Source organism: Kordia sp. (genome assembly GCF_965283645.1).
Taxonomy (GTDB): Bacteria; Bacteroidota; Bacteroidia; order Flavobacteriales; family Flavobacteriaceae; genus Kordia.
Genome location: NZ_CBDIPG010000001.1, coordinates 1,773,358 through 1,888,700 on the forward strand (window position 1 = coordinate 1,773,358; position 115,343 = coordinate 1,888,700).

At 31.6% G+C, this 115,343-nt stretch carries 94 protein-coding genes (1 of these 94 running past the window's edge); 52 read left to right on the top strand and 42 right to left on the bottom strand.

Annotation, left to right across the window (positions count from 1 at the left end):
• Window positions 1–158: 158 nt before the first annotated feature.
• The 3 genes from ACQ654_RS07690 to ACQ654_RS07700 all read right to left on the bottom strand — a co-directional run bounded on the left by ACQ654_RS07690 (window position 159) and on the right by ACQ654_RS07700 (window position 6,271).
• Window positions 159–2,339: an ATP-binding response regulator gene (locus tag ACQ654_RS07690; RefSeq protein WP_430409740.1), complete on the bottom strand. Its 2,181-nt coding sequence runs from the start codon at window positions 2,337–2,339 to the stop codon at window positions 159–161.
• Complete coding sequence (locus ACQ654_RS07695; RefSeq protein ID WP_430409741.1) at window positions 2,329–4,542, bottom strand: response regulator; 2,214 nt, start codon at window positions 4,540–4,542, stop codon at window positions 2,329–2,331. Before ACQ654_RS07695 ends, ACQ654_RS07690 begins: the two co-directional genes overlap by 11 nt.
• An 88-nt stretch (window positions 4,543–4,630) precedes the next feature.
• Complete coding sequence (locus ACQ654_RS07700; protein ID WP_430409742.1) at window positions 4,631–6,271, bottom strand: SulP family inorganic anion transporter; 1,641 nt, start codon at window positions 6,269–6,271, stop codon at window positions 4,631–4,633.
• A gap of 182 nt (window positions 6,272–6,453) precedes the next feature.
• Here ACQ654_RS07700 and ACQ654_RS07705 point away from each other — a divergent pair, with 182 nt between their 5' ends.
• Complete coding sequence (locus ACQ654_RS07705) at window positions 6,454–8,205, top strand: M14 family metallopeptidase (RefSeq protein WP_430409743.1); 1,752 nt, start codon at window positions 6,454–6,456, stop codon at window positions 8,203–8,205.
• Between the two features lie 113 nt (window positions 8,206–8,318).
• Here the strand turns inward: ACQ654_RS07705 and ACQ654_RS07710 are convergent, their stop codons facing one another.
• A complete protein-coding gene (locus ACQ654_RS07710; RefSeq protein ID WP_430409744.1) occupies window positions 8,319–8,900 on the bottom strand; it encodes an NUDIX hydrolase in 582 nt (193 codons plus the stop codon).
• Window positions 8,901–8,907: 7 nt separating this feature from the next.
• Here ACQ654_RS07710 and pyrE point away from each other — a divergent pair, with 7 nt between their 5' ends.
• Both pyrE and ACQ654_RS07720 read left to right on the top strand, forming a co-directional pair.
• Window positions 8,908–9,552 carry an orotate phosphoribosyltransferase gene (pyrE, locus tag ACQ654_RS07715; RefSeq protein ID WP_430409745.1) on the top strand — a complete coding sequence of 215 codons (645 nt, stop codon included), beginning with the start codon at window positions 8,908–8,910 and terminating at the stop codon, window positions 9,550–9,552.
• 27 nt (window positions 9,553–9,579) lie between these two features.
• The gene (locus tag ACQ654_RS07720; protein WP_430409746.1) at window positions 9,580–9,972 is read left to right on the top strand and encodes an SRPBCC family protein; all 393 of its coding nucleotides are present in this window, start codon (window positions 9,580–9,582) and stop codon (window positions 9,970–9,972) included.
• A 218-nt stretch (window positions 9,973–10,190) separates the two neighbouring features.
• Here ACQ654_RS07720 and ACQ654_RS07725 read toward each other — a convergent pair whose 3' ends face one another.
• Window positions 10,191–10,922, bottom strand: a complete 732-nt coding sequence (locus tag ACQ654_RS07725) for a biotin--[acetyl-CoA-carboxylase] ligase (protein WP_430409747.1) — start codon at window positions 10,920–10,922, stop codon at window positions 10,191–10,193.
• A gap of 94 nt (window positions 10,923–11,016) precedes the next feature.
• On the opposite strand from ACQ654_RS07725, the gene rsfS reads away from it, so the two are divergent.
• From rsfS to ACQ654_RS07765, 8 genes are all read left to right on the top strand, one after another.
• Complete coding sequence (gene rsfS / locus ACQ654_RS07730) at window positions 11,017–11,388, top strand: ribosome silencing factor (RefSeq protein WP_046758792.1); 372 nt, start codon at window positions 11,017–11,019, stop codon at window positions 11,386–11,388.
• An 18-nt stretch (window positions 11,389–11,406) separates the two neighbouring features.
• A complete protein-coding gene (gene ftsH / locus ACQ654_RS07735) occupies window positions 11,407–13,344 on the top strand; it encodes an ATP-dependent zinc metalloprotease FtsH (protein ID WP_430409748.1) in 1,938 nt (645 codons plus the stop codon).
• A 114-nt stretch (window positions 13,345–13,458) separates the two neighbouring features.
• Window positions 13,459–14,067, top strand: a complete 609-nt coding sequence (locus ACQ654_RS07740; RefSeq protein ID WP_430409749.1) for an LUD domain-containing protein — start codon at window positions 13,459–13,461, stop codon at window positions 14,065–14,067.
• Window position 14,068: 1 nt separating this feature from the next.
• Window positions 14,069–14,872, top strand: coding sequence for a phosphatidate cytidylyltransferase (locus ACQ654_RS07745; protein ID WP_430409750.1), 804 nt, complete (start codon window positions 14,069–14,071; stop codon window positions 14,870–14,872).
• Window positions 14,862–15,509, top strand: a complete 648-nt coding sequence (locus ACQ654_RS07750; RefSeq protein WP_430409751.1) for a phosphatidylserine decarboxylase family protein — start codon at window positions 14,862–14,864, stop codon at window positions 15,507–15,509. The genes ACQ654_RS07745 and ACQ654_RS07750 overlap by 11 nt, the downstream gene beginning before the upstream one ends.
• The gene (locus tag ACQ654_RS07755) at window positions 15,509–15,772 is read left to right on the top strand and encodes an acyl-CoA-binding protein (protein ID WP_430409752.1); all 264 of its coding nucleotides are present in this window, start codon (window positions 15,509–15,511) and stop codon (window positions 15,770–15,772) included. Before ACQ654_RS07750 ends, ACQ654_RS07755 begins: the two co-directional genes overlap by 1 nt.
• A complete protein-coding gene (locus ACQ654_RS07760) occupies window positions 15,759–16,601 on the top strand; it encodes a CPBP family intramembrane glutamic endopeptidase (protein ID WP_430409753.1) in 843 nt (280 codons plus the stop codon). Before ACQ654_RS07755 ends, ACQ654_RS07760 begins: the two co-directional genes overlap by 14 nt.
• A gap of 155 nt (window positions 16,602–16,756) precedes the next feature.
• Window positions 16,757–17,185, top strand: a complete 429-nt coding sequence (locus tag ACQ654_RS07765; protein ID WP_430409754.1) for an organic hydroperoxide resistance protein — start codon at window positions 16,757–16,759, stop codon at window positions 17,183–17,185.
• 154 nt (window positions 17,186–17,339) lie between these two features.
• Here the strand turns inward: ACQ654_RS07765 and ACQ654_RS07770 are convergent, their stop codons facing one another.
• The 3 genes from ACQ654_RS07770 to ACQ654_RS07780 form a co-directional block, all read right to left on the bottom strand.
• Window positions 17,340–17,552, bottom strand: a complete 213-nt coding sequence (locus ACQ654_RS07770) for a hypothetical protein (RefSeq protein WP_430409755.1) — start codon at window positions 17,550–17,552, stop codon at window positions 17,340–17,342.
• A gap of 14 nt (window positions 17,553–17,566) precedes the next feature.
• On the bottom strand, window positions 17,567–18,271 hold the full coding sequence (locus tag ACQ654_RS07775) for a hypothetical protein (RefSeq protein ID WP_430409756.1): 705 nt from the start codon (window positions 18,269–18,271) through the stop codon (window positions 17,567–17,569).
• 512 nt (window positions 18,272–18,783) lie between these two features.
• Entirely contained in the window at window positions 18,784–21,504 is a 2,721-nt protein-coding gene (locus tag ACQ654_RS07780; RefSeq protein ID WP_430409757.1) for a valine--tRNA ligase, read from the bottom strand.
• A 190-nt stretch (window positions 21,505–21,694) separates the two neighbouring features.
• Here ACQ654_RS07780 and ACQ654_RS07785 point away from each other — a divergent pair, with 190 nt between their 5' ends.
• Entirely contained in the window at window positions 21,695–22,120 is a 426-nt protein-coding gene (locus ACQ654_RS07785) for a DUF1573 domain-containing protein (protein WP_430409759.1), read from the top strand.
• A 166-nt stretch (window positions 22,121–22,286) separates the two neighbouring features.
• Here the strand turns inward: ACQ654_RS07785 and ACQ654_RS07790 are convergent, their stop codons facing one another.
• Entirely contained in the window at window positions 22,287–23,630 is a 1,344-nt protein-coding gene (locus ACQ654_RS07790; protein ID WP_430409760.1) for an aspartyl protease family protein, read from the bottom strand.
• A 153-nt stretch (window positions 23,631–23,783) separates the two neighbouring features.
• On the opposite strand from ACQ654_RS07790, the gene ACQ654_RS07795 reads away from it, so the two are divergent.
• The 3 genes from ACQ654_RS07795 to ACQ654_RS07805 all read left to right on the top strand — a co-directional run bounded on the left by ACQ654_RS07795 (window position 23,784) and on the right by ACQ654_RS07805 (window position 26,745).
• A complete protein-coding gene (locus ACQ654_RS07795; protein WP_430409761.1) occupies window positions 23,784–24,974 on the top strand; it encodes a pyridoxal phosphate-dependent aminotransferase in 1,191 nt (396 codons plus the stop codon).
• Between the two features lie 27 nt (window positions 24,975–25,001).
• The gene (gene murB, locus ACQ654_RS07800) at window positions 25,002–26,018 is read left to right on the top strand and encodes a UDP-N-acetylmuramate dehydrogenase (protein ID WP_430413009.1); all 1,017 of its coding nucleotides are present in this window, start codon (window positions 25,002–25,004) and stop codon (window positions 26,016–26,018) included.
• Between the two features lie 160 nt (window positions 26,019–26,178).
• Complete coding sequence (locus ACQ654_RS07805; RefSeq protein ID WP_430409762.1) at window positions 26,179–26,745, top strand: hypothetical protein; 567 nt, start codon at window positions 26,179–26,181, stop codon at window positions 26,743–26,745.
• A gap of 168 nt (window positions 26,746–26,913) precedes the next feature.
• Here the strand turns inward: ACQ654_RS07805 and ACQ654_RS07810 are convergent, their stop codons facing one another.
• Window positions 26,914–27,435: a DUF4136 domain-containing protein gene (locus tag ACQ654_RS07810; RefSeq protein WP_430409763.1), complete on the bottom strand. Its 522-nt coding sequence runs from the start codon at window positions 27,433–27,435 to the stop codon at window positions 26,914–26,916.
• 108 nt (window positions 27,436–27,543) lie between these two features.
• Between ACQ654_RS07810 and ACQ654_RS07815 the strand changes: the two genes are divergently transcribed.
• The 7 genes from ACQ654_RS07815 (at window position 27,544) to ACQ654_RS07845 (ending at window position 35,043) form a co-directional block, all read left to right on the top strand.
• Complete coding sequence (locus tag ACQ654_RS07815) at window positions 27,544–27,747, top strand: membrane or secreted protein (RefSeq protein ID WP_430409764.1); 204 nt, start codon at window positions 27,544–27,546, stop codon at window positions 27,745–27,747.
• 15 nt (window positions 27,748–27,762) lie between these two features.
• Window positions 27,763–28,866 (top strand): glycosyltransferase, encoded by a 1,104-nt coding sequence (locus ACQ654_RS07820; protein WP_430409765.1) that lies wholly within the window; start codon window positions 27,763–27,765, stop codon window positions 28,864–28,866.
• Complete coding sequence (locus ACQ654_RS07825) at window positions 28,857–29,414, top strand: RNA polymerase sigma factor (RefSeq protein ID WP_430409766.1); 558 nt, start codon at window positions 28,857–28,859, stop codon at window positions 29,412–29,414. Before ACQ654_RS07820 ends, ACQ654_RS07825 begins: the two co-directional genes overlap by 10 nt.
• The gene (locus ACQ654_RS07830; RefSeq protein WP_430409767.1) at window positions 29,414–30,628 is read left to right on the top strand and encodes an NRAMP family divalent metal transporter; all 1,215 of its coding nucleotides are present in this window, start codon (window positions 29,414–29,416) and stop codon (window positions 30,626–30,628) included. Before ACQ654_RS07825 ends, ACQ654_RS07830 begins: the two co-directional genes overlap by 1 nt.
• A 179-nt stretch (window positions 30,629–30,807) precedes the next feature.
• Complete coding sequence (lipA, locus tag ACQ654_RS07835) at window positions 30,808–31,683, top strand: lipoyl synthase (RefSeq protein WP_430409768.1); 876 nt, start codon at window positions 30,808–30,810, stop codon at window positions 31,681–31,683.
• Between the two features lie 428 nt (window positions 31,684–32,111).
• Window positions 32,112–33,275, top strand: coding sequence for a leucine-rich repeat domain-containing protein (locus ACQ654_RS07840; RefSeq protein WP_430409769.1), 1,164 nt, complete (start codon window positions 32,112–32,114; stop codon window positions 33,273–33,275).
• A complete protein-coding gene (locus ACQ654_RS07845) occupies window positions 33,238–35,043 on the top strand; it encodes a COR domain-containing protein (RefSeq protein WP_430409770.1) in 1,806 nt (601 codons plus the stop codon). Before ACQ654_RS07840 ends, ACQ654_RS07845 begins: the two co-directional genes overlap by 38 nt.
• 432 nt (window positions 35,044–35,475) lie before the next feature.
• Here ACQ654_RS07845 and ACQ654_RS07850 read toward each other — a convergent pair whose 3' ends face one another.
• Genes ACQ654_RS07850 through ACQ654_RS07865 form a run of 4 tightly spaced genes read right to left on the bottom strand, consistent with a single transcriptional unit; the run spans window position 35,476 to window position 38,235 of the window.
• A complete protein-coding gene (locus ACQ654_RS07850) occupies window positions 35,476–36,150 on the bottom strand; it encodes a response regulator (protein ID WP_430409771.1) in 675 nt (224 codons plus the stop codon).
• 8 nt (window positions 36,151–36,158) lie between these two features.
• The gene (locus ACQ654_RS07855) at window positions 36,159–36,911 is read right to left on the bottom strand and encodes a sensor histidine kinase (protein ID WP_430409773.1); all 753 of its coding nucleotides are present in this window, start codon (window positions 36,909–36,911) and stop codon (window positions 36,159–36,161) included.
• Complete coding sequence (locus tag ACQ654_RS07860) at window positions 36,881–37,537, bottom strand: hypothetical protein (protein ID WP_430409774.1); 657 nt, start codon at window positions 37,535–37,537, stop codon at window positions 36,881–36,883. The genes ACQ654_RS07855 and ACQ654_RS07860 overlap by 31 nt, the downstream gene beginning before the upstream one ends.
• Complete coding sequence (locus tag ACQ654_RS07865; RefSeq protein WP_430409775.1) at window positions 37,537–38,235, bottom strand: hypothetical protein; 699 nt, start codon at window positions 38,233–38,235, stop codon at window positions 37,537–37,539. The genes ACQ654_RS07860 and ACQ654_RS07865 overlap by 1 nt, the downstream gene beginning before the upstream one ends.
• 331 nt (window positions 38,236–38,566) lie before the next feature.
• On the opposite strand from ACQ654_RS07865, the gene ACQ654_RS07870 reads away from it, so the two are divergent.
• The 3 genes from ACQ654_RS07870 to ACQ654_RS07880 all read left to right on the top strand — a co-directional run bounded on the left by ACQ654_RS07870 (window position 38,567) and on the right by ACQ654_RS07880 (window position 42,768).
• A complete protein-coding gene (locus ACQ654_RS07870) occupies window positions 38,567–39,361 on the top strand; it encodes a T9SS type A sorting domain-containing protein (protein ID WP_430409776.1) in 795 nt (264 codons plus the stop codon).
• Between the two features lie 184 nt (window positions 39,362–39,545).
• The gene (gene gap, locus ACQ654_RS07875) at window positions 39,546–40,541 is read left to right on the top strand and encodes a type I glyceraldehyde-3-phosphate dehydrogenase (protein ID WP_430409777.1); all 996 of its coding nucleotides are present in this window, start codon (window positions 39,546–39,548) and stop codon (window positions 40,539–40,541) included.
• A 25-nt stretch (window positions 40,542–40,566) separates the two neighbouring features.
• On the top strand, window positions 40,567–42,768 hold the full coding sequence (locus tag ACQ654_RS07880; protein ID WP_430409778.1) for a response regulator: 2,202 nt from the start codon (window positions 40,567–40,569) through the stop codon (window positions 42,766–42,768).
• 288 nt (window positions 42,769–43,056) lie between these two features.
• On the opposite strand, the gene ACQ654_RS07885 is transcribed toward ACQ654_RS07880, so the two are convergent.
• Window positions 43,057–43,275 (bottom strand): transposase, encoded by a 219-nt coding sequence (locus tag ACQ654_RS07885; RefSeq protein ID WP_430413010.1) that lies wholly within the window; start codon window positions 43,273–43,275, stop codon window positions 43,057–43,059.
• 580 nt (window positions 43,276–43,855) lie between these two features.
• Here ACQ654_RS07885 and ACQ654_RS07890 point away from each other — a divergent pair.
• Window positions 43,856–44,785, top strand: coding sequence for a hypothetical protein (locus ACQ654_RS07890; protein ID WP_430409779.1), 930 nt, complete (start codon window positions 43,856–43,858; stop codon window positions 44,783–44,785).
• Between the two features lie 98 nt (window positions 44,786–44,883).
• Here ACQ654_RS07890 and ACQ654_RS07895 read toward each other — a convergent pair whose 3' ends face one another.
• Window positions 44,884–45,162 carry a transposase gene (locus ACQ654_RS07895; RefSeq protein WP_430413011.1) on the bottom strand — a complete coding sequence of 93 codons (279 nt, stop codon included), beginning with the start codon at window positions 45,160–45,162 and terminating at the stop codon, window positions 44,884–44,886.
• A gap of 507 nt (window positions 45,163–45,669) precedes the next feature.
• On the opposite strand from ACQ654_RS07895, the gene ACQ654_RS07900 reads away from it, so the two are divergent.
• Together ACQ654_RS07900 and ACQ654_RS07905 are read left to right on the top strand one after the other, a co-directional pair.
• Window positions 45,670–47,157 (top strand): serine hydrolase, encoded by a 1,488-nt coding sequence (locus tag ACQ654_RS07900; protein WP_430409780.1) that lies wholly within the window; start codon window positions 45,670–45,672, stop codon window positions 47,155–47,157.
• A gap of 543 nt (window positions 47,158–47,700) precedes the next feature.
• On the top strand, window positions 47,701–48,924 hold the full coding sequence (locus ACQ654_RS07905; protein WP_430409781.1) for an alpha/beta hydrolase-fold protein: 1,224 nt from the start codon (window positions 47,701–47,703) through the stop codon (window positions 48,922–48,924).
• Window positions 48,925–49,308: 384 nt separating this feature from the next.
• On the opposite strand, the gene ACQ654_RS07910 is transcribed toward ACQ654_RS07905, so the two are convergent.
• The 5 genes from ACQ654_RS07910 to ACQ654_RS07930 all read right to left on the bottom strand — a co-directional run bounded on the left by ACQ654_RS07910 (window position 49,309) and on the right by ACQ654_RS07930 (window position 54,581).
• Window positions 49,309–50,694: a pyridoxal phosphate-dependent decarboxylase family protein gene (locus tag ACQ654_RS07910; RefSeq protein WP_430409782.1), complete on the bottom strand. Its 1,386-nt coding sequence runs from the start codon at window positions 50,692–50,694 to the stop codon at window positions 49,309–49,311.
• Window positions 50,695–50,717: 23 nt separating this feature from the next.
• Window positions 50,718–51,284 (bottom strand): cysteine dioxygenase, encoded by a 567-nt coding sequence (locus tag ACQ654_RS07915; protein WP_430413012.1) that lies wholly within the window; start codon window positions 51,282–51,284, stop codon window positions 50,718–50,720.
• 308 nt (window positions 51,285–51,592) lie between these two features.
• Window positions 51,593–53,161 carry a T9SS type A sorting domain-containing protein gene (locus tag ACQ654_RS07920; protein WP_430409783.1) on the bottom strand — a complete coding sequence of 523 codons (1,569 nt, stop codon included), beginning with the start codon at window positions 53,159–53,161 and terminating at the stop codon, window positions 51,593–51,595.
• Window positions 53,162–53,314: 153 nt separating this feature from the next.
• Entirely contained in the window at window positions 53,315–54,034 is a 720-nt protein-coding gene (locus ACQ654_RS07925; RefSeq protein ID WP_430409784.1) for an anti-sigma factor family protein, read from the bottom strand.
• The gene (locus tag ACQ654_RS07930) at window positions 54,027–54,581 is read right to left on the bottom strand and encodes an RNA polymerase sigma factor (RefSeq protein ID WP_430409785.1); all 555 of its coding nucleotides are present in this window, start codon (window positions 54,579–54,581) and stop codon (window positions 54,027–54,029) included. Before ACQ654_RS07930 ends, ACQ654_RS07925 begins: the two co-directional genes overlap by 8 nt.
• A 106-nt stretch (window positions 54,582–54,687) precedes the next feature.
• Here ACQ654_RS07930 and ACQ654_RS07935 point away from each other — a divergent pair, with 106 nt between their 5' ends.
• The 4 genes from ACQ654_RS07935 to ACQ654_RS07950 are packed head-to-tail and all read left to right on the top strand — an operon-like array spanning window position 54,688 to window position 61,109.
• A complete protein-coding gene (locus tag ACQ654_RS07935) occupies window positions 54,688–56,091 on the top strand; it encodes a DUF4412 domain-containing protein (protein ID WP_430409786.1) in 1,404 nt (467 codons plus the stop codon).
• Window positions 56,092–56,101: 10 nt separating this feature from the next.
• On the top strand, window positions 56,102–57,634 hold the full coding sequence (locus ACQ654_RS07940; RefSeq protein WP_430409787.1) for a T9SS type A sorting domain-containing protein: 1,533 nt from the start codon (window positions 56,102–56,104) through the stop codon (window positions 57,632–57,634).
• 7 nt (window positions 57,635–57,641) lie between these two features.
• Entirely contained in the window at window positions 57,642–58,229 is a 588-nt protein-coding gene (locus ACQ654_RS07945; protein ID WP_430409788.1) for a hypothetical protein, read from the top strand.
• Window positions 58,230–58,271: 42 nt separating this feature from the next.
• Window positions 58,272–61,109 carry a CHAT domain-containing protein gene (locus ACQ654_RS07950; protein WP_430409789.1) on the top strand — a complete coding sequence of 946 codons (2,838 nt, stop codon included), beginning with the start codon at window positions 58,272–58,274 and terminating at the stop codon, window positions 61,107–61,109.
• A 114-nt stretch (window positions 61,110–61,223) separates the two neighbouring features.
• On the opposite strand, the gene lpxK is transcribed toward ACQ654_RS07950, so the two are convergent.
• Together lpxK and ACQ654_RS07960 are read right to left on the bottom strand one after the other, a co-directional pair.
• Window positions 61,224–62,240: a tetraacyldisaccharide 4'-kinase gene (gene lpxK, locus ACQ654_RS07955; protein WP_430409790.1), complete on the bottom strand. Its 1,017-nt coding sequence runs from the start codon at window positions 62,238–62,240 to the stop codon at window positions 61,224–61,226.
• Window positions 62,241–62,283: 43 nt separating this feature from the next.
• Window positions 62,284–62,715, bottom strand: a complete 432-nt coding sequence (locus ACQ654_RS07960; RefSeq protein ID WP_430409791.1) for a hypothetical protein — start codon at window positions 62,713–62,715, stop codon at window positions 62,284–62,286.
• 174 nt (window positions 62,716–62,889) lie between these two features.
• Here ACQ654_RS07960 and ACQ654_RS07965 point away from each other — a divergent pair, with 174 nt between their 5' ends.
• Together ACQ654_RS07965 and ACQ654_RS07970 are read left to right on the top strand one after the other, a co-directional pair.
• The gene (locus ACQ654_RS07965; RefSeq protein WP_430409792.1) at window positions 62,890–63,984 is read left to right on the top strand and encodes a Nif3-like dinuclear metal center hexameric protein; all 1,095 of its coding nucleotides are present in this window, start codon (window positions 62,890–62,892) and stop codon (window positions 63,982–63,984) included.
• Window positions 63,985–63,986: 2 nt separating this feature from the next.
• On the top strand, window positions 63,987–64,766 hold the full coding sequence (locus tag ACQ654_RS07970; protein WP_430409793.1) for a zinc ribbon domain-containing protein: 780 nt from the start codon (window positions 63,987–63,989) through the stop codon (window positions 64,764–64,766).
• 35 nt (window positions 64,767–64,801) lie between these two features.
• Here the strand turns inward: ACQ654_RS07970 and ACQ654_RS07975 are convergent, their stop codons facing one another.
• Window positions 64,802–65,605 (bottom strand): class I SAM-dependent methyltransferase, encoded by an 804-nt coding sequence (locus tag ACQ654_RS07975; RefSeq protein WP_430409794.1) that lies wholly within the window; start codon window positions 65,603–65,605, stop codon window positions 64,802–64,804.
• Window positions 65,606–65,727: 122 nt separating this feature from the next.
• Between ACQ654_RS07975 and ACQ654_RS07980 the strand changes: the two genes are divergently transcribed.
• Window positions 65,728–67,668 (top strand): T9SS type A sorting domain-containing protein, encoded by a 1,941-nt coding sequence (locus tag ACQ654_RS07980; RefSeq protein ID WP_430409795.1) that lies wholly within the window; start codon window positions 65,728–65,730, stop codon window positions 67,666–67,668.
• A gap of 251 nt (window positions 67,669–67,919) precedes the next feature.
• Window positions 67,920–69,143 (top strand): T9SS type A sorting domain-containing protein, encoded by a 1,224-nt coding sequence (locus tag ACQ654_RS07985; protein ID WP_430409796.1) that lies wholly within the window; start codon window positions 67,920–67,922, stop codon window positions 69,141–69,143.
• 156 nt (window positions 69,144–69,299) lie between these two features.
• On the opposite strand, the gene ACQ654_RS07990 is transcribed toward ACQ654_RS07985, so the two are convergent.
• The 8 genes from ACQ654_RS07990 to ACQ654_RS08025 all read right to left on the bottom strand — a co-directional run bounded on the left by ACQ654_RS07990 (window position 69,300) and on the right by ACQ654_RS08025 (window position 79,257).
• Entirely contained in the window at window positions 69,300–70,844 is a 1,545-nt protein-coding gene (locus tag ACQ654_RS07990; protein ID WP_430409797.1) for a peptide MFS transporter, read from the bottom strand.
• 119 nt (window positions 70,845–70,963) lie between these two features.
• Window positions 70,964–72,103, bottom strand: coding sequence for a hypothetical protein (locus ACQ654_RS07995; protein WP_430409798.1), 1,140 nt, complete (start codon window positions 72,101–72,103; stop codon window positions 70,964–70,966).
• A 145-nt stretch (window positions 72,104–72,248) separates the two neighbouring features.
• Window positions 72,249–73,334 (bottom strand): amidohydrolase family protein, encoded by a 1,086-nt coding sequence (locus ACQ654_RS08000; protein ID WP_430409800.1) that lies wholly within the window; start codon window positions 73,332–73,334, stop codon window positions 72,249–72,251.
• Window positions 73,335–73,788: 454 nt separating this feature from the next.
• Window positions 73,789–74,373 (bottom strand): hypothetical protein, encoded by a 585-nt coding sequence (locus tag ACQ654_RS08005; protein ID WP_430409801.1) that lies wholly within the window; start codon window positions 74,371–74,373, stop codon window positions 73,789–73,791.
• Between the two features lie 205 nt (window positions 74,374–74,578).
• The gene (locus tag ACQ654_RS08010; protein WP_430409802.1) at window positions 74,579–74,896 is read right to left on the bottom strand and encodes a GIY-YIG nuclease family protein; all 318 of its coding nucleotides are present in this window, start codon (window positions 74,894–74,896) and stop codon (window positions 74,579–74,581) included.
• Between the two features lie 155 nt (window positions 74,897–75,051).
• Complete coding sequence (locus ACQ654_RS08015) at window positions 75,052–75,840, bottom strand: SDR family oxidoreductase (RefSeq protein WP_430409803.1); 789 nt, start codon at window positions 75,838–75,840, stop codon at window positions 75,052–75,054.
• Between the two features lie 171 nt (window positions 75,841–76,011).
• Complete coding sequence (locus ACQ654_RS08020; RefSeq protein ID WP_430409804.1) at window positions 76,012–77,361, bottom strand: hypothetical protein; 1,350 nt, start codon at window positions 77,359–77,361, stop codon at window positions 76,012–76,014.
• Between the two features lie 900 nt (window positions 77,362–78,261).
• Window positions 78,262–79,257 carry an IS110 family transposase gene (locus ACQ654_RS08025; protein ID WP_430408577.1) on the bottom strand — a complete coding sequence of 332 codons (996 nt, stop codon included), beginning with the start codon at window positions 79,255–79,257 and terminating at the stop codon, window positions 78,262–78,264.
• Window positions 79,258–80,415: 1,158 nt separating this feature from the next.
• On the opposite strand from ACQ654_RS08025, the gene ACQ654_RS08030 reads away from it, so the two are divergent.
• The 11 genes from ACQ654_RS08030 (at window position 80,416) to ACQ654_RS08080 (ending at window position 93,825) form a co-directional block, all read left to right on the top strand.
• Window positions 80,416–80,490, top strand: coding sequence for a DUF4113 domain-containing protein (locus ACQ654_RS08030; protein ID WP_430413013.1), 75 nt, complete (start codon window positions 80,416–80,418; stop codon window positions 80,488–80,490).
• A gap of 460 nt (window positions 80,491–80,950) precedes the next feature.
• The gene (locus tag ACQ654_RS08035; protein ID WP_430409805.1) at window positions 80,951–81,316 is read left to right on the top strand and encodes a LytR/AlgR family response regulator transcription factor; all 366 of its coding nucleotides are present in this window, start codon (window positions 80,951–80,953) and stop codon (window positions 81,314–81,316) included.
• A 112-nt stretch (window positions 81,317–81,428) separates the two neighbouring features.
• Window positions 81,429–84,620 (top strand): RHS repeat domain-containing protein, encoded by a 3,192-nt coding sequence (locus tag ACQ654_RS08040; protein WP_430409806.1) that lies wholly within the window; start codon window positions 81,429–81,431, stop codon window positions 84,618–84,620.
• Between the two features lie 8 nt (window positions 84,621–84,628).
• A complete protein-coding gene (locus ACQ654_RS08045) occupies window positions 84,629–88,954 on the top strand; it encodes a DUF6443 domain-containing protein (RefSeq protein ID WP_430409807.1) in 4,326 nt (1,441 codons plus the stop codon).
• 792 nt (window positions 88,955–89,746) lie between these two features.
• On the top strand, window positions 89,747–90,067 hold the full coding sequence (locus tag ACQ654_RS08050; RefSeq protein WP_430409808.1) for an Imm27 family immunity protein: 321 nt from the start codon (window positions 89,747–89,749) through the stop codon (window positions 90,065–90,067).
• Between the two features lie 180 nt (window positions 90,068–90,247).
• Window positions 90,248–90,580 (top strand): IS66 family insertion sequence element accessory protein TnpA, encoded by a 333-nt coding sequence (gene tnpA, locus ACQ654_RS08055; RefSeq protein ID WP_430409484.1) that lies wholly within the window; start codon window positions 90,248–90,250, stop codon window positions 90,578–90,580.
• Window positions 90,568–90,921 carry an IS66 family insertion sequence element accessory protein TnpB gene (gene tnpB, locus ACQ654_RS08060; RefSeq protein WP_430409483.1) on the top strand — a complete coding sequence of 118 codons (354 nt, stop codon included), beginning with the start codon at window positions 90,568–90,570 and terminating at the stop codon, window positions 90,919–90,921. The genes tnpA (ACQ654_RS08055) and tnpB (ACQ654_RS08060) overlap by 13 nt, the downstream gene beginning before the upstream one ends.
• Window positions 90,922–90,970: 49 nt before the next feature.
• Window positions 90,971–92,458, top strand: a complete 1,488-nt coding sequence (gene tnpC, locus ACQ654_RS08065) for an IS66 family transposase (protein WP_430409482.1) — start codon at window positions 90,971–90,973, stop codon at window positions 92,456–92,458.
• 561 nt (window positions 92,459–93,019) lie between these two features.
• On the top strand, window positions 93,020–93,154 hold the full coding sequence (locus ACQ654_RS08070) for a hypothetical protein (protein WP_430409809.1): 135 nt from the start codon (window positions 93,020–93,022) through the stop codon (window positions 93,152–93,154).
• A gap of 160 nt (window positions 93,155–93,314) precedes the next feature.
• Complete coding sequence (locus tag ACQ654_RS08075) at window positions 93,315–93,611, top strand: hypothetical protein (protein ID WP_430409810.1); 297 nt, start codon at window positions 93,315–93,317, stop codon at window positions 93,609–93,611.
• The gene (locus tag ACQ654_RS08080) at window positions 93,604–93,825 is read left to right on the top strand and encodes a hypothetical protein (protein ID WP_430409811.1); all 222 of its coding nucleotides are present in this window, start codon (window positions 93,604–93,606) and stop codon (window positions 93,823–93,825) included. Before ACQ654_RS08075 ends, ACQ654_RS08080 begins: the two co-directional genes overlap by 8 nt.
• Here the strand turns inward: ACQ654_RS08080 and ACQ654_RS08085 are convergent.
• Window positions 93,822–94,178: a hypothetical protein gene (locus ACQ654_RS08085; protein ID WP_430409812.1), complete on the bottom strand. Its 357-nt coding sequence runs from the start codon at window positions 94,176–94,178 to the stop codon at window positions 93,822–93,824. The genes ACQ654_RS08080 and ACQ654_RS08085 overlap by 4 nt on opposite strands.
• A gap of 44 nt (window positions 94,179–94,222) precedes the next feature.
• On the opposite strand from ACQ654_RS08085, the gene ACQ654_RS08090 reads away from it, so the two are divergent.
• A complete protein-coding gene (locus ACQ654_RS08090) occupies window positions 94,223–95,128 on the top strand; it encodes an IS982 family transposase (RefSeq protein ID WP_430409813.1) in 906 nt (301 codons plus the stop codon).
• Window positions 95,129–95,135: 7 nt separating this feature from the next.
• On the opposite strand, the gene ACQ654_RS08095 is transcribed toward ACQ654_RS08090, so the two are convergent.
• Window positions 95,136–95,462 carry a hypothetical protein gene (locus ACQ654_RS08095; protein ID WP_430409814.1) on the bottom strand — a complete coding sequence of 109 codons (327 nt, stop codon included), beginning with the start codon at window positions 95,460–95,462 and terminating at the stop codon, window positions 95,136–95,138.
• Between the two features lie 345 nt (window positions 95,463–95,807).
• On the opposite strand from ACQ654_RS08095, the gene ACQ654_RS08100 reads away from it, so the two are divergent.
• Window positions 95,808–95,984: a hypothetical protein gene (locus ACQ654_RS08100; protein WP_430409815.1), complete on the top strand. Its 177-nt coding sequence runs from the start codon at window positions 95,808–95,810 to the stop codon at window positions 95,982–95,984.
• Between the two features lie 1,338 nt (window positions 95,985–97,322).
• On the opposite strand, the gene tnpC (ACQ654_RS08105) is transcribed toward ACQ654_RS08100, so the two are convergent.
• The 6 genes from tnpC (ACQ654_RS08105) to ACQ654_RS08130 all read right to left on the bottom strand — a co-directional run bounded on the left by tnpC (ACQ654_RS08105) (window position 97,323) and on the right by ACQ654_RS08130 (window position 106,413).
• Entirely contained in the window at window positions 97,323–98,816 is a 1,494-nt protein-coding gene (tnpC, locus tag ACQ654_RS08105) for an IS66 family transposase (RefSeq protein WP_430409816.1), read from the bottom strand.
• A 49-nt stretch (window positions 98,817–98,865) separates the two neighbouring features.
• The gene (gene tnpB / locus ACQ654_RS08110; protein ID WP_430409271.1) at window positions 98,866–99,219 is read right to left on the bottom strand and encodes an IS66 family insertion sequence element accessory protein TnpB; all 354 of its coding nucleotides are present in this window, start codon (window positions 99,217–99,219) and stop codon (window positions 98,866–98,868) included.
• Window positions 99,207–99,557 carry an IS66 family insertion sequence element accessory protein TnpA gene (gene tnpA, locus ACQ654_RS08115; protein WP_430409270.1) on the bottom strand — a complete coding sequence of 117 codons (351 nt, stop codon included), beginning with the start codon at window positions 99,555–99,557 and terminating at the stop codon, window positions 99,207–99,209. The genes tnpB (ACQ654_RS08110) and tnpA (ACQ654_RS08115) overlap by 13 nt, the downstream gene beginning before the upstream one ends.
• Before the next feature lie 287 nt (window positions 99,558–99,844).
• On the bottom strand, window positions 99,845–100,885 hold the full coding sequence (locus ACQ654_RS08120) for a restriction endonuclease (RefSeq protein WP_430409817.1): 1,041 nt from the start codon (window positions 100,883–100,885) through the stop codon (window positions 99,845–99,847).
• 34 nt (window positions 100,886–100,919) lie between these two features.
• Window positions 100,920–102,914: a hypothetical protein gene (locus tag ACQ654_RS08125; RefSeq protein ID WP_430409818.1), complete on the bottom strand. Its 1,995-nt coding sequence runs from the start codon at window positions 102,912–102,914 to the stop codon at window positions 100,920–100,922.
• Window positions 102,901–106,413: a hypothetical protein gene (locus ACQ654_RS08130; protein ID WP_430409819.1), complete on the bottom strand. Its 3,513-nt coding sequence runs from the start codon at window positions 106,411–106,413 to the stop codon at window positions 102,901–102,903. The genes ACQ654_RS08125 and ACQ654_RS08130 overlap by 14 nt, the downstream gene beginning before the upstream one ends.
• 799 nt (window positions 106,414–107,212) lie before the next feature.
• On the opposite strand from ACQ654_RS08130, the gene ACQ654_RS08135 reads away from it, so the two are divergent.
• The 3 genes from ACQ654_RS08135 (at window position 107,213) to ACQ654_RS08145 (ending at window position 112,869) form a co-directional block, all read left to right on the top strand.
• Window positions 107,213–109,867, top strand: a complete 2,655-nt coding sequence (locus ACQ654_RS08135) for an SAM-dependent DNA methyltransferase (RefSeq protein WP_430409820.1) — start codon at window positions 107,213–107,215, stop codon at window positions 109,865–109,867.
• 304 nt (window positions 109,868–110,171) lie between these two features.
• The gene (locus ACQ654_RS08140) at window positions 110,172–110,594 is read left to right on the top strand and encodes a hypothetical protein (RefSeq protein ID WP_430409821.1); all 423 of its coding nucleotides are present in this window, start codon (window positions 110,172–110,174) and stop codon (window positions 110,592–110,594) included.
• A complete protein-coding gene (locus ACQ654_RS08145) occupies window positions 110,497–112,869 on the top strand; it encodes a hypothetical protein (protein ID WP_430409822.1) in 2,373 nt (790 codons plus the stop codon). The genes ACQ654_RS08140 and ACQ654_RS08145 overlap by 98 nt, the downstream gene beginning before the upstream one ends.
• A 598-nt stretch (window positions 112,870–113,467) precedes the next feature.
• Here the strand turns inward: ACQ654_RS08145 and ACQ654_RS08150 are convergent.
• Both ACQ654_RS08150 and ACQ654_RS08155 read right to left on the bottom strand, forming a co-directional pair.
• Window positions 113,468–113,704 (bottom strand): hypothetical protein, encoded by a 237-nt coding sequence (locus tag ACQ654_RS08150; RefSeq protein WP_430409823.1) that lies wholly within the window; start codon window positions 113,702–113,704, stop codon window positions 113,468–113,470.
• A 325-nt stretch (window positions 113,705–114,029) separates the two neighbouring features.
• Window positions 114,030–115,343, bottom strand: the 3' portion of a protein-coding gene (locus tag ACQ654_RS08155; protein ID WP_430409824.1) for an aldehyde dehydrogenase. It continues 132 nt past the right edge of the window; only the last 1,314 of its 1,446 coding nucleotides appear in the window; its start codon lies off the right edge, out of view; the stop codon is at window positions 114,030–114,032.

Here is a 115,343-nt window from a genome sequence, read left to right on the forward strand (position 1 = left end):
AAAAGTTTTTACATTTGTAATTTCTTTACAATTTTAACATTCAACATTTAACATTCAATATTCCTTGTTCGATATTAACATTGTAACAAACTAGATCTCGATACAAAAAATACTTCTTCATTTTTCACTCAATCTGACGCTTTTACATTTTACATTAATCACTTCATATGTTTATAAATCAATGTAAATAGTTGCGATGCTACAAATGGTTTTAGAATCATGTCGTTCATTCCTGAGTTGATTATTTTGTGAAAACTATCATCTAAAGAAACTGCCGTAAATGCTATAATTGGAACTTCTTTGTTAAATTTTCGAATGGCTCTTGTAGCTTGGTAACCGTCCATTTCTGGCATATGAATATCCATTAGTATAACATCGTAATTATTTTCTTTTACAATTTCGATCGCTTCTTCTCCACCAGCAACAATATCTGTTGTTATGTTTTTTGTAGATAGAATTTTCTTCGTTAGCATTTGATTGATTCGGTTGTCATCAACTACCAACATTTTTAAGTGACTGAAATCAACGCCATCTAAATCAAACTCACCAATTGTAGTAACCGCTTCTGTTGTTTTCGGAAAACGAATATCAAATGTAAATGTTGTTCCTTTATCTTCTTCACTTTCAAGTTTGATATCACTATTGTAAACTTCCAATAATTTTTTTACAATGGATAATCCTAATCCAGAACCTTGATATTCTTCATTGATTGCATCATAGTTTTGAGAAAACATTTCAAATACTTTTTCTTGCTTTTCTTTCGGAATTCCGATTCCAGTATCTTGTACACAGAAATGTAGCAATATATCTTCTAAATTTTCTTCAACTTTTTCAACACTTAACCGAATTGTGCCGCCTTTTGTAAATTTGATTGCATTACTAATTAGATTTATTAAAATTTGAGATATTTTTAAACTATCACCTACTAATAATTCTGGAATTTCTGTGTCGTACGCAATGTGTAATTTGTTTTCTCGCTCTTTTATTAGTAAATCGAACGATTTTAAAATGTTATCAATATTTGTTTTTAAATTAAATGTAGACGCACCAATGGTAATTGTATTATCTTCTAATTTGTTTGCCTGAAGAATATTGTTTACTAATGATAATAAGTGATCACCTGAAAATTTTAGCGATTTTAGATATTGCTTTTGTGATGGTTTTGGGTTTTCTTCTAATAGTAAATGTGTAATTCCGGTTACTGCATATAAAGGCGTTCGCAATTCATGACTCATCATAGAGAAAAAGTTTGACTTCGTTTTGGACGTCATTTCAGCTTTCAACTTTGCTTCTTCCAATTTGTTGTGCTTGATGCGCAATAACTTGTTGCTTTTAATCTTCTTGTAAATTGCTTTAATCAATAATGCACCTAAAACCAAACAAACTAATAAAAGTAAGATGATGATAATTACAAAAATTTTGGAACGATTTACAATTGCGTTTTGTCGTTCACTTCGTTGCTCTAAAGCGTCTATTTGAAATTTATCTTCATTTAAATTGTAATTAGATAATAGTTCATCTTTTAATTGTTGATGATCAGTATCTAATTGTTTTTTCAGATTTTCTTGATATTTTATTTGTGCCGCTTTGTACTTGTCCATTTCACCGTTAGACTTGTATATAGCCGCTAATTGCATGTATGAAACTCCTAAATCTTTACTATGTACATATTCATCTTTAATGTGTTTTTCTAGAAATTTTTGTGCTTGTTCATAGTTCTTTAAATGGTAATATGCATCACCAAGTAAAAAACCTAAATAGTTTTTTCGTGCAATATAAAAAGCTTTATTTGATGCTTTTTCAATGCGTTCATACATTTGGCTAACGTGTGTTACAACTTCGGCATATTTCCCTTCTATTTGATACAATTCTATTTGAATCCAATCAAGTACCAATACATTTTCATGATCGCCAGTTTTATACGCCAATTCGTATCCAATGTTTAGGTATGCTGCTACTTTTCCGTAGTTTTTTCGATCTAAAGAAATTCCTGCTAAATACTGATACAGTAAAACTATTTGTTTTTCGTTGTTAAACGTTTTGTAAATTTCTAATGCTTTTTGATAATATTTTTCAGCTTTGTTGTAATAGTTCATACGATGATACGTAATGGCTAACGTGTTGTATGAACTTGCTAAAGATTCATAATCATCATTGTTGATTGAGTTGTAAATTGCCCTGTAACTGTTTGATATTGATTTCCCAAAACTAAAATCACGTGACAGCTCAAAAGCACTATCATTTAAGGCGCTGATACTATCTTTGTCTACATCTTGTGCAAACAATGGTATACATGCTAACAGACAATAAATGATATGTAGTTTCCAGCTATTTTTCATGTATCGACCGTATTACATTATCAATTTTATCGTATAGTATTTCTGGTTCAAACGGTTTGCTAATAACGCCGCTAATTTCTGTATCAACAACTTTTGCATAGGCTTCAGAAATTTCCATTGCAGTTAATAAAATGATTGGAATGTTGTTGTTGTTTTCACGAATTTTATCAATAGTTTCAATACCATTTAGTTTTGGCATGAACATATCCATCAGAATTAAATCAAATTCTTGCTTGTCCAATATGTCCAAGGCTGAAAATCCACTGTGTACAACTTTGGTTACTATGTTTTTGCGCTCTAATATTTTTTGAGTTAATAAACCATTTACGGCATTGTCATCAACAATTAAAATGTTCAATCCTTTAAAATCGTATACTTTTGCTTCAAATGTGGTTTCTGTAACTTCTTCAACTACTGCTTTGAGCAACTCTAACTGAAAATAAAATTCGGAACCTTCATTCAATACACTTTTTAAGTGCAATTTAGATTTTAGTACTCTTAGTAAATTATTTACCGTTGTTAATCCAAGTCCTAAATCTAAATAATTATTGCCTTCACTAAGGACAACTCCTTTTTCTAAGTTTTCAAAAATGATATGTTTTTTCTGTTGTGGAATTCCCAAACCATCATCTTTTATTAAAAACTTCAACATCACATGTTCACTCGTTTCACCAATTTTTGTGATGGCAAGTATAATATTTCCATCATATGTGTACCGAACGGCATTGTCTAGTAAGTTGAATAATATTTGAGATATTTTTAAGCTATCACCAAGCAATTGATCTGGAATTTGCTCATCAAACTGAATTTCAATTTTGTTTTTATTTTCTTTTACAAGAAAGCTCACTGAAGTAATTACATTTTGAATACTTTTCTTTAAATCCACTATTTCTTGAACAGTGTTCATTTTACTAGCTTCAATTTTATTCATTTGCAGAATATTATTGATGATTGCCAGTAAATGTTCTCCTGAAAATTTTAATGATTTTAAATATCGTTCTTGATATTCTTCGGGTTTTTCAAGCAATAGTAAATTGGTCATTCCGATAATTGCATACAAAGGCGTGCGCAATTCGTGACTAATTAATGAAAAGAAATTTGATCGAATTTTAGATACATTTTCTATTTGCTTTTTAGCTTCAAAAAGCTCTCTGTTTTGTCCGCTTAACAAAGCATTTGTTCGTATGCGCCATCGTTGATTTAAGTAGAAAAATCCTGTAAATAACAGTAATATCACCAAACTTACAATCAATGCATAAATCAGCTTATCATACCAATCAATGAAGTCTTCTTTTAGTTTTAATTCTTCTTCAATAATTTCCAAACGACTTTCGTAGTCTTCAATTCCATTTTTGAGAATTATTTCTTCAAACGTTTTATCTTTCTCCTTTAGCTTATGCTTTTCATAGAAATAAATATGCTTTTCTAAAGCTTCTAATTCTGCGGCTTCGTTCTTTTGTTTTCTATAAATCTTGATCAAATCTTCATACGATAATGCTAACAATTCGTAATAATCTGTATCATTTTCATCTGACAATGCAATCGTCTTTTTATAAGCTGTTATTGCTTCTTCTATTTTTTGTTGCCCAGCTAAAACTCGTGCATTAAAATAATGTGCTGTTGGTAATATTTTTGAAGAAATAGGATATGTTGCACTTGTGTCGCAATACGCAATTACTTTGTTGAAACAAGAAGCGGCATTAGTATACTTTTCTTGTGCTAAATATAATTGTCCAATATTATATTTTGGATAAATGGAACTCAGATCTTCTCTAAAATTTTCTGAAAGTGCTAAACTTAGACGTAATTGTTTTTCTGCTTCTTCGTACTTTTTTTGTTTAAATAAATAATAACCGATATTATTATAAATTTTCATCAAACCTTTTTGATTGTTTGATCGTTCATAGTAAGAAATTGCATTTCGATAATTTTCAATGGCAAGTTCGCCAAACTCCATTCGAATGTAAACAATTCCTAACGTGCGATAGCTTTCTGCAATAAGGCTATCATTTTCTATAAAATTAGCGTGTTTTAAGGCTTTTTGACTGGAAGCAAGTGCTTGATTAAATTTTCGTTTTGAAGACAATTCTTTCGCTATAGCGTGCAAATTAATAATGCTATCTTTATCTACGGTACGATTTATTTGTCCATGCGATATAGAAACAAAGACAATACATAATAAAAACACACGTATGGTACCCATGGTTTGCGAGTAGGCTAAAAATCTGCTGAAAAAGATACAAAAATTAGCGGTGTAATCTAACTTTTTTTGATACGCAATTTGTAAACAACTAGTTCTCAGGATCCATTACTACGTAATACCTAGGATCATCAATTGCATCTTCAATCACATTCGCTAATTTAGGAGAAGCTTTAACCATTAAAGCCTTACAATCTTCACTTAAATGTTTGACACGTAACTCTTTTCCTGCAGTTTCGTACTTCTTTATTAGATTAAAAATTGCTTCCAAAGCAGAATGATCAGAAACGCGTGATTCCATAAAATCAATCACTACTTTATTCGGATCATTTTTTATATCAAACTTACTATTGAATGCTTGAATACTTCCAAAAAATAATGGCCCAAAAATTTCGTACACTTTAGTTCCATCTTCCAATACTTTTTTACGAGCACGAATACGTTTTGCGTTTTCCCACGAAAATACCAATGCCGAAATTATAACACCTGCAATTACTGCAATTGCTAAATCTTGCCAAACGGTAATTAAAGAAACTGCTATTAAAACAATGGCATCACTTACAGGGATTTTGTTTAAAATTCTAAAACTACTCCATGCAAAGGTTCCAATAACGACCATAAACATGACACCAACTAGTGCCGCAATTGGCACTTGTTCTATTAAACCAGATGCAAATAAGATGAAACATAATAATGCCAATGCGGCTACAACTCCAGATAATCTTCCGCGTCCACCACCTTTGATATTAATAATAGATTGTCCAATCATTGCGCAACCACCCATTCCACCAAACAGACCGTTTAAAAAGTTTGCGCCACCTTGTGCCAAACATTCACGGTTACTATTTCCACGTGTTTCTGTTAATTCGTCAATTAAATTTAATGTCATCAAAGATTCTATCAATCCAATTGCGGCTAAGATAAATGCATAAGGCGCCATCATTAGCAACGCTTCAAAACTCCATAATTCTGCTGTAAATATTTCTGTTTGAAATACTGGCAATCCACCTTTTAATCCGTCAGCTGCTCCGTTACTTCCTTCAACAATAAATGATTTTACTGTAGCAACATCTACATTTCCTAAAATTACAATGGCAGAAACTACAATAATAGCAATCAAAGCTTCTGGTAGTTTTTTGGTCAATTTTGGCAATCCCCACATAATTAACATGGTTAATCCAACCAACCCGAACATTAACCAAAATGATGCATTGCTAAAGAGTGCTGAAAACCAAGCGCCAGCGTCTGACCAAATAGTAACACCATCAGGTGCGATTTTTGGAAACATTGCTAATTGCGACATAAAAATTACAATAGCCAAACCGTTTACAAATCCCATCATTACGGAATGTGGAATCAATCGGACAAATTTTCCAAGCTTAAAAACGCCAGCCAATGCTTGAATAACTCCAACCATTAATAACGTAATAAATAAAAATTGTAATCCTTGTTCTCCTATACCGCCATCAAGTCCGAAAGCGTTTCCTTTTTTTACCAACGCCACCATTACAACTGCCATGGCTCCTGTAGCTCCAGAAATCATTCCTGGGCGTCCGCCAAAAATAGCTGTAATTAATCCCATCATAAATGCTCCATACAATCCAACCATTGGTGGAACATCGGCTACAAAGGCAAAAGCAACCGCTTCTGGCACTAATGCCAACGCAACTGTTAATCCACTTAAAATATCATTTTTGGCATTCGCCGCTCTCTTTCTAATAAACTCAGTCATAATTCTTTGCTATTGTAATTCTTAAAAATAAGAAGCGGCAAAAATACAGTTATTATTTCTACTGACAAGTTTTTAGATGTATGAACTGTAACTAATAAAATTAATTTCGTTGGTTTTATCTAAATTTTAGAAAAGAAGGTTCTATTTTTTTGACTAAGTTTGAAAAGCCAAAATCAATTTTCATGAAAAAACTACTTTTCCTTTGCTCTTTTACATTATTTTTTGCGTGTACTTCTGAACAAAAAGATTCAAAAAACACCTTTGATTTTACAACTACATTTGAAAAATCTGGCGGAACACAAACACCAACGTATCCAGAAGTAATTAACTATTATGAAAATTTAGCTGACAGTTACACTCAAATTCAGTTGGAAACGATTGGGAATACAGATTCGGGCAAACCACTACATTTGGTAACGTTTACTCCTGATGGGAATTTTGATTTTGATACGATTCGAAAAGAAAAAACAGTTCTATTAATAAATAATGGAATTCACCCTGGCGAAAGTGATGGAATAGATGCTACCATGATGTTATTTAGAGATTTGGCAAACGGAACAAAAAAAGCACCTAAAAATGTTGTAATAACTGCAATTCCTGTATATAATGTTGGCGGAAGCTTGAATCGTAATTCGGGTACAAGAGCTAATCAAAATGGTCCAGAAGCGTATGGTTTCCGTGGAAATGCTAGAAACTATGATTTAAATCGTGATTTTATAAAATCTGATACACGAAACGCAAAAGCCTTTGCAACAATTTTTCATAAAGTACAACCTGATGTTTTTGTAGACAATCATGTGAGTAATGGTGCGGATTATCAATATACATTGACACATTTATTTACACAACATAATAAATTAGGGCATGAAGCTGGCAACTTTTTACACAAAACAATGATGCCAGATTTGGAGAAAACATTGCAACAGAATAATTGGGACATTACGCCGTATGTAAATGTTTTTGGTAGCACACCAGAAGCTGGATTTTCGCAATTTATGGATTCTCCAAGATATTCTACTGGCTACACAACTTTGTTTAACACACTTGGTTTAATGGTGGAAACACACATGCTAAAACCGTATAAACAACGTGTAGAAGGAACGTATGCATTAATGGATGCGTTGATTGAAAATATTGAAACAAAACATCACAAAGACATTAAATCAATTCGTGCAAAAACACATACATCTTTTGTAAATGCTAAAACGTATCCTGTACAATGGGAATTGGATAAAAACAATACAACAACATTAAATTTTAAAGGATATGAAGGTCATTTTATTGAAAGTGATTTAACAGGTCAAAAACGCTTGCAGTACGATGCAACAAAACCATTTACGAAAGAAGTTACGTATTCAAATTATTTTAAATCAAAAAAAGAAGTTGTTGTTCCAAAAGCATATGTAATTCCGAAAGGTTGGCATGATATTATTGAGCTTTTACAATTGAATAATGTAGCAATGACAACACTCAAAAAAGATACAATTATTTCAGTTGAAACATATTATATTAAAGATTTCAAAACCTATACAAATCCGTATGAAGGTCATTATACTCATTACAACACGGAAGTAAAAAAAACGGCACAAAATATTGGGTTTACTGAAGGAGATTTTATCGTACAGACAAATCAAACTGCGTTTCGATATTTATTGGAAACCTTAGAGCCTGAAGCCGTAGATTCGTTCTTTAATTGGAACTTTTTTGATACTATTCTACAACAAAAAGAAGGATTCTCAGCGTATGTTTTTGAAGATGAAGCCAAAGAGTTACTGGCAAATAATGCTGTATGGCAAAAGGAGTTTAACGAACTGAAAGCTTCCGATGAAAAATTCACGAATAGCGCATCACAACAATTACGTTGGATTTACAAAAAATCTGATCATTACGAAAAAGCACACATGCGTTATCCTATTTTTAGGATTTTGAAGTAATTTATATCTCGTCATCAGCTCGATGTGAAAAAAATATTTCCTTGATACCAAATCATCTATGGAAACAATACTCAGTTTTTTATTCTAAAAATCTAATAATTTAAGAATCTTAATTAAAATAGTAATTTTATATTTTCATATGAATTTTGAAGTGCTTCCGTAGTTTCAGCTTCGTTTTTCCACACAACTTCAACAATATCTTCTTCAAATTCTGGAAACAATTCGCCATCATATTCAGTGCGCATAGTGTACCAATGTGTTAATTTTAAACGATATTCACCGTTGCGTTTAAACACATGATAGGTTTTTGTAATAAAATCTGTAATCGTTAAACCTTTCACACCAGTTTCTTCTTCTACTTCACGAATAGCAGTTTCTTTGATATCTTCTCCTTTTTCTGTTTTTCCTTTCGGCAAATCCCACTTTCCGTTTCTAAGAATAAATAAAACATCATTATTTTCATTTTTCACCAATCCGCCAGCGGCTTCAACCAAAGGCAATTTTGTAGCTAATAATGGTAGTATTTCATCACATTTATCGTGATAAAGGATCGCTTTGTCTAATTTTTTAGAAGTCATTTTTCCAATAAGCCACTCGAAATCAACGTCTTTCAATAAAAAAGTGTCGGAAATTTCATGCTTATTTATTTCATTTGATAGAATAATAAGCTTTTCATTGATAAAAACTTTATACATTTGCATTATGATTTTTGATAAAAATACAGCTAAAAAGACTGCCGAATTATTATTGCAAATTAACGCAATTAAATTACAACCGCAAGAACCTTTTACATGGGCTTCTGGTTGGCAATCTCCAATATATTGTGATAATAGAATTACGTTGTCGTTTCCACCGATTCGGAATTACTTACGAGAACAATTCGCAAAACATATTGAAAAAGAATACGGAAAACCCGATGTTATTGCTGGTGTAGCTACTGGCGCTATTGGAATTGGAATTTTAGTAGCCGAATATTTAGGACTTCCATTTGTATATGTGCGGCCAGAAGCTAAAAAGCACGGAAGACAAAACCAAATTGAAGGTTTTATCCAAAAAGGTCAAAATGTGGTTGTCGTAGAAGATTTGATAAGTACGGGAAAAAGTAGCTTAAACGCCGTAAAAGCGTTGAAAGAAGCAGCAGTAAATGTAAAAGGAATGGTGGCTATTTTTTCGTATAATTTTGATATTGCGAAAGAAAACTTCGAAAATGCAAATGTACAATTGAATACATTGAGCAATTACGAAAACTTACTTGAGCAAGCTTTAGATACTAATTATATAACGTCTGCCGAATTAGAAACGTTAGAAGATTGGCGAAAAGATCCTTCAAATTGGAACGCAAATTGATTAGAATACCCAAATAAAAAATAATAGATGAATTTAGAAAGCTCAAAAGTTACCGTAGCAAAATCGCCCCAAGAACTTTACGATTTTTTGACAAATGTTGAGAATTTTGAAAAATTAATGCCAGAAAGCATTAGTAAATTCGAAGTTTTAGCCGAAGGAAAATTTCTTTTTGCATTAAAAGGAATGCCAGAAATTGTATTAAAATTAAAAGAAAGTACACCTCCAAACCAAGTTGTTTTAGGAGCTGCATCTGATAAATTACCATTTACTCTTATAGGAAATATTAAGGAATTAGAACCTGGAAAAAGTGAAGCACAACTAGCTTTTGAAGGAGATTTTAATCCTATGATGGCAATGATGATAAAAGGACCAATTGGAAAATTTATCAATACGCTTGCTGAAAATATGGGCAAACTGTAAACGTAAATTTTACTAAAAACACCTACTGAAAAGCTAAATAATGATACCATTGTTTGGCTTTTTTTGTTTGAATTAAATAAAGGATTCTAAGTACTTCTCGATACTAATTTGCGGCGCAGATTCACGCGAACAGACCGCTAGATTATTAACACTCAACGCGAAACGAACCAAAACCTTAAATCATTGAATCTTTAAATTTTTGAATTGAGCAAAGCGATTTAATACATCAACTTAATCTCTTTCAAATCAAAAGTTTCCACAATTTCATCTTCTAACAAAACAATCAGTTTTCCATCTTCATCAACACCTTGAATAAATCCCATAAAAAAATCACCATTTAATTTTCTAAACGTTGAAGGTTTATCTTTTCGAAATAACAACGATTCGTACTCCGTTTTCAATATATCAAAAGATCGATCAGTAATCAAACGGGAATACTTTTTTAATTGATTTGTAATTTGAAACATCACTTCATCTAAATCAAAATGAATTCCAGTTATTTTTTTTAATGAAGAAGCATTTATACCAATTTCAAACGTTGTTTGATTCACATTCAAACCAATTCCAATAATTGCGGCTGTCATTTTGCTATTTTGTATGACACTTTCAATTAAAATTCCACATATTTTCTGACTCTCTGACAAAATGTCGTTAGGCCATTTAATTGCTAATTTAGGAATATGAAAATTTGTTAGCGCATTATAAATAGCAAGTGAAGTTGCCATGCTAATATAGAAACCTTCATCAACGTCCAAACAAGAAATCTTTTTAAAGACACTAAACGTAAGGTTTTTGCCTTTTTCAGTACTCCAAGTTGTGCCCATTTGTCCTTTACCAGCTGTTTGTGAATCTGCTATCACAATTGTGAAATCTTCCAGTAATTCGGTGTTACTCAACTGACGTAAATAGGTATTTGTGGAGTCAATGGCATCAAGTTTGATTATTTTCATTGTATATTTAAAAATTCTTTAAGTATTCTTTATGATAATGGTGTTATAAATAACATTTAAAAGTAATACTTTTGTACAAAATACAAATAATTGAATGACGAAAACTGAGGTTAGTACGGATCAATTGATCACGGGCATCGTAAAAGGGATAGAAGAAGTGAAAGGAAATGATATCACTATCTTGGATTTACGAGAAATAGAAAATACAGTTTGTGACTACTTTATAATATGCAATGGTACATCTAATACACAAGTAAATGCCATTGTAGGTTCTGTTCAAAAAATGGTTAGTAAAGAATTAAAAGACAAACCATGGCACATTGAAGGTGCGGACAATGCAGAATGGGTATTGATGGATTACGTGAATGTAGTTGTTCATGTATTTCAAAAACACATCCGTGAATTTTATGATATAGAAGGACTTTGGGGAGATGCTAAAGTGACTACTATTCAAGCAAATTATTAAAAATTACATTTTCATTTAATGGCAAACAATAACAAGAACATTGATAAAAAACCCAAGTTCAGTCCGTATTGGATTTATGGAATGGTTGGGCTATTTCTTATTTTTTTAATATTTTCAAATGATGCTGGTTCTGATGACAAGGTAACTTTTACCAAGTTTAAAGAATTAGTTACCTATAACGATATTGAAAAAATTGAAGTTGTAACAAATACGAAAGTCGCTAGGATTTATCTAAAAAAAGGCGCTGCAGAAAAAGACGTTTTTAAAGATTTTGTAAAGAAAAAAAGCAGTTTATCCTTTATGGGAGATTCTCCTGACTTTACAATTAAATATTTAGATTTAGAAAATTTTGAAAAGTATCTGGATGAAGTCAAAGCAACAAACAATTTAGATTTTGAAATTGCTTCAGATCAAGAAAGCAGTAGTATTTCTAGTTTATTAATTAGCATTTTACCTTTTGTCCTCATCATTGGTGTTTGGATTTTTATCATGCGTAGAATGTCTGGCGGCGGTGGCGCTGGCGGAGGTGGACAGATTTTCAACATAGGAAAATCGAAAGCTAAACTTTTTGATGAAAAAACAGACATAAAATCATCTTTTAAAGATGTTGCAGGCTTAGAAGGAGCAAAAGAAGAAGTGCAAGAAATTGTAGATTTCTTAAAAAATCCTGAAAAATATACTTCTCTTGGAGGAAAGATTCCAAAAGGAGCCTTATTAGTAGGACCTCCAGGAACTGGTAAAACTCTATTGGCAAAAGCTGTTGCAGGGGAAGCAAAAGTACCTTTCTTTTCACTTTCTGGTTCTGATTTCGTAGAAATGTTTGTAGGTGTAGGAGCTTCAAGAGTTCGTGACTTATTTAAACAAGCAAAAGAAAAATCGCCAGCAATTATCTTTATTGATGAAATTGACGCGATTGGACGTGCACGTGGAAAAAACAACTTTACAGGTTCAAACGACGAACGTGAAAATACACTAAACCAGTTATTAACGGAAATGGACGGTTTCGGAACCAATACAAACGTTATTGTAATGGCCGCAACAAACCGTGCAGATATTTTAGACAAAGCATTAATGCGTGCTGGACGTTTTGACAGACAAATTTATGTTGATCTTCCAGATATTCGTGAACGTAAGGAAATATTTGAAGTACATTTAAAACCATTAAAGAAAGCTGACAACTTAGATACTGATTTCTTATCAAAACAAACACCAGGGTTTTCTGGAGCTGATATAGCTAATGTTTGTAATGAAGCGGCATTAATTGCGGCTAGAAAAGGTAAAAAAGCCGTAGAAAAACAAGATTTCTTAGATGCCGTTGACAGAATTGTTGGTGGATTAGAAAAGAAAAATAAAATCATTACGCCAGGTGAAAAGAAAACAGTTGCATTCCACGAAGCTGGACATGCTACAGTAAGTTGGTTGTTAGAACATGCCGCACCACTAGTAAAAGTAACTATTGTACCAAGAGGACAATCGTTAGGAGCTGCATGGTATTTACCAGAAGAACGCTTATTAGTTCGTACAGAACAAATGCTGGACGAAATGTGTGCAACTTTAGGAGGTAGAGCTGCTGAAAAAGTAATCTTTGATAAAATTTCTACAGGCGCATTAAGCGATTTAGAAAAAGTTACGAAGCAAGCACGCGCCATGGTAACCGTGTATGGTTTAAATGATAAAATTGGAAACATAACCTATTACGATTCAAGTGGAAACGACAATGGATTCAATAAACCATATAGTGAAGAAACTGCTAAAGTAATTGACAAAGAGATCTCTGATATTATTGAAATTCAATACCAAAGAGCAATTCAATTGTTAGAACAGAACAAAGATAAATTAACAACACTTGCCGAATTACTTTTAGAAAAAGAAGTAATCTTCAAGGATGATTTAATGGGTATTTTCGGAAAAAGACCGTTTGAAAAATCAGACAGTGTTGATAACTCCGAAGAATAGTCTATTATTTTAACAGATATTTATATTTAAAAAATCTCGATTTATCGTTAGCATAAGTCGAGATTTTCTATCTTTACGAAAATATATCTCAACACTAAACTGCATCTTGACTCTATGAGTCTTTTTAAAAAAATTTTTGGCTCCAAATCTAAACCGCAACAGGAAGATAATTCTGTAGATGAGCGAGGAAAGTATATGCCTCAAATAGAACTTCCTATAGATGAGCGATTTACTATCAACTTCAGAAAAAATGGCGGTAAGTTTTTATACTGCGATTCATTTACTGATGTTTATAATAGTTTGGAAAGTATCCTAATTGAAAACGGTTGGGAAGGCAAAGAAGCACTTTGTTTTGATGAAAAATTGCAAGAACGTTTTGACAATTTTGACGTTCGTTTCTCAAAAATCAACATGAATGCTAGTTTTTATTTGGCTTCATGCGAGTATTTAATTGCAGATAATGGTTCTATTTTGGTTTGTTCGAATCAAATTAAAGAAAAAAAACTAAACGATTTACCTGATAATTTCGTCATTCTTGCCACTACAAGTCAACTTGTTGGTACCATTGGCGAAGGTTTGCGAGGTATCAAGAACAAATACAAGTCTAATTTTCCAAATAACATCACTACTATCAAGCATTTTCAAGTGCAGGAAGAAAAGGACTTTTTATCTTATGGAAGTAGCTCAAAAAACTTATATTTGTTGCTATTGGAAGACCTCTAAAATGAAAGAACTTTTAACGCGATCTTTATCTGGATTAATTTTTATCTCACTATTAATTTTTTCAGTATTTTATTCTGAAACAGCTATTTTAGTTGTCTTCGTAATTTTCGGGTTGGTTTGTATGTCAGAATTTAGCAAACTTATCAATCTTAGAGGATTTATTCAATACATCATATTTTTAGCCATTGTAGGCGTTTTTGCGTATTGGAAACCAAGTCAAGAAGCCACTATGATTTTATTAGTGTTTTCTATATTTGTTTCTTTTTTCTTAATTCAAGATTTATTCACCAAAAAGGTAATTCCACTTTTTCAATTTAAAAAATTTTTACTAGCTACCTTTTACATCAGTAGTAGTTTTGCATTCTTATTATTAATCCCAAGTGCCGCAGGAACCTACGAACCTTGTATTATTTTAGGAAGTTTCATCTTAGTTTGGGTAAACGATTCTTTCGCGTATTTGACAGGGAAAAACTTTGGTAGACAAAAATTATTTGAACGCATTTCTCCAAAGAAAACGGTTGAAGGTTTTTTAGGTGGATTGCTTTTTTCTTGTGTTGCTAGTTATTTTATAGCTAAATTTACATTAACGTTAAGTTTTGGAAGTTGGCTTATTTTAGCAATTATTATAAGTTCTATAGGAACTATTGGCGATTTGATTCAATCAAAATTCAAAAGACAAGCCAATGTAAAAGATAGTGGTTCTATATTGCCAGGTCATGGCGGTATTTTTGACCGATTGGACAGCATGATATTTTCTGCGCCATTTATTTATTTGTTTTTAAAGGTATTACATTATGTTTCATAAAGAAGGATATAAAATTATCATTGTAACATTCATTATTGTTGCAGCCATTGTTATTACAGCAGACAAAGTTGATACTGCTTGGATTAAATATTTATTGCAAGGAGTTGCAGTTGTTTTTTTAATTTTGATTCTACAATTTTTTAGAAATCCAAAACGTACAACACCCAAAAATGATGCACACGTTATTGCACCTGTTGATGGAAAAGTAGTTGTAATTGAAGAAGTATTTGAAAAAGAATATTTTAAAGAAAAGCGTTTGCAAGTATCTATATTTATGTCACCTATAAATGTACATGTAACACGCTATGCCGTTGGTGGAACGGTAAAATATAGTAAATATCATCCTGGAAAATTCTTAGTAGCTTGGCATCCAAAAGCTTCTGAAGAAAATGAACGTACAACAATTGTTGTCGAAAACGAAACATACGGCACTATTTTATACCGACAAATTGCTGGTGCTTTGGCAAAAAGAATTGTAAATTATGCCGAAGAAAACGCAACAGCCGTTCAAGGTGAAGATGCTGGTTTTATAAAATTTGGTTCACGTGTAGATTTATTTCTTCCGTTAGATACAACTATCAATGTAAAACTGAATCAAACTGTAAAAGGTGGCGTTGATGTAATCGCTATGAAGTAATGAGTACGTCGAAGTTAGACATAGAATTTTTTGAAGCCGTAGAGCGCGTAAACAATAGTACATCTGCATTTCCCGCAGATTTTCTATTGCGGTTATATGCATATTACAAAAAGGCAACAAACAATTACGATAAGCCTGGTAGTCGCAGACCTATTATCAACGCGTTTAAAATGAATGCACTTTTACAAACGCAAGATATTTCTCCTGAAGAAGCAAAAAAAGCATACATAGAATTAGTAGATTCATATTTTGAAGCCCAATAATAACTTTCCTATTTCTCTAAAACTGTGTTTATTTCTAATTACATGGTTTGGCTTTTTAATTGTATTTGAAATCATTTCTCAAATTTGGATTCCACAATCGACTCAAGAAATTGAAGGAGTTGCCTCTTTACCTGCAAAAACTATTTCTCGTTTCATGCAACTACTAGGAACACTTGGAAGCATTTGGGTTTTCACAAAATATGTTGATAAAATTCCGTTTAGCTCACTTGGTTTTCACCTAAAAAATAGAGGAAAAGATATCATCTTCGGAATTGTATTAGGTTTTGCTATTATGGCAATTGCCTACTACTCTTTACTTAGTTTAAATCAAATTTCGCTTAATTCTTACGTTGTAAATACTAAAGGAATTATTTATAGTATTATTTTTTTTATCATCATTTCATTAATTGAAGAAATTTTATGTAGAGGTTACATTTTGAATCAATTACTACAAACTTCTAATAAATACGTCGCGCTTGTAATTTCATCAATCATTTTTACAGCGTTACATTCGTTAAATCCGAACATGGGAACAATTCCTGTGCTCAATTTATTTCTTGCAGGAATTTTGCTTGGAATCACCTATATCTACACAAAAAACCTATGGTTTCCGATTGCGTTGCACTTTAGCTGGAACTTTTTTCAAGGTTCTATTTTTGGATTTGAAGTCAGCGGACAAAAACTGTATTCTGTTATTCAACAAACACGAGCTGAAGATAACTTATTAAATGGTGGTAGTTTTGGGTTTGAAGGTTCACTCCTAGCTACTTTTATGATACTAATTTGTATTTTTCTTATCAATTGGTATTATAAAAAGAGAACTTCTTAGAGTTGCTTCGCGCTTAGAATTTGTTAGATTTTTTAAATAATTCCTACCATAAAAAAGCGCATCAAATAGTTGTTTTATGAGAATTTTAAGACTATACATTTTATAAAGTATATATATGATAGTATCTTTAATGCTTAACAATAAAAAAGAAAAAAATGAAAACATTATACGAAGCAACTACGCAAGCAATTGGTGGTAGAGAAGGAAAAGTACACTCAGAAGATAGTCCAATAGATTTTAATTTGTCTGTCCCAAAATCTATGGGCGGAAAAGGTGGAAATGGCGCAAATCCTGAACAACTTTTTGGAGCAGCGTACGCAGCCTGTTTTGGAGGTGCAATACAAGCTGTTGCCAAAAACGAAGGAATCGATATTAATAATGAAGAACTCAGCATAACTGCCATTATTGGTTTTTGCAAAGATGACGACGGCTTTTTTTTAGAAGCAACGTTAGATTGCTTCATTCCTGGAGTTGATCTTAAAACTGGTGAAGATTTAGTAGAAAAAGCACACGAAGTTTGCCCGTTTAGTAAGGCAACTCGTGATAATATTACCGTAAATTTAAATTTATTATTGGACGAATAATATTTCGCTTCAAATAACTTTTTAAAATCATAAAAAATCGTCTGGAAAGTAATTTCTGGGCGATTTTTTATGATTTCTGAGCATCATGTTGAACTTTTACACTGAGCGAATTCGTAGTGTGATTCAGCTTGTTATTAGTGTGAAAAATTGATAATTATTTTCCAGATTCTTCTTCTTTAATTTTTTTTACATAAGGAAATACAAAGTACAAACTTAGTAGTAGAAATAAGATTGGTTGTTGTAATTCCTTGACAAGATTTTTGCCTTGTGACACAGATTCCCAATCAATAAAAATTGAAGAAATTCCCGCGCAAATTGTCATCGTAAATATTATGATGAATAAAACTAATTTTGATGGTTTCCACATGGTGTATTCTTTTTTTAGATTCTTACTTGTTTATCACTTAAACATTGCGTTCCAAAATTATTGAGAGCTACTAAATGTAAAGCAATAGCGCCAGCACAAGCTACTATAGTTGCACAAGAACTCAATCCAGCAGTAGCTGCAGTCAAAGCAAGTGTCGCTCCAGCACAGCCCCAAAAGCCTTTCGCTAATATATTTTCAGCAATAAATAGTTCTGGGTGATATAAATTAATACTTTTTACTGTATTTGCGAAAATATTTAATTTTTGAAATTCTTCTGTACTTAAATTTAATGCTAATGCATTTTTTTCAAATTCTTTCAACGCATAATCAAAGTCAAAATCTATCAGATCTCGAAGAAATGATTCTGTTAAATCTACATTATATTGATTGATCCAACCCAGCTTTAAACTTTTATTTAATATGTATTCCATGTCGTGACCAAATAAATCTGGTAGCAATTCAGGATAAGAAAGGTTTGTTTCAAATTCTTCATTAAGATTATCTAATATTTCTTGATTAATATTTAAGAAGGAAGTAGATTTACTGAGAGTTAGATTAGTCAAAAATTGTTGATTTATTGTGAAGAATTCATGCGCACTGTAATCAAAGTTTTGATTTTCACTAGAAACTTCTTCATACTGGCTACAAGATGTAAACATTATCAAAAGGGAAGAAACTACTGCTATGTATGATCTAACGGAAAGCTTTATACTACTCATTTTTCAATATTTAATAATTAACTTTCACAAATGTAATCCTTTGACTACATGTCAATAAGACTTAAACCTTACTAATTTTACGGTTTTTCATTAAAAATTTATGTATCCTTGAAATCACCTCTCAATCTTTAAAATAAAAAACAGCATTTAAAATTACTTCTGCACATGGTTTTTATCATTAACGATTAACGACTTTAGCTTCATTTGCGAAGCTGAATCAAGTTCAGCATGACGTAGAAATTGGTTTTTCAATCTTTCAATCTTTCAATCTTTCAATCAAAAAAAAACCATCTAAAGAATTTCTTCCTTAAACGGCTTTTGATTTATAATTATTCTATTACGTTTCAAAGTACTTCTCGATACAATTTTTCTTCATTTCATTCCAAAAAACCACTCGAAGTGACGGCTCATTTTTTTGATGAACAACCTTAAATTATTGAGTTATCAAATTAACGAAAAGTGAGCTTCGCGAATAAACCCGCAAAACCAACATTTTCAAATTGTCAAATTAATTAGCGAAGCGATTCCAAACTAGCCTTCAACGTTTCAATCTTAGCTTCTGAATCCGCTACAATTTTTCGTTGTTTGTCTACGACAACTTCTTTTGCGTTATTCACAAACTTCTCATTGTTCAACATTCCTTGTGCACGTTTTAATGAACCTTGAACATATTCTAATTCTTTGGTTAGCTTTTCAATTTCGGCATCAATATCAATAGCGCCTTCCATCGGAATAAAATATTCATTCGATTTTACACGAAACGACAATGCGCCTTCTAACTTTTCGTCGCTGTAACTGATATTCTCAATATTTCCAAGCTTTGCAATTGCCGCATTTAAATTTTCCGTAGCATTTTCATTATTTACAATTGTTAATGATAGTGCATCTTTCTGTGGAATATTTTTTTCTTTACGAATTGTTCGTATTCCAGATACTACATCCTGAATCATTTCAAAATTAGACAATAAATCACCATTAATTGCTGCCGTTTCTGGCCAGTTTGAAACAACTAGCGCTTCGTCAGACGAACGAGTTGCCATACGCTGCCAAATATCTTCCGTAAGGAAAGGCATAAACGGATGTAATATCTTTAAATTATCTTCAAATAACGAAATTACCGTATCGTAAGTTTTCTTATCAATCGGCGAACCGTACGTTGGTTTTACCATTTCCAAAAACCACGAACAGAAATCATCCCAAACTAATTTGTATGAAATCATTAACGCATCTGAGATTCTGTATTTACTGTATTGATCTTCCAGTTCAATCAACGCTTTTTGGAATTTTGATTTGTACCAATCAATCGCAATTTTTGCAACTGCTGGTTGTTCAACACTATCGCTAACTTCCCAAATTTGTGTTAAGTTGTAAGCATTGTGGATTTTATTTGCGAATCCTTTTCCTTGCATACACAATTTTGAGGTGTAAATTGGCTCTTTTCCAGCCGCTTTCCAAGCATCAATCTGTTTTGGTTTTAAAACCTCTCCTTTTTCATCTACTTGATCGAAATCGAATAGTAAATCGTTTCCTGCCGCTGAACTTAGTAACAATCCAACACGAACTCCATCTGCTCCAAACTCTTCAATTAGTTTTAATGCATCAGGCGAATTTCCTAACGATTTAGACATTTTACGACCTTGTTTATCACGAACTAATCCTGTTAAATAAACATTTGTAAACGGTTTTATGTCTCTATATTCATATCCAGCAATAATCATTCGGGCAACCCAGAAAAATAAAATATCTGGTCCAGTTACCAAATCGTTTGTTGGATAGTAATAGTTAATTTCTTCATTTTCAGGATTTCGGATTCCGTCAAATACACTTATTGGCCACAACCAAGAAGAAAACCACGTATCTAAGGCATCTTCATCTTGTTTTAGATTGGAAATCGTTAAACTATTATTTCCTGTTTTCGCTTTCGCTAGATCTAACGCTTTCTCAGCCGTCTCAGCCACTACGAAATCTTCTTTTCCATCACCAAAATAATACGCAGGAATTTGTTGTCCCCACCAAAGTTGACGAGAAATATTCCAATCGCGGATATTTTCCATCCAATGACTGTACGTATTGTTGAATTTTTTTGGGAATAACTTCACCTCTTCATCTTCCAAAACTGCTTTGATGGCTGGTTTTACCAAATCTTCCATCTTTAAAAACCACTGATCTGATAATCTTGGTTCAATGACAGCTTTCGTGCGTTCCGACGTTCCAACTTTGTTAATATGTTGTTCGGTTTTGATTAAGAAATCTTTTTCTTCAAGTTCTTTAGAAATTTGTTTTCGTACTACAAAACGATCTTTCCCTTCGTAATGCAATCCAAAACTATTCAGCGTAGCATCGTCATTAAAAATATCAATTACTTCCAAATTGTGCTTTTCGCCCAAAGCTTTATCATTTTCATCGTGTGCAGGCGTTACTTTTAAGCAACCTGTACCAAACTCAATATCAACATATTCGTCTTCAATGATAGGAATGACTCTGTTTGCCAACGGAACAATTGCTTTTTTTCCTTTAAGATGTGTATATCGTTCATCATTTGGGTTGATACAAATTGCAGTATCACCCAAAATTGTTTCTGGACGTGTAGTGGCTATCGTTACTTTTTCATCACTTCCTTCAATGGCATATGATAAATAGTATAGATTTCCTTGTTTTTCTTCGTAAATTACTTCTTCATCAGACAATGTTGTTTTTGCTTCAGGATCCCAATTTACCATGCGGTATCCGCGATAAATCAAGCCTTTTTCATATAAATCAACAAACGTTTTAATTACTGACTCTGACATATCGTCATCCATCGTAAACTTTGTTCTGTCCCAATCACAAGAAGCACCTAATTTTTTAAGTTGTTCCAAAATGATTCCACCATGCTTATCTGTCCATTCCCAAGCATGTTTAAGAAATTCTTCACGTGTTAAATCCGCTTTTTGAATTCCTTCTTCTTTCAGCTTGTTAACAACTTTTGCTTCTGTTGCAATTGAAGCATGATCGGTTCCAGGAACCCAACAAGCGTTGAATCCTTTTAATCGTGCTCTACGAATCAATACATCTTGAATGGTATTATTTAACATATGTCCCATGTGCAAGACTCCCGTGACGTTTGGTGGCGGAATTACGATGGTATACGCTTCACGTTCGTCTGGTTTTGAATGGAAATAATTGTGCTCCATCCAATATTGGTACCATTTGTCTTCGATCTTACTTGGATCATACTTTGTTTGAATACTCATTTTTGGTATTGTTTTTGTAATATAATTGGCAAAAGTACTTATATCTGTACTATTTAAAAAGTGTTTTATCACTTTTGCATTTAATTGTTAATTATGTGCAGGTAATACAGATTAGTTTGTATTTTATGAAACAAATTTGTAAGATTCCAAATAAGTACCTAATTTTACACTAATACAAAAAATAGAAATCATGAAAAGAATAGTTACTATATTATTTGTTGGTTTATTCGTCTTTGCTGTTCAAGCACAAGAGAAAACTGCAAAAATCAAGTTTAAAACGGAAACAATTGATTACGGAACAATTGAGAAAGGTGCTGACGGTATCCGTTCATTTGAGTTTACTAATACAGGAGACGCACCATTAATTATTACTAGAGTATATTCTAGTTGTGGTTGTACGATTCCAAAAAAACCAGATGCTCCTATTTTACCAGGAAAAACAGGTGTTATTGAAGTGAAGTATGACACAAAGAGAGTTGGACCAATTAGAAAGACTATTACGGTATATTCTAATGCAGACGAGCCAACAAAAGCAATCAAAATTAAAGGAAAGATTGTTGATCCAAGTAAAGGAAAGAGTATTATGATGAAAGACAAATCAGAGATTGAATCTTAATACAATTATTACATAAAGTACAAATTAAATGCCTTGTCAGTTTTGATGAGGCATTTTTTTTGGCTACAGGAAAGTAAACTTTTAGCTTCAATTTGTTAATTTGTTTATGGAAATTTGCAGGAAGTCGTATTTTCATAATAAGGATGATTGATCACACAACCGAAAACTAAAGAACCTCTTTAAGTCGGAATTCAAAATCGAGTAGCACATTGTTACGATTTACTTTCATCCGTATTTTTTTACCTTCTTTCCCTTCTAGCATTCCAGTTACTCTGTTGAGTGAATATTTGTGCACATAACGTCCATTGATCGATATGATAACATCTCCTTTTATTAAACCTGAATACCCGGCAGGAGAATCTTCTCGTACTTCCGCAACTTCGAATGATTTTACCAGACTAAATTTATTATAATGTTCAAACACAATACTTACTTCTCCAACTGGATTGCCATTTCCGCTAGGACTCGACGAATCTGAAGTACTACGTTTTACAACTTCAGACACTAGTCGCATTCCGTTGTGTTGGAGCTCAATTCCGCTCATATTGTATCGAAATGGATCAGAATAGAAACGACTTTTCCGTAAGCGAATTCGTTTGTTTCCATAATCTATAACAACTTTGAAACGTTTTAATATTTCACCGCCAATACTACCATTTCGCTCTTTAAAATTCTTTACATATACAATTGCAGACGAATCTGGAAAGGCAACTTTAGCATTTTTAAATGAAAAACCGCCCATTGAAAATTTCTTTACTCGCGAACGTTTACCATAAATGCTTCCACTCAGTCCTTTTCCAAGGAAATCATCAAAATTTTTATCAGGAACATTTATATTTAGTTTTTCTTCTTCAAACAGCCACAAAGCGTCACTTCCGCCAGAATCTATCAATAGTTTTACAGGGATTTCTTCACCACTTTCAATAGCAACACTCACATCTATATAGGGTTTACTATGTCGAAATGTAAGTGGAAGATCTACACATTTTCTACAGGATTTGTACGTGTAACTTTCAGGCTTATACAACTTGATTTTTGAATTACTATAGTTAATTTCAACAATAAAATCTTTAAATACATCATATCCAATAATTCCATGAACTGGAACACCCAAACGTGTAGACATGTTTATTTCTTCATCCAAAATGATAAATAGTTCTAAATCTATTTTTTCTACATTTTTTATTTTGAAAGAATTGGATCGTGCACGAACTGCCGAAATTGTACTTCCTGAACCCAAACCTCTAAGTTGTATGCGTTCGCGTTGTTCAATTTCGAGTGAATCACCAGGATTCAGATTGAATAAGATTGGTTTATTTACACCAGAATCTAACAAAAAAGACATTTCAACACCATTTACTTCAACAGGTATCAAAATTAAATTATTTAGAAGTTCAAACGGAATTGTGACTTTATCTTTGCCTTTAGGCATCATGAATTTATATTGTGCTTGCGCAAAGCTGGCAATACACAAAAAGAATAGGATGATATGTTTTTTTACTGTAATCAAGCGAAAAAGGGAGTTTGGTAACAACTAAAGATACAAAAATCAGTACGAATTCCCACATAATTCCTCATATTTTAACATTGTTGAAAATGTCCCTCAGAATGTCCCTAATTTAAAATATATTTTGCAATTTTGTTATTCTTAAAACTCAAGAGTATGCCAACTATTTCCAACAAAGGAATTGCAATGCCACAATCACCAATCCGCAAATTGGTTCCGTACGCTGAAAAAGCTATTAAACAGGGGAAAACTATTTATCATTTAAATATCGGTCAGCCAGATATTAAAACGCCACAAGTAGCTTTGGATGCTGTAAAAGTTCATATGTTAGAAGTGTTAGCATATACAAAATCTGATGGTTCTGAAGAGTATAGAAGGAAAATTGCCGATTATTACGAAAAGCATGATGTGCATGTAACTTCTTCTAATATTATTGTAACAACTGGTGGAAGTGAAGCATTGGCTTTTGCTTTTGGAAGTACAATGGATGTAGATGATGAAGTGATTATTCCTGAACCGTTTTATGCAAATTATAATGGTTTTTCAACTGCGGCAGGCGTAAAAGTAGTTCCCGTAATTTCTAAAATAGAAGATAATTTTAAATTGCCTCCTATTGAAGAGTTTGAGAAATTAATTACTCCGAAAACAAAAGCGATCTTGATTTGTAATCCTGGAAATCCGACAGGATATTTATATACAAAAGAAGAAATAAAGAAATTAGCGGCAATTGTAAAAAAACACGATTTGTTTTTAATTGCTGATGAAGTATACCGTGAGTTTGCATACGACGGCATGGTACACTATTCAATTATGCAAGAATCTGGTTTGGAAGATCATGCTATTATGATTGATTCAGTTTCGAAGCGTTATAGTATGTGTGGTGCACGAATTGGTTGTATTGTTTCAAAAAATAATGAAGTAATGACTACCGCAATGAAATTTGCACAAGCACGATTATCACCACCTACATTTGCACAAATTGCAAGTGAAGCCGCTTTGGAAACGCCTCAAAGTTATTTTGATGATGTTATTGATGATTATGTAAAAAGACGTGACACCTTAGTTTCAGAATTGAAAAAGATTGAAGGTGTACGTGTGGCAAATCCGAAAGGAGCTTTTTATTGTATTGCCGAATTACCTGTTGAGAATGCAGAAGATTTTGCAAAGTGGTTATTGGAAAGCTTTGATTATGAGGGAGAAACAATTATGGTTGCACCTGCGGCTGGATTTTACTCTTCACCAAATACAGGACTGAATCAAATTAGAATTGCCTATGTGCTAAATGAAAGTAGTTTGATAAAAGCTGTAACTATTTTAAAAGAAGCTTTAATAGCGTATAATGCATAATTTTTGATTTAAAAAAATAACTATTTGATTTCTATACAACATAACAAATCGCTGAAAGAATTTAATACTTTTGGTATTGACGCAAAAGCGAAGAATTTTATTGCCATTACAAATATTTCTGAACTTATGGTTGCATTGCAATTAGAAGAATTTTCAACATATTTTATACTTGGTGGTGGAAGTAATATGTTGTTGACACAAGATATTGAAATTCCTGTATTGCATATTAACAACAAGGGAAAAAGAGTTGTGCTTTCTACTGAAAATGAAGTAATTGTAGAAATTCAAGCTGGAGAAAATTGGCATGAATTTGTTCTTTGGTGTATCGAAAATGATTTTGGCGGTGTTGAAAATTTATCATTAATTCCAGGAAACGTTGGAACTTCTCCAATTCAAAATATTGGTGCTTACGGCGTTGAATTAAAAGATACGTTTGTAAGTTGTGCAACTATTAATATCGAAACGCAAGAGCAGAAAGTGTTTAAGCTTGAAGACTGTAATTTTGGATATCGAAATTCAATATTTAAGAATGAAGTAAAAGGCAACTACATTATAACGTCAGTAGTTTTTAAATTGACTCGGAAACACCACAAACTCAATACTTCATACGGCGCAATTCAGCAAGAATTGGAAAGCAATCAGATTACAAATCCTACAATCAAAAATGTTAGTGATGCCGTTATTGCAATTCGCGAGCGCAAGTTGCCAAATCCAAAAGAAATTGGAAATAGTGGTAGTTTTTTTAAAAATCCTGTGATTTCAAAAGAGGATTTTGATATTCTACAAAACAAGCACGAAAACGTGCCACATTATGTGGTTTCAGATACAGAAATTAAAGTTCCTGCAGGTTGGCTTATTGAACAATGCGGTTTTAAAGGAAAACGATTTGGAGACGCTGGTGTTCATAAAAATCAAGCGTTGGTTTTGGTAAATTATGACAATGCTACTGGCGCAGAAATTCTCGCATTAGCGAAAAAAATACAAGAAACGGTTTTAGATAAATTCAATATTGCTATTGAAGCGGAAGTGAATGTGATATCTTAGATCGCTCTGCTAGATCGCGCTTATGCGCTTTTAGTGAGTTTTCGGATAGTTGAATTTAAGTCGCTTTGCTGCTTTTCTGTTTGTTTGTAGATTTGTTTATTCGTTGTTTGATTTTTTTTAATTTAATATTCAGTATTTTTAATTTATCACTTTCTAAATTATGTTAAAATATATTATTCTCTTTATTGCATTCACAACCATTTGCTTTGGACAAAATCAAAAATGCGAATTATTATTTAATGATGGCACAACAATAGAAGGATATGGAAGTTTGACTAACAAAGATAAAATCAAATTTAGATTAGATCGAAATAGCAAACCTGATACTTGGGATCATACCAACGTAAAACGTATTACTTTTTTTGGCTTTGAAAATTTAAAAGTAACTTATCAATATGTAAAAATGATGTTTTCAACAAAACGAAAACTACTTGAAGTTGTTGTTGATGGAGAAGTCAAATTACTTGCTGACGTAAAAAGTGAATGGATGAGTTTGGGAAAACCCTGGAATAATACAAAGATAGATGCAACTGAATTATTCCTTATTAAACACAATGAAAAAGAATTAACTCCTGTTAACTTGGGCTTGTTTGGTAATTGGAAAAAGAAATTACTACGTTATTTTGAAGATTGTCCTGAAGTTACCGATGGAATTAAATCAGGCGAATACAATAGAAATAATATAAAAACTTTGGTAGAAGATTATAATATTTACTGCACAGAATAGAAATTAACTCCAACTTTCTTCAACTCTAATATAGTTTTGGGTTTTAATTCACTTTAATTTTTTCACTTTAAACTTTAAACTTTCAACTTTTCACTTTTCACTTTTCACTTTTCTTTATTCGTTATTCAAAAAAATAATTTAGCATTCAACATTTATAATTTCAAACAACTATTTCTTAGGCGGATATTCTTCCAACACTTTCAACAAAATTGTTCTAAAATACGCTTCTCGTTGTTGCGGTGTAGCTACTTCTCTATAATAACCTTCTGCGACTGCTTGCCAGAACAATTCGTCTTTCCGAACATCTACGAAATCGAAAATCAATTGCTGATTCAACTTAGAAGTACCAATTGGCAATCCAATAGAAATTCCGCCACCACCATTTCGTCCACCGCCGCCGACACCAACGCCAACTGCACTATTTTGATTATTTTCAAAGGCACTTGCCATGATATTAACATAAAAATCAGGCATTTCCTTCTTTACAAAACCGCGCGATTGTAAAATAGAATCTGTTTGTCTTATCAACCGTTTTGTATCCAATTCGCTCAAACCAGATTCAAATTCTGGATAAAAATTATACGATCTATACACTGAAAAATCTAACTTCTCATCATAATCATACATAACTTTTGGTGCGGAACATCCAACAATTAAAACCAACAAGCAAATCATTCCTAAATACTTCATAACGCTATCTTTTTGTTTGAAAACTCACCTACAAGATATCAAAAATTATTCCATAAAAAGCTGTATCTTTGTCGTAGATTTATTGAGTACCAAAAAAATCATAAAAACATGAAACTCGCATTATTAACAATTGGTTTATTATTAGTAGGTGTTGCAGGAATTGCAATTAAACTTTGGGCAAAAAAAGATGGAGAATTTGCAGGAACATGCGCAAGTCAAAACCCGATGTTAAATAAAAATGGAGATGCATGTGGTTTTTGTGGAAAAACTCCAGATCAATTTGATTCATGTGCTGAACCTCAACATCAGTAGGACTTCTCCCCTTTTATGACACCATTACTTTTGTACGTTTTTATAGCAATCGCGGCTATACAAGTCATTTATTTTATAGTTTTTAGTGTGTTCGCTTTCGCGAAGATTAAACGCAGTAAAGAACAATATGATATTCCAGTTTCTGTAATTATCTGTGCTAAAAATGAAGCTGAAAATTTGGAAAAACTCATTCCAGAATTATTACAACAATCGTACAAAAAATTTGAAATTGTATTGATAAATGATGCATCTTCTGATGAAACATTGGCTATTATGGAACGTTTTCAAAAAGAACATGACCATATCAAAATTGTAGATGTTGAAAACAACGAAGCCTTTTGGGGAAATAAAAAATATGCACTCACACTCGGAATAAAAGCCGCTACACACAACTATTTATTATTTACAGACGCTGATTGCAAACCTCTTTCCAAACATTGGATTACGGAAATGAGTCAACGTTTTTCAAGTTCAAAAAAGATTGTAATTGGCTATGGTGCTTACGCGAAAAAGAAATACTCGCTTCTAAATCTTTTAATCCGATTTGAAACAGTTATGGCGGCTGTTCAAGCATTTAGTTATGCAAAAATAGGCATTCCATATACGGCTGTCGGTAGAAATTTAGCGTATCACAGAGACGAATTTTATGGTGTAAGTGGTTTTGTAAATCATATGAAAATACGCTCTGGTGATGATGATTTATTTATCAAAGATGCCGCAACGCGTAAAAATACCGCAATTTGTTTCTCTAAAAACAGTTTTACCGTTTCACAAGCAAAAACAAGTTTCTTATCATGGTTTCGCCAAAAACGCAGACATGTAAGTACATCTTCGCATTACAAATTTATACACAAATTCTTATTAGGATTATTCTATACCTCACAACTATTCTTCTGGATTTTAGCCATTGTATTACTATGCACTTCCGTGTGGCAATATGCACTTTGTGTGTTAGCATTCAGAATCATAATTCAATACTTTGTATTGGGTTTCGCGACAAGCAAACTCAAAGAACAAGACGTTTTATATTTGCTACCGATTCTTGAAATCTTTTTAATTATCATACATTTTGGTATCTTTATCACTAATTTGACCTCAAAACCAACGCATTGGAAATAGCAGAAACGATTCTGAAAGCATACATTCAAAAAGCGAAACTAGGCAATCAAGTAGCTTTCAATTTTCTACTTAATTCGTTTTGGAATGATGTATTTGGATTTCAATTAAAGCGTGTTCGCAATGAAAATGACGCAGAAGATATTACCATTCAAACCTTTTCAAAAGCATTTGACAAAATCAATACGTATGATGAAAATTACAAGTTTAAAACGTGGTTGATTACGATTTCTAAAAATGTTCATATTGACTTTTTACGCAAGAAAAAAACGTTAATTGAAACTACGCCGGAACAAGAAGAAGAAGTCTACAGAATTATTGATGACGGACCAACGCCAGAAGATAAAATTATTACGGAACAAAACTTGGCAAAGCTTTTACGTGATATTAAAAAGCTAAAACCACATTACCAAGAAGTAATTAATTTACGGTATTTTCAAGAGTTGAGTTACAAAGAAATTTCGGAACAACTACAAGAACCGATGAACAACGTAAAAGTAAAATTATTACGTGCTAAAAAATTACTCGCAGAAATAATTCAGAAAAAATAATGAATTCATTTTTCAAAAAACTCGGTCCAGGATTATTATTTGCAGGCGCGGCAATTGGTGTTTCGCACTTGGTAAATTCTACAAAAGTTGGTGCCGAATTTGGCTTTGGATTGTTATGGGCATTGTTATTGGTAAATCTGTTTAAATATCCATTCTTTCAATTTGGACCACGATATGCCGCCGCAACAGGCGAAAGTTTACTTGATGGTTATAAAAAACTAAGCAAAGGTTTATTAGTTGCGTATTTCATTCTGTCATTTGCAACCATGTTTACCGTACAAACGGCAGTTACGATTGTTACAGCAGGCTTGGCTTCGCAACTATTTGGAATAGAATTATCTATGCCAATTTGGAGTACCATTATCACGTTAATTTGTTTAGGGATTTTAGTTTTAGGACGTTATAATGTATTAGACAAATTGATGAAAATCATCATTATTACACTAACGATAAGCACAGTTATTGCTGTAGGTTTTGCAATGTTTAACGGAAATGAAGCCTTAAGTGCTGGACAAATTTTCCCAACAGAAATTGGCGGAATCACGTTGTTAATTGTGTTTATGGGATGGATGCCTGCACCGCTTGATATTTCTATTTGGCATTCACTTTGGGCAATTGAAAAGAAAAACGAAACGGAAAGTTTCACTCCAAAAAATGCACTTTTTGATTTTAACTTTGGATACATTGTCACCATTATTCTCGGAATCTGTTTTATGGTGTTGGGCGCGTATGTAATGTTCAACTCTGGAACTGTGTTTTCTCCAAAAGGTGGCGTTTTCGCATCACAACTCATTGATTTATACACACAAAATTTAGGAACAGGAACGTATATTATTATTGCAATTGCAGCATTTACAACCATGTTTAGCACAACATTGACAACTTTAGATGCTTCTCCGAGAGCGATGGCTAAAGCAAGTCAATTACTCTTCGGGAAGTATATAAAACACAGTTATATCTTTTGGATGTTGATTTTAGTTTTCGGTACAATTATCATCATGACGCAATTCTTATCTGAAATGTCTTCTTTAATTCGAATTGCTACCGTATTATCGTTTATCACGGCACCTTTCTATGCGATTTCAAACTACATTCTTATAACTAGTAAACACACGCCGAAAGAATGGCAACCAAAAACTAACTTACGAATTTTAAGTTGGTTGGGAATATTATTCTTAACAGGATTTTCACTTTGGTATCTTTCTAGGTTTTAGGTTTTAGGTCTTGGGTCTTGACTCTTAAACCAACTTTTCATATAGAATTAATACTGAAAAATCTTAAAATTGAATAAAAACCAAGGAACGAATTGACTAACTACCAACAACCCTTTTTTTAAACAGATTCTTTGTATCTTTGCACTTCACATTTCAATGAATAGAATAGAAAAGTTGCTATGAGTATAGAAACAAAAGCAAGTGTACTACCACCTAAAGGAAAACCGAAATGGCTTCGTGTGAAGCTTCCGACAGGAAAGAAATATACCGAACTTCGTGGATTAGTTGATAAATATAAATTAAATACGATTTGTACTTCTGGAAGTTGTCCAAATATGGGCGAATGTTGGGGAGAAGGAACTGCAACCTTTATGATTTTAGGGAATGTGTGTACACGCTCATGCGGATTTTGTGGTGTAAAAACTGGACGACCAGAAACGGTTGCCTGGGATGAACCCGAAAAAGTAGCACGTTCTATAAAAATTATGCAAATAAAACACGCGGTGTTGACTTCGGTAGATCGTGATGATTTGAAAGATATGGGAAGTATCATTTGGGCAGAAACGGTAAAAGCGGTTCGCAGAATGAATCCTACCACAACATTAGAAACCTTAATTCCAGATTTTCAAGGTGTAGAACGTCACATTGATCGTATTGTAGAAGTTGCTCCAGAAGTAGTTTCGCATAATATGGAAACCGTTCGTCGTTTGACGCGTGAAGTACGTATACAAGCAAAATACGATCGTAGTTTAGGTGTGTTGAAGTATTTGAAAGATCAAGGCATTAATAGAACCAAATCGGGTATTATGTTAGGTTTGGGCGAACAAGAAGATGAAGTGATTCAAACACTCCACGATTTGAGTGAAGTAAATGTTGATGTGGTAACTATTGGACAGTATTTACAACCAAGTAAGAAGCATTTACCTGTACAGCAATTCATTACGCCAGATCAGTTTAATAAATACCGTGAAATTGGTTTAGAGTTAGGCTTCCGTCATGTTGAAAGTGGCGCGTTGGTACGTTCGTCGTATAAAGCACATAAACATATTCTTTAATTGACGTTTACGTCATGCTGAACTTGATTCAGCACCTCATCATATAATTTTAAAGGCTATTGGCTTCTTGCTTTTAGCTTTTTGCTTTTTTTCCGTCATTATGAGAAGCGGTAGCGACGAAGTAATCTGTTTCTAGGTTGGGTTTTGGGTTTTGGGTTTTGGGTTTTGGGTTTTAAACGTATCTTTTTACATGTAAAATTCAATATGTAACATTTAGAATTCCAAGAAACAGATTGCCGCGTCACTCCGTTCCTCGTAATAAAATTTCAACTATGCACAATGTAGACAGTTTTTAAGTAAAAGTATTTCTATAACATACTAACACATCTAAAAATCTAAAAAGTCCAATAATCTAAATACGCTTAACTTTCTTTCCTACAAATTTGTATCTTGTATTCGCACAGAAATATCAGAATACAAAAGCAAACATGAGCAAACCACAGGAGATTTTAGAGTTAGAGAAAGTATATGGGATTATGTTAAAGGAAACGAAAGATGAAAAAGATTTTATGTATTGGGAAAACACCAACTTATATCTTTTAAACGACGAACAGCAAATTGTGGGATTGAATCTTTCAAGTAATCAAATTCAAGAAATAAAAAATCTTAATACCCTTATAAATCTTCAAAAATTAAATATTTCAGGCAATCAAATTCAAGAAATGAAAAATCTTGATAACCTTATAAATCTTCAAGAATTATATATTCACAATAATCAAATTCAAGAAATCAAAAATCTTGATAACCTTATAAACCTACAAAAATTATATATTTACAATAATCAAATTCAAGAAATAAAAGATCTTGATAACCTTAAAAACCTTCAACAATTAGATATTTCATCTAATCAAATTTCGGAGATCAAAAACCTTGACAAACTAACATATCTTACTCTATTAAAATTATATAGTAATCAAATTTCGGAGATCAAAAACCTTGACAAACTCATAAACCTTCAACAATTAGATATTTCATCAAATCAAATTCAAGAAATCGATTTTTTAAAATCCATTCTCAAGCTTCCAGAGCTGTACTATTTGGAAGTTGACCATAATCCTTTTTTGGAAGCTGAGAACTTAATTTTAAAAAGTAATGAAAACCACTTAGACACTATTAAAAGTAGCTTGCAAAAGCTAGAAGAAACACAAATTTCTATACAATTGCCTGTAAAAGTCATGCTGTTGGGAAATCATGCGTCGGGTAAATCTACACTTTTAACATATTTACAAACGGAAAAATGCTCTAAAATAGATAAGACTAAGAATTCAAGTACACATGTATTATCGGTTCAACATTCAAAAGAAACTATTAATTATAAATTACCTAAAGCTATTTTTTATGATTTTGGCGGACAAGATTATTATCATGGTATTTACCGAGCGTTTTTTACCCAAGAAACCGTCAATTTATTGGTGTGGCATCCAAAAAGCAATCATAATGAATTGTTAGTAAAAGACAGTAATACATTCGCTACCCGAAATTATAGGCGCGACTATTGGTTGGCACAATTGCAATACGCGTTTGACAAAAAGAATACAGATAAAGAAAAAGTATATGATGAATCCTGTATTACTCATTCAAACCCGTGCTGATGAAGATGCTGCGAAAGAAAATTGGCAGGAAGCGTTTTTAAAACACAATATTGTGGATGAATTTCATATTTCACTCAATATAGATTTTGAGAGTATAAAAAATGAAGCCGCACTCCACTATTTGAACGCTGCTTTTTGGGATACTGTTAAGAAACAAACATCTACAAAAAAAGAACCCGAATGGTATCCTGAGTTTTTGAGTTATATCATAAATACAGAACACGAGAAACCCATTTCACTAGTTGAAATTGAGAAGCATTACCAACGAAAAAAAATAACATCTGACAAAAAGCGAACATATTTACAAGCAGACTTGGAGCAGTTGTCACGTAAAGGCTTGTTATTATATTATAAAGAAGATAAACTTTTAAATGATGTGGCTTGGCTAAATCCTGCGGCTACAGTTGAAGATATTCATAAAACTATTTTAGATAGAGGAAATATAAAAACCAAAGGAAGAATTTCTAAAGAAGCTTTTAAGAAGCGAAAAATTGATCCTAAAATAGAGCAGTTACTCATCAATGAAAAAGTATTATTTTTTGATAAAAGTAGTAAAGAATACATCATTCCTAACTATTTGCCATTGACCTCAGAAGATGATGAAATTTATGACTTGCTCAAATTTGATTTTAACAAACCCACTTTTGTCTTAAAGTTTGAACAGTTTATTCCGTTTGGATTGATCAATCAGTTAATTTGTCATTATGGGCAAAATCCTGAGAAAAAACATTATTGGCGAAATCAGTTGATTTTTACATACGAAAAAGAGTTTAAAGTTTGGATTCAATTGGATTTTTCAAAATTGACCATTTCGGTTTCTATAAAACCAAAAACAGCAAAAGATTCAAAGCTAAATGAAGTTATTCAACAACTTTTTAGAGAGATTTTGTTTTTGTATTGGGATGAAAGAATTCCTAATGTTAAAGAAGAAGATATTAAAAAAGATGTTGACCAAATGGTGAGTACAGAAAAATACGATACAAGAGAAATATTAGATCAATTTTATAAACAAGAATTTAAAAAGTTAACTAAACCCGATGATTTATACATTTCCACAGACAATGATTTTTTTGTGCATTATAATACTTTAAACAATCCAGAGAAAACACAAGAAAGCATCGTTTCGTATGCATTACCAAAAGATAAAAATAATCTCGATAGAAAGCAAGCACGAACGCAACGCAGTTACAAATACCGAAATTTTACTGATAATGAAAACATTAAAAAAATGAAAAAGATATTTATTTCGTATTCCAATGAAGATGTATATTATAAACGAGAGCTAGAAAAGTTCTTAAAACCGTTTCAAAAATTTCAATTGGCTAAATCTTGGAGTTGTGAAGAAATTGATCAAGGTTTGTGGGACGATCAAATTCAAGAAGAATTGGAAAGTTCGGATGTTGTCATTTTTATGATGTCCATGAGTTTTGCGGCTTCCGATTATATTTTAAAAGAAGAAGTGTATAAAACATTTGAACAAATGGCTAAGAATCCTGAGAAAAAGATTGTGTGTGTCTTGGTAAAACAGTTTCCATGGAGTTATTTTTCTTCATTAAAAGATATTTTCAATATTAAAGATGAAATTAGTGATGCAGATAAAGCAGGTTTCGTGCTAGCCAATTTGCCAAATTATCAGTTTCTACCGTATTATGATGAAAAAAATAAAGATGAAGCTAAAAACAAACGTTATTTGCTACCTATTCGAGAATGGGAATTTGAAGAACGCGCGTTTACACAGATTGTAGAGAAACTTGGAGAAATAGTGTAGGTTTCTATTATTTAAAATTCAACATATAGATTTTTAAGAAACAGGTTGCCAAGTCATTATATTCCTCACAATGACCGTTATATTTAAAACATTAATGGATTCCTGCCTACGCAGGAATGACAGTACGTTTTAGAACACTTCTCGATACTTCGACTCCACTCAGCATATATACTTCGCTTGGGCGAATCACTCGAAATGACGGTTTGTAATTTATCTACTATTTTGATTTTAAAAATAACAGATTGCTTCACTGTGTTTGCAATGACACTTTAAAGAGCAGCATCTTATTCACTGTTATGTGATTCTGAATTACACTTCGACTCTGCTCAGGATAAAAGTTCAGGATGACGTTTACTAAAGTCTAACAATCTTGACTCTTGACTCTATTTTCTTTATTCTCCTTTCTCAATACTCACATCTAACTACTCACTACTAAATAAGTGGAATTTCATTCGGTTCTATATAATTATTCTGAATCGCGTAAATAACCAACCCTGCAATGTTTCGCGCTTCGGTTTTAATGAAGAGATTGTTTTTATGTCCTTCCACAGTTCGTGGTGTTATGAAGAGCTTCTCTCCTATTTCTTTGGCCGTTTTTTGGAAACAGATGAGTTTTAAGACTTCTATTTCGCGTTCGGTGAGTTTGTTTTTCTCAATTAGGCTTGGCTTTGGACTTTTGTGTGATATTTGTTCGCGCAACGTTCCTAATTGATCGTCCATAAAGTAAAACCCTTTGTCATAGACTTCTCTTATTATTTCCAACAATTCTAAAGGCGAAATTCCTTTGGGTAAGAATGCCGAAACACCTGTTTTTAACATGAATCCCATAAAGGAACGTTTGTAGTGTGAAGTCATTAATATGACACGAATGCTTGGAGAATTTTTCTTTAAATACTCCGTTACTTCTACGCCATTGATTCCTTTCATGTTTAAATCTAGAATAATGATATCTGGCAATGCACTGTCTGTCGCTAATTTTTCTTTGAGCATTTCACCACTATCCGCTGTATAACAGACTTCTATTCCTTCTTGATTTCCTAAAAAGTCTTTTAGAAGTGATACTATTAATCCATCATCATCTACTAATGCGATTGTTATTTTTTCCATAATTCTTTTTAGTTTTTGAATAGTAGTATATTAAAAGTACCTTTCCCAAGTGTTGATTTCACTTTGTAATTTCCTTTGAGATATTGCACTCTAGTTTCAATATTTTTAGTTCCTAAACCTTTGCTTTTTTTTGTTGTATCGTAGCCTTTTCCATTGTCACAAATACTCAATGCCATGTAATTTTTTGTTTGTTTTAGGTGTAAATGCATTTGTGTTGCATTGGCATGCTTTACTATATTGGTGATAATTTCTTGAATGATTCGTGTAATTTGCACCTTAAAATCGTCCGTATCATTTGTTTCTTCTCTAATATCATACATCGTGTTGATGATGATATGTTGCTCCCAAGGATATAGTAATTCTTTGATGAGTTCGGGAAGCTTGGTAAATTCAATTAGTGGCGGACTTAGATCGTGTGATATTCTACGTGCAATGTTGATGCTTTCATGAAGTGCGTCAATCGTTTTTTGATCTTGCTGTTTTATTTCTTGCTCCATTTTTATGGCTGTCAACTTACCTATTAACCCATCATGAATGTCAGCCGCAATACGATGTCGCTCAATTTCTTGTGTTTTTATCGTAGTTTCAAGTAAGTTTTGTTGATATGCCAATTGTGTTTTTGCTTCTTTTTCTTTTGCTTTAAGTATCTTTTTAAAGATGGCACGCACTAAGAAAATGATCGCTGTTAACAGCACCACTAAAAATATTCCAACAATAATTATCCATAGAATTATCGTTTCGGGCTTTTGCCATGCTTCCATATAAAATAAGTTAAATACGAGTAAAATAATACCAATAAAAATACATGTGCAATTAAGACATACACTGCTAAATAGAAACCTCCGTTGATTAAAAAGTTAATCGGTAACAAAAATAAAAATTCCAACGCAAAAAAACATAAAACGATACTATTGAATGAAAAATAACGCGATTCTCCTTTGATTAATTTCATTTCCTCCTGAATTAATTCAAAGAAATAAATCAACGTCATAATCACAATCAATAAAGGTGTTAATGCTTTGGCATATGGCTGAAATAGTTCTACGTTATTTGCATTCAAATATATAGATTCAGTTAATGTATATAGTACGCCTACGGTTGTTAATATTCGTATTATTTTTTTCTTCTTACATAGCGTATCATATATTTTAAAGAAGATAAGAAGTTCTAACAAACTAAGCACTACATATAAAATAAGATTGTTATTTAAAAGATGCGCCAACACTCTGGAAGAGATATCGATTGCCAAACTTCCTATTAAAAAGTATAACAATAGCTTGGTGATCTTATCTAATTTTTGATAGTAAAATAAACCAACACTCGTACCAATAAACAATACGAGTGGTGATAGATAAGTTAATATTTCTGAAAGCGTACTTGAGTTCATTATGCGGTTCCTGATTGTAATAAAACTCCAAAGTTAGATTCATCTGTAGAGACATGTCCTTCCTGTCCAAATGGTGGAACAGGTCGTGCCATATCTGCAAATTGTGGTTCAAAAGAACTATCAGCTATCGCTCCTTCTACCTTAGTCAATTGAACTGTAGGATTTAAAAAAGCACCTGTAACTGTATTCTGAATCACTAAGTCCATTCTATATTTAGATGGAATTGTTGGATTTGAATTGGGTCTTAAGGCAAAATAACATTTATGCAACTCATTTACGATAAAATCAGCTGTATGAATAACCAAAACTTGCGGAATAAAAGTAATTTTACTGAGCCATTGATCACGCAAGTCATAATTACACCAGTTATCAATCCAAGTAATCAATATATTATTTTCTTGAGGTCTAACCGCTTGATTTTGTGAACTCAAAGGAATAGGATACAGTCCAGAAGTATAAATACTTTTATTAGTAGCAGTATCTAAACTATGCGGAATCACATAAAATTGAATTTTTTGAGAAAGATCCAACGTAACATATATATGTAATCGCTCAGCAGCTTTTAAAGTTGCATCTAAAGTTAATTCAAAATTATTTCCATTTTCTTGAAGTACTGGAATAATTCCTGCATTCACAGGTTCTTCTGTAAGCTTTTTCCAGTTTTCAATATTAGTCTTAAGGTAATTAACGTCTGCCATAATGTTTAAGGGTTTTAAATTGATTAATCTATTAATAAATATTCTTATTCTATTTGATTGTAAATGTAAAAAAAGCATCAAGAATTGCCATGCGTAATTTTACGCATTTCATAGGTACTGTAAGTTTTACACATGTAAAAATTTACCGTACGTAATTTTACCTATTTGCTAAATATCGTAAAAATTACATATAGGTTTTCTCAAATAAATATATAGTTTTACACAGTAATACAAAAAGAATATACTATTGTATGATTACTATTAACAAAAACCCCTAAAAGCCTGCTAAACAAGGTAGGAAAAGAATTTATTCACTCTAAAACTCAACATTATGACAAAAAAAATTACTTTTTTAACATTACTTTTAATGACCTATTTCGCTAATGCGAATAACACATGTGAAACATCATATGAAGATGACTTTTTCGCATTGCCAATATCAGGAAACCAAACTTCTGACTATTCATATGAGGACACTATTTTTAATGATATACAATACATAGCTAACGGAACGGTTATAGACGACATTTCGTATGATGGTTGGCGATTTAACAGCTATCAAAATGAAAGCGGAGTGTATCCTGCTGGCGAAGTTTTAACAAATGATATAAATTCAGGAATCAAACTATACACTTCTGATAGTTCGAATTTTAGTTTTGTAAGTATTGATTACTTAATTGACTTGCGCACAATTTCATCAGTTACCATTACTTTTTATGGTTTTAGAGATGGTGTACAATATAATGTTCAATCTTTTACTGTCCCAGATGATCAAATTGGAACTTTCACCCTCAATTGGCCTGCAGTAGATGAAATACGTGTGGCATCTCCAAGTATGTATATCTTTTTTGACAACTTTAGTATTGGTACAGCAGGAGTTTTATCTGTTGATGATGTTACCCAAAATTCAAAAGATGTGGCATTATTTCCAAATCCAACTAATGATTTTATTGAAATTTCAGGTATCGAAACAGAAGAAGACTATATTATTTACAATACGTTAGGTATGATTGTAAAACAAGGAATCGTAGCTGATCGTAAAAAAATAAATGTTACTGACTTAAAAAGTGCCGTTTATTTTTTAAAGATTGGTAATACAGACACGAAACGATTTGTAAAACAATAATCAACGCAAAATATCTTTTTATTACGGCGAGCGCAATCTTCTTAATTTTTGGAAGGTTGCGCTTTTTACATTGAGATTTTAAAGAATTTTAATCCCTAAAAAATCTAGCTACTCAATTCTCAATACTACTAACTATTTCAATCTAAAATCGTAATTTTGTTTTTCTTTTAAATACATCATACGCATGATTAGAGTTGCTATTAATGGTTTTGGTAGAATTGGTCGAAATTTTTTTCGACTACTCCTCAATCATCCTTCAATTGAAATTGTTGTTATTAATGATTTGGCAGACACACGCACGCTGAGTCATTTGCTAAAGTATGATAGTATTCACGGAGTTTTGCATAAAGATGTAAAACATACTGAAACTGAAATTATAGTTGATGAAAAAAAATATCCTGTCACCAATATTTCAGATATTGCCCAACTTAATTGGCAACCATACCACGTAGATTTTGTTGTAGAAGCTACCGGAAAGTTTAAAACGCAACCACATTTAGAACATCATATTACAAATGGGGCAAAAAAAGTAATTTTAGCGGTTCCGCCACAAGACGAAGAAATTAAAATGGTAGTTTTAGGTGTCAATGAGCATATTTTGGACGGTTCAGAAACTATTATTTCCAATGCTTCATGTACGACAAACAATGCCGCACCAATGATAAAAGTGATCAACGAACTGTGCGGAATTGATCAAGCGTATATTACTACAATTCATTCCTATACAACGGATCAAAGTTTACACGATCAGCCACATCGTGATTTACGCCGCGCACGTGGTGCAAGTCAAAGCATTGTTCCTACTACTACAGGAGCCGCCAAAGCATTGACAAAAATATTTCCTGAATTTTCAGATGTAATTGGTGGTTGTGGAATTCGTGTTCCGGTTCCTGATGGCTCATTGACAGATATCACGTTTAACGTGAAAAAGGAAACGTCAATTGCGGAAATTAATGCAGCTTTTAAAAAAGCGGCAGCAACAAATTTGAAAGGAATTTTATCGTACACGGAAGATCCAATCGTTTCTGTAGATGTTATTGACAATCCATATTCGTGCACATTTGATGCGCTAATGACTTCTGTAATAGGGAAAATGGTGAAAATTATCGGTTGGTATGATAATGAAATCGGGTATTCCCATAGATTAATTGATTTAATTCTATATATTTCAAATAAATAAGTATTTTTGAATAAATCATTACTTCATGGTGTTTAAAGTAAAACACATTATATATTTATTGTTTACTTTATTCTCTGTATTGTCCCAAGCACAGTCAAATGAAACAGTAAAGGACAGTATTGAGCGGTCTTTTGTGGACGTTTACGAATACAAGAAAAAAGCTAAAATGCATCTTGCCTATGAGAAATTAACTACCATTTTAGACCTTTCTGATAGTATTAATGACAAAAAAAGTAGAGCAAAAGCGTATATGCTTCGTGCCGAATTGGAGATTGAAGAAAACTACAAAAACTTCAACCCAGAAGATATTAAAGATATTTTACTCAGAGCGGCACAAATTCAAACTAGTATTGATGATTCACTTGGACTTGGTTACAATTATATTTTACAGGCGTTAACGGCTACCCGAAATACCTCGTATAGCATTGCCGACGAACATTTTAACAAAGCGGAAGCTATCTTTAGTAAATTTCAATCGAAAGATGATATCAACAAGTTAAAATATTATAAAGGTTTATTCTTTTTGAGTCAGGGAATTAACGGAAATGCTATTGAACGTTTTGAAAATTCGTTGCCAATTAACGATGTATATCAACCAAATTATCTTCGTGCCAAAGTTCATTTAAATCTAGCGAAAGCATACAAAAATATTAAGGAATATAAAGATGCAAAACTGAATGCAGAAGCCGCGTTACGAATTGCCACTTCCTATAATTTCCCTATTATAAAGCTTCAAAGTACGCGTATTATTTCAGATACATTTCATGGCATGGGCGATATGGAAAATGCGTATAATTTTCAGTCAAAATACCTAAAAATTAACGATTCTATCTACAATAATGCACGATTACAGCAAGAGATAACGGCAGATGCATATTTTGATAACGAATTTAAAACACGTTATATTGAAGAGTTAAAACGTGAAAACACAGAAGAATCTCAAAAAGGAAAACGAAATAAATTAACTTCAATTTTAAGTTCGGCATTACTGATTATTATTTCATTATTAACGATTTCATTGTATCGAAATAACCAAATTAAGGTAAAAACAAACAACTTATTATTAAAGAAAAACTCTGAATTGCAATTGGCAAAAGATAATGCCGAAAAAGCAATGAAAGCCAAAGCGCAATTTTTATCAACAGTAACACACGAACTCCGGACGCCTTTGTATGCCGTAACTGGTTTGACACATTTATTGTTAGAAGAAAACCCAAGCGAAAGCCAAAAAGAGCATTTAAAATCGTTGAAATTTTCGGGTGATTATCTATTGACGTTTATCAATGATATTCTTCAAGTTAATAAAATTGAAGCACGAAAGTTAGCAGTTGAAAAAGCACCTTTGCAACTTAAAAAAGTATTGAATGATGTTGTAAATTCGCTAACGCAAACTTCTAAAGAAAACAACAATAAAATCATTCTGAATATTGATAAAGGCATTCCTGAAAAATTGGTTGGTGATTATTTAAAAATGTCACAAGTTTTTATCAATTTAATTAGTAATGCATTAAAATTCACCAAAGATGGATTGGTTGAAATCATTGCTACTATTGAACAAGAAAGTGAAACACAACAAAACATTCAGTTTCAAATAAAAGATAATGGAATTGGTATTTCTGATGAAATGCAAGAAAATATTTTTGATAGTTTCTCACAAGGTTCGGTTCAGATTAATCGAAAATATGGTGGAACTGGTTTGGGATTAACCATTGTAAAAAGTTTGTTAGAATTGCTTGAAAGTGATATTCAGCTAGAAAGTAAGCTTGGAAAAGGTTCTAACTTTCGTTTTTCGTTGACTTTTGATAAAATTCCTATTGAAACCATTGAAGCAGAAGCTATTAACGAAGAGAAAACGGATCTTAAGAGTCGTAAATTTAAAGTATTGTTAGTTGAAGATAATAAAATCAACCAAGTAATTACCAAGAAAATTATTGCAAAGCAAAACATGACTTGTGATATTGCAGACGATGGTTATCAAGCAATTGATTACGCACGTAGCAATCGTTATGACTTCATCTTAATGGACATTCACATGCCAGGAATTAGCGGAATTGAAGCGACAAAAGAAATTAGAAAATTTGATGTTTCTACACCAATTATTGCTCTGACTGCAATTTCATTGGACGATAATAAAGATGATTTCTTAAAAGATGGTTTCAATGAAGTAATTTCAAAACCATTTGATCCTGAGATTTTCTACAAAAAGATTTCACATATTCTTTCTTAATTCAACAAGAAATAATTACTCAAAACCATTCATTAACAAATATTTAGTATTCTTAAAAGCTGTAATTTCAACTTTTGGCACACGCTTTGTGTTATACATTTTGAAAGCAAACAAAAGCTATCACGCTTTGTTTTCATTTCACATAAATTTTGGATTGGTTAGTTAAAGAATAAGGCGAGTTGGTTACTCGCCTTTCTTATTTTTGAGAATTTATACTATTTAACTGTGAGTTTGATAACTTTGTATGCATGCGCCTCTAAGTTTTTCTTAGCAACTTTAAGTTCTAAACTATCCATTGAAGCACTTGCTTTGATTGATGCCAAATCGATTAACCGTACCTTGGGCAACACAAAGTATAAAAACACGTATGAATACTTCTTCAAATATTGATTCTAGGAATAACTGTCGCGTTCTACTGATAGTAGAATGCCGAGGAAGTTCCTCATCAATATCATATCTTAAAAAATATAGAATATCTAAACCTAATAAGCTACAATTATCAATCACACTCAAAAAATGAAAAATTGGAATAACATTGGAAAAATAAAAAGTTTAGTGGTTATTATTTTTTGTTTTTTATCGTTATCACTTCTGAATTTTAATGGAGAAACGGAATCAAAAAATGATTTTCACATCGGAATTATTATTCTGACTTTTTGTTCTTTGTGTTATTTCTTCCCTTAATCACAAAATTTTGGAGTTTACTCGGATTTAAGTTTGAAAAACCGAATTGGAATGAAAACCCTATTGTTTTTAAATTCTCAAAAAGTTTGATTTTTTTTCAATTTATAGCTTTTGGTTTATAAGCTCAGGATTTGTAAATGTTTTAGTTGTCGGAGTCTTTAATCAGAGTTTTGACGGAGAAAGTGCGAATTTATTTGTTGCGAGAATTAGCCTTTTAATCGGAATAAAATTAAGCTTGAAATGGCTAAATAAAAGTGGAAGCGAAAAAAAAAACTATAGCCAACAATGTGAAAAATAATGCTATATTAGGTGCTTAATTAAAAGGTAGTTGCGTGTTTGCTACATCTGATTTTCCTTCAGAAAATCCTCGCACGCAAACCCGTTAGCAAACACTTTAACAGTAATGAATAAATTTTTATCAATTTCCTTAATTATTATAACATTTTTTAGCTGTAAAAACAACACTATTTCATATTTCGACCAAGAAACTCCTTCTACAATTCCTAAATTATTTGCACCATCAATTGTTAATACTAGCAATGTCGAACTTAATGTAGTTTTTAATTATGACAATACAGAAATGTTCTTTTCAAGAATTGTGGACAACAGCTTTGTTATTCATAATTCTGAATTAGTTAATGGCAAGTGGTCTGACATTAAACCCATTAAAATGTATGACGATACTATATTATTTTCAGTTGCTTGTGACCCTACAATTACTAAAGATGGAAAGACAATGTATTTTCTCGGTGTAGACCCTAAGCTTTATAAAAATGATGTTACCCGAGAAGAACTTTACACAATACCACCAGACATTTATAAGAGTAAAAAAGTGGACGGTAAATGGCAATTAGCCTCTAAAGTGGATTTTGGGGTTTCCTCTGAATATTTAGAAACTTATCCTGTTGTTACAGCGGATGGAAGTTTATATTTTCGCTCAAATAGACCAAGTGATGAAGGAGGAATGAATACATATCGTGCACAATATTTAGGAAATGAAAAATTTGAAACACCTGTTATCATAAACACTAAGACAGAGAAAAAGGAACTAATAACTTATGTTTCACCAGATGAGCGGTATGCCATTACTAATGGGCAAGGTAAATTTCAAATAACGTTTAATGATAATGGTGAGTGGACAAAACCGAAAGAAATACCATTAAAATATGAAAGCAACTGGCGTTATTATTGTCCGTATATGTCTTCTGACGGAAAATATTTTATCTACTCCAGAAAATATAATAATCCTGAAAAAAAAGGATGGGCAGGTGTTGAAAAAGGAGAAGTTTATTGGGTAAACGCTGATGTAATCTTCAATGCAATAATAGAATAAAACATTTACTAACACTGGTAACCTTTGCAGAACCCAATAGTTTCACATAAAACAATGCATTCTTAATGCTTTTAAGAGCATTTTTCTTACAATTCTTACTATAAAGTTCTAAAATGAACACCGCTTACAATCAAGATATCGTTATCTTCTAGTGATTTTATTTTAAAAATGACTAAGCCAAGTAGGCTTACTCCACTTTTTGACGTTTTTATGATGAATTTTAGGTATTTCTTTAAATTATAAGCAATAACAGCCATGTGCATCACTTTATTTGCTTGTTGAATTCCTAATGTATTTATTTTTCTGAGTCCCATATATTCCTTTAGTGTGCCAAAGACAGTTTGAAAAACACTACAGGACCCATACTTTTTTGTCAGCTAGTTTCACAACAATCTAAATCTAGTTTTTCTGATAAACAACGATAAAAATTCTCTTGGGAATGCGATCACTCAACCAAAAACTATGTAATAACTGCTCTTGATATATCTTCTTGCCTTGCAGTATTCAAGATAAGAAATTTATCAATATTTTAGATTTGTGCAACAAGCACACCGTATAAAATTAATTCCTTGGATCTAGACTACTTACGAAAATTCTCGTGGATTTTCTATTCGGTTTGTATTTGCTAAACTAGGTGTTTAAACAACGTAACTAACCTTATATAAACACATTGTACTTCATTATAACTTGTCCTAAAAAAGGCTGAATGAGTTTCTAAAAGGATTTTTCATTGGCAACTAAAAAACACCTTAAAAGCCAGAGTTCCCAAATCAGATTTTAGAATTGATTTTGAGTTCGTAAAGAATTATTAAGCATTACTTCAGTAAAAGTGTAACAATCAATCAATCTTTATGTCTTTACTTTAACTACTAAAACTATCCAATATGAAAAAACTTCTCACAGTAATAATCTGTTTATGCTTTTTGTTTGGTTGTAAAAAAGAAACAAAAAAAAACCTCTCACCCAAAGCTCTACAAATTAAAAATGCATTACTCAAACAGAAAGATCATTTTGATGCTCCAGGAATTGCTTTTGGACTTATTAAAAATGATACAATTTTATATGCCGATGCGCATGGCGTTAAAAGTCTAGATACGAATGAGCCTCTAACTTCTCGTTCATTATTTCATATGGCATCTGTTTCCAAGCCTTTTGTTGCAACAGCAATCATTCAATTAGTAGAACAAGGAAAAATTGATTTGGAAGAAAAGCTTACTCATTATTTACCTTATTATACAATGGAAGATGAGCGATATAAAGACATTACAATTAAGCATATGCTTACTCATACTTCTGGAATTCCAAATATTAATGATTATGAATGGGATAAGCCGCAATATGACGATGGTGCAGTAGAGCGTTATGCAAGAAGTCAAAAGGATGTTAAGCTTGATTTTACTCCTGGTGAAAAATTTAATTACAGTAATCCTGCATTTGATATACTATGCGATGTAATCGCCAAGGTTTCGGATAGGACTTTTGAAGAGTATATGAAAGAGAATATCTTTAAGCCAATTGGTATGAAAAACAGCACCTTCTTTAAGCATGAAGTTCCCAAAGATTTGGCTACAAAACCACATATATTAGGGGATAGTCTTCAAATGATTGTTAGTGAAATTTATCCTTACAACAGAATACATGCTGGAAGTTCAACACTTCACTCAAATGTTGAAGATATGTTACTATGGGCTCAAGTATATCTTAACAAAGGTACTATCAACGGCAAACAAATTTTTAGCAAAAAATCCTATGATTTGTTAACAAGTATTTACACTTATAATGGAAAAAACAAAGTTCATTTAAGCTGGTTTTCGGGAAAGTTAAATGATATTCCTATTTACTATCATAGTGGACAAGACACTGGTTATAATTCATTTTTTGGTTTCATGCCAGAAAAAAATTTAGCATTTGTTATGATGGTTAATGCTGATGAGTTCTGGACTTCAAACAATTGTGCAAGAATTATAAAGAATTCTGTCTTTAATGATAGTATACATTTAAAAGGTCCTTTAAGCTACAAGCTTAAAGACTATATTTTAACAAGTGGTATAGAAAAAGTCAAAGAGATATATCAAGAAGAAGAACAAAAAAAACCTCAAGACTATTATGTCAATGCTAAATATTTAGATAATTTGGGTTATTGGTTGATTGATAGAAAACACCCAAAAGAGGCCTTAGATGTATTTTTATATCTTGTAGAGGTTGAATCTGACTACGCTGGATGGGTTTCCAGTGTGGCTGATGCTTACAAAGAACTGGATAGTATAGATTTGGCGATACAATGGAACAAAAAAGCTCTTAAAATGGATTCAACCTATGAGTATGCGAAAGAAGAGATAGAAAGGCTTTTAAAAAAACAGTTGAATAATTAATTAGAAATTATGATACAAATAAGAACTCTAACTTAATCAAAACAGAATTTATACTGTAAGGAAAAATCAGTAATTCATTTTATAGTGTAAGGTTTTTTTAGTAACATAACTAAACAACTGTAAGGTTAAATCAGTATAAGACACAATAATCTAAATCTAGTTTTTCTGATAAACAACGATAAAAGTTCTTTTTGGGAATGCGATCACTCAACCAAAAACTATCGAATAACTGCTCTTAATATATCTTCTTGCCTTGCAGTATTTAAGATAAGAAATTTATCAATATTTCAGATTTGTGTAACAGGCACATCGTATAAAATTAATTCCTTGGATCTAGACTACTTACTAAAATTCTCGCGGGCTTTTTAGCTCTGGTTTATTTACTAACTTTTGAGCTTAAATCACACAACAAATCTTATACACACGTTAGAGACAATTTGAAAAATACACAAAGAGAAATCAGTTTTTAGATTAATATATGGTATTATTCTTGAGGTTACCTTTTAGTCAAAAAGAATAACAAACTAAATTCTAACCAAACAAATGAGAAAGCTTAAAATTATAACTACAGCAATCATATTGTGCCTATCTTTCAAAGGAATAGCGCAATTTAATCAAAATAACGAAAAGCAAATAGTAATAGGAAAAGTTGATAGCCTGTATTCAAATATATTACAAGAACAAAGAGAGATTTGGGTACATGTCCCTGAAGAATTTGATAGTCTTAAACAATATCCAGTTATTTATGTATTAGACGCATCGAAACATTTCTATGTTATTACCGGAATGTTAAAACAACTAACCCCATGGAAAATTCCCCAATCTATAATAGTAGGTATAAAGAATACAGATAGGACTAGAGATTTCACACATACCAACGTGCCTTTTCAACGCGGACACAAATCGGAAACTTCTGGAGGTGCTAGTAATTTTATAAAATTTATAGATCAAGAGTTAAAACCATTTATAAATGATAAATATCCAACAGAAAACAACAATACAATTATTGGTCACTCAACTGGAGGTCTATTTGTACTTTACTCTTACTTGTATCACGAAAACTCTTTTGATAATTATTTAGCAATAGATCCAAGTCTTTGGTGGGATAAAGAAAATCTAGTGAAAGCAACTCAAAATCTAATAAATAAAGGAAATAAAAAGAAAAAGTCATTATATATAGCTGTAGCAAATAGTATTGGTAAAGCAATGGACACAGTTAAAGTTAGAAAAGACAAAACAGTTCCTACTGAACAGATTAGAGCAAATCTAAAGTTTCATGATTTATTAGTAAAAAACAGTAAAATGCTTCACTTCACTTGGGAATATTTTAAGGATGAAGACCATGGAAGTATTGTTGTACCAGCTCAATATAATGGATTGCGATCTGTTTTTTCTTGGTTTCCATTCCCAGAGATGTGGAGATTTAATACACCAAAAGAATATTCTACCAAAGAATTAACAGAACCATTTTATTTGCATTATAAAAAATTAAGCATACGTTTAAAGCGTGAAGTAAAACCAGATTGGCAGTTACTAAATGATCTTGGTTTCTTTATGTTAGATGGTCATAATCTTCCTAAAAAAGCCTTAGCATATTTAGAAATGAATGCTGATTTCTATCCTAATGAATCAAAAAGTTTTGTTGCTTTAGGTAATTATTTTTTATCTCAAAAAAAGAAATCAGAAGCAATTAGGCACTATAAAAAAGCCATCGAAATAGATAAAAACCAAGACGCTCAAGCTAAACTAAAGGAATTGGGTGAGTAATAAAAATAGTCTTTAGAACATCGTGAATAATGAATTGCTTTTTTAAATTTACATATAAAAGTTTTATCTAAATGGTAACACTTTTATCAATTCTTCGTCTTCATTAAATAACCAATAAACTTATTAAATGAAATTTAAAATGGGAATTTCAATTGTCACAAATCAAAGTGACCTAGATACAGCTAATAAATTAATGAAAACCGTCAATGGTATAATAAAAGAATTAAAGTAAAATATTTTGTAATAACACGGTATGAGATTCTAAAATAAAGTCCAGAATGACATACTTTATAGCTTTATGACATTTCGCGGACATACTTTTTTTTCATAACAAGTCAATTAAAAAAACTGTCAACCTATTTTAGGACGACACATACTTACTTTTTATTTACTCTCAAACAAGTCTGCGTTTTCCGCAACAAAGGCTTCTAATACTTTGAAGAAATTCAAGATATCTTCTTTTGTATTTGTAGCATTTACAGTAACTAATCTTACAAACGTATCAGCATTAAATGAACCAAAACCTACAACCGTAATTTGGTGCTCATATAATACAGTACAGAGTGTTGTTGGATCTATATTTTTGTAATTGAAACAAATAGAAATTGAATCATCAAAACTGTATAAAGTGTAATCTGGATTATTTTTAACATAATCACGAGCAACTGTAGCCAATTCAAATTGTTGGTTCACAATCTGTTTTAAACCAGTTGTTCCAACAGATTTCCAAAGGGTCCAAAATTTTAAAGCATCATTTCTTCTTCCACACTGAAATGAAGTTTTACCTAAGTTAAAATCGTCTCCATCAGTTTGATATAAGTAATCGGCATCGTTACTAAATGAGTTGTACAAATGCTTTTTATCTTTTACAAGAATAATTGAACACGTTAGAGGCGTACCAAGCATTTTGTGTGCATTGTAACTGAATGAATTTGACCTTTCAATACCTTTTAATAAGTGACTGTAGGCTTCGCTAAAAATTACACTTCCACAATATGCGCCATCAACATGCAACCATATATTGTATTTTTCAGTAATAGTAGCTAATTTATCTATGGGATCAAAAGCTCCTAAAACAGTTGTTCCAGCTGTAGCGTTTACGTACGTTGGCACATATCCGTTATCTATATCTTCAATAATTGTTGCTTCTAATTTTTCAGGAACCATTCTTCCTGTTGCATCAGTTTCAATATAACGAATGTTGTCTTTACCTATTCCTGCAAAACTTGTGTTTTTTGCGTTAGAATAATGTGATTCTTTAGAAGTATATACAATCATTGGTTTTGAAATTCCTTTAGACCTGCATGCCGGATCTTTGGCGTCTCTTCCCATTATTAAAGCCATATAATTACTCATAGAACCACCAGTTGGGAATGTTCCATTACTTTGCGAACCATACCCAATTAATTCACATGATTTTCTAATAATTTCTTGTTCAATACCAACTTGAGGTCCTGCAACTTTGTACGTATACATGCTATTGTTTAGCATTACTGCAAGCAAGTCACCTAAAACAGCTTTGCCTTGTCTACCGCCAAATAGTTGGTTAAAAAATAAGTTTGTTGCTGTTTTTGGAGTAGATATTAACACATTTTGAAGCGCAGTTTTAAACGCATCATCTACCATTGGCAATTCGTTTAACGAAAGGTCAACAGCATCATATAATTTGTGTGCATCTATTCGGTCTGCAACTGGGTTATTTTCTTCTTCATTTAATAAAATTTCAGTAAGTTCATTAAATAAAGTAATATCACTATGTATATTAGACATTCAATTCTTTTTTAGTTTGTTGTTTATCTAGCAATTGTATCGTAGCTTAATTCCTTGTTGATGATTTTTTTAGATTTTTCATCAAAAATATTACAATTACTTATTGGTTTTGCGTATAAATGAAGAGACATACTTCTTTTTTCTGAAAGGTTTTCTAAGCAATGATATCCCATAAAATCGATCATATATGAAATGTCATTTACTTTAGAGATTGTTGAAGTAATAGTAACTAATGTACCATTTTCATCTTTTTTATAGATGGTTTCTCTAAATTCACCTTCAATAACTTTTACCCAACATTCTTCACCGCCGTGATCATGAATAGGTGTTTTTTGTCCTTTTTCCCAACACAATAGGATGAGTTCAAATTTTTCATTTTCCATAATGCAGTTTCGAGTGTAGCATGTAGTAGACCAAGAACAATAGTCCTTGAAAACCTCACTTGACAAATTTATGGAACGTACTATATGATTGTATGTCGTCCTCTCTTCCTCACAAAGAGCGGTGATTAAATCATCTAATGATTGAAGAGTTGAAGATTTTAGTTCTTTAGAATTCAAATTATTATCATTTTTGTTGATATTATTCACAAATCCAAGGGCATTCCTCAAATTCAATTCATTATTTCAGTAGTGTATGAAATAACTTGCGTTTTGCAAAAGTAATGAATTTTATGCTTTTTGATGAATTTTTAGCAAATATTCAATAATTATGAGCAAAAAATACAAATTTCACTTTATTTTTTACTCGTTTATGAATTTCAATACTAAAAATGTATTTTTTTTGATGAAGAAGTAAAAAAAGCCAGAAAAATTAACTTTTCTGGCTGTATCAAATTTATTTTAAAACTGTCTAGTAATTTTCAGAACGATTCTATTTAGTAGTAATTCATTAATAATTACTTCCGTATCATTTTAGTTATATAGTTTCCTTTTGATGTTTGAAGCTTTAGAAAGTAAACGCCTGATCTTTGTTGTGATATATCAATTTGGTAATTGAATGTTCCTCCTGTTTTTCGTCCTTTAGCAATTGTTTTTAGCAGTTTTCCATTCATATCAAACAACAACAACGCAATCGTGTCCGTTTCTGAAATGGTAAAAGAAAGATTGGCAATTTCGTTTGTTGGGTTAGGATACAAAACGATCTCAAGTTTAGGCGCATTGTTTTCAATACTCAAAGTTGTTGCATCAAACTCATAAGCGCTCATATCTACAGTAGTATTAAATATTCTATCATTAGAAAGTATATCTGTCATAAAAACGCCTGTATTATCGCCAACATCAATACATGGAGATGCATTTTGTAATTGCAAACCATCATCAGCTGTCATCCAAATTCCGTCTGCACCTGCGCCAGATGCAATATCTAAAAACATAGGGTTTATATCAATATTTCCTGTTCCAGGACCTGAAATTATATGTGGAGAACTTTGCCCAGTAAGATCAATATCTGAATATGTTGCTACAACTTCTGCTCCTGTTCCTCTCACATGAAATTGCGGATTAGCACCTGTTGCCGTATTATTCCAAACAATGCAGTTTTGCAACGTTACCGTACAAGAACCTGATGATCCGCCTCCACCTTGATCTAAATTATTCGCTATAAAAGCGCCACCATAACCGTTTAAAGCTGAATTGTTTATAAATGCACAATTAATTAACATCGGATTACAATTTCCACCACTACCGCCCCAAGCATACATAGCGCCAACATTTGTAGCGGACGTATTTTCATAAAATATTGAATTGATAATTGTTGGACTTGCCGTGCCGCCAACACCATAACTGTCCATTCCGCCTGCTTCAATTAACGCATGATTTTGAGAAAAGATACAATTAATGTACGTTGGCAACGTATTACCACCATTGTAACCATTATTAAAAGCGCCAGCGCCCCAAGAAGCTGTATTTTGTCTGAACAAACAGTTTCGGACAATCGGATGGCAATTTCCGCCAGGATTATATCCATGATTGTACATTCCGCCACCTAAACCGTTTCCGTTATTTGTTGGATTTCTATCATCATTTCCGCCTTCTATAATAAAACCATCTATAATGGCAGACGCATCTAATTGTTGATTATACACAACTTTATAGCTATTATCGGCTATGCCTGCTACGCCAATTTCGCCACTTAAAATAGTAGTTAAACCGTTTGTCAATACTCTTTCTGACACCAATGTTTCTGTACCAGCAAAGCTTCCATAAATGGTTACACCATTCCGCATACTAAATGATATCGTTCTATTTGTTGTAGTTGTTGTATAATAAGTTCCTGCGGCAACCCAAACCTCATCGTTAACATTTGATGCATTAATGGCGGCTTGTAATGAAGTGCCTGGCAAAGCATTTGCCCAACTTGAACCTTCTAAAGTTCCAGCTCCTGATGGTGTTACAAATAGCGTTGCCGCTTGTGTTGTAGTAGCAAAAAAAATGAAGATTGTTACTAAGAGAATATTTTTTTTCATCGCATTATTATTTAAGAATTAATAACAAGACAAAAATATTGCTAACAAGAATTTTGAGTATCCTACATTATTGAAACTAAAAGAATCAGGACGTAAATGGGCGTTTTTCCTGAAAGATTGTAGGTAGTATTAATATGTGTGTGTTTAAAAATTTTAAAGTGTATCCAAAATTGATTGTATTTCTTCAGATTTGAAATCTTTATTTAGTTGTTGAATTGTGGTAAGATGTTGTCTTGCGCTTTCTATATCTTTATTCTTAATTTGAATTAACGCTGTATACCAAAGTGATTCAACTTGATAACCAAAAGTTTTGGTATTTAATAATTGTAATTCCGCTAAAGCCATATCAAACTTATCTTGATTTAGTAATGACATTGCATAGTAAAACTTGATTGCAGGACTTGAAGTCGTTTCTAATAATTTGTGAAAGTTGGTTTCTGCAGTTTTAAAATCATTACTTTCATAAGCTTTAAATGCTTCAAACTGTGCATCTTTTTGATTGTTGCCTCGTGTAACAGGCAGATAGGTGTTTGGGCAAGTTTCAAAATATGTTTCGTACAAATCACCATTTGACTTTAATACATTTATCATAAAAAACACACCAATAACTAATACCGCAACAATTGCTATTTTATTGTAATTACGTTGCAAAAAGCTTTGCGTTTCTGAGCTTGTATCTTGTGCATCTAATGCTTGCAAACGCTTTTTTATTGCCTTGCTTTTAGAGAGTTGAAATGCAGCAGCCATTTCCGTATGCGTTTCATACAATGCTTGCAGTTCCAAATCTGTTTCAAGCAACGTTTCAACCTCAGTTTTCTCTTGTTCGGACAAGCGATTGGCAATGTAATTTTGTATTAAATCTTCTTTATCCATTACGCGTTATTTTAAATAAAGATTTTAAGCGTTTTAAACATCTCGATTTGTGGCTTCTCACCGTATTTCCGTCAGTATAATCAGTTAATTGAACAATTTCATCAATCGTTAAATTTCGATAATAAAACAATTCCAAAACCTTTTTACAGCTTTCAGAAATCTTGTCTAAATTTTGACTCAACATTATAGATCGTTCCGATGGAACTGGTTCTTCTATACTTATTTCTGTGTACATTTCTTCTTCTATTTCAACACTCAAAAAAGTTTTCTCTTCTTTTAACTTCTTCAAAATTTTAAATTTTCCAATGCCAAATAAATAGGTTTTTATAGAGCTTGACGTAATAACTAATTGTGATGAAACAAAATTATGATGCATTGCAATGATGGCATCTTGGTAGATATCTAGTGCATTGTATGTGTCTAAACCATACTTCTTTGCATAATTTAGAAACTCACTTTTGTGTTTCATATATATAGTCTCAAGCGCTTTTTTATCATCAGATCGCAATAGATCTTGTAATTCAGCATCTGTGCTATTTCTACTCATTAGTTATGCAAAAGATTAAAATATTAACAATAAAATGATTTTTTTTTGTGTAGCTGTTAATATTAGGCTTGCTAAAGATACAAAAGGATAAACAAACGTATTTATCATGAAACATAAATTAAGCATTCTATTCCTTATTTTTTGCGTATTATCATTTCAAAATGCTGATGCTCAGATTTTTAAAAAAGCGAAAGCAAGAGCAAAACAAAAAGCAAAAGAACTTGAAAATAAAGCTTTAAACAAAGTAGAAGAAAAAGCAGAAAAAACTGTTGATGATGTTTTGGAAGGCAGAAATGATCCAAATGCTGGAAAACCTACTTCTAAAAATGAAAAAGATTTTGGGGATGTTATTATCAAACATTCAAAGAAATATGGAAGTGTTCAAATAACAGAAGCTACAAAAGTGAAGGTCACTAAAACCAATTCGGGCTATAAAATTACTGGAAATTGGTGGTCGCATGAAGCAGATATTTATGATGGGTTTTCAATAGAAATTAAGACCGATAAAAATTTAAAACACGATATCGAAGAAGCAAAAAATGCAGGAATACATGTGTTTAAAATTCCAGAAGAAGCTTCCTTACTACTTGGGTACGATCCGCAATTACCCTATAATAAAAAACCTGAGAACGACTTTAAACGTGCGGTTACCGACGATTATCAAAATTACAATATTTCAAAAGGCGAAGTCAGTATTGATGTACTATCTGATGAAACAATTCAAATTAGTTTCTCAGGAAAAGTTACGTTAAGAGAAGTAATTCGAAAAGCAAACATTGACGAGTATACTGAAACTTTTTTTGAAGCTTCTATTACTGGCGGAATCGACTCAAAAACTCCTCAATTCTTCAACAATGAATCAATTACCAAAAAGAAAGATGATGAAAAATCGGTTACTTCTTCTGGTAATATGAATTCGGAAGGAACTTCTAACAATACAGTTGCTGGCACATATAATTTTACGCATGAAACGGTTACCAAAATTACAGTTCCTGAACAAAACAGGACCTATAACATGTCATATTTAATCAATCCGAATGCGAAATACATTGCGATCAAAGCTGACATGAGTGAATATTCAGATGAAGAAATGAATGGCGAATCAATTATTGTAATGGATAAAGGAAATGCACACATTTTTGTAGAAACGGCTGGTATGAAAATGCGCATGTCTAACGGAATGATGGGACAACAAAAAATGAACAATCCCACAGATAAAATGATGAATTATGACTACGCAAACCTTACTAAAACAGGAAAAACAAAAACAATTTTAGGCGCAACTTGTTATGAATATACCATGTCAGATTCTAACGTAAAAATGAATCTTTGGGTTGCTCCAAGTATAAACTTACCAAATTGGTTTGTACAAAATAATGAAGTTATCAAAGGACACATCATGGAATATACAATTGTGTCAAATGAAGGAACGATGAAAAGTGAAATCATTGCTATCAATGACAATATCAGTAAAACCATCAATCCGAAAGAATACAAAAAAATGTTTTAATCAATAAAAAATGAAAAGAAAATTACTCCTAATTACAGCGCTATTTATAAGCTCAATCACGATTGCACAAACTACATATGTCCCTGACGACAGTTTAGAAGCACGTCTTCAACAACTTGGTCTAGATTATGGACCATTAGACAACCAAGTATTCACAGGTTTCATTGATAATTTGGAAAGCTTTAATTTTGGAAATTTTATCGTAACTGACATCACAGGTTTGCAAGATTTTGTTTCCTTGAAGAGTTTAACTGTTCGTGGTGAAATTACAGATTTATCACCCATTGAAAACTTAGTAAACTTAGAAGAATTAGCAATTAATGACGTGTTGGACACTTCTGTAGATTTGAGCGCATTGGTCAACCTAGAATATTTATACATCGATGATGCGGCACTTACAAGTTTAGACCTATCAAACAATAGTAATCTTTTAGAATTCGCTATCGGAATTACACCACTAACTGAACTAAACCTTTCAAACAATCCTGTATTGGATGATGTAAGTATTTTTGAAACTGACTTGAGCCAACTAAACTTTTCAGGTTGTGCTTCTCTTACTAATTTAGTGATTAGTTATTGTCCTTCTTTAATAAGCTTAGATGTCAGTCAAAATACGTTATTGGATATCTTTAGGTTTGATAATAATGTATTGATGCCTTTTTTGGATTTATCTACAAATACTGCATTAATAGATGTCAGAGCTCGTGACAATACAGCTTTGGAAACAATTTATATTAAAAGTGGAAGCAACACCAACTTAGGTCAAAATTTTAGAGTAAAAGACAATCCAGCATTAACCTGTGTAGAAGTTGATGATGTGGCTTGGAGTAATACCTTTTGGGGATTTGGCACTGATTACTTTTCAGGGTTTAACGCAAGTTGTACTCCAACAAATGACGATTGTTCGCAAGCCGTTCCAATTACGCTGGCACAACCAGCATCAGGAACAACCCTAAGCGCAACCAATAGCACAAACACACCAAGTTGTCAAGAAGATGGAATTACCATACTAGATGTTTGGTATGAATTCGTTGCGCCACCATCTGGCAGTGTTACCATGACAATAAGTGCTGGTTCGCTTGTCGCAAAAATAGCCTTCTACAATTCATGTTCAGATGCACAACCTCTTTTCTGTGAAGAAGGAGAATTAGCAGTAGAAAATCTCACACCAAATACTACCTATTATCTACAAGTTTGGTTGGAAGCAAATACTATGAACAGAGATGCAACTCCCGAAAATGAAAATGGCGGTTTTGTACTCAATGTTCAAGATACAAGCACATTATCTGTAAATGATGTTGAGAACACTTCAAATCAGCTTGTAATGTATCCAAATCCAGCAAAAGATGTAGTAACCATCACTGCACAAACGGCAGTAAAAGAAGTTTCAATATATGATCTATCTGGAAAATTAATTTTAAAAACTAAAAACAATACTGCAAACACACAAAACATTGAACTTTCTACGATCGCAAACGGCATGTATTTGGTTCAAATTAAAACAGAAAAAACAACAACACTAAAAAAATTAATCATCAACTAATACAACTATGAAAACAGTAAAACTGATTGCTACATTCACATTTATCTCCTTTATACTCACAGGATGTTTTGGAGATAAAGACACTATTATTGGAAAAGAATTAGGAGATACGAGTTTTATAAACAAAAACTTTTCAGGAAATAAAATAGCTTTTGCAGCACTTCCAAAAAATATGTGTTCGTACATAAACGAAGCGAAAATAAAAGAACTTTACCCTGATGCTACAAAAATATTATTTGATGATGGAAAAACGTTTCAAACCAAGAGTTGCCGATTTTTAGTATACAATAGTGAAGAAGAATATAATTACCTTAGTGGAGCCATTTTTGCAGTAGAAGATCAGTTGGCAGAAGGTGAAAACTGGAAAGAAACTTGGGAACTAAAAAAGAAAGTATCAAAATCTTCAGAGTTCGTTTCGGGACTAGGAAAAACAGCTATTTGGGTTGGAAAGAAAAGAGAACTTTTTATAAAAATGGATGGATATATGATAACGATTACCGTTCCAGGGTCAACGTTTAAAGAAGAAGAAGTTGCTAAAAATCGTGATTATAAGAGTATCGCATTAAAAATTGCAAATAGTACAGGTCTTTTTTAAAAAATTGTATTTTTAGGCTATACATCAATAGTATTAATAAAAGTGAATACACCCAAACTACACATAATTACATTCGTACGCATAGTTTCTTTACTATGCGTACTATGTATATATTCTAGTGTAGAAGCAACAAACATTCGGTTTCAAGATGGTGAAAAGCAAGATACACTTTCTACGCCTGCAATACATACCTTGTGGAAAACAGCGAATGCTTTGTACAACACAAATGCGTTTCAAAAACTTTCAAATTATTTAAATTCACACATCAACAACGTGAATCCGAAAACGGAAAGAGACAGTTTGGATATTGCCGATTTATACTATTATCAATTTGAAGTAACTTATAAAGAAAAAAAGTATCTAGAAAGTGTCAATAGCATTCAAAAAGGACTTCCCTTTTGTGCAACAAATACTAGCAAAAGAGGCATTCACATAAAAGGTGCATTATATTATAAAAAAGCATATGGCGAATCTAGTTTGAATTTTGCCAAACGTGCTCAAAATAGCATGAAAACGGCTATTGAATTCCTATCAAGTGATTACAATCCTAATTTAGATTATTTAGTAGATGCGTATGTGTTTTTATCAAGTGAAGCGGCATACTATGGCAATTTGACAGATGCAAAACGCTACATTCGTTTGGCAAAAAATGTATATGCAAATCATAGAGAATTTCTTGATAAAAAACGGTTAGATCGATATGAAATTGTACTAGCGTACAGAGAAGCGTACTTATTGTACAAACGCGCCAAAACGAAAGAAGATAGCTTGCAACTAACGAATGTTGTACAAAAGCTAAACGAATTGCAAGCGTCGCCAAAGTTCAACAAACACGAACGTATTTATTACAGTACGGCAATGAATCATGTAGGTGATTGGTACATTAGTCACAAAGCAGATTCCTTAACAGACGAAAAAGATTTAGAACTCGGAAACTACTATTTAGACAAATCAATTGATTTAATTGAAAACAAAAATTATCCTGGCAATCTGTTTGTATTTAAATATAACAAATGCAAAGCGCTTACGAAAGGAAATCAATTACAAAAAGCAGAAAAACTCATCATTGATTTGCTAAATTCAATGTCCGTAACTGATGGACGAAAACCTTTTTTTCTAGCACAAAAAGCACTTATTAAAGCAAAATTAAAACAAAAAGATAGCGCATTACACATTTTTCATTCGGTTATTGAAAATGTACATTCGGATACGACCAAACTAGCAAAAAATTACAGCAATTTTAAACCAAGTAAATCATACGGACATGCAAGATTATTGCGAAGAGTTGCTGAAAAATTAGAAGAATTTTATAACGATGATCCTGAAGTTAAAAAGACGATTTCCAAACTCTATCATTTGGCATTTCTTCAGTTTGAAAACAGTTATGCGAAAACAAAATTCAATCCTGTACAAAACGAATTATTACGTAACATACTCTATGGTTTTCTAAACACAAAAAAAGAAGATTCGGATGCAAAAAATATGTCTATAAATGAACTACTAAGCAGCACGGAAACCATGATGAATCAAATGACATGGCAACGTTTTTATCAAAATAGATATACCAACAATCTTCCAGCATTAGATTCTTTAAAATACAGACACCTAACACTCAGAACATTACTCACTTCCGCAAAAAGAGGCGAAAACATTCGAGCACAAGATTCTATTCAAGAATTGATCAATAAGCACGTAACATTCACCAACAAAAAATTTCCGAAATTAGAATTATTGAGTGAAAAAAAGTTTCAAATTTCAGACTTGCAAAAAAACCTAAGTGCGGATGAATTGGTTGTCAAATACATCATATTTGACAAGAAAATTGCGGTATTTTCCATTACTGCAAACGACATACATTATGAACTTCGTTCGTGGAAACAATCAGAAATTGCACTTACTGAAAACTTAATTACAACTATAAAAAACAGAAAATACGACAAAAATGCGGCAACACTTTTAGGAAAAACAATCTTACCAACAATTGCCGATCACATCAAAAAAATAATCATCAATCCTGATGGCGAATTGTATAAAATTCCTTTTGAAGTTTTACGAACAAAGGATCAATTTCTTACCGAAACGTATGAAGTTAGCTATACTTCCAATCTAAAATTCATTCATCTAGAAGACGATAAAGAAAAAAGAAAAGCGGCAACATTATCAATATATGCACCAACTTATGAAGGAAACAGTACTGCGCTTGCCACTAGAAGTGCGTCTACAAGTTTAGAAGGCGCAAAAGCAGAAGCCGAAATTATTGGCAAGTTATTTCCATCTAACATATACATTGGGAAAAAGGTGTCTAAAAAATATTTCATAGAAACTTCGTCCAACGCAAGCATTCTTCATTTGGCAATGCATGCCGAAATAAACAACAAAGAAGCTGGATTGAGCAAACTCTTATTCAGTAAAAATAATACAGCTACTGACGATTTGTATTTGGAAGAGCTCTACGCATTAAATTTAAGTGCCGATTTAGCCGTTTTAAGCGCTTGTAACACAGGTTTAGGAAAAGAAAACGCTGGTAGAAGTATGGAATCGTTTCAACGCGCATTTACGTTTGCGGGCGTTCCTGCTACGGTAGCAAGTTTATGGGAAGTTCCGGATAGATCTACGAGTGAAATTATGGAGAATTTCTACCGACATTTACAAAAAGGAGTTTCAAAATCAAAAGCATTGCAAAATGCCAAACTCGATTATGTACACACACACAAAGGTTCCAAACTCGCACAACCGTATTATTGGGCAGGTTTTATATTGTATGGCGATCAAACTGCGGTAACTACACAAGCTTCAGACATGATTTGGTATCTGTTGGGAATTGGAATCGTTTGCCTGTTTTTGTTATTTTTTGTTAGAAAATTAAAAGACTCAACCTAATTCAATAACATCACAGTAAGAAGTACTTCTCGATACAATTTTCTGTCAAAAATCACTCGAAGTGACGTTTAGTATTTAGAAAGCAAATCAACGAATAAACAAATTAAAAAACCTTCAAATCATCAAATCAATAAAATCCTCAACTTCTTTTTGAAAAGCTTCTTCATTGGCTAAAAAAGCAACTTCAATCGGCAAATAATACAAATTTCTCAAACTTCCTTGCAAACGCATAAAATCCTTCTCTGTAGTTAAAATACGTTTGTTTCCAGCTTTTTGTTTAATTACTTTTAGTTCGCTTTCGCTGAAATGGTGATGATCAGGAAACTTCAAATGTGCATACGATACTCCTTCATCGTTTAAATGCTGCAATAACGGTTTCGGATTTGCAATCCCTGTAATTAAAATAAATTCATCTTTCAAAGAAGATAATAACAATTTATCATTCTCACTTTGAATCGTTTCTGCATACGAAATCGTCGTAAAAAATACTTTTTGATGTCCTTTTGGACGTAACTTTCGCGTAATTTGAAGCATCTTACTTTCCGAAACTCCTTGCGGACATTTGGTCACGACGATTACATCGGCGCGTTTTGCGCCCGAACGTGGTTCACGCAAATTTCCTGCGGGCAACATAAAATCGTTCACATACAAATCGTGATACGGCGTTAATAGAATATTGAAACCTGCCGTAACTTTACGATGTTGAAAGGCGTCATCCAACAAAATAACTGCTGGAGCATTTGGCAAATTTTGCAGCGCTTCAATTCCGACAGTTCGTTGTGCTTCTACCGAAACAATAATTTCGTCTGTAAACTTGCTGTAAAACTGTAATGGTTCGTCACCAATATCAGTAGCTATTGTTTCCGCATTCGCAACTAAAAAACCACTCGTTTTGCGTTTATAACCACGACTTAGTGTTGCAACTTTATACTTTTCTTTCGTCAATCGAATTAAATATTCAATCATTGGTGACTTTCCAGTGCCGCCAACACTTAAGTTTCCAACACAAATTACGGGAAAATCATACGATGTTGATTTTAGCCAACCTTTATCAAACATCCAATTGCGCACAAACACAATGGCTCCATAAAGTATGGAGAAAGGCAATAATAAAAGTCGGAATGATCGCATGAAAGCGAAAATATACTTTTTTAAGGAATTCAAATACTAAAAATCACTCCTTTTTAACATATAGTTTTTCATTGGAAGCAAATAATACCAGCTGTTTTTCTTGTTGTTCGCCATGTTTTATTAAAATTTTAAAAAATCGATAACTATCTGGATACACCGAAATTGTAGGTGAAATTAAATTTTCCGTTTTGTATAATTTGCCTTGTGGCGATTCGTCAAAATCAGCAATTACAATATAATAGAAACTTTTAAAAGCTTGTAATTCGTCGTCGTCACTAACGCGTTCGTCACTCAAAACTTTCACCGCTTGCATCCTAAAATATTCATTACTTCTTGATAATACGTTGTTTTCATTAATTTCTAACACAACTCTAAAAAGACGATTGTCTTCAATAGGAATAATTCCACGCCGCGATTGCGATAGCATAAAAGTTGTTGACAAAAAGAGCAGGATCGTACACATGTTTATTCTCATAATTTTATATTTTATTTAATTAATCCATTTAAAGTAAGTGAATCATAGAAAAATTTCTCAAAATAGTTCATAAGCGTAGCTACAAATTCGTAAGCGTTCTAAATAGGCTTGTTTTTGAATTTTATCATACGGTTTTTTGGCGGTTATTTCTATATTTGATAAAAAGCTATAAAGATGATCGTTCAAGATATTATTTCACACATTGAAGAATTATGTCCACTCGCCTATGCAGAAGATTTTGACAATGTTGGTTTGTTGGTTGGAAACAGCAAACAAGAAGTTATGGGTGTATTGATTTCCTTAGATACACTCGAAAATGTAGTTGATGAAGCTATTGAAAATAACTGTAATATGATTGTCAGTTTTCATCCGATTATATTTTCTGGCTTAAAAAAAATTACAGGAAAAACCTATGTAGAACGCGTTGTTTTAAAAGCAATTAAAAATGATATCGCAATTTATGCCATGCATACGGCACTTGACAATTCGTGGAATGGTGTCAGCGATCGAATGTGTGACGAATTAGGCTTGACCAATAAATCTATTTTAATTCCGCAAAAAGGAACTATTAAAAAGTTGGTCACGTTTGTTCCAAAGAAAAATAGTGAAGAAGTCCGAAACGCTTTGTTTGCCGTTGGTGCTGGAAGTATTGGAAATTATAGCAATTGTAGCTTTAATATGGACGGATTGGGAAGTTTTCAAGGAAATGAAGCATCAAATCCTACGGTTGGTAAAAAAGGAGAAACACATTTTGAAGAAGAAGTACAACTTGGAATTACGTTTGCAAAGCATTTAGAAGGAAAAATTATTAAAACACTTCATTCAACACATCCATACGAAGAAGTTGCCTATGAAATTACAACGCTCGAAAACACAAATCAACACATAGGAATGGGCATGATTGGTGAACTTGAAAGACCAATTACAGAAATGCACTTTATGACGTTATTAAAGACGAAAATGAACGTTCCTGTGGTAAGACATTCAGAATTATCAGGAAAAATGATTAAAAAAGTTGCTGTTTTGGGTGGAAGTGGTAGTTTTGCTATTGGAAATGCAAAACGAGCAGGAGTTGATGCGTATGTTACGGCAGACTTGAAATACCATGATTTTTATAAGGCTGAAAACACAATTTTATTGGCTGATATTGGTCATTATGAAAGTGAACAGTACACAAAAAATCTTTTATTTGAGTATCTTACGAAAAAAATTCCTAATTTTGCGATCATTTTATCAGCAGAAAATACAAATCCAATCAAGTATTCATAAATATGGCAAAGAAGAAAGAAGTTACGGTTGAAGAAAAATTACGCGCGCTTTTTGATTTACAATTAATTGACTCTCGTGTAGACGAGATTAAAAATGTACGAGGAGAACTTCCATTAGAGGTAGAAGATTTAGAAGACGAAGTAGCTGGATTGAACACTAGACTAGAAAAGTTTCACGGAGATCTTGATCAAATTGATGAAGATATCAAAAGCAAAAAGAATATTATTGAAGAGGCTAAAACCTTAATCAAGAAATATACGGAGCAACAAAAAAATGTTCGAAACAACAGAGAATACAATGCTTTATCTAAAGAAGTTGAATTTCAAGAGTTAGAAATGCAATTGGCTGAAAAGCACATCAAAGAATTTAAGGTTTCTATTGACCAAAAGAAAGATGTAATTGCACAAACGAAAGAACGTGTAGATTTAAGAGAATCACATTTAAAGCACAAAAAAGCTGAATTGAATGATATTCTTGAAGAAACTAAAAGAGAAGAAGAATTTCTTTTAAAGAAGTCTGAAGAGTTCGAAAAACTAATTGAAGACAGATTATTAGCGGCTTACAAACGAATTCGTAAAAATGTTCGTAATGGATTAGCGGTTGTAAAAATTGAAAGAGGAGCTTCTGGAGGTTCATACTTTACAATTCCACCACAAGTTCAGGTTGAGATTGCTTCTAGAAAGAAAATCATTACTGATGAGCATAGTGGTCGTATTTTAGTTGACCCAGCATTAGCTGAAGAAGAAAAAACAAAAATGGAAAAGCTTTTCGCTAAGTTTTAATTCCAACAAAATATATGTGTATAAAAACCTCGCTACTAGCGAGGTTTTTTTGTGGCTTTTAGTTCGTATAGCAACGGATAGAGTTTGTCTTTTGTTTCGTATAAACCTTCGTTATTTTTTACCAAGTCTGGCAATACATCGTATGGTGATGCATCGTGCTCTGTTAGAAACTCTATGGTAAGTCCAGCACCTATCAATGCATTGATAACGTCTCCCAACCCATGATTCCAAGCATATTCTTTGCTTGTCATTTTTGTTTCTCCATCTTCTGCGTACGTTCCTTCGTACTCTTCATAAATTACTTCTTCTTGACTGTATGCGTATTTTAAAACGGTTGGCGTTTGCAAATAATCAAACATCCAAACAATTGGATGAAATTCTACCATATAAAACGTTCCACCATCTTTTAAACGTGAGGCAATAATTGTTGCCCATTTTTCTAAATCATTCAACCAACCAATAACGCCGTAACTTGTGTATACAATATCAAATGTATCCGTTACATGGTCATTTACATCAAATACATTACAACAATGAAATTTCGCATCTAAATTTAATTCTGTATTCAATGATTTTGCAAGTTTAATAGCTTCGTCAGACAAATCAATTCCGGTTGCTTTTGCGCCCATTCGTGCCCAACTTAGCGTATCTTGTCCAAAATGACATTGTAAATGTAGTAACGATTTCCCTGCTACATTTGGCAAGCTGTTCAATTCGTATTTCATCAAAGATGATTTCCCTTTTTTAAAAGATTCCATGGCATACATTTCACTTTTTGCGTGAATAGCAACCTTTTTATTCCAAGTTTCTTTGTTCGTTTTAAAATAATTATTAGTCATTTCGTCCGTTTTTTATACCTTTTATCGTATAATTGTCATTAGTTTTTATTCATTACTACAATTGTAAGGAATTTAAATTAATTCGTACCCGAAAAAATCTTACTAAATACACAATAATGACTATGAAGAAAACTACTTTCCCCTTTTTAAAAAGTATTTTGATACTATTTTTAATGATGAGCATCACAAGTTTTGCTCAAAATGTAGATGTTATACTAACTGTAGATTGGCCAGCTTGGTCATCAGAAAATAAAGTTGAGTTGTACAGTCCAAGTGGTATGCTATTACAAACTATTGATAATGGTTATGATGGCAACGGAAATGCTCCGTATGATGAAACTACAACTGCAGTAAGTTACCCAGTAGACAATAACACACCAGCTGGATCTGGATATTACGTGATTTTGTATGACTTTTATGGTGACGATTGGAATAATAGTGGAAGTTTAACCATCACAGCTGATGGACAAACTGCTTTTACTTTTGACGGAGATTTTAATCCAAATAGCTCTTCCAATCCAGTTGAAGTTACACAAACATCCTATTTTGCTTTAGAAGAGCCTGCGGCACCACCTCCACCTTTTCCTGGAGTTTCACAATTTGATACGAGCGGAAACGAATACATTGAATACATTCCTGGGAACATGCCTATTATTATTTCTGCACCACATGGTGGCGTAAAACAATCTGGGCAAACAATTGGTGGAACTTTTTATCCTGACAATGATAGTGCATTACCAGACAGAAATTGCGGAACAAATGAAAGAGATGACAATACAGAAATTTTAGTTCGTGAAATACAACAATCTGTATTTGAACAAACTGGATGTTATCCATATATCATTATCAACAACTTACACAGAAGTAAATTAGATCCTAACAGAGAACAAAATGAAGCAACTTGTGGAGACGCAGATGCATTGTTCTATTGGAACGCTTTCCATAGCTTTATTGATGACGCAAGTACTGATGTAATGAGCAAATGGGGAAAGGGTTTATACATAGATTTACACGGACAAAGCCATAGTATTCCTAGAATTGAAGCTGGATATAATATTTCTTCTTCTGATTTAAATAATACAAGTATAAACTATTTAAATTCAGTTTCTAACTCTACTATTACAAATTTGGTTAGTAACAACTTAGGGAATTTAACACAAGAACAACTCGTTAGAGGTAATACTAGTTTAGGTGGATTATTTGCCACAACTGGAGGTGCTTTTTACAACGCTCAAGGATATCCGGGTTGTAGTTCTACTGCCGGATACAGAACTGTTCCAAGTCATATAGACACTGGAAATTCAAGTTGTGATGATACACGCCCATTTTCTAATGCCTATTTTGATGGAGATTTCTACAATAACAGACGTCACGGATCTGGACCAACGGCAAGTGATGGACTTGGTGGTGGTGGAACCATTGATGGAATTATGACAGAAGTAAACAGACGTGTACGTGACTTAGGAACCTATAATGGAAATGTATTTGATACAAGACCACAAACATTAGTTCCGTTTGCAGATGATTATGCAACTGTAATTAAAAACTATATCGATTTACATTACAATGATTTTGCAACGTTCGCATACGCTTTAAACACATATGCAACTGACGATGCAGATCCGACACCAATGAAAACTACAGGTGTAACTGGTGTGTTTACATCAACTCCAGCAGGATTGATGATTAATGCAACTACGGGAGAAATTGACTTATCAATGTCTACAGATGGAATGTACACAATTACACATACCGTTGGAGATTGTGATTTATATACAGCATCTACAAGTATGACCATTACAAATACATTAAGTACGCCAGATGTTGAAGATACTACGTTTGCTATGTATCCAAATCCAACAACGGGAAGACTACAAATTGAATCAAAACAAACACTTGCACAAGTAATTGTATACAACTTAGTTGGGCAACAAGTAAAATTATTTACAATGCAAGCTGATCAACACTCAATTGATATTAGCCAATTAAAAACAGGAAGTTACTTTGTTAATGTACAAAGTACAACTGGAAACACTTATACGAAACTTATTGTGAAGAAGTAATTCGGATCAAAGTAATAGTTCTAAATCTTGAGAAAGCCTTGCAATTTGCAAGGCTTTTTTGGTTGTATACCGCTCAAAACTTAACGAGCTGATTTTGAAGAGTTCAAACTCTAAAATTGTGTCAAATTGATTTTTTTAGTTCCTATAATTCACGGAATCATCCCGTACGATTCTATTTTATCGTTATCCTTTTCAATACATTCGCTTTGTTATTATTTGTTCAACAAAATAGTATTCACAAAAAAACATCTATGAAAAGAAACTATTTTACAATTATTCTAGTATTTGCATTGCAATTCACTTTTGCACAAATTGTAAATATTCCTGATGCAAATTTTAAAAATGCACTTTTAACACACAATTGCGCAGATTTTGATGGAGATACATTTCCTGATGGAGATGCTGATACTAATAATGATGGAGAAATTGATGCTACCGAAGCAAATGCAGTGCTCGGACTTGACCTTGATTCCGATTTGATTGACTCTTTGGAAGGAATTGCTTCATTTACTAATATTCAATTCATAACGTGTGTCAATAACAATCTTACACAACTAGATGTTAGTCAAAACTTAAACTTAATGCAGTTAGAGTGTACTAGTAACGATATAATTGAACTTGATCTGAGCACAAATATAAACCTTACTATACTAAATGCTAACTTCAATGAATTGACAACTTTAACATTTGGTAACAACTCAAATTTAGATTGGGTTCGTTGTGCTAGCAATAATTTAACAACAATTGATTTTTCTCAACTTCCTAATTTAAGAAGATTATCTATAGGTTATAATCAACTTACCTCCATAGATGTATCTAACAACTTGCTTTTAGAAGAACTATTAACATTTAATAATCAAATCACTTTTTTTGACTTGAGTTCAAATACAAACTTAATCACATTACTTACTGCTTCCAATGCACTGAATTACTTAGATACAAGTAATAATCCGTTATTAGAAAGATTAGATTGTACATTTAATAATCTTGCATTTCTTGACGTAAGTACCAATACAAATTTAGTTGATCTATTTTGTCAAAATAATCTCTTAACTGGATTAGATATACAAAATGGTGCGAATACAAACATCAATTTATTCAATGCTACGAGTAATCCAAATTTAACCTGTATCAACGTAGACGATGCGGCATATTCCCAAAGTCAATCCTCTTGGACAAAAGATGCCATAGCAAGTTATGATACAAACTGTCCTGCATTGAGCACAGAAGAATTTCAAACTAATACTGCAATTTCATTGTTTCCCAATCCAACATCAAGAAGATTACAGATTGAATCAAAACAACCCATTTCAAACATTACCATCAATAATTTGGTTGGACAACAAGTGAAAGCGTTCACCATACAATTACATCAAAAATCAATTGATATATCAACACTAAAAACAGGAAGTTATTTTGTAAACGTACAAAGCACTTCTGGAAACACATACACGAAACTTATTGTAAAGAAGTAATTCTTGTCAAATAGTTAGTTGAATTGAAAAGCCTCGCTGGTTACGAGGCTTTTTTTGATTCCTAACAAATAATAATTAACAAAGACTATTTCAAAAAATCATTGTGAACAACGCAACACAATTACAAATCTTTTAAAACAATCTTTCACTTTTTGATTAATGAACGCCGCTCATCAGCTTTTTAATAAAAGGTGATATGATCATAACAATTACTCCAATTCCTGCCGTTAACACACCAAAAACAGCATATACGGATACATATTGATATAATTGCTCAAATGCCACTCCGTTTCCTTCAGAAAAACTTGGTGTTAATCCGGTAACAACTTCTGTAATTTTTCCGAAAATTCCGCTTGCAAATATATTTTCTGCATCTGAAACCGTTGTTAATTTGGCAATTTTCCCAGCAAAAAAGTGTCCGTAAAAGGAAGCCGAAAAGAAAACACCCATAATAAATGCCAAATACTTTTTAGGTGAGAGTTCTGTCATTTTTGATAATCCAATTGGAGAAATACACAACTCTCCTACTGTCAAAATAAAATATCCAACAAACAAATACCACATTGGCGTTTTGGCAAAAGCATCAACTCCGTTGGCTGACATTGCAAAAACGATAAATCCGAGTCCTAACAAGAATAATCCTAATCCTGCTTTAATGGCTGAGTTTGGGTTTTTCTTCTTACGAATTAAAACGGTCCACAACCACGAAAACGGAATTGCCAACAGAATGATAAATCCTGAATTGATACTGTTCGTTTGTGCAGCATTTAATCCAACCAAATTGATATTTCTGTCCGCAAAAAGTGTGAGAGAACTTCCTGCTTGTTCAAAAATTGCCCAGAACAACGCCATTAAAATCGTAAAATATGCCGTGACTAATAATCGCTTTCGCGCAATCGTTCCTACCGAGCGATAAATGTAAATCATCATTGCTGTAATGGCAATTGTTGCAATCCAAACGATGTAATGTTCATATTGATTGTACTTTACAATCATTGCAAATACAGGAACAGCCAAAAATGCGCCAAGTGTTACCACTTGTCCTTTATTCATTCCTAAAAACTTTTCGTCATATACTTTCTGATCAGGTACATTTCCTTTGTCTTGAAACACATCTTTATTGGTTCCTCTGTAGAAATAAAATAATCCTACCAACATGCCAATTCCTGCTAACATAAAACCATAATGCCAACCATATACCTCTGCAAACCAAGCACATAATAACGGAGCAACTGCGCCACCAATGTTGATTCCCATATAAAATATGGTAAAGCCAGAATCGCGTCGTTTGTCTTCTTCTTTATACAATGCGCCAACAAATGTTGAAATGTTTGGTTTAAAGAATCCGTTTCCAACAATAATTAATGCCAACGATCCGTAAAAGAAAATTGGCAATTCTATCGTTAAGAAAAAATGTCCCAACGCCATGAGAATTCCGCCTAGGAAAATTGCTTTTCTATACCCAATATAATGATCGGCAATAATTCCGCCCAAAACTGGCGTTACGTATACTAAAGACATGTATGCGGCAAAAATTCCGATAGACATATCATCACTAAATAGTAATTGTTTGGTCATGTACAGAATCAATAATGCTTTCATTCCATAGAACGAAAAACGTTCCCAGAGTTCGGCAAAAAACAAATAAAATAATCCTTTTGGATGTCCGAATCGTGTATCGGAAGCAGTAGAAGATGCCATATGTATTGTATTAAATTTTAATAGAATACAAATGTGTTTTTATTCAATTATAATAGAAAGTTGTGTTGTAAAGTATAGTAAAAAATAACAAGTTGTGCGGATTTGTGCTTGAAACACAATTAATTACAAATAGACTTATATTGATCATTTTCAGCGCTTTGCACAAACTCATGCAATAAACCTTCATCAATAGCAATGTTTTCAGGAATCATACGCAAACGGTATTTTCCTTCGCCTAAAAACGTAAACAAGTCTCTTCGTTCGAGTTGTTGATCTGTTTCAAGTTGTAATATTTCATTGATATTTTCAATGATTCGTGTAAGATAGGTTTGGTTTTTTATTTCACCTGCCGAACTCACCAAAATACTTTGCAAATCGCCTTTTCCATGTTCGCGTCGAATGGCAAATTTTAGCAAGTTTTTATACTGTGTCGTTTTTGAACCAAAATCAACTTCTGCATTGTTGATATTTTTGGATGGAATGCTTAATTGAATCAGCGACCAATCTAAAAACTTGATGCGCATTTCGTTTGGTCTTGGCGTATTTGCGAGTTGAATGACCCAACTTGTTGCCAATACTAAGAATAGTGAAATTAAAGATGTTTTGGCAATAATTTTGATCAAATTTGTGGTAAACTCATCGTTCAGACTTAAAAATATTTCAGGCAATTGAGAGACGAAAATCAAGATCATAATGATAACTGAAATCATTGCAACCAATTTTAAACCACGATGTGCAAAGGTTTTGTAGAATGAAATTAATAATAAAAAACACAAAAACCCAGATAATACTAAATCGGGAATTGCATTCAATTTTATGTTATGATAGCTATTATCATTTCCGAAAATGCTAGACATTAACAACGTAATAGAAGTTACCGCAATGATAATTCCAATGATAATTTTTACATTTTTGGTATTGTTATAGATGAATTTTGGTGCGTAGTAAAAATAGAATAATGCCAGTAATAAAAATAGATTGTTGATGATGGAAAGCAAGTTGACACCAATTTGATAGGTTATGGTTTCTGAAAATTCGAATCGTTGCGAAACATATGCCCAAATTCCTGAACCAACCCACACAAACATTGCTAGACTTAGGTATAACAAACCACTATCAACACGTTTTTGCGACTCGTCTTCTTCTAATATTTGATGAAAACGCTTCCGAATATTCGAATAAATTGCCAATAGTAAAATAGCTCCAATAAAGGAAATGAAAATATGTGCTAGGTTATGAAATTGTGCTACATCGGTCATATAGTGATGTAAGATAGTATATAATTAAAAAATTGATGATTAAATGATTGAAAAATTAAAGTATTGCTGCATTTTCACAATAATATTTTGTCACAAATACACGAATGAAATCATCAACAAATACACAGATTGACATATTAACGATCTATTCTCCTAAAATCTTACGAACCAGGTCTTTTTTAGCCGCTTCATCTTCTCCAAATAACCAACGCAATACATTGTCTTCCCAAATAGCATCGTGTTGTTTTTGTTCTATAATATTGCGTTGCATTGCCAAATCGAGTAGTTTTCCAGGATACGACGATTGTGCATCACTTTCCATTTCGCCTAACGGATACGGATCGTCTAATCCCATGAGAATTTGTTTACTTCCTTGACGATCTACCATTAACTTAAAAGAATCAGTATCATGCACCAACGTATCAAAGTAAATATTTGGATGTCCAACTGCTTTTCGCGGATGTACTTTTCCTTCAAACAAATCTGGTCGCCCATCAAACCCTTGAATACGTCTTCCTAAGTTCATTTGCGCCAATTGTCCACCATGCGCAAAACACGTTCGGATGTCTGGAAAGCGCTGTTGCATTCCGTTTAACGTATAAAAATGATACGCATCACCACATTGTGCCAACATCCAAATTAAGTGAAAACGCCAATTTACGTTTTCTAATTTAATCATTTTATCACCATCATACGGATGAATTTCAATGGCAAGTTTGTATTTATTTGCCAGTTCAAAAATTGGATCATTTTCTTCATCAAACACAGATCGCCATTGTCCTATAGAATCCATAAAGTGCGTTGGCAAACATAAAACACGCAAACCTAATTCTTCTACACAACGTTCTATTTCCCAAAGTGCACCATGTATAAAACCTGGATGTACAACAAATCCGCATGTAAATTTTGAAGGATGATCGCGTTGTACTTCAGCATTGAAATCATTTTGAAAACGCAACGCATGTTTCATTGCTTCCAAACGCAAACCGTTACCATATAGTTGTGACAGATTCAATATTACGGCATGATCAATTTTGTTGTGTTCCATCCACGCTAGCTTTTCATTCAAGAAAAAACTAGAATCTGTTACAGGTCGTTTCCAATCGTCTTGCAACATATATTTCCGCTCATCATCTACCCAAAAAATCTTTTTGTCCTTCATAAATTGAGGAATTTGTTCTGGATAAGGCAACAAGTGTGAATGTCCGTTTATGCGCAGTTTTCGTTTCAAGGTTGTGGTGTTTTGGGCGTATCCAAAAGTTTGCTTCGAATTCCTCGGCATACTTTTGGTCGGGCTTTCGGCTATATCTTTTATAGTTCATCAGTACAAAACAAATTTTGAATTTGTTGTGGCAATCTGTAAAAAAGAAACAGATTACTTCGTCGTATGCTCCTCGTAATGACGTTAACATGATAAAAGGATGCCGCCGCTATCCCTCACGCGTAATTAATCCTATAAAAATACTATTTCTTATAATATAGTGTATTGAATTTATGTTTTAAAATTTTAAAATTTTTGAGAAATGTGCATTCAGAAGAAAAAACAACAACTATTTGTAACTGTATAAATAATTGTAAAGCAGTAATTTTGGACTACAGCGACATTAGGTCAACTAAAAAACCAGCCTTTTACACTTTATAAAAAGTAAAAAGACTGGTTTATGTATGTTGATTTTGGGCTAAAATTAGCTTAGGTGAACTTCCGATTTTTTACGCGTACTTTTTAAAGCAATCGTATTTTGAAACTTATTTTGATATGCAAAAACAGTTTCGCGTCCTTGTTGTTGCTTTACAACTTTTACAGGGAACGCAAATGAAGCTGCATCTAAATTAAGCTCATGTGATGCTGAATTTTGACTAAATGTTTCAATAAGTCCATTGAATTCATTCGTCAATTTTTCGTTTAAAATATAAAACTTACTTATACCATTGTGCTTTACAATTAGTGCCAATTCTTTACTTTCAAAACCTAATATTGGCGTTTTGTGTAATGGAACTGCGTAGCATGAATTACTAAGTTTTACAACTTCCGTAGCATTATATGCATAACCAGATTCGTTTAATGCTACTACCAAACGTTGGTGTGTTTTTACAACTCCGCTTGATAAGTTTGAAATAGAAACAGCATCTACTTGATGAAGTAAACGCTCAAATCCGCTTCCAATTTTTTGTAGGGAAATACCATTGTTACTGGCTAAAGCTGAAGTTGGGAACATGGAAAGCGCACCCGCGCCCATGACACTTGATACAATAAAGTTTCTTCTGTTCATTATGGTTAGTTATTAGTTTATGATGATTTAATTCGATTTTCAATTTAAGGATTTTTTAACACTTTAACATAATTACGCGTAAAAAATGTTAAAGTCAGGTAGTTTTACTTTAGGCTTGTAGGATTTTACTATTGAAATATGTAGCAAAGCTGTCGAGATGCAATTGTAATTCTAATGTCTCTCGACTGCGCTCGATATGACATTATCAATTATTAGTTTTGTATTTTGAATGCGCAGCATTTCGACACTCTGATAATATTTGGAGTAGATCAAAATTCCCTTCAGCTAGAACAAACTTCTTTGTTTTACTCCATTTTTTGATTTTCTTTTCAAAATATATTGCTTGTTCAACATCATTAAAGTCTTGGTAGAATATTAAAACTAAAGGTCTTCTCTTGTATGTAAAACAATCTTTATGTAATCCACCGTGATGTTCCTTTAATCTCCTAGCTAAGTTATTTGTCATACCGACATATAGTAACTCATCTTTACATTTTAGAATGTATACATAGTATGATTTCAAAATTATTTTTTTAGAAAATATTATTAATCAAACCTTTTATCACATCGAGCGCAGTCGAGATGCAATTGTAATTCTAATGTCTCTCGACTGCGCTTGATATGACAGTATATTTTATTTTAATAATGCTCAAACTGTCATTTTTATTAATTCAAGTTTTACAACGACTTTGTTCGTCCTCCATCCACAGGAACATTGATTCCGTTGATGTACGATGCCGCTTCACTCGCTAAGAAAGCAATGGCATTTGCAATTTCTTCTGGTTGTGCAAAACGTTTGGCTGGCACTGCATTTTTCATTGTATTACGAACCTCATCAATGGTTTTTCCAGTTTTTGCCGCTTTGTTTTTAATGATTTCCGATAAACGTTCCGTTGCTGTTGCGCCTGGCAATACATTGTTGACCGTTATTCCAAATTGACCTAATTCGTTTGACAAGGTTTTTGACCAATTGGCTACCGCACCACGAATGGTATTGGAAACACCCAAACCGTCCAAAGGTTGTTTTACTGAGGTAGATATGATATTGATAATTCGCCCGTAACCAGCGTCTTTCATGCCAGCTACAACACTTTGCGCCAATATGTGATTGCATTTTAAATGTTGCGTGAACGCGCGTTCAAATTCTTCAATTTTTGCACTAAACACAGGTCCGCCAGCTGGTCCGCCCGTATTGTTTATCAAAATATGAAACGCATGATTTTCAGAGATAAAAGCCGTTATTTTTTCACCTAAATCCGTTGGATTTTGAAAGTCTGCAACAATATAGGTATGTTTTTGTCCTTTGGAAGTATCTAATTCCGTAAGTACATGCTGTAGTTTTTCTTCGTTTCTAGCCGCTAAGGTTATGTTGGCTCCTAGCGTTGCTAATTGCTTTGCTGCAGCTTTTCCAATTCCTTGCGTACTTCCGCAAACGAGTGCATTTTTATGTTGTAAGTTTAGGTTCATGTGTGTTGTGTGTTGTGTGTTGTGTGTTGTGAACTGTTGGTCAGTTTTTTAATTTCTAAAATTTAAAATTGTAAGTTCCTAAATTTAAGCCACTTACTTCTATTTTTCATTGACTCATATTTTCTTGATTTTCATAGGAGTACCGCCAAAGAGTACCGTTTTACTATTTTTTTAATCTTCAAATATATCTAATTCTTTAATAGCTTTATCTACGATTCGCTCGTCAATATAGTGCTTTTTTAGTACTGTATCTGTTGCGTGCGAAGATAGACGTTTTGCATCTCCTTTCAAAGTCGAAGATAAATATGTCAAGTATGTTTTTCTTAGACATTTAAACTTCAATTCTCGCCCTGTATTTAGTTGATTGTAAAAATGTGAGAATCCTAATGACAAAGCTTCATTCATTGATTTGGTAGATGAAGCCGTTCTTTTATCTGGATTTAAAAGGTGTCTATCCTTTCCTTTGTTCATATTATATCCCAAACGAAATAATATCATTTTTAAGCTTTTTGTTACAGGAATAATCTTCGGTGGAACATCAATGTCGAAACGAGTTCCTTTTTTTCTTTTTACTTTTAGGTTAGGAACTTCTATGTAAATAGGTTCGCCATCTTTCTCACGAATCATATTCCATTTGAGTCCGACAACTTCTTCACGCCTACCTCCTGTATGTAAAGCAAGTTCTAAAGCATCTTTTAAATATAGTTTGTATCTATTACGTTTGTATTTCCCTTTGATTTCTATACCATTTTCAGGTTTTATAATTTTTAATAGATTTTTAAATTCTTCTTTTGTGATCGTATCACGTCTTACTGCTACAGGAAGCAGTCGAACTTTTTCAAATGGGTTCTTCATATTAATAGTATAGGTATCAATTGCCCAAACAAAAAATTTCTTTACAGCTGTCATTTTTCCATTATAGGTAGCTCCCCTGTAATTCTTATCAATTAATAAGTAATCATGGAATAAACCAACGTGCATATCGCCAATACGATTGATAGCTAATAGCTTTTTATTGATATTATGTTTTGTAAGTGCTTCATTGAATATTTTTAAACAGTTTACAATTTCATTTTTTCGCTGATCGGACAAGGTATTTTTTTGATGTTCGGGAACGTCAATATTGTCTAAAAAATCTATATACCTTAATTGTATATCGAAAAGATATTGTCGATTTTTGATTTCAGTAGGCTGTCCTAAGCCTAGTAATTCTGTTTTAAATTCTTTTTCAAAATCAATTGCTTGAATTACTGCATCTGCATAATTTGTAGCATCGTGTGTTTTACTAGCTTTGCGTCCCTCACTTCCAGGAACGTGCAAACGTGACTTGTACCGATGCTTTTCAAAGTTTTTACAGGTAGAATAGTTTTTGCCTGTTTCTCCACACGTAGGTTCTTCTTTTACTTTTTTAGTATTTCGTAAAGTCGTTTTTCGTGTCCATGAAAAATGTTTTTTACATACATGACAGTAAATAAAGAGTCCTTTGTGCTTGTTGTTAGGCATGTGCTTTCGTTTTGCCATACAGTTTTCTCCTTTGTTTTAATTTTAATTGCGTTATTAAATTCTGTTTAGGAATAGGAAGTAATTCGTATATAGTTTTAAATATGTAATTACCATGCTAATCGCTTTTTTGCTGATGTTCTCTAAAACACCACGAAAACAAAGTTTTGAAATAGTCGTCAAATATCATTTGTCAGCTTTTGTAACTTGGACAATTTAAAAACATAAGTAACTACATATTAAGCGTTTATATTTTTTAAGCGCGACAATTAAGGGCAAATCAGTATCGAGTCAATTGACAAATAAGCCTTTCTTAGTTTAATTACTATTCCAATTCAATGATTTGAGATACTCTCTAAAGTATCATAGCTGTAAAGATTTAGATTAATCTTGAAGAATCATTTGTAAAATTTTGTGGAGTACACGTGGATTGTAAGAAGAAATTGTAGGAAACTTTAAAAACAGCTATTTTTTTGATGATATGAAAGTGAAATTCAATTTTAAGTGATTGTAAACGATATTTTTTTGACAATCATCTAAATTTTAACAGGAATTTTACATTTTAATCTTTTTGGACTATGGATGGCTAGATGGCAGACTAAAATGAAACGGAAAATTATCTAATCGTTCTGTAAAAAAATTGTAATTCTACTATTGAAAATCTACTCATCACTTAGAGATTAGCTGGAAAATCGAGCTTATCGTATTCTATGATAAAAGCAAATAAAAATCCATTTATTTTCACAACTAATCACTAAGTGATGAGTGAATTTTTTCAACTTGTTCTTTAGCGATAAGTTGATATGAAAAACTAAATTCTTCACTATTTACTTAATGATGAGTTCGTTTTGTATCTAAATTTTAGCTTACTACTTAACAGTGAGTTGATTTTTCTTTATTATTTAAGCTTACCGAATAAATTCAGGAAGTATATTTTAGAGTGTTTACATACGGTGTTCCTCTTTCTACAATAGCAAAAACCCTAGCGACCAACTTGTTTCTAATAATATTCAAAGTGCTCATTTTATTTTTGCCCTCTTTGACTCTTTTCTGATAGTATTTTTTCATTTCAGGGTTAAATCGTATCGCTGACATTGCGCACATATTGAGAATAACTTTAATTTCTTTATTGGCTAAATGAGATACCCTTGTTTGCTTTCGTATGCTGGTTCCAGATTGATATGGAAAAGGTGCAATACCTGAATAGGAAGCAAATTTTCTCCAAGTCTTGAACTTCTTAAAATTATTAGTATAAACGATTATCATATAGGCAGCTTGTGGTCCAATTCCGCTAATGCTAGTTACTAAATCAAAAATAGATGTAAGTTCTAAATCCTGTTTTACAATTATCTCCATTTGTTCTTCAATTATAATTATCTGAGCTGTTAGATTATCAATCAATTCCTGCTGGATTTTAAATAAGACACCAAAATCTTTTTTATTCAGTATTGATTTTTGTTCATTCATGGAGCTTTTGAATCCTGCTCTCTGTTTAACTAATCTTGAACGTAATGTTAATAGTGCATGGAGCTTTTTAATCTTTAAACAGGTGTTAGTACTAGGTTTAAGTTCATCTCTTAAACGATATCCATACAGTGCAATTCTTTTAGCATCTACTTGGTCACTCTTACCACGAGTTATTCCTAGAGATCTTTTTATTTCTAGTCCAGGAACAATGGAAAAAAGTAGATTTTCTTTTTCAAGAAAATCAGCAAGTTGATGTGAATAAATCCCCGTATGCTCGAATACAAATAGTGTTTGTTTTTGAACTAAAGTAATGTTCTTCTTTATCCAAATAAGCATTCGTGCAAAACCTTTTGAATTGTTTTCAAAACATTCATTTAATTGATTAAAGTGAATACAAACATCAATTGTTAGCTTGCTAACATCAATACCTACAATTTCTTTTATTTTCATACATTTGATTGATTAGATATGGTTACATAAACTAAGACCTTTAAAAGGAGTATCCTGAAATTCTATATGGTTCTTAGTAACCAGTTATAAAGAACGGAGACTAATACGATGAATAGCTCATTAAGCTAGCTTAACGAAAAGTTCACTCCGTTCTTTTTTTTCATTTTCTACACCTTTAAAATAATATTTTAAAGGTGTAGAAAATTACAATAATTGACTTTTGATTTATGAATTATTTGCAGGTGCTAATCTAAAGGTTTAACGATTAGTTGAAATAAAAGATCAGAAACGAATTGATAGCTCTACGAAAAATATTCAAATCTACTATTGAAAATCTGTTCATCACTTAGCGATTAGTTAGAAAATCGAACTTATAGTTTAACGATGAGCTGAAAAAGAAAACAAAAAACTGAACGATTGGTTTTTATGAAAAATTTATAAGCCTACTATTAAAAAATCTACTCAGACTTAGCGATTAGTTGGAAAATCAAGCTTATCGGTTAACGATTGATTAGTTGAAATAAAAATTAAAAACAAATTAATTGTTCCACGAAAATATAATAAATCTACAATTGGAAATCTACTCATCACTTGGAGATTAGTTGGAAAATCGTGCTTATCGGTCAACAATTAGCAGAAATGAAAATCAAAAACGAATTTATTGCTCCATGAAAATATGGCAAATCTACTATTGGAAACCTGCTCATTAATTAGCGATTAGTTGGAAAATTGAGCTTGTCGTTTAACGAGTAGCTGAAATAAAAGATCAGAAACGAATTGATAGCTCTACGAAAAATATGCAAATCTACTATTGAATGTCTGTTCATCACTTAGCGATTAGTTAGAAAATCGAACTTATAGTTTAACGATGAGCTGAAAAAGAAAACAAAAAACTGAACGATTGGTTTTTATGAAAAATTTATAAGCCTACTATTAAAAAATCTACTCATCATTAAACAAATTTCACTTTTCTTAATAACTAAAAAATGAATGAATTAAGTTTTCAGCATTATTCCTAAATACACTTAAAAACTCAATATGTTTGAAACTTATAATTCAGATCACAAACAGTTGATAGCAATCATTGATAACTTGAACTCAAAAATGTGGAAAAACACTCTTAATACCACTAGTCAGAAATTTGGCTCTTCATAAGTGATGCATCAAAATAATCTATCTCCAAACTACACAACTGATCTTAAAAAGATAATCATTGTTGAGTGTAATCTTTAGTTTTTAGATTATTAAAGATGTAAAATTATAGACACACTCCTATCTTGTTTACGCTTTTAACGTAAAAACTATATGGTTTAATAGTAAAAATTACGTAAAAACAACAATAATATACGTTTTAATGTAATTATAAATGATTTTTACGTATTATTGATAAATCTTTTAACTAGAATAATACGTAATTTAAAGTAATACTGCAACTACGGGATAACAGTAAGAATTTTTAATTAAAGACTAATAAAATTTGACATTTTTGTGAATACTAAAAACGGTCTGAATAAGCTTGTTAACATATTCTTAATAAGAAAAACGGTCTTTTTTTAGTAAAAAGTCAACGCTTATTTGCAAAACTCGACGCTTATGAAAAATTTTTGTGACGAATATTAAAAGGTGTTTCCTTTACGAATAAACCCCAACTCCAACCACTGATTTTTATTAACAATTAACAAATCTGTATTGTATGATACAAGTAGAAAATAATACACAAGAAATACTACATAATAAAGATTATATCTGTTTAGGTAGTAAACACAAAGGACAAAATATATCTAAACACACGATTCTGTTTGTAAAAGCCTACGAAAACTATTCATGGCTCTATTTAAATAATAATACCAAACTACTAAGTTCCAAACCAATTGGTTACTATGAAGAAGGATTGGCTTCTGACGGATTTACACGCATACATCGTTCATACCTGATAAATCTTTCACATTTAAAACAATATGAACGCAAATACCGTCTTGTTCATTTAAAAGGAAAAATAACCTTGCCTGTAAGTCATCGCAGAAACGCTACGTTCTCAAAGTATTTGCAAAGTGCTTAAACAATTACACCATACAATAATAGTATAAAAAATAGCCTACCCAAAGCGGAGTCACTACTCCAACATATATACGTTTAATTTAAAGTTTATAACAGTGAAAAAAATCTTTTTAATGAATCTTTTATGTATTGTATTTCTACAGTTCATAAATGCACAAGATGGCAAGCCTAATTACTTTAGAGGTGCGCCAGGCGATGATGTTTTTGCAACACCATCAGTCAAAGCTTTCCATGAAAGCAATCTAATTCCTGAGAATTTGTATACAGGAAAAATCAATGTTGGCATTCCAATATATGATATTTCTATTGGAGATATCAATGTGCCTATTTCTTTAAGTTACAATACTTCTGGAATAAAAGTGAGTGATATTGCATCTAATGTAGGTTTAGGTTGGAGTTTAAATGCCAACGGAAGCATATTAAAAGTAGTTAAGGACTTAAGTGACGATGATTTTTATGGTACTGGTTACGCTGTGCCTGATGATACAGGAGATAATGCAGGGAGTTATGAAACCATTGTTACACAAATAGGCTATCATAGAGGAAAATCACCTGAACCATTTAGTTATTATAAAGTTCCAACTGGATGGGTACATTCTGATTCCGAAGCTGCTGCTGAATGGAGTAAAATTGATTCCTCTCCTGACTTCTTCTATGCAAATGCACCTGGACTTAGCTCTAAATTTTATTTAGAAGATCAAAATCCAACGGACAACACTACACCATTTGCCAATCGAGTGTTTAATGCTATCTTTTTAGATCATTCGGGGGTAAAAGTACAGAATCAACTTCAAAGAACTACATCTATAATTCCAAGACTTATCGATGTATCACATGGAAATGATCCTGCTAGTTTTTATGTCAATGGAATTCCATTTTATAATTATGAGTATTTAGATTTTCCTTCTTTTGAGGTAGTAAATACGAACGGTCTTAAATATATCTTTGATACCAAAGACTATAGTGAAGCAACATACCGTGGATTTTGGAACTCTGCTAATGAAGGACTTGGTTCAACCAATTGGAATCTATCAAAAATTATTGACCCTGTACACAATAGAGAAGTAATTTTTGAATATGAAGCGTATTTCAAAGCAACACCTGAACGAATTAAAAATATTACAGCTACCTATCAAGACCCATTAGATACAGATGATATACATGATTATTATTACACGCCCATATCTAATGTAGCGTTGGGTAATGGAACATGGGATATGCATTTTCAAAATTCTATATCAACTCGTACCACTAAAGCGCATAGATTAAAAAAAATCAAATGGGATGAAGGAACAGTAGAATTTATATATGGACTCAATAGAATAGACGATGTTGGAGAAAAAGCACTTACTGAAATACTAATAAAGAACAATTTAGATCAGCTTGTAAAACACTTTGAATTTGAATATTCTTATTTCAATTCTTTGGAGAATTGTAATGAAAAAGAATGTAAGCGATTACGATTAGAAAAGGTAAAAGAGTTACCAATAAGTAATACTACGGTAAATGCCAAAGAGCATTCTTTTGACTACAATTACGACAATCCATTACCACGAAGAGATTCGTTTCAGAGAGACTATCTAGGCTACTTCAACAACAATGGTTTTGAGTGGTCTTCAACAGATGATACAGAAGTCCCCCCAAATGCGATACTACATTTTTATAAAAACCAAGGAAAAAACTCGGTATTACCATTTAAAAGAACAAATGGTTCTAACTATCGAATAATCCACGGACAATATTTGTTAGAACCCAATGCGTATTCACTAACAGCCACACTTAAAACAATCATATATCCAACAGGAGGAAGTTCACACTTTAAGTATGAAAACCACACCTTTAATTTACAAGGAGCAGAATATATCGCTGGAGGTGCTAGAATAAAACAACAAACGCTTCATGATGGCAGAGGTGGAACAAGAAAAATTTTCTATGAGTATACAAATTCAAATGGAACTTCTTCTGGTTATATTAATAAAATGCCAACATTTGCTTATATAAATAAATCAAGTGATTTACCAAGTAATTATTGGTTTCATAATTTTTCAATGACCGCACCTGAAAATGATTGGAAACGTTATTTTACATATTTCGATAAAACTAAAACCAGTTTGGAACTTACAGATGGAAGTTTTGTGGGGTATGCTAGAGTGATTAAAAAAGAGATTGGAAATGGTTATACTGAATACAACTATACTTCTGCAAATACACATCCAAATGAATCAGAAACTACGGTTCATGCTTATAACACTTCGGTAAGCGATATCTTTCTCACAAGAAACAGCTCATACCCTAGTTTAAATGCTATTGATTACGATATCAAAAGAGGAAAATTAATACGAGAAAGACATTATTCTGAGAATGGATTTATTAAGAATCAAATAGACTTTGACTTTGATTACGAGATATTTGATACGATACTATTAAATTATGAAACAACTATTTCAGGTAGCCCATTCGTTCAAGGTGGTATAGGTGGAGCTTTTCTTCATACATCAGAAATCAATATAGAACGGAATCTAAACACAAAAGTTACTACTACTAATTATTTAGATAATGGAAGTTTCACTAGTACTCAAGAAATAAAGTATGATACAAACTATCCTTTTGTAAAAGAACAAAAAGTACTCACCGAACAAGGTACAGAAAAATCAGTGTTTACTTATCCTTTTGATTCGGAAGTATCTAATGAACCTTATGTAAATAGTTTAGTAACTCAGAATAGAATTGCTACGCCAGTTTCTCATAAAAGTATACGTGTACTTAACAATCAGAGTCAATTACTATCAAGAACTAAATATAGTTTTGATCTGTTTGAAGGTATCATAAATCATAAAAGCAATCAGTCTGCGAAAGGGACAAATAACTTTACCACTTTGTCAACGATTGATAAAAGAGATTCCAACGGAAATGTATTGGAATATCATAATGAAAATGGAATACACATCTGTTTAGTTTGGGGGTATAATACTACAAAACCTGTAGCTAAAATTGAAAATACTTCCTACGCTAACTTTACCAATACGCAAAATGATATCATTTTAGCAGTACAGCACACTTCTGACAATGATGCTGATGATATGTCCGAAGAATTTCTTAGACAGACCCTACAGAATCTTCGTGATACGTTTCCAACTGGAAATATGACATCATACACCTATGATCCACTTGTTGGAATTACAAGCGTAACGGATGCAAGAGGCTATACTATGTATTATGAATATGATGAATTTAACAGATTAAAAACTGTGAAAGACGCCGATAAAAACCTTTTAAGTACCAATGAATACAATTATAAAAACTAATGACTAAGATGAAAAAGCTATTATATATACTCGTTATAGTGGTTCCAATGTTAGTCATTGGACAAACGACCACAGAAAATTATACGAAAACTACAGCATATCAAAATGAAACACAAGACGGAAATATTCCTGAAAATCAAAAACTAGAAACCGTTACTTATTTTGATGGACTCGGTAGAACGTTTCAGAAAATCTCAGTAAAAGCTGGTGGACAACAACAGGATATCATTGTTCCTGTTGTATATGACCAGTATGGGCGTATGACTAAGGAATATCTTCCCTATGCGACAAGTTCGCTCAATGGAAATATACATGCCAATGCACTTAATAATCAAGCTACATTTTACAATACTGATAAGTATGAAAATACGTTAAATCCATATTCAGAAACAATACTTGATGATTCGCCACTTGGCAGACCCTTAAAGCAAGGCGTACCTGGAAACTCATGGGCAGTAAGTCCAAATTCAGATAACGATCATTCTATAAAGTTTGAATATCAAATAAACACTTTCGAACAAGGGAATGTAAATAAAGATAACGTTGTTCGCTTTGGTGTATTACATCCTAATAATGATACTGAACAGACTCAGCTTGAGTATGAAGGTTATTATGCAATTGGAACGTTACAAAAAAGCATTGTTAAGGACGAAAATTGGACACCCAATCAACAGTTTTCAAAAGATCATACAATTGAAGAATATACTGATAAGCTTGGTCGTGTAATTTTAAAACGAATGTTTAACAAAAATAAAAAACACGATACTTATTATGTATATGACAAATATGAAAATTTAACCTACGTTATCCCACCAAAGGCTTCGGATGATATTGTTGTTACGACTACTACCCAAACAGGGGGATTAACTGGACGAAATTACTCTTGGGTTTACTTGGTACTCGTGGATAAAGAATTGGCAGGAGAATATCAAAAGAAATTAAGCGCATATAAAAATGATGATGTCTTAACGGCGGATTTAGAAAATAAATATGGCGCACAAGGTGGTTTTTCAATCAATAGAAATACAAGTACCAATGAACTGATTTTAAATATCAACTTTTCAACTAATGAGCCGTTACCTCTTAAAACAGGAGAAGTTGTTTCTTTAAAAGACTTAGGGGAATTTAAAGATACGGAATTAGGTGTTATTAAGGCAGAAAATTATGAGTATACATTTTTGATAAAAAATAATGCATTATTTATTGAAGGAGAAGGAAAACTTCTTGGACTCAATCAATCATTTAGTAGTAATACAAAACTAAATTATAGTAAAAATTTTCCATGGGTGTCACTTTTAAAAGTAGACGAAAAGTTTACGGATAATTATCTATCTCAATTAAAAGAATATCCTAACTCAGATATTTTAAATGTAACTATTCAAAATCAATATGGTGGACAAGGTGGCATGCATATTTCAGTAGATCAAAATGATGTGGTATCAGTACAAATGAATATCAATACCACAAAACCACTTGCTTTTAGAGAAGGTTTAGTGGTTGATTTGGGACTCAAAAGAAGAATTTCAGATGTAACACTTGGTACATTCTCAGGTGAAGAATTCAGCTATGAGTTCTCAATTAAAGAAAATGCATTACATATTAGTGGTAGTGGAACAATTACATCAGCTTTTCCAATATTTACAGGGACGCAACCAAGTTCAACAACTAACTATGAAATTGCTACCGAAGTAGTACAAGGATTATGCTACATCTATCATTATGATTATAAAAACAGAGTTGTAGAAAAGAAAATACCAAGTAAAGGATGGGAATATATTGTATATGATAAACTCAATCGTCCAGCACTTTTACAAGATGCAAAGCTTCGCTTGGAAGATAAATGGTTTGTTACACATTATGATGCTTTTTCAAGACCCGTGATGACAGGACTATATTGGAAACCCACATATTCGTTGACACGTATACAAATGCAAGAAATCGTTAATAATAGTCAAAATTTAAATGCTTTTCGCGTTACAACACCAATTGGTAATGATAACCATTATTACGATGGGTTAGCTTCGCCTGGCATTGTAGAAATACACACTTTAAATTATTATGATAACTATGATTTTAATGAGCCGTCCATAACCTTACCAACTACAACAAATGTTTATGAAGCCCAAATATCATCTGATATAAAAACACTACCTACGGGTTCTAAAGTACGTGTTTTAGGAACTGATAATTGGATTACAACTGTAACACATTATGATAAAAAAGGTAGACCAATTTATGTAGCATCAAAAAATGAATATTTGTCAATTTTAACAAAAACAGAAACAGAATTAGATTTTACAGGTAAAATATTAGAAATAAAATCATCACATTTTAAAAACGGAAATACACCCATTGTAACTGTTGAAAGGTTTAGTTATGATCATTCGGGACGAATGCTAACTCAAAAGCAACAAATCAACGATCAAGAAGAAGAATTAATCTCAGCAAATATGTACGATGAATTAGGGGCTTTAATAAACAAAAAAGTTGGAAATACAGAAATAAATCCACTACAAGAAATTGATTACAGCTATACTGTTCGTGGTTGGCTTAAAGGAATCAATGATGTAGATGCAAATGATCAAAACAAACTATTTTCTTTTAAAATCAATTATGATACATCTAATTTACTGGGAACTACAACACTATTCAATGGAAATATTAGTGAAACCCATTGGAAAACCGCCAATGATCTCAATTTAAGAAGTTATGGATATCAATATGATGCACTTAATAGAATTACAAATGCTACCTACCAAAGTGGACAAGCAGTAACAAATCTTGCTAATAATGATATCGAGAATTACAGTTTAAATAACGTATCCTATGATAAAAACGGAAACATTCTCTCATTAGAACGAATGGGAATAACAGAAGTTGCAAACCCTACAGTGGATATTATTGACCAACTAACTTACAACTATGCCAGCAATAGTAACACATTACTAAAAGTTACCGATGTTGCAGATACGGCTGGTTTTAAAGATGTACATACACCTGAAAATGATTACATGTTTGATGTAAATGGGAATATGACAGCTGATGTAAACAAAGGAATTATCCCTAATGGAATCGCATACAATCACTTAAACCTGCCAACAACAATTAATTTTGGCAATAGCGGGAACATTTCTTACATTTACGATGCTACAGGAATAAAAATGGCTAAAATAGTTTCAGAAAATAATAGTTTAGTTACTACGCAATATGCTGGAAATTTTGTGTATAAAATTGACAATACAAATGTCGAGACTCTACAATTTTTTAATCATGCAGAAGGATATGTTGAGCCGTCAACAAATAGTACATTTGCATACACATTTCAATTTAAAGATCATTTAGATAATATTAGGTTATCGTATGAAGATTCGAATAATGATGGAAGTATCGATGTTAATTCTGAAATTAAGGAAGAAAGTAATTATTACCCTTTTGGATTGAAGCACAAAGGCTATAATAGTATAATAACTGGAAGAAATCATAACTATGGCTTTGGCGATAAAGAAGAACAAAATGAACTTGGACTGAAATGGATAGACATCAAAGCTCGTAATTACGATGTATCCATAGGGCGTTGGATGAATATAGATATTTTAGCAGAAAAATTTGAAAGCTTCTCCCCTTATGCATATGTTGGAAATAGTCCTGTAACAAGATATGATTTCGATGGAATGGATTGGTATTATGATAAAAATGGATATCAATATAATCCAAACTTAACAAAAGATAATGCTTCTGATATATTAAAAAAAGGACAGCTATATATTAAAGAAAAAGGAGCTATTGTAATTATAGATGACGGAGAAGTTTATTCTTTTGAATTAAATAAGAACGGAACGGTATCTGACAGGAAAGGTAATCTTTTAGATGCTGGAGAAACTGTAATAGCTGGAGACTCTAATACAAAAATTACCTCCTTTGACGATAGACCCTCGGTTTATGATTATAAAAACGGAGAAGAAATAACGTCTGAAGATGGTCACGATTATTTATTACATGATAACAAATGGTTAAAAGTTGAAACACGTAAAGAGTATAGTGATAGGATAGCGAAAAGAACAAAAACTAGACGTCCTCCTCTTCCAAGAACAGCTAGGGAAGTAATGCAGTATGATCAAAGACTTGTAAATAAATCAGGTGCAAAAAGTGCAATTGGAATTAGTTCTGTAGGAAGTGGTATTAGTAAAATTTCTAGTAAATTTAAATATACTCCTGTTGGAGTTCTTGCTTCTTATTTTGGAGGACAAATTAATTCATATATCGGCATGAAAAAAAGGATGGAAACTCATGATAAAACAGTAGAACATCACAGAAACGAAAAAAATGGGTCATAAAAAAAAATTTATTTTCAAACAAATTGTAGTATTTGTTTCAATTAATATAATAATATTTTTATTGATTTCAGATTTTAATTACAGCAGTATTTCTTCTGCTGTAATTAAAGTTTCTTTATCGTTTGCCATATTTATATATGGAATGTATTTAGGCTACGAATTCACAAATAAACTTTCTAATAAATACCAAAATAGGGTATTTATTATTAAAACTTTATTTTATTTAATCTTAGTAGTATCAATTTATTTATTAAGATATTTTTCGTCAAAGAAATTTGGTCAGGATATAATCGTACAAAATTTTTACTTATACCCACTACTATTAATGTTTTTTTTAAATGATCTTAATAATTATTATTTAAAAAAATAATTACTCTTTTTTTACATATAAAAAAATACCAATTGGGAATAGTAAAAATGAAAGATTGTATATAATATCAACTACATTTGAATAGAAAAATAGATTTATCAAGTTATTTTCTTGATTAAGAGGTAATATATAATTGAACAATATTAAAAATATTATTTCTGAAATTACGCCAATTAACATTAAAGATTTAGAAAGAAAAAGATCTTTATTCTTTCTAAAAACTATTATTATTACTAATAATTTAATTAGACAGGCAATTATTAATATTATAGTGTTCATTATTATAATTAATTTTTATCAAATTTAGAATAAATATTTTAAATGAATATTTCAGTTTAAATATTGCTGAAATAATCAAATATTTATGATTGCGGAGTAGTAAGAGAATTTACTGTTCTGAATCTTTTAATTAAATATATCATATGGAAATAAAAAAGGATGAATCAGAAATTATTGGTAAATGGGAATTTATCAATGGAAAGTATGTTCAAAATGATACATGCAAAAGGATAGAATATTTAAAGAAAAAATATTTACTTGAAATTACAAAAGATGAATCAGGATGGTATGTTTTATATAAAGACCCTAATGATGGCAGGTATTGGGAATCAAAATATTTACAAAGTGACTTACACGGTGGAGGTATACCCGCATTAATAAATATAAAAAATGATTTATTGAAGTATCAACTTAAATGGGATAAAAATGATATACAGCCTATTTCAAGTATTGGTATAAAGTAAAAACTTATATTGATTCTAAGCTTGCGCTGGCTTGTTGTTTGTGGTACGTATGTAAAGAAAATTAAAAGCAATCATATATTTTATGGTTGCTTTTTTATAAAATATAATAGTGTAGTATAAGGGTAAACACTCCGTAGTCTACATATTGTGACATTGGTAAAGTGATTTTAGTTTTACATCATGAAAAAAAATCACAGAACTAAATCGGAGATGTATCCATTAATAGAAGGTTTTGCTAGTAGTGGAATGAAATTAGACGCCTATTGCAAGGCTCATAAACTTAATTATTATACCTATCGTTATTGGTTACGTAAATACAAATCAGAAAAGAAGCAAGATTCAGTTAAAGATTCTTCTAATTTAAACTTCATTCCAGTGAAGGTTATGGCTCCTGAAATCAAGGAAGAAACATTACAGATTTTCTATCCTAATGGAGTTCAAATAGCAGTATCTACAGTTTTAGACATGGAAGGATTATCAACCTTAAAGAAACTAGTATCATGTTTGGATTAGGTATTAATCATGATTTTCATTTATACAGTAAACCAACTGATATGCGAAAAAGTTTTAACGGATTATGTGGATTAATCGCAAAAGATTTAGTGACTCCAGCTAGTAATGGAACTGTTTACATATTTATCAATAAAGCTAGAGATAAGGTCAAGTTATTACATTGGCAAAACGGAGGATTTGTATTGTATTATAAGCGATTAGAGCAAGGGCGTTTTGAGTTGCCAAATTACGATCCAGAAGTTGGAAGTATTGGGTTAGATTATTCGCAGCTCGTATTATTAATAGATGGAGTTTTCATTAATAATTTGCAACGAAAAAAACGATACGAATTAGCAGTATAAAGTAGCTTAAGGCATTGTGATATCGAAGTAGTTTTCGTATTTTTAATCCGTGGAAAAACAGACGGAAACACTTATAAATCTTGATGATTATGTTCCTAAAAGGAAGTATGATGAGCTACTAGGAAAAGTTACCCATTTAGAGCATCAACTACTAGAACTCAAACGTCTTATTTTTGGCACTAAGAGTGAACGTTTTATTCCATCGGAATCTAATCAACTTGGATTATTTACAGAAGTAATCTCAGAAGATGTTCCAGTATCAGAACAAAAACAGGTGAGTTATAGCAAAACTATAACCAAAGAGAAGAAACATCCTGTTCGTTTACCATTAGCTCCACACTTGCCAAGAGTTGAAGAAGTTATTGAGCCAGAAAATATCATAGAAGGTAGTGTTAAAATTGGAGAAGAAATCACAGAACTATTGGAATACACTCCGCAGAAAGTGTATGTTCGAAAAATAGTTCGTCCTAAATATGCATTACCAAAGGACTCAGGAATTAGTATTGCGGAGCTACCAAGCTTAATCTTACCTAAGTCTAATGTAGGAGCTGGGTTATTAGCGCATATTTTTGTCAGTAAATTTATTGATCACTTACCTTTCTACCGTCAACTACAAATATTAAAAAGACAAGATGTTGTTATTGCATCAGCAACCATATCTGGCTGGTTTACTAAAGCGTCCCAGCAGTTGGAAGTATTGTATAAAGTTCATAAACAATTAATATTGCAATGTGACTATCTTCAGGCAGATGAATCAACAATCAAAGTACAAGACAGTCATAAAAAAGGGAGTACTCATAAAGGCTATCATTGGGTATTACATGCTCCAGTAGAAGGATTAGTACTTTTTGAATATGCACCTAGTAGAGCAGCAGAAGTTCCAGAAGTACTATTACAAGAGTTTAGAGGAACATTACAAACTGATGGATATACTGCCTATAAAAAAGTGATTGAAAACTATGGCTTAAAACACTTAGCATGCATGGCACATGCTAGAAGATATTTTGAAAAAGCACTTGCTAATGATAAGTCAAGAGCCAGTTATGCATTGGAGCAAATCCAAAAACTCTATAGTGTAGAACGAAAAATAAAAGAGCGTAATCTAAACTCGAAAACGATAACACGTTATAGAGCATTATGCGCTAAACCTATTTTAGATTTATTATACACTTGGATGCAAGATCAGTACACTAAAGTACTTCCTAAAAGTGCTATAGGAAAGGCACTTACTTATAGTCTAAAATTATGGGAGTCACTTATTGGTTACATCGATAATCCAGTATATTGCATTGATAATAACCTAATAGAGAACTCAATACGCCCTTTAGCCCTAGGTCGCAAAAATTACCTCTTTGCTGGCAATCATAAAGCAGCACAAAATGCTGCGATGATGTATTCTTTCTTTGCTACTTGTAAAATCAATGATGTAAATCCATATCATTGGTTGCATGATGTCTTTAAAAGATTACCAGAGCATAAAGCCAATAAATTAGAAGAATTACTGCCACAAAATTGGAAGAAACAACAGCTTTCTTAACTGTTAAAAAAATACCTTTTTCTTAATAAAATCTCTCTTAAGCCAACAATACTTTAAAATCAGATACCTATCCAAGAACTAGGAACACTTAAACTTCTACTTGTTAATGGGTTGCGTTTTTTCATAACTAACTTTATGTAAAATAAAACATCTAATCCTAGACGTAGAAGACCGAATGCTTACGTATAAGGTTTAAAATATGTAATTATAGCAATTCCATGACTAAAAGAATTTTAAAGGAGCTAAAATAGAATTAGAAAATGAAACTAAAATATTTTAATACAAAATGATAACTAAATAATTATATAAATGATTTTTTTGTGTTGTAAGTTTCATAGCTTTTGGGATATCATAATAAGTATATAAGAAAACATGATTTCACGTGGAAACTATTAAAAAAGGGGAAAACCGTACTCTTATTACGGTTTGTTGTTTTTCTACACTGTTACGTAAACTTTTTTATATATTGCGTAATCATTTACAAATACAATAAACAGAACTTTCTGACGCTTTCTTTTTTAAATACATTTGATTTTAGTATAAATTTAAAATCAAATTACAATGAAAAAAGTTTTATTAGTATTAGGCTTACTATTAACATTAACTGTTAGTTGTACACCAGAAGCATTGGAAGACAGTAATCAAGATGAACAAGCTACTGAAAAAGCTAAAGTTAAAGAACCTTCAGGTGGGTGATTTTTGGGTAATGATATTTTTTATCATTTTTCCCATAATTTTTTATTCATATAGATTACTACCCAAGGATATCAAAGAAATTGAGGCTCTTGGGTTTGTATTTACTTCAAATTATTATGAATCAGTAAGATTACTTGTTTGGACACTCATGGGCAAATTCATGCCATTTATTGCATTTTCTATTATTTTTTTAAGAGTACAAAAAACTTGGAGTTATACTTTATTCATTCCAATAGGTATGTATTTGTTTCAAATAGTCAGAGTTATTAATGATGATACTGAATTTTTTGACACTATTGACTTCTTCTACATACTACCTTTCATAATGATATATTGCTATCTAATGGTTGTATATAAAAGACATATTGAAGCGATCAAAGCTAAAAACAAATACAAAGAAAAACTTGTAGAGACAGGAATGGAACTCATACTTTCAGAAAATAAAGAGCATGAGTAAACGTAAAAAAATAAAATTTGAAAATAAAATTAAGCTATTAAAAGAATACAAAGATACTCTTGATAGCAATGATAATTCTATTTCCAAGAAAGAATTACTTAACTATATCCTTCACGAACTAAAAGAACTAAAAAAAAAACCTGATAATGAATCCAATAATTTAACTATTGACGAAGTACTAGATACTTTTAATAATACTAAACTTAAAAACTAAGATGTGGTATTGTTAGCTTTCCCGCCACTAACTTCATTTTTGAGTTTATTCAGCTCTCTAGCTAAAGCTTCTAACTTATCACTTAAAGTTAAATAATCCTTTGTATCTTCAAGATATTTAATGTATAACTTTCTTTCAATATCTTCTGCTAGATTTTCAATTTTATTATCAACCCCTTTTTCAATTTCTCCTTTTAAAAATAAATTAAAATACTCTGATATTTCTAGGTAATAGTCTTTATTTCGTACAATATTATCAATCATTGCTAACCTAATAATGCTTGATTTATTTAAATAACGTGAGTTCGACTTAAGAAGATGTTTTAATTGTTTGTAAAATAGAGAAGGAATCATTAACTTAATATTCTGAATAACAAGCTAATAATAAGAACTTCTCTATGATTACTGACAATAAAATTATTGAAATATTTTGTCTTTTAGACGATTTTAGTAAAGAATATAACGATTTGGTTACCAAAAACAGTCTTCTTGACCCAAATAAAAAGAAAATACGCAAAAGAAAGCGTAAAATGTCTGATGCAGAAGTAATGACTATTTTAGTTATTTTTCATTTCAAATCTTACCGAAATCTGAAGCACTTCTATATAAATCATGTGTGTAAACATATGCGTAATGAGTTCCCCGATTGTGTTTCATACAATCGTTTTGTTGAACTTCAAAAAAAAGTAGTTCAACCACTAGGAGTATTTATGAAAATGCATTGTTTGGGTAGTTGTACTGGCATTTCATTTATAGATTCTACTACGTTGAAATCCTGTCACTATAAAAGAGAAAAGCAACATAAAGTGTTTGCTGGTTTAGCTCAAAAAAGTTACGGAACCTTAGGTTGGTTTTATGGATTTAAATTACATCTTGTCTGTAACGATAAAGGTGAACTAGTCGAGTTTATGCTTACTCCAGGGAATGTGGATGATAGAAAACCTCTTAGAAACAAATCATTCAATGATAAAATATTTGGTAAAATTTATGGAGACAAAGGCTATCTCGGAAAAGATTTATTTGAAAAATTATTTGTAGATGGAATTCATTTAATAACAAAAGTGAGAAAGAATATGAAGAAAAAAGCAATGGATTTTATGGATAAAGTACTATTAAGAAAAAGAGCTGTAATTGAATCTGTAAATGACATCTTAAAAAATGTATGTTATATTGAGCATACAAGACATAGGTCGGTAGATAATTTTATATCAAACTTGGTCTGTGGATTAATAGCATATAGTTTTATACCTAAAAAACCATCTATCAAAATTACTAATATGCTCCCAAATATTGGAATAAGTTAAGTCGAACTCACGTTAAATAGGTTTCCTGATTTTTGATAAAATGTTCAATCAATTCATCTAATGAAAAACGAACTCCATGCTTTTCTAAATAACAATCTTCTTCTTTTTTCATATACATATCGCCACTTCCTTCAATCAACCAAATTCTTGAAACATTATATTGATTACATAGAAGATCAACTAAAATATTAATTGTTCCTGCTCGTGGCTTTTTAGTAACACCTTCAATGACTTTCCTAGCACTCATTCGTGTAATTTGCGAATTTGTTTCTTTTTCAATAGTCCAAGGTGATATTCCCTTTTCTTTAATAATTTGCAGAATTCGATTAATCATTATAGTTTTTTTATACGTTTTAACGTATATTTGTTTTTTATTAACGTATATTTAATTAAATTAGCAATGTGCTTAAACCAAATATATTAAATGTAAAGTTATAACCATAATAATCAAGGTTTAGCTTTCATTTTAGTACTAGTATTTTGGTTCAAAGGTAAGCATTAAGAGTTTTTTCATTTCTCGATAAAATAATAATTGATTTTAAATAGCCACTAATTAATTATAAAATAAAAATAAAAGAAAATGACGGAAAGCTTTGCAGAAGTATCAGTAATTTTTTTACTGATTTTAATAATAGCGACGATTGTATTATCGATTTTGATTTGCAAAGTGCATATCATAATGAATAAGATTCACAATATAATCAGTTTTAATAGTATTGAACTAGAAAAAATTAAAGAAGAAGTAATTGGAGAAGAAAATACGTTTGGTATTGCAAAAAAACAAATTGAAGGTATTCATACAGTAATTACAACACAATTAGTAAAGGGATTACTCAAAGATACTAGTGAAGAATAATTTTTCATGATAAAAGCTTTAAAACTCCCGCATTCTAGCGAATAATCCACGGGAACTAAAGCTTTGATTTGGTCAATCTGAGTGGCTTAAACTCAACCAGATTTGACTGTTTTAATTAAGTTTGGCAAAGTGGCAAATCATATGCATGACGTTTTTGATTTTTAAACGAAAGTTTAATTCGGGAATCAAAAATAGCCACTTTGTCTTTTAAACTGATAGCTAATTTAATAAAAATATACCTATTTGAAATTTTTATAAGGTTGATTAAAGAAAAGCGGAGAAAGAAAAATTCATATTCTTTTTTAGGGTATGGATAATAAAATAATTCTACCGCTTTTCGTTTAAAAAATTGATAGTGTTTTTAGGGTAAACTTAATGTATGATAATACAATTAAGTCAACATTATCATTTATCTATTGATAGTAGATTTTAATGGGTTCGCGAAAAGTCATAAATATAAATAGATTTCATAAACCTGTTTTTTTGACAAAATGATAGACATATCGAAAAGCGATTTTCGCCAATCCTTTTAAAACAAACATTATGACCGATAAAAGGAAAAACTTTATAGCAGGATTTTTTACAGGATTTATACTATCATTAGTCCTAGTTTTACTAATGCTTATTATTGCATACTATTACCTTAATAAACAAAATTCCCTAGCTTTTTTAAATCCCTTTTTAACAGATGAGATCCTTAATGCTCCAATTAGGGTTTCTACTGTTAAGATGTTCAGTTTTTAGTTCTTTATTTATCAATTACCACTAGATTATCGTAAAACTAAATTTCCCTGAACTGAAAAGCCTTGTGATCCTTACAAGGCTTTTCTTTTTTTATTGGTTTTAAAAATGGTAAAAAATCAAACTCTTTCAGTCGTGATGTAAGAATCTTAATGGAGTCAGTGAAACTCATTGATTCTTGTTGTAAGTTTTATACTTTGTTGCAATTTATCATGTATTCTCTTGAGCGTATTTCAAATTAGAAAGCTCCATTTCTATTTTTCTATATTTTCTTGATTTTGATGAAACAAGGAAAAGCCCAATAATAAGAAGTACTATACTCATAAATAATACGGTAAAACCTGCTGACTTTAACTCGTTTCTCTGAAGAATTTTCATTTTATCAAACTCAGATACTGCTAGTAATAATACTCCATAATAAGTAAGCATTCGGTCTTCTACGTCTAGGATTAGATGTTTTATTTTACATAAAGTTAGATATGTTTATTTGTAAATTATTGAGAGGTAGCGGAGTAAGTTTTTCTAGCTATGGGATTAGTGTCTGATTTTACTGGATTCTCAGCTTCCGTAAGATTTTGTTGCTAAAACGCCATTTTCTTAACAGTTTTCGATACTGTTGTTTTTCCAGTTTTGTGGCAGTAATTCGTGTAATTTATTTGCTTTATGTTCAGGGATTTTTTTAAAGATATCGTGTAGCCAAGCAAATGGTTCTACATTGTTTATTTTACAAGTTGCAAAGAAAGAATACATCATGGCTGCTTTTTGAGCTGCCTTGTGCGATCCTGCAAAGAGATAGTTTTTTCGTCCTAAAGCAAGTGGTCTGATGGTATTTTCTATCTTGTTATTGTCAATTAAATACTTTCCATCTTCTAAGTACCCAATCAGATATTTCCATAAGCGAAGTGTATAGCCAACTGCTTTTGCAATGGAACTTTTTGGTAATAGTTGCGATCGTTGTTGCACTAACCAATCATAGAAGGTATCGAGTATCGGTTTGGCATAGCGATTTCGATAGCGTTTGATTACTTTAGAAGTGGCATTATGTTCTCTAATATTAGCTTCTAAGCCATACAATTTTTGGAACTGTTCCATTGCATAACTGGCTCTTGAATGATCATTATCAAGTGCTTTTTCAAAATATCGTCTGGCATGTGCCATACATGAGAGTAGCTTTAATTGTTGTGCAGTGGCTAGGTTTTGATAGACCTTGTATCCATCGGACTGTAAAGTTCCTTTATAGTTTTTCAGTATGGTTTGTGGAGCTTTTATAGACCGAGTGGCATCATACTTGAACAATACCAAGCCTTCCACAGGTGCATGATATACCCAATGATATCCTGTATGTAAACTTCCTGTTTTATAACTGTCTTGAACACCAATTGGACTTTCATCTACTTGCAAGTAATTACTTTGTAATAACTCTTTAGTCAACACATCATACAAAGGTTCTAGTAGTGAAGTCGCGGCATTAAACCATCCTGATAAGGTCGCATCACTTACTTGATATTGTTGTCGTTTAAATATCTGTCGTTGTCTATAAAAAGGAAGATGATCTACAAATTTACTCACTAAAATATGTGCTAAGAGTCCTGCACCTGCATTAGATTTTGGAAGTGGCAGACTTGGAAGTTCCCCTATAATAACTCCAGCATAATCTTTTAACGCGTATTTTGGACGTACAATTCTGCGAACAAAAAGCTTGGCAGGATTGTATTCCAAGATTTCAGTCACTTCTTCTCCTATTTTAACGCTGTCTTGCGTAAGATTTTTTGGCTCGATGATTTCTTCGACTCTTGGAAGATGCGCAGGCAATATCGCTCGCTTGGCTACTTTCTTTGGTTTGATCTTTACTTTTGTCTGGCGTAAGACCTGTTTTTCAGCACTTGAAGATGACTCTTGCGACGCTTCACCAAATAATCCTAATTGACCAAGCAAAGCTGTGGAGACAAAACGTTCACTTTTACTGCCAAAGATCAAACGTTTCAGTTCTGCTAACTGCCCAGCTACATCTCTGTATTTATCCAACAAATCATCATACTCTTTTTTGGAGATATAGGCGGTTTCTTCGGTAGTATCACTAGCGTTTTTCACAATGGAAAAATACTAATAATAGAGTAAAACCACAACGTTTTTCTGCGTTTTATGCAGGTAATTTGTAACGTTTTTTCCCTCGAACATGTGCAATAGAAATCCCATCAATCAGTAGCACCAATTGAGAATAACTCAGCTTGATACTGGTGACCACTTCATCATAGATTGGTAATTCAAAACGACCCGATTCCAACCGCTTGTAATACAAAACAAAACCACCTGCTTGCCATTGTAATATTTTGACCTTATCACGGGATTTATTAATAAAAATGTAAGCAGTACCATCTTGAGCAGAAGCCTGCAATTCTTTTTCAATGATGCCTGCTAGACTATCAAAACTCTTGCGCATGTCAGTAGGATGACGATACAAATGATACCGATGGGAAACGCCTAATCCAAACATGAGATCAACTTTTGCAAGCAAACTGCCGTTTGTTTGGTTAATGAAAAAGAATCTAAATGTAGGCGAACTCCATTGGGATATGCAATGGTAATTGTTGAGTCAATACTGTCAGCAGAAGTTTCAATATCTATGGGAATGAACTCATTTTGGAATGTATCGTTTGTAGAAGTCGTTTCGCCTTTAAGTAGTCCATGAAAACTACGATAGCGTCTTATCCAATACGAAAATGTGTGATAATTCAGAGCTTCACGCTTGCAAAAGTCTTTCTTGCTGATATCCTCCGAATAAAGCTTGGCTACCAAAGCAAACATACGCTGCTGTGTCTTTGTGTTTTTCATGAAGCCAAAATACAATTGAAATCATTTCTTTACAATACGTGGTTTACCGAAGGCTTACTAGTCATCCAGGAACTTATTACTTTCAACATTAAAATCAGCTTTTAAAGTTTGCTGAAATAGATTAATAAAAGCATCTATTTCTGAACTATTTGAGTTTTTAGCTCTTAATTCAAATAGCCTGTTACGAAGACTGTTTGCAAAAGAATTATTTTTAATCTCTATAATTGTCGACTTCATTTTTTTAATTTGAGAATAGTTATAATTTGCGTTTTTTAAAAAATGCTTTTTTACTTCATATTTGAGCTAATATTTATAACCTTTTCTGCAAATTTAGGTTTGTATGAAATTAAATGCACAACTTCTTTGTAGTGTTCAAAATTATAGTTTACAATGTATCTTATTTTAAAATCTAGGTCAGAATTTTGATATAGTAAAATTTCGATAGCTTCATTTTTATTTATTCTTTTAAATAAGTAATAAGTGATCTTACAATTTTCAACATGACTATAAAATATTGCTACTTCAGATGCTATAAAATCATAGTCAATTCCTGTTTCATAATTCAAATATCCTTCATCGCTTAAAGCATCAATCTTAAACTCTATATTTAAAACAGGGATTTCAGTATTAGAATTTGCTTTAATATTATTTAAAAGTTCATTAAGGTCTTCCAAAATATCAATACCGTGATAATTTTCATTCTCTAATTCTTCAAGCTTTGAGTAAAAAGTATAATATAGAGTATATAAGAATACTTGATGCTTGATATTTAGTTCTGATATATTTAGGTTCTCAAGCAAATAATAATAAGTGTAAAAGTTAGGTGTAAGATTATGAATTATCCATTTATTAATTGTGTCATAGAGTAAATTAAGATACTTATTTTCTATAAAGTATTTGCTCACTAAATCATCATGCTGTGATATTAACCTTTTCAATTCTTCACCTTCTATAACATGAATCTTATAAGACTTGTCATTTTGTATTTTATTTAACCAAATACGACAATTATTAGAAGCATAAGAAGATATTAAAAAGACTAAATGATCTGGTTTTTCAGCATCTGCCCATGCTATTTTTGAATTTAATTTCTCAGGGGAGATAGCATTTTCATATTTTTTACATTCAAAGAAAAAGTATTCATTGTACTGACCAATCAAACTATTATTGATTATAATTTGTCCTTCAATATCTCTACCATTATCAGCACCTCCTTTTCTCCATATCAATTTTGAAAACCCATGCTTTAATAATAATTCAAAACATAACTCTTCAAATTTATCAAATGTTATTTTTTTGAAATCAATATACTCTTCAATTGTATTCATAAGTATCTTTGGAATTATATAATTTCATGCATGACTAAGGTTTTGACTCTTGTACTCTTTTTAATTCTCTCAAATATTTTATTGGAAAAGGAAGCACGGTTAAATCTCCATTCTTTACAAAATCTACATTCATAAGAGGTAATAACTTATCAAAAATATATTCTGAGTTTTTATAGACTTTAATTTCTCTAATTATGGATGCCCTAGTAATAGTTTGTTGGATACCCTTTCCTTTTATTCCAACAAAATAATATTTACCACCATTTTGATTGAATGAATGTATATCAAGTTGACTGTCTAAAATCTCATACCTCTTTTTATCTCTAAAATATGATTTTAGGATTTCTCCTGTATTTTCTTGAATTTTTTCTACCAACTTTTTCTTTTCGCTTCTATTAGTGAAGCAATTCAGAAGACTTTCCTTGTCCCAAGTGTTAAGTAATGTTATTTGTGCATTATATTTACTTGTCTTTTCTTTATCAAAGATTTGATTAATCAGATTTATAACCTCAGCTTTTGTGATAACGATTTTTTCGCTCTCCTTTTCCAATACACTACTTATTTCTTCATATTCAGGAATAGTGTAATTATTTGTTTTGACTATTATGTTTACATTACCGATGTCATCCTTAACGATAAATTCAATATTATTTTCTTCATCATAGATAGTACATAATTCATCGTATTCATTTTGATTAAACAAATTCGCTTCAAATTTTTCAAACTTAATTTTACCATTTGGTTCAATAGTTAGAAAGAAGAAATCCATTTCATCTTTCATTCCAAAAATCCACTTATTTTTGTAATTGAAGCTTGACCAATTGATAATTGAGATTTGCTCTTTATTTATATCATTTTTGATGACTAACTCTTTAATTATAGCTTTTAAAGAGGCTTTTGAATTTACCTTAAAATCTTCTAATGTAATGTGCTGAACGGAAGAAGAAGACTTATAAGGATCTATTTTTTCGTATTTTAAATAGAATGATTTATCATGTATCAGCTTAATGTTAAAACCGTTCTTATCTTCTGTTTTTGATACTTTGATATTAGAATTAAAAATTAACTTTTTCAATTCATTTTTTAAGGTTTCAAGGTGTTCACTAGAATCCTCATCGTTAATTCCATCAATAAGGAATACATCTTTACTAAATTCTTTAAAATCAAACACGTTAGAATGCCTTATAGTTTTATTTATTTTGACTTCATGCAAATTGAGTTTTATATATTTTGAAAGCTTATGATTGATAGTATTGAGAACGTCGGTTAAGATTCCTATTTTACTATTTTTAAATTCTTTTAAGTTACTAAAATCTAAAAACGGAATACTACTTTTTTGCATTGCTCCATTTTTAAGAGTTTGTTTCAAAATATATTGACTATCAATACTTATTTTTTCTGATGGTAAAACTCTTTTAAGCGTCTTTGTAGAATGAACAAAGGTGTATTTTGGATATGAACTGATTTTCTTTATGGAAAAATCCATTGACTTACTTAATAGTAAACTTGAAAATGTTCTTACATTCAATTGCAAACAGCTATTTAGATCAATGTAAAATTCTAACCCGACAATTTGAAATATCTGCTCTTTATCTTTTGATGTGCTTATTTTTAAATGATTTGTGTTGAATAGATATAATTTCCCCGTAAGATTATTATATGTTAACTTTTCATGTTTTGGGGAAGCAATTGAATTAACAACCAATTGCGAAATTGAATGCTCATTAATTTCTTTAATTTCATTTAAGCTTAGAATTCTAAATGAAAGCTTATCACCATATTCGATTTTTTCAAGTTCTCTAGCCAAGTCAACTCTTGAAATGATTTTTTTATCAAAAAGCGCATAGAATGATTTTCCCCTTTCAAACACAATGCTTTTTGCTTTTAACTTTGTACTAATTTCATCAAGAACTAATGCTCCAAATTTTATATAATTTTCAGTTGTTGAAAATTTTACTATTGAGTAATCAGTCAATAGTTCTTTAAAATTAATTTGAATACTAAGCTTATTGGTTTTACAAAGTTGCATAAGCGTTGATTTCTTTTATAATTGAGTTATTTAGTTCTTTTGTTTGCGAGTTCCATAGAAAAGGAATTTCAATAATTCTTTTATCTACCGACCTTATAGTCTGTCTTTCACTTGTAGAAAGTATATTGATTATAAAAACCCTTTCTCCATTTACATTTTCTAGTTTTTTTCTAATCTTGGCTTCCTGTTCAATAAAACTAATTTCAGTAGTTTCTTTCCAATGTTTAAAATCTATATAAATATTTTCATTTTCAATCTTATAATCAAAGTTTTCATAGTATTCAACTGCTAATTCTTCTAACTGAATATTAAATTGTTGTTCAAAAATAAATTTCCCAATTTGTTCTCCTAAAGCGCCTTTGTATATGTTATTAAACATTACTGGAGTTATCATGTACTTATTAATTTTGAACTCAGTTGCCCATTTTTCCTTTTCAAAAAACTGTCTAACTCCATCTATTTCTAATAGTTCATCCAATCTGGCAGATTCACTAGAAACCTCACTTCCTGAATTAGTATTGAAATCAACCTTAATACTTTTGAAATCATTATAGAACTCAGTCTCATTAGCTTTAAAATAATAATTATTTGATGGAGTTGGAAGTTCAATGTATAAATCCAAGATTCGATTCAGTTTCAAATCATTTATTTCATCTTTTGATATAGAAGGAAAACTCAGGCACATCTTTCTTAAACTATTCCATTCTTGTATTCGTTTCTCTGTCCAACTCCAATTTTTATTTGAAATAAATTTTTGAATTATAGAATGAACTTTCCTGTTTGTTGAAGCCGCAAGGTTTTTAAGTTTAGAGTTATTCTCATTTTGAATTTTTATAAGTTGTTTACTTGATTTAATTAGTGCTTTAAACTCATTTAGAACCAAATTATTTTCAATATCAAAATCACAAATAAGTTTATCTAACTCTTTATCTACGTAAATATAAATATTCGGAAATTTTAGATTGGTTCTACAAATTCTACCAATTGCCTGTATTATAAATTTAGCATAATGTTGTTTTATGTTTTCATCATTATATAAATTGACTTTTGGACTTCCTAAATCCTCTTTAGTATTGAATGAAGCTAAAAGATTTTTAAAGGCTCTAGTTACCTCCATATTTAATTGATAAATGGAAATAATACCTACTTGAGCCAAAAATTCTAATTGAAATAAGTACTTTATAAATCCTTCTTCGTTTAAGTTTCTATTGATTTGTTGAATTATATGAGTAGGCTTATCTAAATAAATAGCATTTATATCTGTTTGGCTATGAACATTCCAATTTGGTAGTTGTTCACTCCTGACATTAATCAATTCTTCGGGATTTGAAGAAATAAATTGAAGATTCTGACCTGCTCCCATAGTTTGATACATGGAAATAATAAAAATCTTTTTTCCAGCCTCAAGCCTACTTTTAAAGTCTGCTTTTTTATTATCAAAATCATTACTATTAACAATACAATATGATTTTTTTACATCAAATTTTTCTTCGTCAGGATTTGTAAAATATTCTTGCTTGTTATTTTCTTCAATCAAGAGTGAAAAAATATCTTCTAGTATATTTAATTCTAAAGCTTTATCATTTCTTTTAGGCTCTTTATTTAAAAGACAGAGAAAACCTGTAATATCATCCTGTAATAAATATTGTTTGAAAGCATACGAAATTTTTAAATATCTATTAAATTGATAATCTGTTGTATTTAAAGTATTCAGTTGTCCTATAATATCATCAGCTAATTCTTTATCCCCAAATAAAGTTTCAAAATCTTTTGAGAAGTCATTGAAATTTAACCATGCTGTATGAATATTAATTTTAGAATAATATTTATTTTGCTCTTCAAACAGATCGAAAAGAATCCTATTTTCTTCCTTTGATAGTTCAATAAATTTAGAGCCAAGCTGTCTTTTAAAATAACTGATATCATAGTTTCCTGTTACGGTTTCTATGTACGCAGTAGCAGATATTCCAATTATTTTTGCCTTTTCAGCAAGTTTCAATATGAATTTTTCGGGAGTATTTTGAAAACTATAAATGAAGGTTTTTGTTTTTGATTGGTGTAAATCATCATCTACAAAATCATAATATCTAAACCCTTTTTCATAAACACTTAAATCATAATTTAACTCAAGTTTACCTTTTTTATTATTATTTGGCTTTTCCCTAGTACTGAGGATATTTTCAATAAGAAAGTTTTTATATCTAATGTCTAGAGCAAATTCTTCTATAACAGTACTTAATGCTGAATCAAACGTAAATTCGGTTCTTCTCTTTTTATCTCTATTTTCTAGCTGTTGATAATTTTCTGCAATGCTTTTAATTTTTCTACTAAAATAATTTACAAAACCTTTTATCTCATTGAGAAGATGAACCATACTTTCTCCTTTAGGCTTAGTGTCTTCAAAAACTATTTCATTTGTTTTTAATGAATCATTTCGATTAAGTCGGATGAATTTTTTGTTGTTCCTGTATACCGAGTGATATTGAAAATCGTGAAATAAAAGGCTTCTTTGACTTACATTATCATCTATATTTTTAGTTTTAAAACTATAATTGAGTTGAAACTTTTTGACTATTACTTCAGATTTTTCTAATAATACATCTTTAACATTTTTGAGTGACAAGTCATATCCTTTATCAATCAATTCCTGTCTTTGTTCTGAATGAGTAGTGAACTTTTCAGGAAAGACATTTTTAGATAAAGCCCAATAAATTTCAGTAAAAAGATGAATAAAATCAATCCTTTGTTTCTTTCCTTTTTCAATTATATTATTTAGAATACTATCTTTAGTAGCATCAAATTCATCTATAAAAATAATTGCATTTTTTGTAATATTATTTTCGAGAAAAGAATAAGATGGTTCTACTAAAGTACTATTCTTGAAATAAAATTTGTCTATACTTAAAAAGAATACTTTTCGTTTTGATGTGAAAACTGCGGGATAAAGTTCGCCAATCCATTTGAGTTCATCTTGCGTTTTAATTGCTCTGATTCTTTCCTGTCTATTTTTAAAATTATCTTTTAAATACTTTTCAATTATTCCTCTAAACTTTGGTTCTAATTCTTTTCTTAATTTGTTTTTTTGCTCATCTACAAAAGATTTGAAACTTCGTCCTTTTTTTGAATAATAATTTATGTTAGCGATAATGCTCTTGACTTCACGATATATACTATGATTTTTAAAATAACTGTTAATTGAATTAATTACATCATCGAAATTTTCAATAAGGCATTCAGAGTTAGAATCTAAAAAGATCACATCCTTTTCAAAATCATTTAATTTTTTATTGGGTATAAAGAAATTATCTTTTAACTCCTCATACGGTAGATTTTTTTTAAGATTTGTAATGAAGAAAATTTTTCTATTTTCTTTGCAATACTCTTTGTAATTTTCGAATATCCAAGTTAGTACGTTATGTGTTTTTCCTGAACCAGTTGGAGGATTAAATAATAGCAATCCATTATTTTCATTACAATGATTCTCTAAAATTTCTATCATTTTTTGAGGTAATTATTCTTTTTTTAGTTGTCACAATACAATTTAGTAGCGGAAGATTAAAAGTAGTAATTTTCTTCTTGAATATTTAATTTATACTTTCTTATTTTGTTTGACAAACTTTTCATGACATCTTATTGAGGTATCTAGTTTACACAAATAATCTAATATTATATGATGATGATTATTTTTTTTAAAATCTTTTACTGATTTCTTACTTATTAGTAAATTATAAACTCATCACTTAATAATAAGTTGGTTTTTGTAGTTTTTTCAATAATCACCAGTAATTAATAAATTTTTGGAAAATTATTTTAACTCCTTTCCCACCACTTATTGAACAACATATTAAATGTAAAATGAAATCAGAAAATATTTATTAAATCATAAGTAATTTTTAAGCTACCTATTAATTATTATACTTTTAGGCTTCATTTACACTAGGATAAATCTTCCTTTTTCAATATTCTTACAATTTCTTCTTACAATTCGTGTGTCGGACACAAAATTTCACAAATGTAATTCCAATTTCCCTTTGTAGCTTAGTGTTTGAAACACTAAGGAAACAAAAAAGAACGAAGGTCATAGTTACCTAATAATAGAACTTTTTTTGTTGCATGAAACAATTTCATTTGTATCAATCAAAAAAATGTAAAGTTCAATGTTTTAAGGGCATTACTAACGTTTATTAATGTCTGCTTAAAAAGTATAGTTGTTTTCAATTGTCCGAGTGACAAAAGTTGACAAATGATTTTTGAATTCTACTTTTTAGTTTAGTGTTTTCAACATTAATTGATAAAACATGAATGTACAAATAACACACAATACAGCTAAAAAAGGAATTGAAATGCTGTTTTCAAAGCCAACAGAAAATGAACTGTTTTTATTTCTTCAAAGGCTAGGTTTTAAGCACGCTTTTAATGATAAACTGAAATTATATGCTGATTTTCATCCGCCTTATGTAAAGTTTGCTCATAAGCTTAAAAATGCTTTGGAAAATAATACTGATTGGAAGTTTATCCCTTTAGAAACTACTTTTAAACCTTCTTTTGACAATGTTGATGATTTAAAGTTTTGCATCGCAGAAATCAATGTCAGAAAAGATGATAAAATTATTATGGGCGAATATCTCATTTTTGAAAACTACAAACGCGTTGCCAAGCTTATTGCAGAACGCTATGCCAAACAAACCTTTGGTCATTATGTTGATTCAATTCTAATCTTACCTAGAAACTATAAAATTAGAGCGCAAGAATTATTAAGTAAAAATAAAGTAATTGAAGTAGATGAAAATGGAAACTTTATTTCTTTTCAGTATACAGATTCTTTATCTAAAATAGCTAATGAAGTTATTAAACATGAAGGATTAAGCGATTCGGATAATTCTCAAATAAAAAAGGATTTTTCTAAATTTATAGAGTCTGGAATTTTTGAAAATAAAATTGATTTTGATAAGCTGTTACTTTTGGAAATTATTGACAAACTCGCTTCAATTGAAAATGAAACTACCAATACTTGTAAAGACATTATTCAAAACTTAACAACAGAAATAGAAGAAGCATCAGCGATTGGCTTTGATGTTCTACGTCGTAAGAAGCTTTCGCACATTATTCGTTTATATAAAGATTGGTTCAATGATCTTAATAGTAGTTGTAAAACAAGTGTAGCAATTGCCATGCGACCTTTACTTGATTTCATGGATGAACAAATAGATTGTATTTCATGTTCGGCTACTCTAAATTTTGAAAAACACAAAGTTCCAAATGTGCTTGTTCCAATCTATGTGAATGAGACATTTCATAAAGGTAAGATTCCAAAAGAACAAATACCATCACTAAAACCAAAGTTTCCATATCTATTTGAAGTCAACAATCACACTTTTAACAAGCTTTCAGCCTTTCAACTTTTTGAATTATCGCAGTTGGAAGACTATGTAGAAAGCGACCTAAATATCTCAAGAATCCGATTGAATAATTATTGGCAAGACAATAGTTATAAACTATTTAAAGAAATAGGCTACCCTATTGACAAACAACATCCTTACGTTAGTTTATCTCATGGATATATTCATGTACTTACCTCTAAAGAAATTTTAGTAAAAGGCAATAAATTATGTAATTGGTTGTACCTACTTCAAAACTATCGCCCAATTGCAGATGTATCTTTTGGGATTGATATTATTAACAAAAAGGTAAATGAATTATCAGAACAACTATCCGAACTGAAAAAAGGAGAAAGTTTATTAAATATGCCTTATGAGGAGAACGTTTCTAAACGAGAAGCTATTCAGAATGACATAGCATCGCTTTTTGCATCAAAAGAAGTGATTGAAAGCTTCATTAAAGAATCACTTACAAAACAACTTAATGAAGATAACTTTGTGGATTCTGATAATGAATACGCTGAACTGAATAAACCTAAATTCAATAGAGATAGTTTTGTAGCAAGTATAGCCTTGACCTACGCTAATCACAAAAAACCAACTGAATCACAAATAGAAGATTTTAGAAAAAAGTACAATGTTCCTAACGATGAAGTATTGCAAGAATCCGTAGAACTAAGTGCTATTGATTTTTTTAGAAGTAGATACAATCATGTAGAAGGGGAACTTTGGCTCGGCGCGATGAGCCATTTTTGGAACAACTTACAGTACGATAGAAGTTTCGCTGATGATAAAAATCATATTAAACACAGTCATATACTACCGTTACCAATTGCTATGATGATTGGTAAGTACATTCAAACCGATAAAATTACTTCGATTTATAATCCAACAGCAGGAAGTGGTCATTCATTAATAGGTACAAAAACTACAATAGTTCACGCTAACGAATTATCAGAACTCAAAAGAACTTCTCTTGATTTTTTACGTTTTAAAAATACTACCAGCTACAACCCATTAAAACCGACACCGAAAGAAATGCACAAATCTTTTGATGCAGTAGTATGTAATCCTCCAAGTATAGTATCAAACATAACATCAAATCAAAAAATGGATATTATTGATGAATATATTGAAAATGGATATTTCTTAACTGGTCACCTTAGACAAAAGGCATATATAATCGCGCTTGCGCTATTAAATCTAAATGACAATGGAAAAGCTGTTATCGTCTTAAATGGACATATCATTTTTGATGAAGAAGGAAGAATTAAATATTATCGAGATTTTCTAAATTGGTTGTATAAGTACTATTGTGTCCGTGATATTATCAACCTAGACAGCTTTATTCTCTCGAAAGAGAAAACCAAAAAGCAGAAAAAAATGGTAGTACTAATCGAAGGAAGAAAATCAAATCCTTCTTACAACACTCCAACAAAAGAAAACCAACCACATTTAGCTAAGGTGATTGGTTCTTTGGATAAACTTTGGAAGCGTTTTAAAGCAAATCAAATCCCTATGATAGATATTATGATAAGACAACTTAAAATTGCTCAAGCTCAGTATGAAAAGTAAACACTTATGCTTACTTCAAGTAAAAATTTCTAAAACTTAACTTTTTGATAAAGATTTTGAAAACTATAATTCTAACATAGAAAAGAATGTTTTACTTTTTAGTTGCATCTTAAAAAATAAAGATATTATATGTTTTAAAAAATCAAAACGTAAAAGCTAAAAAACTTTAAGTAGCTTTGTATTTTTAGTAAGAAAATTATATTTTTATATATAATTAAATTCTTAATACAATTTAGTTTTGCTTATAAATGAAATAATAGGGATTCCTCTAATTCATAAGTTATGCATTATAAAATATAAGAAAATGAAAAATGAAAAATCAATTTTGTTTGTAGGAGTTCTAATAATTATTTTTTTATGGTTGTTTAGTGGGGTTGCTATTTCATGGATTGTACCAAAATTACAAGATAGAGGCGTAATAGGTGACATGTTTGGTGCAATTAATGCACTTTTTTCTGGCTTAGCTCTAGCGTTCGTGATTTATACGGTTTACCTTCAATCTAAACAACTAGACCTGCAAAATAAAGAAATAAAAAATGCATTGGAAGAGACTAGAAAAACTAATCTTGTCAATATGTATTCTTCCTTAATTATGTTTTATTCTAACGAGGAGGAAAAATATCGCGGTCATGATGGAAGAAGCATGGAAAATGCTAAACAGCAAAAGCAAACATATATTAAATTACTTAAAAATCTTGAAAAAGAAGATAATAATGAGAACACATGACTACAGTACGAAATGCTTTGAAGCATTATTAACTTATGCCATTGATGAAGTATCTGAAGAGAATAATTTTAGTATACTTACAGACATAGGTTTTGATGAAAAAATATTTTACAAAGAGAATGTTTATCATCAACGACCAAGTAAAGAAGCACAGATAATAAAAGCATTAAGAAAGAGCCAAAAACCAATTAGAATTATTGGACATCCAGGTACAGGGAAGACAACTCTTTTAAACAAGGTATTTTGTAAATTAAAAGAAGATGAGAACGATAACGCGTATATACTATACATCGACTTTAAGAATATTGGAGAAATAAATCGAGATGAACATGCTTCATATCAAAAAATGGATGATTTTATAAAGGCTAAATTGATTGGTAAAGTAGAATCATTCTTACATGATAAGGAAATTACGAATTCTGAAATAGCAGAATATATACTTAATGACAAGGAATATTTAAAATCTGACTCATTGAACAATCCTTCTTTCATGAATATCGTAAGTCAATTCCGAACAAGATGGGACTTGGAAACTAGAAAAGAAAAAGAATTTCTAGAATGGTTTAATGAAAAAAGAACATCTGATAATAATTCATTTAATAATTTACTTTTCGATTTAAGTAAAACTATCGAAATTCATAATGTGCTATATTATCTGAGTAAAAATGGAAAGGATGGAAAAGACAGACTATGTATAGTTTGTTTTGATAATGTAGATAGTATTATTGATAATGAAGTGCGAAATACTTTTATTGAGTTTTTTAGAAATTTCAGTTCGAATGATAAACTATCCTCAAAATATTTATATAGTATAAGATCTGAGAATTACAAGATAAAACAATTGAGTGATGCGAAAACCTATCTTATTGAGCCTATTTCAGTAGATTATGATGATTTTGTTGATGAAAAAGAATATGAAAAACAAATAGATATTAGGGTTAAAGAATTTGGACATTGTACACCTCAAATGATGCTCGAAATTAGAGCAAAACTCGTTAGAAACGGAAGAGCAAAATTTGCTAAATCAATTCTTAATTTAAGATTAGAATATTTAAATAGAATTGCCAAGAAGGATACCAAGGAATTAATAGAAAAAGAGAACGCAGTATCAACATTTAATATACCTAATTTTGATCAAATAATCAGAATATGTCACCTTCTTCATGATGACGAATACTTACGGCTAGCCTTTATTGATTTATGCAATAATGATAGAAGAGAAATGTTGGTTAATATGAATAATTTTATTAAGCATTTATTCGAAGATATTAAACTGGATTTAAAACATTTAGAGGCATTTAAAGACGAAACGGAATTTATTTTAGAATCATATTTTTATGGATGGATTGCTTCCGAAGGACAATTTTATGACCATGATGTATATAACATCCCAAAAACGATTATAGATTGGTATGAAAATAGAAGTGATACTCACATTCAATGTGTTAAGGATCATCAAATATTTTCGACATTATACAACCTATGTAACTATTCTTTACATAAATATTCATATGAGAACCATGCTAAAGTTGGAGATTTATTAACCAGACTAGAGGAAATTGGATATGATAAGAACTTAATTAGGCAAAGAATCTTCGATTTGTATCGAGAGCCTGGAGTTGAAGACACACGTGGTTTGATTGAAATTTCTAGGTGGTTCCAAATTACTAAGCCGTCTGATATAGCTGATTCTGATGATATTTCATTAACACCGCGTTCGTTCTATCTTACATCTTTTGCTAATTTAAAATTTATAAATGTAATTGCAAGATTGCGATCTTGCAAAGTCCGCGTCAATGGTAAGTTATTCTCCTACAATGACAAAATTCCAATCAGTCCTATTACTATGAAAGCTAATTTACATTTTCTAGCGAGATTGTGTACAATGACTTTAAATGGCATAATTGATGTTAAAGGTTTTTTAAGTGACAAAAAATCAAATTGGTTTGAATACTATAGAAAAGTTTACTGTGTCAAAACTAATAACAGTAAATATTGGGGTGACAATAATGGTGACCTGTTAGTTATAAATATGTTTATTAGTCACTTGAAGTTTCTGAGGAGACAACGTAAAATTGATAACGAGATAAAAGTACATGATATTACTGAAGATATAATTAGTCAGTATGAAAATATCCAAAAATCTTTTCTATCAAAATTGAAAAAATGTATTGAAGACAGTGAAGAAATAAAAGATCATGATTTTGCACAAGAAATTGATTATTCTGTATTTAATATTGAGAATAGAGAAAATACAGGACATAACAATATGTAAAATGTAATTTCCTTATAATCGTTTTTCACTTACACCTAACGTTAATAATGAGTAGATAAAATCACTTTAAATTCAAAAAATCAGTATTTATGAAATTGTATTTATTCATGATTTCATAAAATTGCGATCTGTCACGAGGCGGAAAATACTTCTGGACGAAAAGAATTGAAATCTAAAATTAGGTACGGAAACACTTTCCTATATCGAATTATCAATAAATTACGTATAAAAACTATACGTTAGTGAAACATGATAACCAAATTGGTATTGAAATTTCATTGGAAAAAGTTGTTTTGGAATTATCTAATATTGAGCCTTATTGGTAAGTGCTAGTTAACAAATAATATATAACCAAATTACAGCTAATTCGACTGTATTAAAATCCACTAGGAACTGCTAAAACTTATGCTCAGTCGAAAAATTATTTTCTGTAATTCTTCTTCCTAAACATGGTTCTAATATTACTAATAACTTAGAGATATTTTATAGATTTTGAAAGCGTTTTAAAGCAAATCAGACACCAAATGTTAGAAATTATGATAAAAAAGCTTAAAGTTGCTTAAATTCAGCATAAAAAGTAAAAGCTTTCGCTTTATAACTATTTACAAGCATCACTCAAGTTCTTTGATGCTCGAATAAGTTCTGCATAAGCATTTACAAAGTATTTTGAAACTTTAAGGATTCCATAAATTGCCGCGCCACAAATAATGACTTTAGTCACAGGATGCTTTAATACTTTTTTCGTATCAATGAGTGGCTTTGTAGATTTAGGAATCGAATCCAAATCTAATTTGTCTAAAATTGACTTTCTTTTTGTTTGTTCTTTACGCACCATTTTTTCGTGTATTTTTGTTTTAATTACATGAGAAAAAAGGTACTTTACCAGCGGTAGATAAACAGCTAAAAATCAATCGAAAATATTGTCATTTTAAGGTATCAAAAGAGTACCGTTTCAGAGTACCGAAAAGCATAGAAATCGACCCTTTTTCGGACTCCTAGTTTTGTAAGTTGCTGAAAATCAGATGTGAGAAAATTAACCAACTGCTTGTTGTGTGTTGTGTGTTGTGTGTTGTGTGTTGTGTGTTGTGTGTTGTGTGTTGTGTGTTAAAAGAAATATTTTTTCAATTTAAAATTTAGCATTTAGCATTCATAATTTATAATCACGAATATTTTATACAAACATTTTTAGGCTCCGTGAAAAAGCGTAGTGCTTCCATGCCGCCTTCACGGCCAACGCCAGAGTTTTTCATTCCACCGAAAGGTGTACGTAAATCACGCATGAGCCATGTATTGACCCATACGATTCCTGCTTCTAGTTGTTTAGACATTTGCATGGTACGATTCAGATTGTTTGTCCACAAAGTTGCCGATAATCCATACCGAACACCATTTGCCATTGCTAAGACTTCTTCTTCTGTATCAAATGGCATCATCGTAACTACAGGTCCAAATATTTCTTCTTGATTCACACGGCATTGATCGGTTTGAACTTCAATGACAGTTGGCTCTAAGTAGTATCCGTTTTCAAAACCTTCCACAGTGACTTTATTTCCGCCACATAAAACAGTTCCGCTTTCTTCTTTCGCAATGTCTATGTACGATTTTACTTTTTCTAAATGTGGTTTCGAAACTAATGCGCCAACTTTTGTAGTTTCATCAAATGGATTTCCTACTTTGAGTTGTTTCACACGCGCTACAAAGTCCGTTTTGAACTTTTCATATATACTTCTTTCAACAAATATTCGTGAACCACATAAACAGATTTGTCCTTGATTTGCAAAAGATGATCGTACAGTAACTTTCAACATTTCATCATAATCACAATCTGCAAAGATGATGTTTGGGTTTTTTCCACCTAATTCTAACGACAGCTTTTTAAACATCGGTGCCGCCGTTCTCGCAATATGTGCTCCTGTAGCCGTTCCGCCAGTAAACGAAATCGCTTTGATATTTGGATGCTCCGTGATGGCTTGTCCTGTAGTATGACCCAATCCATGCACAATGTTTAATACACCTTTTGGCAACCCAGCTTTCGTGCAAATTTCGCCTAATAGATACGCCGTCATCGGTGTTACTTCACTAGGTTTTGCCACGACGGTATTTCCTGTCGCCAATGCTGGTGCAATTTTCCATGTAAAAAGATATAATGGTAAGTTCCACGGTGAGATACAACCTACAACTCCAATTGATTGTCGCAGTGTAAAGTTTATAGCATTGAGTCCAATACTTTCATGTGCTTCACTTGAAAATTGTGTGATGGCTTGTGAAAAGAATTTAAAATTGCTTGTCGCTCTCGGAATATCGATTCGTGTGGCAAGACTTAACGGTTTTCCATTGTCTAACGATTCGGCATGTGCCAAATCCTCTAAGTTTTCTTCAATTAAAGAAGCAATATTATTTAGAATACGACTTCGCTCGTCTAATGTTGTGTTTGACCAACTTGGATATGCCGATTTTGCCGCTTGATATGCCGC

Excerpts from the sequence above, each read along its gene's own strand:
- ACQ654_RS08035 (WP_430409805.1), top strand. The coding sequence starts at position 80,951 with ATGATACAAGTAGAAAATAATACACAAGAAATACTACATAATAAAGAT.
- pyrE (WP_430409745.1), top strand. The coding sequence starts at position 8,908 with ATGATTTTTGATAAAAATACAGCTAAAAAGACTGCCGAATTATTATTG.
- ACQ654_RS08080 (WP_430409811.1), top strand. The coding sequence starts at position 93,604 with ATGAGTAAACGTAAAAAAATAAAATTTGAAAATAAAATTAAGCTATTA.
- ACQ654_RS08050 (WP_430409808.1), top strand. The coding sequence starts at position 89,747 with ATGGAAATAAAAAAGGATGAATCAGAAATTATTGGTAAATGGGAATTT.
- tnpB (WP_430409483.1), top strand. The coding sequence starts at position 90,568 with ATGTTTGGATTAGGTATTAATCATGATTTTCATTTATACAGTAAACCA.
- ACQ654_RS07900 (WP_430409780.1), top strand. The coding sequence starts at position 45,670 with ATGAAAAAACTTCTCACAGTAATAATCTGTTTATGCTTTTTGTTTGGT.
- ACQ654_RS08075 (WP_430409810.1), top strand. The coding sequence starts at position 93,315 with ATGCCATTTATTGCATTTTCTATTATTTTTTTAAGAGTACAAAAAACT.
- ACQ654_RS08085 (WP_430409812.1), bottom strand. The coding sequence starts at position 94,178 with ATGATTCCTTCTCTATTTTACAAACAATTAAAACATCTTCTTAAGTCG.
- ACQ654_RS07720 (WP_430409746.1), top strand. The coding sequence starts at position 9,580 with ATGAATTTAGAAAGCTCAAAAGTTACCGTAGCAAAATCGCCCCAAGAA.
- lipA (WP_430409768.1), top strand. The coding sequence starts at position 30,808 with ATGAGTATAGAAACAAAAGCAAGTGTACTACCACCTAAAGGAAAACCG.
- ACQ654_RS07770 (WP_430409755.1), bottom strand. The coding sequence starts at position 17,552 with ATGTGGAAACCATCAAAATTAGTTTTATTCATCATAATATTTACGATG.
- ACQ654_RS07970 (WP_430409793.1), top strand. The coding sequence starts at position 63,987 with ATGGCAAAGAAGAAAGAAGTTACGGTTGAAGAAAAATTACGCGCGCTT.
- ACQ654_RS07810 (WP_430409763.1), bottom strand. The coding sequence starts at position 27,435 with ATGAAGTATTTAGGAATGATTTGCTTGTTGGTTTTAATTGTTGGATGT.
- ACQ654_RS07750 (WP_430409751.1), top strand. The coding sequence starts at position 14,862 with ATGTTTCATAAAGAAGGATATAAAATTATCATTGTAACATTCATTATT.
- ACQ654_RS07910 (WP_430409782.1), bottom strand. The coding sequence starts at position 50,694 with ATGTCTAATATACATAGTGATATTACTTTATTTAATGAACTTACTGAA.
- ACQ654_RS07745 (WP_430409750.1), top strand. The coding sequence starts at position 14,069 with ATGAAAGAACTTTTAACGCGATCTTTATCTGGATTAATTTTTATCTCA.
- ACQ654_RS08090 (WP_430409813.1), top strand. The coding sequence starts at position 94,223 with ATGATTACTGACAATAAAATTATTGAAATATTTTGTCTTTTAGACGAT.
- ACQ654_RS07830 (WP_430409767.1), top strand. The coding sequence starts at position 29,414 with ATGAATTCATTTTTCAAAAAACTCGGTCCAGGATTATTATTTGCAGGC.
- tnpB (WP_430409271.1), bottom strand. The coding sequence starts at position 99,219 with ATGTTTGGATTAGGCGTTTCCCATCGGTATCATTTGTATCGTCATCCT.
- ACQ654_RS07855 (WP_430409773.1), bottom strand. The coding sequence starts at position 36,911 with ATGGAAGCATGGCAAAAGCCCGAAACGATAATTCTATGGATAATTATT.
- ACQ654_RS07755 (WP_430409752.1), top strand. The coding sequence starts at position 15,509 with ATGAGTACGTCGAAGTTAGACATAGAATTTTTTGAAGCCGTAGAGCGC.
- ACQ654_RS08135 (WP_430409820.1), top strand. The coding sequence starts at position 107,213 with ATGAATGTACAAATAACACACAATACAGCTAAAAAAGGAATTGAAATG.
- ACQ654_RS07725 (WP_430409747.1), bottom strand. The coding sequence starts at position 10,922 with ATGAAAATAATCAAACTTGATGCCATTGACTCCACAAATACCTATTTA.
- ACQ654_RS07850 (WP_430409771.1), bottom strand. The coding sequence starts at position 36,150 with ATGGAAAAAATAACAATCGCATTAGTAGATGATGATGGATTAATAGTA.
- ACQ654_RS07765 (WP_430409754.1), top strand. The coding sequence starts at position 16,757 with ATGAAAACATTATACGAAGCAACTACGCAAGCAATTGGTGGTAGAGAA.
- ACQ654_RS07795 (WP_430409761.1), top strand. The coding sequence starts at position 23,784 with ATGCCAACTATTTCCAACAAAGGAATTGCAATGCCACAATCACCAATC.
- ACQ654_RS07840 (WP_430409769.1), top strand. The coding sequence starts at position 32,112 with ATGAGCAAACCACAGGAGATTTTAGAGTTAGAGAAAGTATATGGGATT.
- ACQ654_RS07705 (WP_430409743.1), top strand. The coding sequence starts at position 6,454 with ATGAAAAAACTACTTTTCCTTTGCTCTTTTACATTATTTTTTGCGTGT.
- ACQ654_RS08020 (WP_430409804.1), bottom strand. The coding sequence starts at position 77,361 with ATGGCAAAACGAAAGCACATGCCTAACAACAAGCACAAAGGACTCTTT.
- ACQ654_RS08120 (WP_430409817.1), bottom strand. The coding sequence starts at position 100,885 with ATGAATACAATTGAAGAGTATATTGATTTCAAAAAAATAACATTTGAT.
- ACQ654_RS07700 (WP_430409742.1), bottom strand. The coding sequence starts at position 6,271 with ATGACTGAGTTTATTAGAAAGAGAGCGGCGAATGCCAAAAATGATATT.
- ACQ654_RS07775 (WP_430409756.1), bottom strand. The coding sequence starts at position 18,271 with ATGAGTAGTATAAAGCTTTCCGTTAGATCATACATAGCAGTAGTTTCT.
- ACQ654_RS07905 (WP_430409781.1), top strand. The coding sequence starts at position 47,701 with ATGAGAAAGCTTAAAATTATAACTACAGCAATCATATTGTGCCTATCT.
- ACQ654_RS07690 (WP_430409740.1), bottom strand. The coding sequence starts at position 2,339 with ATGAAAAATAGCTGGAAACTACATATCATTTATTGTCTGTTAGCATGT.
- ACQ654_RS08025 (WP_430408577.1), bottom strand. The coding sequence starts at position 79,257 with ATGAAAATAAAAGAAATTGTAGGTATTGATGTTAGCAAGCTAACAATT.
- ACQ654_RS07985 (WP_430409796.1), top strand. The coding sequence starts at position 67,920 with ATGAAAAGAAACTATTTTACAATTATTCTAGTATTTGCATTGCAATTC.
- ACQ654_RS08045 (WP_430409807.1), top strand. The coding sequence starts at position 84,629 with ATGAAAAAGCTATTATATATACTCGTTATAGTGGTTCCAATGTTAGTC.
- ACQ654_RS07780 (WP_430409757.1), bottom strand. The coding sequence starts at position 21,504 with ATGAGTATTCAAACAAAGTATGATCCAAGTAAGATCGAAGACAAATGG.
- ACQ654_RS07890 (WP_430409779.1), top strand. The coding sequence starts at position 43,856 with ATGAATAAATTTTTATCAATTTCCTTAATTATTATAACATTTTTTAGC.
- lpxK (WP_430409790.1), bottom strand. The coding sequence starts at position 62,240 with ATGCGATCATTCCGACTTTTATTATTGCCTTTCTCCATACTTTATGGA.
- ACQ654_RS08095 (WP_430409814.1), bottom strand. The coding sequence starts at position 95,462 with ATGATTAATCGAATTCTGCAAATTATTAAAGAAAAGGGAATATCACCT.
- ACQ654_RS07740 (WP_430409749.1), top strand. The coding sequence starts at position 13,459 with ATGAGTCTTTTTAAAAAAATTTTTGGCTCCAAATCTAAACCGCAACAG.
- ACQ654_RS07945 (WP_430409788.1), top strand. The coding sequence starts at position 57,642 with ATGAAAACAGTAAAACTGATTGCTACATTCACATTTATCTCCTTTATA.
- ACQ654_RS07980 (WP_430409795.1), top strand. The coding sequence starts at position 65,728 with ATGAAGAAAACTACTTTCCCCTTTTTAAAAAGTATTTTGATACTATTT.
- ACQ654_RS07865 (WP_430409775.1), bottom strand. The coding sequence starts at position 38,235 with ATGGCAGACGTTAATTACCTTAAGACTAATATTGAAAACTGGAAAAAG.
- ACQ654_RS07975 (WP_430409794.1), bottom strand. The coding sequence starts at position 65,605 with ATGACTAATAATTATTTTAAAACGAACAAAGAAACTTGGAATAAAAAG.
- ACQ654_RS07925 (WP_430409784.1), bottom strand. The coding sequence starts at position 54,034 with ATGGATAAAGAAGATTTAATACAAAATTACATTGCCAATCGCTTGTCC.
- tnpA (WP_430409484.1), top strand. The coding sequence starts at position 90,248 with ATGAAAAAAAATCACAGAACTAAATCGGAGATGTATCCATTAATAGAA.
- tnpA (WP_430409270.1), bottom strand. The coding sequence starts at position 99,557 with ATGAAAAACACAAAGACACAGCAGCGTATGTTTGCTTTGGTAGCCAAG.
- ACQ654_RS08100 (WP_430409815.1), top strand. The coding sequence starts at position 95,808 with ATGAATAAGATTCACAATATAATCAGTTTTAATAGTATTGAACTAGAA.
- ACQ654_RS07920 (WP_430409783.1), bottom strand. The coding sequence starts at position 53,161 with ATGAAAAAAAATATTCTCTTAGTAACAATCTTCATTTTTTTTGCTACT.
- ACQ654_RS07860 (WP_430409774.1), bottom strand. The coding sequence starts at position 37,537 with ATGAACTCAAGTACGCTTTCAGAAATATTAACTTATCTATCACCACTC.
- ACQ654_RS07710 (WP_430409744.1), bottom strand. The coding sequence starts at position 8,900 with ATGTATAAAGTTTTTATCAATGAAAAGCTTATTATTCTATCAAATGAA.
- ACQ654_RS07995 (WP_430409798.1), bottom strand. The coding sequence starts at position 72,103 with ATGACCGATGTAGCACAATTTCATAACCTAGCACATATTTTCATTTCC.
- ACQ654_RS07940 (WP_430409787.1), top strand. The coding sequence starts at position 56,102 with ATGAAAAGAAAATTACTCCTAATTACAGCGCTATTTATAAGCTCAATC.
- ACQ654_RS07870 (WP_430409776.1), top strand. The coding sequence starts at position 38,567 with ATGACAAAAAAAATTACTTTTTTAACATTACTTTTAATGACCTATTTC.
- ACQ654_RS07960 (WP_430409791.1), bottom strand. The coding sequence starts at position 62,715 with ATGAGAATAAACATGTGTACGATCCTGCTCTTTTTGTCAACAACTTTT.
- ACQ654_RS07820 (WP_430409765.1), top strand. The coding sequence starts at position 27,763 with ATGACACCATTACTTTTGTACGTTTTTATAGCAATCGCGGCTATACAA.
- ACQ654_RS08015 (WP_430409803.1), bottom strand. The coding sequence starts at position 75,840 with ATGAACCTAAACTTACAACATAAAAATGCACTCGTTTGCGGAAGTACG.
- rsfS (WP_046758792.1), top strand. The coding sequence starts at position 11,017 with ATGACGAAAACTGAGGTTAGTACGGATCAATTGATCACGGGCATCGTA.
- ACQ654_RS07845 (WP_430409770.1), top strand. The coding sequence starts at position 33,238 with ATGATGAATCCTGTATTACTCATTCAAACCCGTGCTGATGAAGATGCT.
- ACQ654_RS07805 (WP_430409762.1), top strand. The coding sequence starts at position 26,179 with ATGTTAAAATATATTATTCTCTTTATTGCATTCACAACCATTTGCTTT.
- ACQ654_RS08150 (WP_430409823.1), bottom strand. The coding sequence starts at position 113,704 with ATGGTGCGTAAAGAACAAACAAAAAGAAAGTCAATTTTAGACAAATTA.
- ftsH (WP_430409748.1), top strand. The coding sequence starts at position 11,407 with ATGGCAAACAATAACAAGAACATTGATAAAAAACCCAAGTTCAGTCCG.
- ACQ654_RS07695 (WP_430409741.1), bottom strand. The coding sequence starts at position 4,542 with ATGGGTACCATACGTGTGTTTTTATTATGTATTGTCTTTGTTTCTATA.
- ACQ654_RS08145 (WP_430409822.1), top strand. The coding sequence starts at position 110,497 with ATGATGGAAGAAGCATGGAAAATGCTAAACAGCAAAAGCAAACATATA.
- ACQ654_RS08140 (WP_430409821.1), top strand. The coding sequence starts at position 110,172 with ATGAAAAATGAAAAATCAATTTTGTTTGTAGGAGTTCTAATAATTATT.
- ACQ654_RS07990 (WP_430409797.1), bottom strand. The coding sequence starts at position 70,844 with ATGGCATCTTCTACTGCTTCCGATACACGATTCGGACATCCAAAAGGA.
- ACQ654_RS07965 (WP_430409792.1), top strand. The coding sequence starts at position 62,890 with ATGATCGTTCAAGATATTATTTCACACATTGAAGAATTATGTCCACTC.
- ACQ654_RS08070 (WP_430409809.1), top strand. The coding sequence starts at position 93,020 with ATGAAAAAAGTTTTATTAGTATTAGGCTTACTATTAACATTAACTGTT.
- ACQ654_RS08130 (WP_430409819.1), bottom strand. The coding sequence starts at position 106,413 with ATGATAGAAATTTTAGAGAATCATTGTAATGAAAATAATGGATTGCTA.
- ACQ654_RS08125 (WP_430409818.1), bottom strand. The coding sequence starts at position 102,914 with ATGCAACTTTGTAAAACCAATAAGCTTAGTATTCAAATTAATTTTAAA.
- ACQ654_RS08005 (WP_430409801.1), bottom strand. The coding sequence starts at position 74,373 with ATGAACAGAAGAAACTTTATTGTATCAAGTGTCATGGGCGCGGGTGCG.
- ACQ654_RS07880 (WP_430409778.1), top strand. The coding sequence starts at position 40,567 with ATGGTGTTTAAAGTAAAACACATTATATATTTATTGTTTACTTTATTC.
- ACQ654_RS07815 (WP_430409764.1), top strand. The coding sequence starts at position 27,544 with ATGAAACTCGCATTATTAACAATTGGTTTATTATTAGTAGGTGTTGCA.
- ACQ654_RS08040 (WP_430409806.1), top strand. The coding sequence starts at position 81,429 with ATGAATCTTTTATGTATTGTATTTCTACAGTTCATAAATGCACAAGAT.
- ACQ654_RS07935 (WP_430409786.1), top strand. The coding sequence starts at position 54,688 with ATGAAACATAAATTAAGCATTCTATTCCTTATTTTTTGCGTATTATCA.
- ACQ654_RS07785 (WP_430409759.1), top strand. The coding sequence starts at position 21,695 with ATGAAAAGAATAGTTACTATATTATTTGTTGGTTTATTCGTCTTTGCT.
- gap (WP_430409777.1), top strand. The coding sequence starts at position 39,546 with ATGATTAGAGTTGCTATTAATGGTTTTGGTAGAATTGGTCGAAATTTT.
- ACQ654_RS07930 (WP_430409785.1), bottom strand. The coding sequence starts at position 54,581 with ATGAGTAGAAATAGCACAGATGCTGAATTACAAGATCTATTGCGATCT.